The sequence below is a fragment of the Micromonospora sp. WMMD967 genome (assembly GCF_029626165.1).
Classification (GTDB): Bacteria; Actinomycetota; Actinomycetes; order Mycobacteriales; family Micromonosporaceae; genus Micromonospora; species Micromonospora taraxaci.
Genome location: NZ_JARUBK010000001.1, coordinates 5,511,128 through 5,626,470, shown reverse-complemented (window position 1 = coordinate 5,626,470; position 115,343 = coordinate 5,511,128). Strand labels below are relative to the sequence as shown.

The following is a 115,343-nucleotide window of genomic DNA, read 5'->3' as shown; positions in this document are numbered from 1 at the left end:
CAGGCCGTGCTCTGCGACGAGCATGGACACGTTGCCGAACTCCTGCCCGTCGATCAACCACGGGTCGGTCGAGCGGCCCAGCACCTCGGCGAGCCGTCGCTGCCGGGGCGCCAGCGCCACCGCCGGCGCCCCGGCCGCCGCCGGGCCGTCCGGGAACGCGAGGCGCAACGCCGCACCCAGCACCGTCAGCGACCGCTCACCGCTGACGGTGGGCAGGCGGTCGAGCAGCGCGTCGACGGCACTGTCGGCGTGCTGCGGCCCGAGCTGCAGCAGGGCGAGCGCCGCGTACCCGCCGAGATCGCCGCCGAGGAACGGCACCCACTCACCCTCGACCGGCTCGGCGTCGTCGGACGGCGCCGACGCCCACCTCAACAACTCCTCGGCCGTCGCCGGGTCGGTCGCCGCGCCGAGGACCCGGACCCGACCGACCGCCGCGGCCCAGCGGACCAGCGGGCGCGCATCGGTCAACCACCGCACGTCCGGCGCGGCGCCGAGCAGCCCCGACGCCACCAGCATGGTCGCCACCTCACCGGGCGTTGCCCCGACGCCCGGGGCCCGAGCGGCGTCGATCGCGCGGGCCAGCGCGGCCACACTGCCGTCGGCCTCCTCCGAAAACCAGGCGAGGGTGTACGCCGCGACGGCGCGCACGCCCGGATCGGAGTGCTCCAGCAGGGTGCGGAACACGGGAACCCCGGCGCGCACCGCGTCGTAGGTCGCCACCTCGACGTACGCCCACAGCCGACCCTGATCCGCCGCGGACAGCGACTCGACGTAGGCGTACTCGACGTACTCCTTCTCCGACTCGTCCTCGCCGGCCCACGGCGGCGGCTTCGCCGCGAGCAGCTCCCGACCACCCTCGGCGGCCCGGCGGTATTCGGCCACCGGGAAACCCTCCGGCAGGACACCCTCGTCGTACCCGACGGCCAGGGCGCTCAGCAGCCCGAGCACCGCCGCCGGGTCCGGGGTGGCCGGATCGCCGAGCATCTCCACCAGGAACGGCACCGCGTACGCGCTCGCCTCGAACCGGCTGCCCTGGTGGAAGACGTTGGTGTAGAGGTCACCCAGGGCCTCGTCCCGGGTCGCCGGATCGGGGGAGAGCAGAGCACGCAATTGGCCGGGCACGTCGTCGGCCGCCCCGTAGGCATGGCCCAGCCGCGCCCAGTCGATGTCGTCAAGTCCGTCGAGCACGCCCCATGCTCTCCCGACCCCCTGACACGTCGGACGGGTCGGTCAGAACTCTTCGTACACCGCCGGGTCTTGATCGGAGAGCCGCCCGTCCGGGCGGCCCAGCGCGGTGATGGCCTCGACCTGCGCGTCGGTGAGCGTGATGCCGAAGACGTCGAGGTTCTCGATCTGCCGGTGCGGCGACGCGGCCTTGGGCAGCGGGATCACCTGGCGCGCCACGTGCCAGGCCAGGATGGTCTGCGCCGGGCTGACACCGTGGGCGTTCGCGATCTCCACGATGACGGGGTGCTGCAACAGGTCGTTGCCGTGGCCGAGCGGGCTCCAACCCTGCACCAGGATCCCCTGCTCCCGGTGGTAGTCGAGCGCCTCCTGCTGGGGGAAGTACGGGTGCACCTCGATCTGGTTGACCACCGGGGCGACCCCGGTCTCGGCCACCAACCGCTCGATGTGCTCGGGCAGGAAGTTGGAGAGCCCGATGTGCCGCACCAGACCGCGTTCGCGCGCCTCGATCAGCGCCCGCCACGCCTGCACGTACAGGTCTTCCTTGGGGTTCGGCCAGTGGATCAGGTACAGGTCGACGTGGTCGAGGCCGGTGCGGAAGACACTCTCCTCGATGGTGGTCAGCGCCTCGTCGTAGCGGTGGTGCCGCCCCGGCAGCTTCGAGGTGACGATCACCTCGTCCCGCACGTCTCCCGCCGAACGGGCGGCCCGACCGACAGCCCCCTCGTTCTCGTAGTTCACCGCCGAGTCGAGCAACCGGTAACCCGCCCGGATCGCGTGCCCGATCGCGTCGACGCCCGCCGAACCGTTCAGCTGGTACGTGCCGAGCCCGATCGCCGGCAGAGCGGTGCCGTCGGCAGCCGTCAGATGGGGAATCGTCATGATCGGAACCCTACCCGCGTCGGGGCGTCCCGGATGGCGAGCGCGGCCTGGATCAGCGCGGCGTGCGTCAACGTCTGGGGATAGTTGCCGAGGTGGGCACCCGTCGCGGGATCCACCTCCTCGGCGTAGAGCCCGAGCGGGCTGGCGTACTCGACAATGGCCTGAAACAGATCGACGGCCTCGCGGCGACGCCCGGTGCTGGCAAGCGCCTGCACGAGCCAGAACGAGCAGGGCAGGAACGCACCCTCGGTGCCGGGGAGCCCGTCCCGTCCGGGCGGGTAGCGGTAGAGCAGCGGACCGCCGGCGGACAGCCGGTCCCGGACGGCGTCGATGGTGCCGCGTACCCGGGGTGAATCGGTCGGGTCCACGCCGAGCAGCGGCAGGACGAGCAGTGCCGCGTCGAGATGAGGGGAGCCGTAGGTGCGGACGTAGCTGCCCGCCGTCGGGTCGAAGCCGCGCGTGCGGACGTCGGCGGCGATGGCATCCCGGGCTTCCTGCCAGCGTCGACGTTGACGCTCGGGCACGGAGTGTGTGTCCGCGATGGCCAGGGCGCGGTCCACGGCGAGCCAGCCCATGAGCTTGGAGTGGACGTGTTGGGCGGGCTCCCGTACCTCCCAGATACCGGCGTCGGGCTCCCGCCAACGGCCGGCGACCACGTCGGCGAAGCCGCGTACCGCCCGCCACGTCTCGGCGGAGAGGCGGTGTCCGGCCTGGGCGAACGCCCACGCGGCGTCGATCACCCAGCCGTACCCGTCGAGCTGGTGTTGGTGGGCGGCGTCGTTGCCGATCCGCACCGGCAGACTGTCGAGGTAGCCGGGCCAACCGGGCAGTTCCCGTTCGGCGTGCACGTGTCGGCCATGCACTGTGAGCAGCGCCGGCAGGCGTGGTCGTTGCAACCGGCTGGCGTGCATCAGCCACGCGAGGAAGCCGCGGGCCTCGTCGGACTTGCCGACGCTGAGGAAGGCGCTGACGCCGATGCTGGCGTCGCGGGGCCAGACATAGCGGTAGTCCCAGTTTCGTGCCCCACCCGGGTCCTCGGGCAGGGACGTGGTCGGCGCGGCCACCGGCGCTCCCGAGGGCGAGTAGGTCAGCAACCGCAAGGTGAGCAGGCTTCGTACGACGTGGTCCCGGAACGGCAGCCACTCGTCGATCTCCCCGACCCAGGCCCGCCACCGAGCCTCGTCCTCGGCGAGCAGGTCCCAGGCGGCCGTCGGCTCGACGTGGATCACCGGCTCGCGGTGGGCCACTGCCAGTACGAGAGTGACCGGGCGATCCGGCGTGACCGTGATCGGGATGGGCCGACCCGGTTCGAACCTGAACGGGGGAGTGCTGTCCAACGCGACCGCGAGCGCCCCCCACTCACACACGAGGCCATGGCGCCGCTGCTGCGCTCGGGGCCGACGATGCCGTGCGCCAAGGCGGGGGTCGAACTCCACCACCGCGTCGACAGCCGCCCGCTCCGCCGTCAGCCGTCGCACGATCAGCGTCGTGGGCAACAGGCGACCGCTGACCTCGGCCACCATCGCCTCCGTGAGGCGCAGCCGGCCGCCGCCCACCGCCCAGGTGGTCTCCAGGGTGGCGGTGTGCTGCCGGTACCGCCGTTCGACGACAGTGGCCGGCCCGACCGGGCCGACCCGGAACGTTCCGGCGTCCGGGCCCCCGACCAGTCGGCCGAACAGGGGATTGCCGTCGAAGCGCGGTACGCAGAGCCAGTCCATAGCGCCGTCACTCGCCACCAGGGCGGCGGTACGCGTGTCGCCCAGCAGACCGTAGTCGCTGATCGGCGGCCGGTCAGTCACGAGTCACCTGGGTTGCAGGAGCAGCCCGAGACAGACCCCGTAGACGACGTGCACGACAGCCGTGACCAGCGGGGTCTGGATGCCGTAGTTGAGCGCGAACAGCCCGGGCGGCTCCAACACCGCAGTGCTGGCCGGCCCCGCCCGCTGCGAGGCCATCCGCGGGTGGACACCAGGCAGCAGCGGCAGAATCACTGTCAACGCGATCCCGACGTGCACAATCCCGAGCAGCGCCCCGATCCACCAGTTCGCGCGGTGCAACAACGCGAACGTCGCCGCGTACCCCAGGGCGAAACCCTGACCGGTGCCGAGGTGGAGGAAGAACCCGACGACCCTGGCCCGGTCCGGATCCCCGGTGAGGACGGCCCCGAGCACCAGAGGAAGGTCGAGCCGGGTGAGACCGGCCAACTGGGCGGTGATCATCGCCGCGGTGAGCGCCGCGGTGGCGACCAACCCGAACAACGCCCATCCGGCCCAGTCCATCTCAGCAGTCGTCGACGTCGCGGGCGTGCGCGGTCATCGGTCATCCTCCGGCTGAACAGCGTGAAACCCACGGCCCGGACCGGACACCCGCCCACCGGGTGTCCGGTTTCTCACCATAAGCCACCGGAGCTGTCGCGCTGACCTGCTCGCCCAGACGTACCTCAAGCAGGATCTCCACCCACGGCCGGCGGTGCCGGTCGCGGCCAGGACGTCGGAGGCGGGCCAAATGCGCGACGGCCGGCCCGCACGGCCAGGGTGGCGAGGGCAGCGTTGGCGCCACCGCCGATCACCGCGCCGATACCGAAGGGTGCCACTCGGCCGAGCACGATGATCCCCTGCTTGGTCCCGAACTTGGTGATGAAGTGCTTTCCCAGGATCTTGTTGATCTGACGCAACGTCTCGACGGGCACCTTGGCGACCACCTGGCGTCCCCAGTGTTGCCCGGTGCGCTCGGCGACCTTGGTGATGGTGGCCGAGCCGGACCCGCCGAGCATGATCCCCATGACGATCGTCCGGCGCCGTTCGACCTCGTCGATGCGGACGCCGTGGACTTCGGCGATCGAGAGCGCGAAGAGGGCGCTCAGTTGGAGTGAGGACAGAGCCTCGCCAGCCGACAAGGCCAGCGCGACGCCCGTGCCGACGCCGGGTGCCGCCGCGGTGCCGCCGACGGCGGCACCCGTCCCGGTCAACGCGCTGACGTACATCCGCTCCAGATTGCGGATCACCTCCGCCGGCGTCGCCTCCGGGTTGCGCTGGCGGGCCCGGGCGATGTTCTTCTGGACCAGTGGGGTCTGCAGGGCGATCGCCTTGTCCAGCAGGTCGAGGACCCGCTGCCCACGTCCGGCTGCCTCTAGAACCGGTTCTTCTGCCATGCCTTGAGCTCCTTCAATCGTCACGACTCAACTGAGTCGCCCACCCCGACCGAGTGCGGATGACCGACCGAGGTCGGCGAGCATGCGCCGGTACGCGATGGGGTGTACGACCGGAATGCCGTACTGGCGGGCCTTCTTGGCCTTGCCGGACATCGAGTCGGGGTCGGCGGCCACCAGGAGGCGAGTCTTCTTGGTGACGTTGTCACCGACCTGCAGCCCGGCCGCCCGAGCGTCCTCTTCCCAGGACGACCTCGGTGGCTCCATCGCCCCGGTGAAGACCACCAGATCGCCGGCTTGGAGTTGCCAGCTCTTGGCGTGCGGCCGGGTCGCGCCAACGTCACGAGCGGCTTTGAGTGCATGGTCGACGTCGGACGCCTGCAGCCCGAGCAACGAGGCGACCTGGTCCAGGTCATGGCGTTCGGCTGACGTGAGGACGTTGTCCTCCAAGGCCACAGCCGCCAGACTCGCCAGATAGGTGCGGTGCAGGTGGTCGACGTCGACTCGGGCGAGGCCGAGTTCTTCCGCCGTGGCGACGAGCGCGTCCGCTTCACTGACGGAGATATGCCGGTCAAGCAGTGCCTGGTCGAGCAGGTCCAAGTACGCGTCACCCTGCGGCTCACGGAGCCGTGGAAGCCGGTCCACCAGACGGGCGAGGAAGTGCTCTTCCCGGTGTCCCGGGCCTCGGCGAGGCACCGGCACCACCGCTTCGGCGGCCAAGGGCGGCCAAGGGGCCGCCGCAGCGGCGTCGATGACGGACGTCCACGGCGGCGGCGTTCCCGCATCCCGCAGATAGTGGGCCAGTAGCTGCGCGGCTGCTCTCGCGTCATGCAGAGCGGAGTGCGCCTGGTGCGGCGGTAACCCCGCCGCGCGACAGCAGTCGTGGAGGCTGCGACCGGCCGACGGGAGGAAGTGCCCGGCCAGCCGCATGGTGCACAACCCCTCTGCCGGGCTGATCGGCGGTTCAATCCGTAGCCGGCGGTATTCGGCGAGGAGAAAGGCGGCGTCGAAGTGCAGGTTATGAGCGACCAGCACCCTTCCACGGAGGAGGCTGGCGACGTGGCCTGCGAGCCGACTGAATTCCGGTGCGCGCCGTACCTCGGCGGCCGAGATGCCGTGGATGAGTTGCGGTCCGAGATCCCGGTCGGGGTTGACCAGGCTGCACCACTCGTGCGTCACCTGGCCGGCGCTGTCGAGGTGGATGACGGCAACCTCGACCACGCGGTCGTGCCAGCTGGTGCGCAGGCCCGTCGTCTCCAGGTCGATAACTGCGTACACGTCGAGTCGACTCCTTAGATCGTGGCCGGAGCGGAGCTGTCGGCGGCGGCGCGCAGTCGGGCCAGCCACCGTGGAGGCAGCGGCTGCGGTTCACCCAGAGGCCGCAGATACTTCCGGCGATACCGCGCCTGTTCGGTGTCCTGCCAGAGTTGAGCGGTCATGGCGACAGCCGACGTCAGGGCCAGCGCCGACCCCGCGACCGGCGAGGCGGCGCGGGGCTGCGTGGCGAGCCGAATCGCCAGATCCTCGTGACCCGGCACCTCGGCAGGCCACGCGAGCGGGGCGAGCTTCGACGTGGACACCGCACGCTGCCGGTCGACCGCCTCGGCGTAGGCGGCTCGATGCTCAGTGATCTCCGTGAGGAGTTCAGGGACGGTCAGCACGTGCCCCCGCAGCGTGCTGACCAATTGCTGTGGCAGTACGTGGGCGACCCTGTCCAGGATCGCGACCGGAGTCTCCCGGGCCCACCCCACCAGGCACCGCCCCTGCAACATCCACATGATGTGCACAAGCTGGTCGTCCTGCGCGATGTCATCGATGCGTACCACCCACGCGCCGCCGGCACGTCCGGTCGGGCTGAGCCGCCACACGGCCAGGGCCTCCGCGCCGTCCGAGTCGGGGCCGACGGCGAGAACAGCATGACCACGCGCACCGGGCACGTAGTCAACGGGTATGGCGAGTTCGCTCTCGGATTCCTCAAGTTCTGCCATCCCACGTCCTTCATGATCGAAATCGGGAGCATCACAGTAGGTGTCAACGTGGTCACGCCGGCTCAACCGGAGCGGCACCTCAAGGCGCGTAGTGTCCACACGCGAGTGGCTGAACAGATCACATAGCGGGTCGGAAGGCCGTGGTGACCGAGCGGCCTGCGGGGTTTTGGTTCGTAGTGCGGGCGGTCGGCTCGAGTTGCGCGAGCAGGGCGCTGACCTCGGTGTGCAGCCGCCGCAGCTCCGCCGCCGTGGGGGCCAGTTCGTAGCAGTGGTGGTGGGTGGCGGCGGACAGGCTCGCCCAGGCGAACGCCGCCCGGCGTGCGGTCTCGGTGCCCGGGCCGAGCCGGCCACGCAGCATCAACTGCTTCGCGCGGCCCTGCCGGCACGCCGCCACGGTCGGCTTCACCCGCCGCCAGTAGGCGTCGATGCCGCCTTCGAGGGCGAGCCGGATCAGGCAGGCGCAGGCCCGCGGCCACCAACCGGCGCTCACCGCCGCGGCGCCGAGCACACCGGCCCCCCGCAGCAACTGGTCGGCCGCCGCCAGGCAGCGCTGTGGCGTCGGCGCGGTCACGACAGCGCCCCCGCGAGGAGGCGGGCGTCCGCGACCAGTCCGGGCAGATCCGTCAGGTACGCCCCGTGCACACCCTCCCGACACGCCTGGTAGGCGTTCACCGCCCGTCGTCCGTGCCGGCGGAGGAGCCAGCCGAGCACGTCGCCGCCCCTCTCGGCGTCGTCGAACGCCGCCAGGGCGACGGTGGTGGCGACCCGCCGGGACGCGTCCTCGATGGCCGTCTCGATGTCGGCGTGCGGAACGCCGCGCGCGACCCGGGTCCGCCACACCGTCCGGTGGCAGGCCGCCTCCACCGCCGCGCGGCACAGTTCCGCGACCACCGGCCCGCGCACCTCGGCGGGGATCTCGTCGTTGCGCGCCAACGCGGACGCGTCGTCCAGGTAGCGGGTGACCGGGTCGGAGCCGGGCCGCAACGTCACCACCGACTTCTCCGCCCGGGTCACCTCGACGATGCGGGCGTCGCCGAGGCCGAGCCGGGTGACCGCGTCGGGCAGGCGGGTGTCGTGGGTGAAGACCACCACCTGCCGGTCCTCGGCCAGTTCGGCGAGCACCCGGGCGAGACCGTCCACCTTCGACGGATCCATGCTCTGCACCGGGTCGTCGACCACGATGAACCGGAACGGGCTCTCCGGGGCGCAGCTACGCGGCAGGAACGTGGCCAACCCGAGCGCCTGCATCTCACCCTGGCTCATCACACCCAGCGCTGTGCCGTTGTCGGTGCCGTCCACGCTGACCGGGAACACGACCCGCCGCCGGGTGTTCACCCCTTCCAGCGTCATGGCACCCAGCTCGACGTTGCTCTCCTGCCGCAGCTGCGCCCAGATCCGCTGCGAGTGCCCGGCGAACGGCGCTACCCGCTCGTTGCGGATCTCCGCACCGACGCCCTTCAACCAGGCGCGCGCGGCCTTCAACCGGGCCAGGGCCACCTCTCGCGCCGCAAGCCCGTCGGCGGCGGCCACCCACTCGCGCACGTCGGCCGCCGCGGCCCGCCAACCGGTGTCGCGCTGCCGCAGGAACCCCTCGGCGTACGCGCGGGCCGCGTCCGCCGCCGCCACCACCGCCGGGTACCGCGCGGCCAGGTGGTCGGCCAGATCAACAGGCTTCCCGGGTACGCGCCGAAGCGCGGCAACGGCGTCCCGCAACGCCCCGACCGAGGGCTCCGACCCGAGGCGCTCCGACACCGCGAGGTCGTCGATCAGGTGGTGCGCCTGCCGCAGCAGAGCGGTGAGCCGAGTCGTCGCCGTCTGGGCGGCGACGCTGCGCTGCCGCAGCTCGGTCAGCGACTGCGCGGCGGCGGCACGCCATCCACCGTCGAGGGCGCCGGTCGCGCAGACCGGACACGACCCGTCGCCCTCGTCCTCGTGATGTTCGAGGGCGAGGCGGAGCAGTTCGGCGCTGCGCAACGCGGCCCGGGACCGGCCGCCGTCGTACCGCAGCGCCTCGGCCGCCGCCTCTCGCAGTTGGGCGGCCAGCCGGGTCACCTCGTCGACCGGCGGCGGGGCGAGGTCGGCGAGTTCCCGGCAGAGCAGCACCTCCCGGTCGGTGGTCGCCTCGTCCGGCTCGTCGAGGATCGCCGTCACCGCGCCGCTGTCGACACCGCCCCGCCCGCGCAGCAGTGCGGCGGTCCGTCGGGCCCGGTCGTCGGCAATGTCGGTGAGCGCGTTGGCCAGGGCGGCACGCTGTGCGCGTACCTCCTTGATGGTCGTGTCGTGCGGCCGGGCGGCGCGCAGCAGACGCTGGTCGGCGTCGGTGAGCGCGTCCAGGCCGAGGATCGCGAAGAGTGCGTCGAAGAGCTGGCTCTGCGTGCCGGCGGCCAGCTTGCCCAGCTCGGCGGCGGTGAGGAACGGCCGGTACAGCTCCAGCGGACGGGCCAGACCCAATTCGGACAGGCCGGTGTGCCGACCTCGGGCGCTGGTGACTGCCACCTCGGCGTCGGCCAGCTCGGCCCCGACCGGCCAGGCTCGGTGCACCCGGGTCGGGGTGGCCACCCCGTCGACGCGCAGCTCCACGTCGACCCAGCACGGGTCCGGGTTGTGCAGGTTGCGCCACCCCGTACGCCAGACGCTTGTCTTGTCGGCCCACCGGGCGCTGTCACCGGTCAGGGCGAGCTCGACGGCCTCGGCGAAGCTGGACTTGCCGGAGCCGTTGCGGCCCACGACCACTGTGAGGCCCGGACCGGGGTCGACCTGGAGGGTCCGCTCCGGGCCGACGCCGCGGAACCCGGCGACGGTCACCGACTTCAACCAGATGCGCTCCGGTGGACCCTCACTGGTGGGGGAGCGGGGGTCGAGCCGGGTGGGAGTGCCGGCGAGAGCCGCGGTCAGGTCGTCGTCGCTGGTCAGTGCGGCGAGGACCAGTTCGGCGGTGTCGGTCGGTACGACGTCAGCGGCGGCGAGCCGATCGAAGATCAGCTCGATCAGGGGTGTGGTGGGCTGCGAGGGCTGGGTCATTGTCGTCTCCAGGCGTGTGGTGTCCGCGGGCCGACGGGTCGTCGGCCCGCCCGGGGTGAGCGGTGGATTCGGTGCTTCGGTTCAGCGCGCGGGGCGCCACTCGCCGCAGTTCTCCGAGCTGAAGGCGTAGTCGGAGGAGCGGATGGTCACCTGCACCCGTCGGGCGCTGTTCGTGAAGTAGTTGTCGATGGTGTCGCCGGAGCTGTTCTGCCGCTCCCAGTAGCAGCCGTCCACGTCAGTGGTGACGTAGGTGCCGGGCTTGATCTCCTTACCGACGCGAAACGTGCCCTCGCCGAAGATCCGACCCTGGGCTGCCAGGTCCACGTCGACCTGCCCACGTTTCACCGTCTCGCGCCACTTCTTGGCGTACGGGTAGCTGGGGCAGAGGACGAGGGCCGCGTTGATCTCCGGAATCTGCTCACTGCTGGCGGCGAAGCCCGCCTCCACGTACGTGTCCTCGGGGTCGACGGCGGCGCACATCTCGTACAGCGTGGTGATGTCGCCGTCCTCGTACTTCGACGTCTCCAGTGCGCTCTTCTCGGTGTCGGTCACGGGATAGATCTCCGTCTGGGCGTCGCAGGACGTCGGCTTCGCCGCCCACACCTCACTGAAGTCCGGCCGGCCGTCCTTGCCGGGCCGCACTGTGAGCAGCGCATCCCAGTCGTTGCCCGTGTCGCAGGCAAGGCTGACCGGGGGCTGTTGCGGGGTGTTCTTGGGATCGTCGGGATAGGTGTCGCTGGAGTCGGGGATGCCGTCGGCGTCCCGATCCGGCGGCGGGGCCGCAGTCGGCGAGGCGCTGGCGGACGCCGACACGCTCGGGGAAGCCGTCGCCGCCGTGGTGGTGGGGCGGCTGTCGTCAACGCAGCCCGCGAGTGCCGTGGCCAGCAGGGCAGTAGTGAGGAGGGCGCCGGAGGAGCGGACCGTGGGGCGCAGGTGGATGGTCCGGGTGATGGTGTCGTACGGCTGGGAACGGGCCATTGTCGTCTCCGCAGGCAGGGAGGTCCGCGGCCCAGGGCCAGTCGGACGCGTGGTGGGAGTCAGACGCTGTGGAGCTGATGACGCAGACGAATCAGCCAGAGGCGGTCAGGACGATCTACAGGGCTGACTGCCGGTGTGAACAGGTTGGGCTGTGAACAGCCGGGGCGGATCGTCCAGACCCGCCCCGGGATTCGGTGGAGAGGTCAGCTGAGGGCGACGTCGACGCCGCCGGAGAACATCGAGTCGTGCAGCTCAAGCTTGGTGAGCTTGACGTTCTTCGGAATGTCGAAGACCACGACGCCGGTGACCTGGTTGCCGGGGTTGATGTCGTTGAGGAAGGTCTCGGCGTTCTTGTTGGCGTAGATCGCCGCGCCGCTGTCGGCGGAGTACTCGGTGCCGTCGGCCGCGTACGCCTTCTGGCTGCTGCCGTCGAACATCTGCGCTTCCTTGCCGATGTTCTTCACGTTGACCGTGACCAGGCAGAACTGGCCCTGCGCCTTCTGGCCGAGCGGTTCGCTGCCGACCTTGGTGACGCCGCACTTGGACGACTTCACAGTGAACTCGAACTTCCCGTCCCGGGCCGGCTGACCGATCTTGGCGGTCGCAGGCTTCTCCTCGGTCTTGGCGTCGCCCTTGTCGTCGGTGGAGCTGCCCGCCTTGACGTCGCCCTCGTCACCGCTGGAGTTCGCCTTGTCGGCGGCACCGGAGCCGCAGCCCAGGGCGATGAGGCCGGTGGCAATCAGAGCGAGAGTGGTGGTCTTGCGCATCGTTGTCCTCCTGTTGTGAACGTTGCGGGGTCAATAAGATCATCGTCCGACAACACTGTCAACAGACAATCTCGTGCTTGACAGTCGTGCGAGACTTCCGACGTGCAGGAGAACCCGACCATCACGGCAGCGGAGATCGCCCGGCTCGCCGGCGTCGGTCGCGCCGCGGTTAGCAACTGGCGTAAACGGCATCCCGACTTCCCCGCACCGGTGGGCGGGACGACGGCGAGCCCCGAGTTCGACCTGATCCAGGTCGAGCAGTGGTTACGCACCCAGGGCAAGCTCCCAGAGCTGGCCACCGCCGACCGGCTCTGGCGACACCTCGCCGCGGCCAGCGACTCCCCGGCCGCCGGTCTCGCCGCCGTCGGCGCTCTTCTCCTGGCACGTCAACGCGGATCCCGAACCGGCCACCCCGACGCCCATCTCGCGCCGCTGCTGCCCGACATCGATGCCCTCGCCGACGAGTTGGGCTCGCAGGGAGCGTTCGACGAGCTGTGGCAGCGGTTCTCCGCACCCGGGCCCGGCCGCCCCTTCGCCACCCCCGACGACCTAGCCGACCTGATGATCGGGCTCGCCAACGTCGGCGGTGGCTCAGTGCTCGACCCGGCCGCCGGCTCCGGCGCGATCCTGCGGGCCGCCGTCCGCGCCGGCAGCACCTCCGTCTACGGCCAGGAACTCGACGACGACCTGGCCCGGCTCGCCGGACTGTGGCTGGCGCTGCACGACGTACCCGGGGAGGTCAGCGCCGGGGACACACTGCGCGCCGACGCCTTCGCCGGCCGCGCCGTCGACGCCGTCGTCTGCCACCCACCCTTCGGCGCCACGAACTGGGGCGACGAGGAGCTCGGCCACGACCCCCGCTGGATCGTCGGCACCACACCCCGCACCGAACCCGAGCTGGCCTGGGTGCAACACGCCCTCGCCCACCTGCGGGTCGGCGGGCACGCCGTCCTTCTGATGCCACCCACCGTCGCCAGCCGCCGCGCCGGCAAACGGATCCGCGGCGAGCTGCTGCGCCGAGGTCACCTGCGGGCCGTCATCGCGCTCCCGCCAGGGGTGGCGGCGCCGCACGGCGTACCCCTGCATTTGTGGGTGCTGCGACGCGCCGCGACCGACGCGCCGCCACCGGCGCGGGCGCTGCTGATCGACGCCGCCGGTGGCGACCTGACCGACACCGGGCCGCGCGTGCTGGCCGCGTGGCGGGCCTTCGCTGCCGCCCCGGATGGCGATGTCGAGGAGGCCGGTTTCGCCCGCGCGGTCCCGGTCATCGAGCTGCTCGACGAGGACGTCGACCTCACCCCCGCACGCCGGCAACCCGCCGTCGTGGGCGAGGCATCGGGCGAGCATCTGGTACGCACCAGAGAACGGCTGGCCGCCGTCGTGAGGGAGCTGCCGGGGCTGATGCCGCAGGTCACGCCCGCACCCGACGGGCCGGACGGTCTCTTCCTCACGGTGGGGGAGCTGGCGAAGACCGGAGCGCTCCAACTGATCGGCCCGGTCCGTGCTGGCACGTCCGTGCCGGCACCGGACGGGCCACCGGTGCTCACCGTGCAGGACGTGCTCGCCGGGGTGGAGGCGTCGGGGCGGGTCGACGACCGGTTTGGCCAGGAGATTCCCCTCGCGGTGGGAGACGTGGTGGTGCCGATGATCGCGCGGCAGCTCACCGCGCGGATGGTGACCGCTGAAGGGGCGCTCCTGGGGCGCAATCTCTACCTACTGCGGCCGAACGCTACGGCACTGGATCCTTGGTTTCTGGCCGGTCAGCTGCGCACGTCGGCGAACGAGAAGCAGTCGTCGAGCCTCTCGGGGACGATGCGGTTCGACATCCGACGGGCACAGGTGCGGCGCCTGTCGTTGGACGAGCAGCGAGTGCACGGCGACGCCTTCCGACGCCTCGACGCCTTTGAGTCGGCAATCCGGCAGGCCGCCACGCTCGGGGCGGAGCTGGCGCAGCTGACAGCTGACGGGTTGGCGCGAGGGGCCCTGCGGCCAGACGCCGACATGCGATAAAGCAGTGCCTCAACCGTTACGCCCGTGTCCGAGGGTGCTCCCTGGAACACCGAATCATCGATCGGTGACTCAGCCCGAGATCCCTGTCCCACCGCAGCGGGACACCGCCCAGCACGATCGTGGGGCACAGTGGAGGGCTGAGCGGAGCGCCGATGTCGGGGGAGGTCGCGGAGTGCTCGGTCAGGATCCGGACGAGGCCCAGGAGCTGCTGCATTCCTGGACAGCCCAGCTGTCGACACGCGCTCAAGCTGCCGCCGACCTGTCGGAGCGGGTTGCGGCACTGGCTGCGTCGGCAACAGGTGCGGACGGCGCAATCCGGGTGACGGTTGCCGCCTCCGGGGCACTGACGGACCTACGGATGGACGACCGCGTTCAGCGGATGCGCGGCTCCGAACTTGCCAGCATCATCATGGCCACGGTCGCCCGTGCGCAGGCCGGGTTGACCGATCAGGTGATCGTCGCGGTGCACGACACCGTGGGCATCGACTCGGAGACCGGGCGGACGGTCGCCGACACGTTCGCCAAGCGCTTCCCCAAGCCCGCTGACGAGCAGCCCGACCGGTGGGAACGGGGCACCAGCAGTGGCTGGTGACGCGGAGATGCAGATGTCGGTGGCTGCGGTAATGCGGCACGCCGCGACGGTCGACGACGCTGCCGACAAGATGGAGACCGCGCGCGGCGCGGCGGCGTACGTGCAGATGGGCGCGGAGGCGTACGGGCAGATCTGCGGGTTCCTGCCTCGTCTCATCGACACCGTGGCGGACAGGGCGGTGACCGCGCTCGGAGAGTCCGCTTCGGCACTGCGTGAGACGGCAGCCAACCTTCGAACCGCTGCTGCCACGACTGAGGCGACCGACGCGGCGAGCGCACGGCTCCTCAACCGCAGTGGCGGCCGGTTGGGTCTGCCGCTGTGACAGACATGGCGGCCAACCCGTTGGTGGCGGCGCGCCAGGACTCGACCCGGTGGTACACCGGACTCGGGTTGGTGGAGGACGTCGCCGACACGGTGTCGGGCATCGAGTCGGGCAGCTGGATCGACTCGACCATCGGTGGTGTCGCCACGTCGATGGACGCTCTGGCCACCGTGCTCGACCCGTTAGGGTCGCTGGTCAGTTGGGGCGTCGGATGGTTGCTCGAACACGTGAAGCCGCTGTCGGACGCGCTGGACTGGCTGGCCGGCGACCCGGACCAGATCAACGCGTACGCGTCCACATGGCGCAACGTCGCGAAGCAGAGCACCGACGCGGTGGGTGATCTGCAAGCGGCGGTCTCCACGCAGCTCGCCGAGTGGGATGGAGCCTCGGCGCGGGCCTACCGCGAACACATGTCGGGTCAGGTGCGGGCGATGGAGGGCATCGCCCGGGCTGCCGGCGGCATCGCTTCGCTGGTGGAGGGTGCCGGGTTGCTGGTGGCGGTGGTCCGCGAGTTGGTTCGCGACCTGATCGCGGACTTCGTCTCGGTGCTGGCGGTCCGGCTGCCGCTCTGGCTGGCCGAGGCCGGCGCGACGCTGGGCATCGCGACTCCGTTGGTGATCTCCCAGGTGAGCAGCCTGGTGGCCAAGTGGGCGGCACGGATCGGCAAGCTGATCAGCGCGCTGATCAGCAGCCTGCGTCGGCTGACCCCGCTGCTCAGGCGCTTGGGTGACCTGATCGACGAGCTCAATGGCCTGCTGCGCCGGGCTGCCCGCACAGACCCGTCCAACCCGACCCACAGCGGCGTACCCAGTGAACGCACGGGGCCGTGGGGGGACTCGGATCTCGACTCGATGGGACGTCGGTCGGATTGGGCGGATCCTTCCGCGCATCCTCATGCGCCGCCACCGTCGGATGCGAACCTTCCGGCCGGAGATCCGGTCTATCACCGACCGAACAGCACTGCCATCGGCTACGACAGCGCCACGATGCGCAACTTCGACGCCGTGGCGCCGATCCCCGGGCATCACGACGTGGTCGTACACGGCGAACGCACCGGCCTGTTCCGGCCTGGCCTCGTGGGTGCTGACGGTGCCGACCACCCCGCGAACTTCACCCACCCGCAGCAGATCGCCGACGCCATCCGTGCCAACCCGCACTACGACGGCGGCCCGGTGCGGCTGGTGTCCTGTCACACCGGCACAGTTGCCCCCGAGGCCGGCGTGCCACCGGCGGCGCAACAGGTTGCCGACGCCCTCGGAGTGCCAGTGATGGCACCCACCGACGCTGTCGGTGTCGACCGGTATGGTCCCGTGGGGCAGACCCCGATGATCCGGGGTGACGGAGAGTGGAAGATCTTCTATCCGAACGGTGGGCGTTGATGGACGGCGGTCAGTTGAAGGCGGCGGGAATGTTCCGCGAATTCGGGCCGGTCCGCTCCGCCGAACCGCAGGAGAGCATCTTCGACAGCGTCGCCGCCGAGGAACTGCCCGACCTCGCCCAGGTTGTCGGCTATCTGAACTCGGGGCACGTCCTCATCGACGTGATGGATGTCGCCGACGACGCCTTTGACCCGGCCCAGCAGGTGATGAACGGCTCGACCGTCGTGACCGACGGCGACTGGCTTTGGCGGAAGGACCTCGCCTACTACGTGCGGCGTCATCGCGTTGCGTTGCCGGAGGACTTTCTCGCGCTCATCCGCGAGCGTGACTACGTCGTCCCTTCGCGGGGCGTGCCGGAGTTGACGGCTTGTTCGCGGCAGGCGCGCGACCTGATGTTCTGGAAAAGCTGACAAGCCGCCGATTGAGACACGCTTCTAGTCAGAAACCGGACAGACGCGCCGGGCTTCAACGATATACGCGCGGCTGGTGAGCCGGCGCATCCCCAGCTGTTCGACTGCGTCATCAGGGACGAAGGTGGCTAAACGCGGACTCGTCCATCGAGCCGGCATGAAGTACGAATTCAGCGCCTAAGAAGAACCGCCGTTCGGACGCTTCCTCGTAGAAAGTTCAACGTTGTACGGTCATGCGTCCGCCGAGGCGTCCAGACGCGAGAGCGGACGAGCAATGTGGTCGGGTGTCATCGTGAGGGGGACCAATGACGCTGGGCAGAATCGGCGGCTATGAACTGGTCCGGCCACTGGGCTCAGGTGGCATGGGCGACGTGTTCTTCGCGGTGTCGCCGACGGCCGAGCGGGTCGCCATCAAAGTGATCAAGCAGCACCTGATCGAGGCGCCGACGGTGCGTGAGCGATTCGCTGTCGAGGTCGACAGCCTCAAGCTGGTCTTCGGGTCCCGGGTGGCCCGCCTCGAGGGCGCCGACGCGTACGCGAACCCGGCCTGGCTCGCCGTGGAGTACGTCCCCGGTGCCACGCTGCGTCAGCACGTCGACGCCCGGGGGCCGCTCGCCCTGCCGTTGGCCGCGATGGCCGGCGCGATGCTCGCCGAGGGCCTCGCCAAGGTGCACGAGGTCAAGCTGCTGCACCGAGACCTTAAACCGCAGAACATCATCCTCGGCCCCGATGGCCCCAAGCTGATCGACTTCGGGTTGGCGGTGCTGATCGATCGGAACGACTACCTCACCGAGCCCGGCGCGCTGGTCGGCACACCTGCCTACATGTCGCCCGAGCAGGTCAAGGGTGAGCGGAACCTCACCGCGGCGGTGGACGTCTACGCGCTCGCGGCGACGCTGGTCTTCGCGCTCACCGGGCGTGGGCTCTACCCGCCGACCAACTCCTGGAACCTGCTGCTTCGCATCAGCGAGCCGAGCGACCTGCCCGACCTTTCCGAGGTGCCGGCCGAGCTGGTCCAGTTGCTCGGCGCGATGCTCGCCTACGACCCCACGGCCCGACCCGGCCTCAACGACGTTCGCGCCCGGTTGCTCGCGGTCGCCACCGCCACCAGCGGCAAGAGTGTCCTTGCCCTGCGCCAGGAAGTCGCTGAACTCACCTACGACGGTGGCACGGAGTTGCTGGTCCCGCCGGACCTGGATGATCCGCGACAGGACCCGGAGGCCACACCGGTCATCGAGGATGTGGCCCCTCCGAATCCGGCCACGCCCGATCGCCAGCCACCCATCAAGGCGTCCACCGACGTGACGTGGCTGGTCGACAAGGTGCGCCGCCAGTACGCCCGCCGCTCCACCCTGTAGGAAGGCACCACCGATGACCACCACCGAGGTAACGACCTTCGCTCCGGGCTCCCGCATCGTCGTCCGCGACGAGGAGTGGCTGATCCGCAGCGTCAAGACCGGCACCGCGGACGGCACGATGGTGAAGGCGGTCGGCGTCTCCGAGTTCGTGCAGGACGTTGAGGCGACCTTCTTCACCGAGCTTGAGGACATCACGCCGCTGGTGCCCGAGGAGACGGAGCTCGTCCAGGACACCTCGTCGCGGTTCCGGCAGAGTCGCCTCTTCCTGGAGGCGGTGCTGCGGCGTACGCCGCTGCCCCGCACCGAGCGCGGGTTGGCCCTCGCCGACCGGTTCCTGCTCGACCCCTTGACCTACCAGCAGCGACCGGTGGAGCTGGCGCTCTCCGGCCTGCGGCCGCGGATTCTGCTCGCCGACGTCGTCGGCCTGGGCAAGACGCTGGAGATCGGGCTGATCCTCGCCGAGCTGATCCGACGGGGCCGGGGTGAACGCATCCTGGTTGTCTCGCCGCAGCAGGTCCTCGAACAGTTCCAGCGGGAGCTGTGGACCCGGTTCGCGATCCCGCTGGTCCGGCTCGACTCGACCGGCATCCAGCGCATTCAGCAGGAGATCCCGGCCGGACGTAACCCGTTCACCTACTTCAAGCGGGCCATCATCTCGGTCGACACCCTGAAGGACGCCGGCCAGTTCGGCCACCACCTGGACGCCACGACCTGGGACGCGGTCGTCATCGACGAGTCGCACAACCTCATCAACAAAGGCACCCAGCGCAATGAGCTGGCCCGCCGCCTGGCTGCGAAGACCGACGCGCTGCTGTTGGCCAGCGCCACCCCGCACAACGGTGACAAGGAGTCGTTCGCGCAGTTGATCTCGCTGCTCGACCCGGCGGCCATCGCCAACGAGAAGGACTACCAGGCCAGCGACATCGCCCACCTCTACCTACGTCGCACGAAGATCAGCCCAGAGGTACGCGACCAGATCGGCGACCGCTGGGCCGACCGGGGGCCCTCCCAGGCCCTGCACTGCGCGGCGACCACCATCGAGGAGCAGATCTTCGACGAGCTGACCGACGTGTGGTTGGCCGGCAAGTGGACCGACGAGGCGATCACCGGCCAGCACCGACTTTTCCCGTACACCTTGTTGAAGTCGTTCCTGTCCTCGCACCGCGCGCTGCATGAGACGGTGACCAACCGGCGTAAGAAGGCCACTGGCACCGAGCGGGCGGCGCTGGACCGGCTCGCGGAGCTGACCTCGGCGATGACCGACCAGGACTCCAGCAAGCTCCAGAGGCTTGTTGACGAGCTGCGGGATATCGGCGTCGGCAAGAACAGCAGCACCCGGGCCGTGGTCTTCTCCGAGCGGGTGCCGACCATCAAGTGGCTCGCCGAGGTCGTCCCCGGCATGCTCGGCCTCAAGCCCAACGCGATCCGGGTGCTGCACGGCGGGGTGGCCGACAAGGACGAGCAGACGATCCTGCAGGAGTTCGAGCTGGCCGGCAGCGACGTCCGGTTGCTGTTCACCGGCGACGTCGCCTCCGAGGGTGTCAACCTGCACCAGCAGTGCCACCACCTGATCCACTACGACATCCCGTGGAGCCTGATCCGGATCGAGCAGCGCAACGGCCGTATCGACCGGTACGGGCAGAAGCACCAGCCGCAGTTCCGCGCGCTGATCCTCACCTCCGACCGCGAGGACGCCAAGGACGACCGGACGGTCGCCGAGAAGCTGCTCAACCGCGAGGAGACCGCGCACCGCAGCCTCGGCAGCGTCGAGGCCCTGACCGGTCAGTTCGACGCCAAGGCTGAGGAGGACCGGTTGGTCCGGGACCTGCTCGCCGGCAAGTCGGTGGACGAGTCCTACGAGGCCGCCCACGCCGAGGTCGACGTGATGGCCGACCTCTTCGGTGAGGTCGGCACCGCGCCCGTGACGGCGGACGTGCCGCAGGCCCGGGTGCCGAAGCTCTTCGATTCCACCGAGGACTTCGTCGACACGGCCCTCTACGAGATCTACGAGGACCGCCCCGAGGACCACATCGACCTGCGCCGCGAGGACGAGCTGTTGACCTTCCTGGCACCCGACGACCTGGTACACCGGCTCACCGACCTGCCCCGCTCCTACCTGCGCGCCCACCGCGAGGGCGAGGACCTGCGGCTCAAGGTCACTTTCGACCGCCCGCTGGCCCAGCGCAAACTCGACCAGGCCCGGCAGAGCAAGACCCCGATGTGGCCGGACATCGCCTTCCTCAGCGACGTGCATCCGATGGTCGACTGGCTGGTCGACAAGGTTCTGATCCGGCTGGGCCGCCAGCAGGCCCCGGTGCTCACCGCCGACGTGGCCGCGCCGACGTTCCTGATCCAGGGCGTCTACGCCAACCGCCTCGGCCAGCCCACCGTTGTGCAGTGGATGGCCGTCTCCGGTCTCCCTGCGTCGCCGACGATCCGGCCGATGGACGAGGTGCTGCGGGAGGCGAACGTCGGCCCCACGATGGTCAACCGCGCGGAGACCATCGCCATCGACCCACTGAAAGAGCTGCTGCCGGAGGCCGTCCAGGTGGCCCGGCAGCACCTGGAGGGCAAGCGCGACGAGTGGGCCGAGGCGAACGCCGAGCCGTTGCGCAGATACCGCGAGCAGCTGAGCGCCTTCCAACAGGCGAGCCTCCTCGATGAGCTGCCCGGTGCGCATCGGGAGAAGCGACGCCAACGCGTCGACACCACCGTCCAGGAGCAGCACGACCTGCTCGACCGCTTGGAAACCACCGGCGACCCGCTGCTGCGGGTGCTCGCCGTCCTCGTACCGTCGCAGGAGAACGCCGCATGAGCTTCGAGTCGCTGACCAACCGTGGCGAGTACCTCTCCGCGCACTACCTGGCCGAGATCCTGCCCACCACCCTCAAGGGTGGCCTGCTCAAGCAGTGGACCGAGGATGAGAAGTCCGGCCGGGTCACGCCGCGCGCCGGGCTGCGCGGCATGCGCCGGACCTACTTCGACGCGAAGACCGAGCTGACCGACGTCGACTTCTTCGACCCGGAGCGACTGCGCAAGCAGCACCAGGACGTGCTGCGGGCGCTCGGCTTCGACCCGCAGCCGCAGACCATCACCGTCGAGCGCAACGCCCAGGAGTACGAGGTCCACGTCGCGCACGCCGAGCTGACCACCGCGCACGGCATTGTCGCGCTGGACTGCGGCTGGGCGGTCGACACCGAGGCCGCCCAGGACCCGGACGGCGCCGGACGCCTGCTCGACCCGCTCACTCTGTCGAGCACCGAGACCATCGAGACGGGCGCCAAGCTCGCCTCGCTGCTCTTCGCCGCCGACAGCCCGAAGCCCCGCTACGTGCTGATCCTCAGCGGTGGCGTGGTCACCCTCGCCGACCGCACCGTCTGGGGTGAGGGCCGCTACCTGGCGGTCAGCCTCGACACCGCGTACGCCCGCAACGACGACAAGGAACTCGATGTCGTCGCCGCGCTCTTCGGCGCCGACTCGCTGCGCCCACCCGCCGAGGGCGGCACCGAACCCCTCGCCGACCTGGTCGCCGGCTCCCGCCAACACGCCGTCGGGGTGTCCAGCGAACTCCGCGTGGGCCTGAAGGATTCCGTCGAACTCATCGCCAACGAGGTCCTCGACCAGATCCGGCGCGCCGGCTACCAGCCGCAGCAGGTGATGGACCTCGACGAGCTGGCGAAGGAGCTGGGCCGGGAGTCGCTGCGCTACCTGTACCGGATCCTGTTCCTGCTCTACGCCGAGGCCCGCCCCGAGCTGGGCGTGCTGCCGGTCAACGACCCCCAGTACGTTGAGGGCTACAGCCTCGCCCGCCTCGGTGACCTCGTCTCCCGCCGCCTCGCCCCCTCCGCAGAGGACGGCACCCACCTGTACGAGTCGCTCGACCTGCTCTTCCACATGGTCAACGAGGGGCACCGGCCACGCGGCGGCGCGGAGATCGCCGACAAGGCCAGCGAGGGCGAAGGGCTGCGTTTTGAGCCGATGAAGTCGGACCTGTTCCTGCCGGAGAAGACCAAGCTCATCGGCCGGCTGATCCCTGTGCCAGGCAGCGAGCCCGACGACGAGGACGCCCCGAAGATCGACACGCGGCTGCGCAACAAGGTGCTCTACGAGGTGCTGCGCCGGCTGATGCTCACCAAGGGCGGCAAGAAGCGCCGCGGCGGCTTCATCTCGTACGCCCAGCTCGGCATCAATCAGCTCGGCGCGGTTTACGAGGGTCTGATGTCGTACACCGGTTTCGTCGCTACCGAGCAGCTTTACGAGGTCGCCAAGAACGGCGACCCGAAGGACGGCTCGTGGATGATCCCGGCCTCCAAGACCGACGAGTACGACGACAACGTCTTCGTCTACAGGGAGAACGCGTACACCGGCGTCCGTAGCCGGGTCTGTTACGAGGCGGGACAGTTCGTCTACCGGCTCGCCGGCCGGGACCGGCAGACCAGCGCCTCCTACTACACCCCGCAGTCGCTGACCGAGGTCACCGTCCAGCTCGCCCTGAAGTACCGGCTCGACCAGGACGACACCATCACCCCGGCCCGCGAACTGCTGGACTGGACGATCTGCGAGCCGGCGCTCGGCTCCGGCGCGTTCCTCAACGAGGCGATCAACCAGGTCGCCGCCGAGTACCTGCGCCGCCGCCAGAAGGAACTTGAGGTCACCCTCGACCCGGAGCAGTACCACCTCGAACTCCAGCGGGTGAAGGCGTACATCGCCCTGCACAACAGCTACGGCGTCGACCTCAACCGCACCGCCGTCGAGCTGGCCGAGGTGTCACTCTGGCTCAACGTCATGCACGCCGGCCTCCAGGCCCCCTGGTTCGGCCTTCACCTGCAACGCGGCAACTCCCTCATCGGCGCCGGCCGCAAGACCTACACACCGAAGCAGCTCGCCGACAAGTCGTGGCTCACCACCGCGCCGAAGGAACAGCCCTTCCGGGACGGGCCAATCGACGAGGGCACCATCCACCACTTCCTGCTCCCCGCCGACGGCTGGGGAGCGGTCGCGGGGGAGAAAGAGGCCCGCGAGCTGGCGCCGGCCGAGACCGCGAGATTGAAAGCCTGGCGTACGGCGATGAAGCGCACGCCGTCGGCCAAAGGGAAGAACTCGCAGGTCCAGCGCTTGCAGGCGCTCGCTCGACGGGTTGAGTTCCTGTGGGGGCTGGTGCAGCAGCGGCTCGACATCTCCGAGCAGGAGATTCGACGTGATATTGCGGTGTGGGGAGCTGACGACCTGCCTCCGGTCACCGAGGCGGTGCCCCGAGACGAGATCCTCGCCGACCTGACCGCGCCGGGCACGCCGTACTGGCGGCTCAAGACGCTTATGGACGTGTGGTGCGCGCTGTGGTTCTGGCCGCTGGACAAGGTCGGGCTGCTCGACGGCTCCGACCCGGCCTATCCGACCGCACCCGTCCAGGTCTCACACATTAAGGACGAGCCGGCATACGAGGAACCGGTGGTCTACGAGGTGGCGGACCTCCTTGGCAACGTGCTGCCGCAGCAGATGAAGATGCCGACCAAGGCGACCGGCACCCGCCGGATGACCGTGGCGGAACAGCTCCGCCAGCAGGTGCCGCTGTCCAACCTGGACGACTGGCTGACCTTCGCTGAGGCGCTGATCGGCCGGAGCGACGTGGACGAGAACACTGAGCGGTTCTACGGCCGGACGCTCACGAGCCTGAGCGAGATAAGTGACTTCGAGCGGAAGCTCGACGGCGTCATTGGAGTCGACTCACCGTGGACTCTCACGGACCGCTTCCCCTGGCTCCTCGCCGCCGACCAGACCGCCGGCCAGCAGGGCTTCTTCCACTGGGAACTCAACTTCGCCCAAGCGTTCGCCAGGGGCGGCTTCGACCTCCAAGTGGGCAACCCACCTTGGGTGCGTCCTCGTTGGGAGCCGGACGCCGTTCTTGCCGAAATTGAACCATGGTTCAAACTCGTAGACAGAGCGTCGATCGAACAATGGCGTAGGCGGGCAAAGGGTTTGTTCGCTGTGCCAGAGGTATCAACGTACTTCCTGCGCGAGTTCTCAGATAGCTGCGGTACCGTCGCCTTTCTTGGATCTGCTGCGGCTTATCCGCTTCTGGCAGGAACTCAGCCGGACTTGTATCGCGCGATGATGTGTCAGGTGTGGTGCCATTCCAACACGAAGGGCGCGTCTGGGTTGATTCACCCAGATACTCACCTAGGCGGTGTGAAGGAGGGTCGCCTCCGAGCGGCATCATATGCACGATTGCGAGTGCATGGAAGCTTCGTCAATGGGGCTAACTGGGCTTTTGACGATGCGGTTCGGAGTCTTGAATTCGGTGTCCATATTTATGGTACGCCGCAGCGCGTCAGCTTCAAGCACCTTAGCCGATTGTATAGCGCCTCCACGCTCGCGATGTCGATATCACATAATGGTGACGGAGAGCCGCCCAGGTTGAAGTATCGCGGTAGGTGGGATGTTCGCCCGCATCGGTCCCGCGTGCTAGACGTAAACACCGAGTTGTTGAGCGAGTGGCGCTTGCTCAGGGGAGAAGTTGACGCTCCCCTGGAACAGGTGCAGCTCCTGTATCCGATTACCACTCACGAAGCGGGCGCCGTGTCGGCTCTTGCAAGATTTGACTGCCGGTTGGGAGCCAGTTCACTTCAGATTAGTCGGGGCTACGATGAGTCAACGGCCCGGAGAGATGGCTTGATTCGCTGGGACCAGACGTTGCCCGACAGGATCGAGCAAGTTGTACTGCAGGGGCCTCACTTTAGCATTGCTCAACCTGTGGCTAAGCAGCCGCGGATCCCCTGCCGCAACAACCGCGACTGGGACTCCTTGAATCTTGAGTCGTTGCCGCTCGACTTCGTCCCCGTAACTAACTACGTCATGACCGAGGGGGAGGTGTCGAGTCGCTCGGGTCAGGATTCCTGGGACGGCCGTCCTTACACGGATTACTTCCGCCTGGCGTGGCGCCGAATGATTCCGTTTAATACCGAGAGATCGCTCTTTGCTGCCATAATTCCGCCTGGACCGGCTCACGTGAACACTGTTTGTTCAATGGCGCTTTCTGACCGTGAGACCATGGCGCTTACGGCCGGATTTTGGGCCTCGATTCCCCTAGACTACTTCTTGAGGGTTACCGGTCGGTCCGACTTGCACCCTGCAGATGTTCGCTCCATGCCGGCACCTCAAAGGAATAATCCCTTGGCTGCCGCGCTCCTTCTGCGCACGCTTCGCGCCAACTGTGTGACAAGTTCGTACGCTGAGCTTTGGAATGAGCTGTTCAGGGTGGACTGGTTGCATGAAGAGTGGGCTGTGCAATGGGGCTTACAGAATCAGATCGGTGCCGTGCGTCATCATTGGGATCCGACTGTGCCGCTGCGTAGTGAGTATGCGCGACGCGCGCTCCTCGTTGAGATCGATGCTCTAGTGGCTGTGTGGCTAGGAGTCGGGATTGAAGAGTTGATCGCCGTCCTCCGCTCGCGATACTCGATCTTGTCAGAGCGGGAGAATGGGATGTGGTTTGACCGCATGGGTCGCCGCATCGCTGCAGACTCGTACGTATTCGGACAAGGTCAGCGTCAAGAGGACTACGAACTGCTGCTGGCGTACCTGGGTGACCCGGAACGCACTCCCGTGCCGGAGGGATACACAGCGCCCTTCTACAAGGCGGATCGAGAGAACGAGTATCGGCAGGCGCACGCCGTGTTTAGTGAGCGGCTTCAGGATGCGATCGACGCGGGCTGGCAACCGTCGTAGCCCGCGCTACCCCTCTTCCGCTCCGAAGGAGAGTAGATGGCTCCGAGCAACCATCAGAAACACCAGGCTGGACGCTACCTTGCGGTCGCCGAGGCGCTGTTGCACGGCTATTCGGCGAGCCTGCACGGTGCGCAGACCTTCGTGAAGATCAACGGTTGGATGGCTGCTGTGCAGGTCGCCGCGCAGGGCGGATGGATGGTCGCGGACATCGACAGGATGACGGAGATGTCCATTGACCTCTACGTCCTTGTGGACGTGACCGATGGACGCCGCGACTTCTACGTCGTGCCCGGAGACGAACTGCGCGCCGGAGTGCGTGAGCGGCACGAGGAGTTCATGGCGAGCATCGGCGGCGTTCGCCCCCGCAACCCGTACAGCCGGCATACGGCGATCTACCCGACGAACGTGGAGGTGTGGCGGAACCAGTGGTCGCTGTTTGACCAGGCGGCTCAGCCCGCGAGTGGAGAGACGTCCTCCTGACGGAGGGCGTCCGGCAGGTCTGCCGACTGCGCTCCCGTCTGGTGTACGGCTCAGTGCCAAGACTTGGTGAACCCGACAAACGCGCTCCAGGCGGCGGGGGAGAAGGTGAGAGCTGGCCCGGTCGCGTCCTTGCTGTCACGTACGGCCACGAGGCCGGGGTGGTTGTCGGCGATCTCTACGCAGTTGCCGCCGTTGTCGCCGCTGCGGGTGCTCTTGCGCCACCGGGCGCCGGTCAACTCAGCCATGGTGGACCTCTCCGACGATCTTGTTGATCAGATGCCTCGATTGTTGCTCATCGAGGGCCAGCGACGTGAGGCTCGTCCAGACTTCTTCGTAGATAGCGAGTTCGTCCTTGCGGTCGAGGTAGAGCGCCCCGGTAAGCGACTCACTGTAGATGACCGGTGGGTCGGGCTCGACCCGGTTGCGGAGCGGGAATTCCAGCATGACGAAGGGGCCAGCGACCGCACCGAAGTGGAGTCCGGCGCTGAGCGGCAGCACCCGGATCGAGACGTGGGGGAGCGTGCCTGCGGCGAGCAGGTGTCGTAGCTGTTCGGCCATCGTGGCGGGACTACCGACGACCCGTAGGAGAACCGCCTCGGAGAGGACGACCTCGAACTGTGGTGCGGGTGGAAGGCGACGTTCCAGGAGCGCCTGACGTTGCAGCCGGACCTCGACCAGCCGCGCCCGCTCGTCCTGGGAGATTCGCGAGCGATGCTGGTACACGCCGTGGGCGTAACCTCTGGTCTGGAGCAGTCCGGGTATCAGGGTGTCATCGTATTCACGTAGTCGCGAGGCGGCCGATTCCAGGCCGACGTAGAGCTCGAACCAGTCGGGGATGGCGTCGCCGTAAGAGTGCCACCAGCCCTTGGCCTTGGTCTCGTTGGCCAGGGCGGTGAGTGCGCTGGTCAGCTCGGGGCTCGCCCCGTACAGCTCGCACATGGCCTTGGCGTCCACGGCGCGGACCGGGCCGAGGCCGGTCTCGATGCGCCACAGCTTCTGCCGGCTGAACTGCATTGCCTCGGATGCGCCGTCCAGCGTCATCCGGGCCTCGGTGCGTAGGTCGCGCAGCGCCCGCCCGAGCTGCCGTCGCGGCACTGTAGATCCCATGTCGTCGGCCATCCGCCACCCCTCTCCGTGTTGCATGGTGTTACATCCCGACGCCATCTCTGAAACGTGGAACCGTTGCCGTTCGGCCAATCTTCGGCGATGCCACTGCATCAATAGCGATACGCGTCTGACCATACAAGAAACTCCCGACAACAGTCATGTACGCGCAATTCCCACGCGACGATTGTCGGCGTACCAATGGGGGCTCTGTATGTTTTTCAGGGTGATCGGATTTGCCACCGGCTCCGGCGTGTCGGCTGGAGCCGGCGGTCGGGGCGGGGAGTAGCGGTCAGCCGGCCAGCGGGCTGAAGCTGCGGCCGTCGAGCACGTTGATCAGCTCGTCATCGCGGTGCACACCGTAGCCGCGCCGCTGTAGCTCGGCCACCAGCTCCGCCTCATCGTTCAGCGGGATCTCCAGCAGGTCGCCATTGAGTCACCTTCAGCGCCTCCGTTCTCTGTCGTGCGTACCTACCGGCATCATGCGGTTGGTCAGACGTGCACTGTCGCCATTGATCTATTTCGCTGCCTGCCGCATGCTGTGGCGATACGGCGGGAGGTCGGTCAATGACTCTGAGTAGCCATGGCGAGCTGGGTAGTGGCGGCACGTTTACGACTCACCGGTCGAGATGAGGGCGCATGGACAGGAGCGCCCGCACCCGCAGTGCGGCCGAAGTGCGCGGTCCTCGGGGTTCTGCTGAAGCGTACGGCGCCGTGCTGGAGGCAGCTGTTTCTCACTTCGGTGCTTCCGTCGCGCCGATCCTTCAGCGGGGCCTGGCTGCTCGGGAGGACACCTTGCGGGCGCCAATGGTCGAGCTTCTCGCTGCGGCTGGACAAGCGATTGGCTGCCCGGTCAGGGCGCATGGCGAGGTTCGCCTCCCGGACCTTGCTATCCGCCCTGACTATTTGATCGACGTCGACGGAGCCCCGATCGGTTATGTGGAACTCAAGGCGCCGGGCAGGGGGGTTCCCGGCCACGGTTGGCATCCCACGGCCCGGGAGCGTAGGCAATGGGCCCAGCTTCAGTTGCTTCCGAACGTTCTGTACAGCGATGGTCAGTCCTTCGCGGTGTATCGCTGGGGAGAGCTGCAGGGGCCAGTGGCACGGATGGACGGCGACCTGCAGCGGGCCGGCGGGCGCCTTCGGCCCGCAGACGGCAACCTGGCGCTCGTGCTCCACGCTTTCCTTGCGTGGCGTCCACGTCCACATCGCCGCCTCGAACATCTGGTCCGAGACGCGGCACGACTTTGCCGTTTGCTGCGCGACGAGGTGTTGGACACCCTTGGTCAAGAGCGACTCGGTGGGAGGGTGCGGCTCTTCAGCGATCATCTAGCCGACTGGCGCACCTGGCTATTTCCCCACCTGAGCGAGGAGTTGTTCGCGGACGCCTACGCGCAGACCGTCACGTTTGGGCTGCTGTTGGCGCGTCGGTCAGGGATCGAGTTCGAGGGCAAGGAACTGCCGACGCTCGGGCGAGAGCTGGCCAAGAACCACCTGCTCGTCGGGCGAGCGCTGGCTATCCTCACCGAGGACCACGGTGGTCCTAGCATTGAGCAGCGCAGCGTGGCTCTGCAAACGCTGCGGCGCGCCATCGAGGCCAGTGACTGGACAGATTGGCGGACAGACACATCGGACCAGCTGTATGAGCGCTTCTTGGAGTTGTACGACCCAGCGGTTCGACGGGGAAGTGGCTCCTACTTCACGCCGCAGCCCGTGTCGGACTTCATGGTCCAGTTTGTCGACAGCATCTTGCACGACAAGCTGCAACGACGGCTAGGTCTGGCCGACCGCGACGTGGTGGTCGTCGACCCGGCTATGGGCACCGGCACCTTCCTGTTGAGCGTGATTGCACGTGTAGCGACGACGATTGCGGCTGACCACGGGGATGAGCCGGCTGAACTTCGTGCTCTCCTCGGTCGTTTGGTTGGCTTCGAACGCCAGATCGCGCCCTTCGCCGTAGCGGAACTACGGCTGCACCAAGATCTCGCGGCGCGGGGATTGGAGGTTGCCGACGAGAAGGTCAGATTCTACGTCACCGATACCCTGGAGGACCCTGACGTAGAGACGCTTGTTAGCCCGTACGTGTACCGGCCAATTGCTGACTCCCGGGCGCAAGCAATCAAGGTCAAGACCGAGGAACGAGTCATGGTCGTTCTCGGCAACCCGCCCTACCTCGAACGTGCCAAGAATCAGGGAGGGCTCGTACTTGCCAGCAACAAGGGAAAGTCGAGCATGCTCGACGCTTTTCGAGGCACCGGTACCGGCAGGCTCGAGTTCAAATTGCACAACTTGAACATCTACTTTTGGCGCTGGGCCACCTGGAAGGTATTCGAAGCGCATCCTGAGCACCCGGAGGGGATCGTAGCCTTCGTTTGCACGTCGGCCTACACGACCGGACCAGGCTTCGCCGGCATGCGCGAGTACCTGCGACGGCAGGCCGACTGGGGTTGGATCATCGATCTATCTCCTGAAGGGCATCAGCCCGAAGTGCCGACACGCATATTCCCAGACGTGCAGCAGCCATTGTGTATCGGCGTATTCGGACGTGCCAAGACGGCCGATACGGAAACACCCGCCAGGATCCGTTACGTTGCCCTCTCCGGGACCAGGCAAGAAAAATTCAACGCCCTCCAGGCGCTGACTGCCGCAAGCGGTCGGTGGTTGGACTGCCCCACGAAGTGGTCGGCTCCATTCCGTCCCGCGTCGCAGGCCATATGGAACGACTGCATTGCGCTCGCTGACCTGATGCCGTGGCAATCACCAGGCATCAAACCTAACCGAACATGGGTTTACGCGCCGGACGAAGAAACGTTGGCCGAGCGGTGGCGGCGCTTAAGCTTGGCTCCTCTGGCAGAACGACCGGAGCTCATGAAGGAGACTAGGGACAGGGCAATCTCTGTCGCACTCTCGCCGCACTTCGATGGCACAGGCCAGCCCGCGTCACTGGCTGGCGCCATTGATCCTCAGGCTTCCATCATGCGCGTATCGTTCCGGAGCTTCGACCGGCAGTATGTTATTGCCGACCGAAGGGTTGTCGACTTCTCCCGCCCCGATCTCTGGTCTACCTACGGAAAGCATCAGACGTATCTGACCACACTGTTCGCGGAATCGATAACTTCGGGACCGGCCGTCGTTTTTGCCGCCGAGGTGCCGGATACCCACCACTACATGGGCCATCATGGCGGCAAGGTACTTCCTCAATACCGTGACGCCAGAGGTGAGCAGCCCAACATCGCGCCTGGCTTGATCGAGCATCTTTCTTGCCAGTTCGGTAGCCGCGTTACCTGCGACGAAGTGCTCGCCTATATTGCCGCCGTGGCTTCTCATCCCGGCTATCCGATACGATTCCGTGCTGACCTTCGCACTCCGGGAGTGCGGATTCCGTTTACCGTGAACCCTGGCCTTTGGCGTGAAGCAGTCAGGCTTGGTGAGCGAGCAATCTGGCTCCAGACCTACGGTGAGCGTCATATCTCCGCAGCAGCCGGCCGCCCACCTGGACCCCCGCGGGAACTGCGGCCTGACGTCCTCACGCCCATACCAGGCGTGCCGGACCGCATGCCGGAAAGCATCACGTACGACCGGGACAGTTCGACCCTGTATGTGGGTGAAGGAGCCCTCGGTCCCGTTCCGTCAGCAGTATGGGATTACAACGTTTGTGGCACGCAAGTAGTCAAAAAGTGGTTCGACTACCGCTCCAAGCGGCCCCGCGTGCGCAAATCGTCTCCACTGAACGAAATCGTTGCCAGTAAGTGGGACTTCACCGACGACTTGCGAAACCTGCTAGCCGTACTCCATGGATGCGTGCTCCTCGAGCCGCAACAGGACGACGTGCTGAAAGCCATCCTCGATGGACCTCTTCTGAAGGCGACAGAGCTTGAGGACTTAGGCATGCTGCCACCAGCAGATGAAGCGAAACAGCCGATCATCGATGTCCAGCCTCCCCTCTTCCAATGATCGGCTCGGTCGGACCATGTCTCGCGGTCGGAGCCTCCGGCGGCCGTCGATTTCGATGATCCTGAGGACTGACGGCGCGCAGGCAGGGCGCATGCGGCTGCTGGAGGCGGGACGCGAGACTGAGGTGAGCCCGGACCTGGTGCCCGGTGCCCTCGCCCATGACGGCGTCGTCCTAATCCGGCAGGGGTCCATCGCCGAGGTCCGGGCGCTGCTCGACCGCTGGACCGTCCCCGTCGACCATCCGCACCAGGTGGCCGAGGGGCTGACCGTCATCGCACCTCGGATACGTACCGACGAGCAGGACAACGAAGCTGGCTTCACCGATCTGGCCCTGTCGCCGCACACCGATCGCAGTCTGCACGCACGGCCCCCCAGCGTGCTCGCCACCCTCATGCTGACTCCAGCGAGGGCCGGGGGAAGCGCCACACTGGTCGACGGCGCGCAGGTGCTGGCTCTGGTCCGCCAATGTGCCGAAGACAGCGAGATCGCCGGTCTGCGGCTGAGGACGGCAACCGGTCGGCCAGGCCCGGCGGTTGTCGAGATCGGTGGGAGCCACGCCCGCATCCGCTATCGCGACGACCGGATCGCCGGTCCGTACAGCACCGACGGGCGTACGGACGTCGTGGTCGCGATCCGTCGCCTGATCGCTGAGACGGCTCAAACTCTGCACCTGGATGCGGGCGACGGTTACCTCGTACACAATCACCGCTTCCTGCACGGGCGCACGGCCTTCACCGGCGATCGGAGCCTGGTGCGGTTTCTGGCGAGAGTCACCAGCGACCATCCGTACGCCTGGTTGAACCGGGGGTTTTCGATTGCGAGTTCCTAGACCTCGCGCGGCAGTGGCCTCACCGCAAAACCGCGCGCGCGTTATCGCCGCGCTGTCGAAGGTGCCGCCACCGTCCGACGCGGCCTTCCCGCAGGCAATCCGGGCCGTCGTCGAGGCATACCCCGACCCCGAACCGCTGCTGCGCGCCGTTCTCGACGATCACACCATTCGCAGCCGGTCCCGGTTCGCGGCGCTCTACGCTCTCCTGCTGCGGCTACGGCGCGAGGAGCGCCACGCGGAGTACGCCTCGGTCGTCCGAGACCATGAGGACGAATTTGGGGCGGAGCCTTACTTCCACACCTTTCGCGCGATCGTGGCCCGCGCCAAGGGTGACCTCGCCTCACTTCGTAGCTCGGTCGAATACTCTCGTCAGGCTGTCGCCTCCATGCCTGACGTGGCGGCGGTGATTCATCAGCTGGCGGCGTTCTGGGTCGAATACCTCGAACGCCTGGAGGATCCAGGCCCGGCGCGTGACTTCGACGAGGTGGAGCGGCACATCGACCGGGCGATAACCCTCACCCAGGGGCGTGTCGCCCACTACTACGAGACGAAAGGCCGGATGCTCGCACTGCGCGGAGAGTTCGAGGCGGCCAGGGCCGCCGTAGCGCAGGCCATTGAACTGGAGCCGCGCGATTCCCGGGACCACCTGCGTCGGCTCACCCAGTACCAGTCGAGCCGGATCCGGATCGATCTGATGCAGGAGCGCGCCCGGTGGGCCCAGGCCCACGCCCGCTTCCGCACCGAGTTGACCGAGTTCAAGGGCCAGCAACTGCAACTTCTGGGCCTCCTGGCGGCCGTGGTGGCCTTCATCGCCACGGCCAGCAACATCGCCAGCCAGAGCACAGGCGTCGAAGGCCTCCGTCTCATGCTCGTGGCGTCCGGCGCGATCGCTGTCGTTTTCGGTACGTTCTCTCTCGTCAACAACAGCCGCGTTGCCCGGGTGATCGCAGCGATCGTCATCGGGTGCGCCATGATCGGGGCCGGTATGTTCGTGCCAGCCTCGTGGATGTCATGAGAGTTGGACAGGCCATGAGGGTAGGAGAGGCGATCACCTCGGCCGGTGGCATGCGGGCGAATGAAGACCGTGTCGGCCACCGCGGCACCCTTGCCTGGGTCATCGATGGCGCCACCGATCTGTACGACGACGCCGCGCTGCCCGCGGACAGTGATGTGCAGTGGCTTGTCGACCACCTCGCCGAGCGGTTGACTCGGGCCGGTGCGGACAACTATCAAGGTTCTGCCGCCGCGCTCCTGACGTCGCTCGCCGACGACGTGGCCCGGGAGCAGACAGCACTGTCGTTCCCCGAAAGCCGGGTGCCACCGGCCTGCTCAATCGCGGTCTGCGTCGACCAGGGCATCGGCTACGACCTCGCTCGAATCGGCGACGCTACCGCCGTGGTCCACGGCGTTCGACCGGTGGTGCTGTCGACCGGCTACTTCGACCGACGCGAAGCCGCGGCGGTCGCGACAAATGAGGGCGAGGCCGACCGCGTCATCGCGGCCATGCACCAGCGCCGGCTGCACACGATGACCTCCGGTGATGTCGAATCGATCTTCTCCGGCCACCCGAATCGCCGGCTTCGACCACACACCGCTGCCGGCGAATGGGCGCACGTCGACTGCATACTGCTGTGTACCGACGGCTTCGCCCGGCTGATCACCGACTACGAAATCTACCGCTCGTGGGCTCAGGTGATTCCCGATGCGCGTGATCGAGGGCTGCACTACCTGGAGAAGTTGATCCGGGACGCGGAAAGCGAACCCGGTGGTAGCGGTGGTCGGTTCAAACGGGCCGACGACATCGCTGCTCTCCTGCTGACCGCCAACTGATGCCGCGCCACGGAAGGACTTCTCGCGTGACGGAGCGACCGCCGTACCTCGTCGAGCGGAACCCGGGGTATTTCGAGTACCAGCTACCTATCTCGGTCAAGCTTGTCGTCGATCACCACGGCCGCGTGCCGCTGTTGCGCAACGAGCGCGACGAGTGGGAGCTGCCCGGCGGCAAGCTCGAAGTCGGCGAAACACCCGAGGATGGTGTTTGCCGGGAGGTCGCCGAAGAACTCGGGCTGACCATCACCGACGTCGACATCATCGACTCCTGGGTCTACGAGATCACGCCGGTCCGGCATGTGTTCATCGTGAGCTTCGGCGCTACCTACGTCGGGGATGAGGAGCTTGTCTACTCTGCGGAGCACAAGGAGCTCGGTGTGTTCACGTACGACGAGGTTCCTCATCTGCACATGCCCGAGCCATACAAGCTGACCATCCAGCGCTGGCGCGAGCGTCGGCTGACAGGCTGAGACCGGCGCACAATCCAGGGCGTCACGAGGTACGCAGCCAGCCCTGCTCTTGAGCGCGGATGATGGCTTCGATCCGGGAGCGCGCGCCGAGCTGCCGGTATACGCCTTGCAACAGTCGGAACATGGCACGCTCCGAGTAGCCGGCGAGCCGAGCTAGTTCGGCGACCGTCATCCCGGCTGCGAGGTGGCGCAGCCAGGTCAACTCAACCTTTGTGATTGCTTGTCGCGTTACCCCGTCGACTGCTCCGCCGGCGAGCATTGCCGCCACTGCGACGGGCAAAACAGTTTGGCCGTCGATAGTCGCCTCTACGGTCCGTTGGAGAGCATCGGCGGTGACCTCGCGGTGCAGTACGGATTGCGCCCCGGCACGCACTGCTCGCACACCGACCTCGGCAGATGCTTCCGTCATCACTGCGATTACGTGCTGCTCCGGCGCGGTCTCCCGAAGCTGGCTGAGTAGATCCCAATCCTCGATGCTGGCGAGCGTGATCAGGACGAGGTCCGCTGGCCTGCTTTGTGCCCATTTCATTGGGTCCGGCGGGACCTCCACCTGGTGCCCTGCCGCGGATAAAACAGCGACCACTCCCTGTCGGTACATCGGCAAGGGGTCGATCACCGCGAGATGCATGGCGATGAGGGTAGGTAGTCCGGCACCGAGCGCGGGGTGCATCCGGCGGCGGGTCGGCAGGGTTCTGCCCACGATCTGGCAGTCCTCGCCGGGCTCATGTCATGGCTCTGCCCGATGCCAGGGTCATAGCGTTGAGGGTGCAGCGTCGTCTTGCGGGAGGGCGGATGGTACTTGACAACGATCTGGGCCTGGGCTCCTTCGTTCCCATAAGTGAGGAAGATCGGGAGGTCGTACGGAAGGCGCAGATGCTTGGAATCAAGGTCGCGCCGGACGAGCGTGACGCTGTCGTGGCGATTGCCAAGGATCACGATGAATGGCGTCACCTCAGCGAACGAGATCACGATATGAGGGTGTACAACGCCATCACAAGGGCCTGGTATCCGCGGGCTGCACCGTCCCTCTTGGACGTACGTGTTGTCATGGCCGCGCTCCGCGCTGGACACGTCGCGTAGGTGGTCGACGGTCCGGTCGTCTTCTGCGCAGGGCGGTCTTGAAGCTGGCCCCTTCGGAGCATTCCAGCAGGCCTTCTGGGCGTTCATCATGACGGTATGCTGCAGCGAGTCAGGGCCCGTTTGCTGTGGGTGGCCGTCGTCAGTCTTGCGCTCGGTGCCCTCCTAGCCTTCGGTGATTTGCCCGCGTGGTGGGCCGCGCTCACCGGCGTGAACGAGAGTGCTTTCCTGCGATTTCTCGATCTTAGCGACAAGATGGCCAGCATCTTGTCGTTGCTTGTCGGGGTAGCTGCCCTGCTGCTGGCGGTAACGCAGGCCCGCCGAGGCGGCACGCGTTCCGGCCCTCCGGCCACGTTAGCTGACCAGGCCAGGCAAGTGGCTGGCTTCTTTGTCGACCGCCGATTGGAGCGTCTCCGACTCCGACTGGCCCTTAACGACAGACGATCACGGTTGATTGTGGTGCACGGGCCGTCCGGCGTCGGGAAGACCGAACTTGTCCGGCGGGTTCTGGACAAGGCGAAGATCGAGCACGGCTGGCACCTCGCGACCCCAGCCTTCTCACCGGGGATCGACACGATCGTGCGGGAGCTGGATACCGTGTCGGCGCCCCGACGCAATTCGATCTCGCACGCGGACGAGTCGCCTATTGGGCGACTGGAAGCTGCGCTCCGGGGTCAGGTAAGCAGAAGACATGTCATCGTGATCGACTCCGTCGAGCGTCTACTCGACACCGACCGTCAGCTTATCGACTTGTCGTTCGACGAAGCGCTCGACCTGATCACTAGCGGCCCAGGGCACCGAGTCAAAGTGGTTCTCGTAACCGACACACTACCCGTCGCTGTCGGCGGGGGTTGGGTTGGAAAGGCCCGCCAAGTCGCTGTGGATGGTCTTCCTCTCGAACACTTCCGGACGTTCGTCGCGGAGAGCGCCGGCGAGCGCACGAACCTGCTGGCGTCGCTTGACGATCGGACGCTGGCTGAGGTGTGCCGGGACCTTGGCGGGCGGCCTCGGCTCGCACAACTCTTCGACGCGATCGTCGAATCCGACCACCAACGGACCGCGCACTCGCTTGCCGCGGAGCTTCGCGACTGGGCCGCCCGGGCTGGCAACGTGGATCGGGTCGGCGATCGCCTTCGGCGCGAGATGACCGGGGCATTCCGGTCCGAGAGACGTCGGATCTACCGAGCTGTGGCGGCCTTTGGTACGCCAGTCGATGCGGCGACCGTCACGGCTCTCGTCAATGAGGGCCGAAACCGGGATGACCAGCTCGACACCGAGGACGTGCGAAGCGAGTTGATCGAGCTTAGTCGGCATGCCGTCCATTCAGATCGTGGAAGGCGGCTCTTCTTCCTAGCGCCAGCCGAAGCGTACCGGGTGCTCGCGTGGAAACCCGACGACGACCTCGACAAGATCGGAGCAGATCGGCAGCTGCTGGAGAACGCGGCCGAGGCGCTCCGGCGACGACGCAAGGAGGATTTCCACGGAGACTGGGCCGACCCGCACGCGTCGCTCGCCGAGGTGGGCGCCTGGCTGCGCGCTGACATGCCGGTCCCAGCTTTCCGATCGATCGAGGAGATGGACAGCAGTGCCAAGACAGGCAGTCCAGCGGGGCTGTTTCGCGCGGCACGGCAACAGATCGCGGACCGAATCGAGCCGACCGATCGGCCTGCCAACTACAACACTCTCGGCTACCTGTTCCGCGCCTGCGGTGACTACAGGAGCGCCGACGACGCTTACGGCTCCGCCCTCGCCGGAATCCCTGACGACCAGCCGACGTGGAAGGCCGCCGTGTACGTCAACCGCGCCGACCTGTTGTGGGCGCAAGGACATGTCGACCGTGCGTCTAGCCACTTCGACAACGCACTCCGCCTAGCCCCTGGCAACCCATCCGTGGTTGCTGCAGCACTTTCTGGGAAGGCCAGATGTCGACGGCGAGAAGGCAGGTTCACCGAGGCCGAGGACCTTCTGGTCGACGCGCTACGCCGGGCGGGGGGACAGCCTGGAGACACGGTGCCGATCATGGTCCGTTTGGTGCGACTGTACGTCGAGACCGAGCAATGGACGGAAGCCGAGACGCTGATCTCGCGACTTCGGGAGAGCGTGACGCATGACGCCAGCGGCGCTCTGCGTACGGCCTACCTTGACACCTTGGCGGATCTAAGGCTGGCTAGGGGACAATGGGACGAGGCGTTGCGAGCGGCGCGAGATGCGGTGGGACGCGCTCTGCCGGTGCACGACGCCGTCACTGCGCTGCAGGCTCGTTCGACCATCAGCATGATCCGATTGCATCAAGGCAGGTTCGAGCAGGCTGCCCGCGAGGCCCTACTCGCCCGCCGATATAGCGGCAGCGATGCCCTGATCGTCATCGCACTGCAGGGCATCGCGCTGAGGCGGATGAATCGTCCGGCCGAAGCGCGACGCGTCTTCAACGAACTCTTTAGGCAAGCCAACGTGCGCACGAGGCGCTACGAACGAGACTTCGCCGCCTGGGCGCTTCTAGGAATATCCCGGTGCGCGGGCGCCCTGAAGCCTGACACGGGATCGATCGACGCTGCTGTCGATGCCTTCACGCATGCTTTGAACTCCCAGGCCGAACCCGCGCCTGCCATCACCAGGATGATGCTGTTCATGGTCGAAACCATGGCAACCGACGATGATGAACGACAGGTTTTGCGGCCCGTGCTCGTTAATCTCACGCTTGGCCTCGAACAGCAGCTGACCACTGGCCTGAGGAAGATCGCCGACGACCAAGCCGGCGGTTCCCCAAGCTGATGACGTGCTGTTTCAGCGGCTCATCCCGCGGCGGTCAGCGACGCCGCGATGCCTTCGCGAAGCGCAGTAGCATGTGCATCGTCGAACCCGGCCAATAGTGAGTGAGCCTCTCGCAACCGAGTCCAGCCTCTTCGAAGCGACCCGCGGCTGCCAGCGGGGCTGCACGCCCGGGGCAGGGCGACCGGGGTCCTACGACGGCAGACGGTCCGGTGACCACCGGTAGCCTGACATCGACGCTCTGATCCCTTAGTCAGCAGGCGGTTGAGCGTCCGCAGCTCATCCACCCCTGGTGACGAAACCGCGTACGTCACCGGGCAGTTGTTGCGGCTGCTCCTATGAACTCACCTCGCCGTGGAACTGCACACGCCGTACATGTCACGAGCCTGAACCACCTTCAATTGAAGGATCACGAGCCGATATACAGGCGGATCAGGCTGAGGAAGTTGCGAAGCTTCGCCACCTCTGTGGGCCTGACCGGGTCCGGGTTGAAGTGCATCACGTTGTTTCGCACCTGTCGCAGCTCGTCCAAACGAGTGATGAACAAGCTGCGGTCCAAGGGCCACCCGAGTTGCCCCCAGCACGCGGGGTTGTTGAGTACGGCCTGGTACTGGCCGATTGACATCGTGTCCATCGACTTGAACGACAGCTTGGCCGCCACGCACGCCTGCCGGACCGTCTCCTCATCGAAGGTGTTGACAATCAAATGCCGCAGTTCCTGGTCGATTTCACCGATGAGAAAGAACGGTGTGGCGGTTTCGTCGTACTTGCGTACCACGTCTGCGGCCGTGACGATGCCGCTGATCTTTCGCTGGTCGTCGCGGACGAAGATGAAGCCGTGCTGCTGCAACGTGCCCAACACGTCCAAGAGTCGAGTGTCATAGTCGAAGACCCGGTCGCGGGCCCGGCGGTCTATGGCGTCACCGAAGCTCGCATTCGGGTTCCGGTGCTTGGCGGCGGCAATCGACTCCCATGAGACGGAGCCGTGCAACTGGTGGGAGTTGGCCAGAACGGCTACCTGGGAGTAGTCGTTGATCTGCATGGCGGTGATTGCCTCTTCGAATGTGGCCGAAGGCGTCACCGAGACTAACGACATCCGGTGGGGGAACAGATTCTCCAGCGTCAACCCGATGTCGACGCCCTCTTCGCTCAGTTCTTCGGCGGTGGCTTCGACGGTGTCGTCGGCTTCGCCAGTCTCGTCTTCCCCGCCCTCCTGCTCGGGCGGTGTGACGACCCGGATGACCCGGTCCAGGCTGACGGCTCGGAAGTCAGGGCTGGTAGTCAAGCCGTGGTTGGCCAAATCGGCCTCAACCTGTGTGGTTGCCATCCGATCGCGATCCTCCAACCCCCAGAGCCCGATGAACTCTCGGACGGTGAACGAACGGGGCTGGCCGGATTCTGCCGCCGCTCGCGCTGCTTCCAGCGTCGCGAAGCGGTGGCGGACCGCCTCGGCCTCTTCCTGGGACGTGTCCTGGTCCGCAGTAACCTCGTTCGCGACGTCCTGGAGAAGTTCCAGACGAAGGCGATGCAGCGTCGGGCCGTTCCGGCCCACCTGCCAGGCAGACCACCCCGCCACCGCCCGCCGCCCCGCTACGGTGGCGCCAGCCCGCGAGGGTGTGGTGAACTCCCGGCCATCCGGCAGTCGAAGCTTGGCTCGGTCAGTCACCGTCGCCTGATGCGGAGCTTCCCCGATGCGCTGCTGGAAAAAGACCTCATCGCCCGGCTTCAGCAGGTCGGCGTCGATCAGGTCTGAGATGCGAACGCGGCGCCCGTTGAGCAGGTGCTTTCGCCTTGGACGGGATGGGCTGTTCGACATGGCTGCTGCTCCATTTTGAGGTGTGAGCGTACGAGGTGCGGTCACTTACTCGTCTTCGTTGCCCTCGATCGCGCCGTCCACCTGATCGTCCCGGGCTACAAGTACCGGATCGACGTTGAGGACCTCGCTCGTCAAGGCGAGCGCTCGTGCTTCAGCGTCAGATTTGCTGATCTCTCGAGCGGACCATTGCCAGCCGAGGTGCGCCAGTTCGTTGGCACCGACGCCGAGGACTGTTTGGGTGTAGTGGTCAACCAGGCGGACAGCGACGGAATCGGCGTGCTCGTGTACTTTCCGGGCAGCCAGGACAAGCTTGCGTTCGTGCCCGGACTCACCCGCAGCCGTGTCGTAGCCTGGTGGCATCGCAGACTCGTCCCCGTTGCGCCAGGAGTCGACCAAGCTCGCGATCTCCTGGTAGTCAGTCAGCAGGGTGACGCGGTAGAGCGGTACCAGTTTCCGGATTGCCCAGAACAGTGCCCGTGCCTCTGCCGCCAACTCGCCGGGACCATCAAATCGCTTCTGGGTCGTGGTCGCGCCAAAGCCGTAGTGGCCGTCGCTGGCGAGGTAACCCCAGCCGCGGGGGTGGGCAGGGTTGACCGAATGCAGTTCATACCAGCCGACGATGGCGACCTCGATGGCACTTCCGGGGGCGACCACGAGCTGGTGTAATTGCTCTTCCTTCTGTTGCTTGTCTCGCTTGACCGAGGGCATCGAGCCGGATTTTATTTCCCGCGGCTTCGCTTGCCGGAGAGGCCGCGGGTTGTCGCAGATCTGTTTGGCTTTGAGAGTGGCCCACGGTTCCGGATGAATCCAAGTCCCGTCCTGCTGCCTGCAGATCACCCTGCATTTCTGACAGATGTGCTCGCCGGTGCTAACGATCTCTACCAAAGCAACTGCGCCCATCGCTCGACCTCAAGTCGTCGCAGCCTAGGCGGTGATCGACCAGCGAGGTGTCGCGAATCTGACTCACCCGATGATGGGACCGTCAGGGCAGGTCAACCCTGGTAAGGGGTGCAGTAGCATGCGGCGGTGATCCGCTCATGAGGCCGACCATCGCCGCCGACACCCTGCGTCGGACCCTCACCCAGTACCTGACCACCACCTTCGGCTTGACCGAGGATGGCGTACGCCAGGGCTTGGAGGGTTTTCTCTCCCACCCGGATCAGGGCATCTTCCGCGGCCCGTACCTGCGGATCCGCACTCCCTTCCGCCCGGCGGAGGGTGACTGGCGGCTGCACCTCGACTGGGCGCCGGCCGATTTCACCCCTTACCTGCACCAGGCGAACGCGTTCGCCCGGTTGTCGACGAAGGGTAAGCCGGCCGAGCCGACGCTGATCACCACCGGCACCGGCTCGGGTAAGACGGAGTCTTTCCTTATCCCGGTGCTCGACCACTGCCGGCGGCAGAAGCAGCTGGGCAGGGCTGGCGTCAAGGCGATCCTGCTCTACCCGATGAACGCTCTGGCGACGGACCAGACGCAGCGCATCAACGAGTTGCTCTCCGACCCGGCGCTCAGCCAGGTGACTGCCGGTCTCTACATCGGCGACGTGGCGGCAATCGAGTACGCGCACGTCTTCACCAAGCGGTCGGAGATGCGACGCACGCCTCCGGACATCTTGATCACCAACTACAAGATGCTGGACCTGCTGCTCCAGCGCGCCGACGACCTGCCCCTCTGGGAGGGCGCCGAGCCGGCGTACGTGGTGCTGGACGAGTTCCACACCTACGACGGCGCGCAGGGCACCGACGTGGCGATGCTGCTGCGCCGGCTCGCCGTCGCGCTCGACCTCGACGAGCCGGAGCGGCCGTTGGGGCCGATCTGCCCTGTGGCCACCTCCGCGACGCTCGGCGAAGGCGGCGGCCGGGACGGTCGTACCGCGATCCGTGAGGTCGCCGAGCAGGTCTTCGGCGTCGCCTTCGACGCCGGGTCGCTGGTGGGGGAGGACCGGTACGAGGCCGGCGAGTTCGTCGCGAGCCAAGACTTCAGCCTGCCGCTGCCCAGCCCGGAGCAGCTCGCGGCCGTCGATGACCGCGATCCCGAGCTGATGATGGCCGAGGTAGCGGAGTTGGTCGTCGGCGAACGTTGTCTCGACAACCCAACGCGCCTGGGTAGTCTGCTCCGCCAGCATCCGTTGACGAAGGCGGTGCTCGACTCGCTCCAGGCGCGGCCGTGCAAGCTTGACGAGATCATTGACGTGTTGCCCCGGAAGAACGCCACCGGCTGGGGCAGCGTGATGAAAACTCCGCCGGAGACCACGGAGAAAGCTCTCGCCCGGTTCGTCGGCCTCCTGTCCGTTGCGCAGAACCCGGAGGCACCCGGCCGTCCGCTGCTCAACATCGAAACCCACCTCTGGGTACGCGCCGTCTCCCGCCTGCTACGGGGCACCTCCCACCAGGCTGCCTTCGGCTGGTACGGCGAGGCGCCGCGCGAGCTGGACCCGTACGCCACCGACGCCGACGTGGTCGTAGCCGACAACCGCTACCCACGGTTACCGGCCATCTACTGCCGGCACTGCGGTCGTTCGGGCTGGATGGCGTTGTCGCCGGAGAAGGATCCGCAGGAGCTGGAGACCGACCCGGACAAGATTTACCGGGCCAGCGTCGGCCGGGACAAGCGCCGGGTCCGCGCGCTGATCGCCGCGACCGACGACGAGGTACGTCAGCGCTCCCGAGGCCTACTGGTCCTGGAGTACGGCCGTCGGGTGCGCCCCTTCGACGAGCACCGCGACCGCGAGCCCACCGACGACGCGATCGTCGTGCTCGGTGACGTTCTCGACATCGACGGTGCCGAGAAGGACCGCTGCCCGTCCTGCGAGCTGGACCACGGCATCCGCTTCCTCGGCGCCGGCCTGGCCACCCTGGCCTCGGTGGCGATCACGCAGCTCTTCACCGGTGGGGAGCTCGACGAGGCTGAGAAGAAGACGCTGCTCTTCAACGACTCGGTCCAGGACGCCGCGCACCGCGCTGGGTTCGTCGCCAACAGGTCCTACTCGTTCTCCCTGCGCTCCCTGCTCGCCGGGCGGTTGAAGGCTGGGGAGTCGATCGGGCTCGACGACCTCTTTGTCCGGATGGTCGAAGAGGCGGCCAAGCCGGAGATCCTCTGTACGGTGGTGCCGCCGGACCTGCACGACCAGCCCGGTGTCGACAGCCTGCTCGCCGGTGAGCACAGCGGCAGCCGGGAGACCTGGGAGCTGATCAGCGAGCGACTCGTCTTCGCCACTGTGATGGAGACCGGGCTGCGTTCCCGCCAGGGCCGCACCCTGGAGTTGACCCGCAGCATCGCCATCGAGGTGGCCCTCGACAATCCGACGCGAGCTGCCGCGATCTGCCGGGACGTTCACCTCACCGGCCCCGGCCACCTCGCGGTAGCACCGCCGGACGACGCCCGCTACCTCGCTTTCCTCCGCGGCCTGCTGGAACGGCTGCGTGTCCGCGGCGCCGTGTTCCACGAGTGGCTGGTGCCGTACCTGAAGCGCGGGGGCACCCGGTGGCAGATCTGGGGTGGTCGGCCCGCCGGGATGCCCGCGTTCCCGAAAGGGCTGTCCGCACCAGCGTTCCTGCTCGCGACACCGAAGTCCCGCTCAGAGTTCGACGTGATCACCGCGCGGGGCAACTGGTACCAGGACTGGACGTCGCGGTGCCTCGGTCTTGACCCCGGTGACGCCGCCGGCTTCCTCAGCCGGCTGCTGCCGGCCCTCGCCGCCGCCGATGTGGTCGCGGTGGGCGACACGGAGGACGGCAATACGGTGTACGGGCTGATGCCCGGCCACCTGCGGGTGACCCGGCTCGACGACGCGTCCGCCGTGACGGCCGGGGTCGGCTGCGACACCTGCCACTGGCAGCAGACCGAGCATCCTGACCGGGTTGCCGACTGGGTCGGGCAGCCGTGCCGGCAGTACCGCTGCCGGGGCCAGCTCCAGGTCGTTAACGACGACACTGCTCCCGACGACTACTACCGGCGTCTCTACCTGGACAGCCCGGTGTTCCGGGTCGTCACCGGCGAACACACCGGCATGCTCACGCGCGCCCAGCGGGAGACGGTGGAGAAGAAGTTCCGCGACGGCGTTCGCTACACCGACCCGAACGTGCTCTCCTGCACGCCCACCCTGGAAATGGGCATCGACATCGGCGCCCTCTCCGCGGTGGTGCTCGCGTCACTCCCGCACGGCCCGGCGAACTACGTCCAGCGGGCGGGCCGGGCCGGCCGCAAGAGCGGCAACGCGCTGGTGCTGACCCTGGTCGGACGCACAGAACGGGACCGCTACTACCTGGCCGACCCGCGCGACATGATCGCCGGCCAGATCGTGCCACCCGGCTGCTTCCTGTCCGCCGTGGAGATCCTGCGCCGCCAGTACCTAGCCCACCTGATCGACCTGGCCGCCCGGGGCCGTCTGACCGGAGTGCTGCCGATGCCACGGCGGGCACACGTGCTGTTCGGGCCGACCGGCTGGCTGACCGGCCTCGCCGAGTCTGGTCGCAGCGACAGCGGACGGCTGGTGGAAGGCTTCCTGAGTTTGTTCGGGGACAAGGTCCTTCGCGCTGCCGCCGATCAACTGCGGGAGTTCGCCGCCGATGGCATCGTCCACCGGGTCAAGGAAGCCGACGATGTCTGGGACTCCCGCCTGGCCGACCTGCGGCGCAGGATGCAGGAACTCGCCGCCGCCCGCGGCACGCTCGTGCCCAGCGACCCGGACCACGCCCGCGAGATCAAGATGTTGAAAGCGGAGGAAGGTGCGGTCCGTCGCCGACTGCGGGAGGTCAGCGCGGCTGCCGCCCACGGCACGATGGTCGAGCTCGGTCTACTGCCGAACTACGCGCTCATCGACAGCCGGACCGACCTCGAAGCGACCTTGACCTGGGAGGACAAGGTCGACGACGATCGCCGTTTCCACAGCGAACTGCGCGAGTACGCCCGCCCCGCCCGTCAAGCGCTGGTCGAGATCGCCCCCGGCAACAGTTACTACGTACGGGGTTACAAGCACGAGATCTCTGGGCTCGACGTCGGTCCGGCGGACCGCCCGGCATACGAGCAGTGGCGGATCTGCGCCCAGTGCGGCTACGTCCGCACCCACCTCGCCAAGGAGGACACCAGCGCCTGCCCGCGCTGCGCCGACCAGGGCATCGCCGATCACGGGCGACTGTTCCAGGTCCTCCAACCGACCCGCGTGCTCAGCCGCGACAAGCGCGACGACGCCCGCATCCGCGACGACAGCGACGACCGGGACCGGCGCTTCTACGCGACCACCATCGCCGTCGACGTTGACCCCGCCAAGGTCGATTCGTCGTGGCGGCATGCCCACGACACGTTTGGTGTCGACTACAGCCGGCACGCGATGATCCGGCACTTCAACCTCGGTGCCCAGCGCTACGACCGGGCGGCCGAACTGTTCGCGGGCGAGGAGGTGCGGATCAACCGCTTCCACACCTGCACCGCATGCGGCGGGACCACGGTTGACGGCGTCCCCGCGGTGGCCCAGCAACTCGCTGCGGAGGCTTCCGGATCGACCGTCGTGAAGGGCGCCGAGCACCACCGGCCCTGGTGCCCGTACCGGCGCTCGCCAGCCGCCCCGGACGCCCACGTCGACCTGATCCTCGCCCACCAGTTGGAGACCGAGGCGCTGCGCATCCTGATCCCGGCCGCCACCGCCGTGGTGCAGGAACGCATCGCGTCGTTCGCTGCCGCGATCCGCCTCGGCATCGCCGCGCAGTACGGCGGGGACCCGGCACACCTCCAAGCTGTTTCGGCCACCATGCCGGACGGACAGAGCGACGGGACGCGCAACTTCGTAGTCGTCTACGACACTCAGCCGCAAGGCACCGGCTATCTGCACCGCCTTGCCAAGCCTGAGGAGTTTCGCGCGGTCCTGGAGCTCGCGCGACAGCGGATCGCCGACTGCGCCTGTCGACACGAAGGCAGGGCGGTCTGTCACCGCTGCCTCCTGCGGCACGCGCGCAACGAGCACTTCGCCCTGATGAGTCGAGACGAGGCGTTGGGGATGCTGGACAAGCTCCTCGACAGCTGGGACGTCGAGGAGGGCACCCGGACGGATGAGATCTCGCTGATCCACCAAGTGGAGAGCGAGCTGGAAATGCGTTTCCTCACCAAACTGTTGGCGCTGGGCGCGACACCCAACTCGGGCCTGCGAATCGATCGGCGAACCGACCACGACGGTGCTCGCATCGCCGATCTGCGGTTCGTCCGGGACAACGGTCAGAGCGTCACCCACTGGCAGATGAAGTTGCAGAACACCGTTCGCGGCACCCGCCCCGACGTCCACTTCACACGCCTCGACGCCCCGTCGCCGGAGGTGGCCGTCTATCTCGACGGCTTCAAATACCATGCCTCGTCCCAGTACAACCGGCTCGCGGACGACGCGGAGAAACGGGCCCGGCTGCGCGCCCACGGCTACCTGGTCTTCGCCGCCACCTGGGACGACGTCAAGACCTGGGGAAACACCGACGGGCAGGGCCGGTGGACGCCGTACGGCGGGGTCAGCAAGCAGGCCGCCCGGGAGCGATACCGACAGTTCCTCCCCGGCGCCGACCCGGATGAGCTTGAGGAAACCATCTGGGTCAACCCGATCGAGCAGCTGATGCGCTTCCTCGCCGACCCCGACCTCAACCGATGGCAGCGGCGGGCCGAAGCCACCCTGGCCGGCATGATCAAACAGGCCCGGGACAACACCGCCGCCGACTCTGGTGGAGTGGCGGAGCGGCTCTTGGCGGCCTTGCGTGGCGAGCCCCTACCCGGTCCGACCGCAGGCAAGATCATGATTGCCCGCGCCCGGGACAATGCCGACTGCCCGGTGACCCTCGTTGTCGACGGGCGCAGCAGGCCGCTGCCAACCTGGTCCGCGCTGACTGTCCTCGATGACCTGCCAGCCGCCGTGACCGCAGCGGGCCACAAGGAGCGTTGGGCCGCGTGGCTTGCCTGGGGCAACGTCATTCAGTTCCTCGGCAATGGTGACGGCGATGCCGGTCAGCTCGCCGTGTCTACCCTGGACACCTTCGAGCCGGCTTCGATGGCCGTCACCGAGGGCACCGGGCTCGTGCTGGCCCACCGTGCACTGCCGCTCGACGAAGAGACGGCCACCTGGCTCGGCGTCGTAGCGCAGCCGGTGGCCGCCGATCCCGGGAACCTCGACACGGAGTCACCATGGCGGGAAGTCCTGCGCTACCTCGACCCGGACGAGAAGACTCTCGACCACCTCGTCCAGCAACTCGCCCGACAGGACCTGCCCGCCCCGATCGTCGGCTACGAGCTGGGCGACCAGGGCTGGCCAGCCGAACTGGCCTGGCCCGACCGGCGGATCGCCATTGTGCTGACCGGCCCGTCCGACGACCCGGAGACGGAAGACCGCGATCGGGCGTACGCGGACGCAGGCTGGCACGCCCGTACCGCGCGCGAATGGTCGTTTGACGAGTTGGCGGCAGAGATCAAGGCGACGAGCGGGGGAGAACGTCGATGAGCACCGGAGTAACGACTCTGCGGATGCTGGACCGTGCCGACAAGGAGGTCATGAAGCTCACCCGCGCCGACATCGGAGCGGTCTACGAGTTCATGCACAAGTTCCGGCACAACCCGGAGAACCCCGGGCTCAACCTGAAGGCGCTCAACAGCGAGTCCCGGCTGATGTCCGCCCGCGTCAACAAGGACTACCGGGCGCTGTTGCTGCACATCGCCGCGCGCGACTACCTGCTCGTCGCGGTCAAGCACCGCGGTGAGGTGTACGACGACCTCAGCCGGTACGCGTACCGCATCAACCGGATCACCGGCGGCATCGAGGTCGTCGACATGGCACCCGTCGGTGACAGCATCATCGGTCGAGTCGTGCCGCCGGTTGCCGAACCGGAGCCCGCGCAGAAGCCGCTCTTCGACACCTACACCGACACTCAACTGCTGGAGCTCGGCGTCTCCGAGCCGTTGCTGCCGCAGATCCGGGAGCTGACCACCGAGGCGCAACTCCTGGAGCTGCTCGATCGGGCGCCGCAGCTCACCACCGACGTGCTGTTCGCGCTCTTCGACGGCACCCCCTACGACGAGGTGCTTCAGCAGGTCACCGAACCGGTCCGCGCCGACGAGCCGGTCGACCCCGACGATTTCGAGGCTGCCGTTGAACGTCCCGCCACGCAGGTGACCTCCGACGACGAGGCGTTGCAGGCGATGCTCGGCGAGGCATTCGAGCGGTGGCAGATCTTCCTGCACCCCACCCAGCGGAAGCTGGTCGAGCGCCCGTACAGCGGCCCCGCACGGGTCGGTGGTGGTCCCGGAACCGGAAAGACGATCGTCGCCCTGCACCGGGTGGCGCACCTGGCGCGGCAGTTGCCACCCGGGGTGGACAAGCCGATCCTGCTCACCACCTTCAACCGCAACCTCGCCGCCGACCTGCGGACCCGCCTGATGGCTTTGGGCGGGCAGGAGTTGGTGTCACGCGTCGACATCGTCAACATCGACCGGCTGGCCAGCCGGGTCGTGGCCGAAGCCAAGGCGGGTGGCAGCCGCCGCGTGGTGGACGACAATCGCGTCCTTGAGCTGTGGGACGAATTCCTGTTGGAGACCGGGGCGACCGGCTGGGAGGCGGAGTTCCTGGCCGCCGAGTGGACCCAGGTGATCCTCGGTCAGGTGCTCAACTCCCGGACCGACTACTTCAAGGCCCGCCGCCCCAACCGGGGCCGCAGCCTCACCCGGGCGGAGCGGGACCAGATCTGGCAGCTGACCGAGCGCTTCGCTACCTGGCTGGAGAATCGTGGCGTCTGGACGTGGCGACAGGTGGCGCAACGGGCCGCCCGTCTCGAAATGGACCGCACTGCGCAGAACACCGGCGCAGCAGGCGAGTCGTCCGGCGGGTTCTACCGGCCGCGCTACCGTCACGTCGTGGTCGACGAGGCGCAGGACCTCAGCGCCGCGCACTGGAAGATGCTGCGTGCCATGGTCGCGCCAGGGCCGGACGACATGTTTCTCACCGGCGACACCCACCAGCGCATCTACGACAACCACGTCACGTTGGGCAGCCTCGGCGTCAACATCCGCGGCCGCTCGTCCCGACTCACGCTGAGCTACCGCACCACGCGGCAGATCCTCGCCGATGCCCTGCAGATCATGACCGGTGAGGTGTACGACGACCTCGACGGCGGTGAGGAAAACCTGGCTGGCTATCGGTCGTTGCTGCGCGGCGGCCGACCGGTCTTCCGCGGCGCAGCAACGTGGGCGCAGGAACGGGATCTGATCGTCGAGCAGTTGCGCGACTGGGGCAACGCGACAGACGGCTCGATCGCCATCTGTGTACCGACGAAGGACCTCGCCGCGGACGTCATCAGCCGGCTGGAGGCGGACGGCCTGGCGGTGGTGGAGATCGGCCCGGATGGCCCGAAGCGCCCCGACGGCGTGCACATCGGCACGATGCACCGGTTCAAGGGCCTCGAGTACCAGCGCATGATCATTGCCGGGGTCAGTGACGGCCTGGTGCCTCGACAGATGATCAGCAGGTACCGCGACACTGACCCGAAGCGCTACCAGCGCGAGCGCCAGCGCGACCGGTCGCTACTCTTCGTCGCCGCGACCCGGGCGAGGGACGAGCTCGCGGTGTTCTGGCACGGCACGCCCAGCCCGTTCCTGACCGGGCGGCTCGTGCAGCGACAGCTAGCCTAATTGCCGTTCCTGCTCAGCGGGGTCGGCGTGGGATGCGGGGGAGGCTGTAGGTGCAGGCGGGGGATCGTGTCGGTGATCGGTACGAGTTGACGTATCCGGTTGGTCGCGGAGGAATGGGCCAGGTCTGGGCCGGCTTCGACGAGCGGCTTGACCGGCCGGTGGCGATCAAATTTCTCCGGCAGTTGGACGTGCCGGAGGACGAGCGTGAGACGGCGGGCAAGCGTTTCCGGCGGGAGGCGAGAGCGACCGCCAGGCTCGACCATCCCGGAGTGCCGGCCGTACACGACCTGGGCGTACACGGCGAAGACCTCTTCCTCGTCATGCAACTCGTACCGGGAATTGTTCTCGCCGACCACATCGCCGAGCAGGAACGACTGTCTGTCGGCGAGTCGGTTTCCATTGTCGCGCAGGTCTGTTCGGTGCTCGTGGCAGCTCACAGCGCCTCGCTCGTGCACCGTGACTTGAAGCCCCACAACCTCATGATCACCCCATCGGGGGTGGTCAAAGTGCTCGACTTCGGCGTAGCCGCGCTGCTCGGCCCGGCCGAGGCCTCGCGCCTCACCGCGACCGGGCGCACGCTCGGCACCCCTGCCTACATCGCACCCGAGCAGGCGCAGGGCGGCACGGTGGGCCCTGCCGCCGATTTATACGCCTTGGGCTGCATCTTCTTCGAGATGCTCGGCGGAAGCCCTCCCTATGAGGCGGCGAACGCACCAGACATGATGCGCCGTCACATCGACTCACCGATTCCCATCATCACTGAGTATCGATCGGATGTGCCCGACGATCTGGCGCATCTCTTGTATTGCCTGTTAGCCAAGGATCCAGCGGACAGGCCAGCGTCGGCTGGCGAGGTTCGTCAGATCCTTACGCCGTTCCTCGAAAACGGTGAACCACCAGGGCTCGTGGCCGCACGATCGGACGACAAGGCTCCCGGCCCTGCCCCCGTCTCGGTTCCACCGCAGAAGGTCAAGAGGGAACTGGTGGAGTTGCGGGCGCAGGCGAGGGAGTTGGCCGAGAATGAGCGTTTCGTGCAGGCCGCCGAGGTGTTGCAGCGGGCCCTTCGCTTGGTGCCGCAAGGCGGTGCGGCGCTCGCCGCCGAGATCGTGGCGCTACGAGTTGATATCGCGAACCTCCTGATGCTTGCAGGCGATTTCCGAAAGGCGCGCCGCGCTTTCGAGGCTCTGGCACAAGATCTGGAGCGGTCGGGCGGGGACCAGGATCTAGTCGAGGAATGTCGACAGCAGGTATTGGCCTGTCAGCTTGAACTGGGCGAGCGCGTTGATGCCACCGATGCGCTCTCGAGGCGTTAGCTCATCGCGACATCGCCCGTGTCCCGGCAGATCCTCTGCCATCCGTTGCTGCTCACGGTTGAGTGGGTTCAAGCATCCGCACGGTTCCTGATTCCCTTACGCAACACTGCATGAGCCGTCCCTGCAACTCGCGCGGGTTGCAGCAAAGAAAGTCAGCGCAAAACGGCGAAAGTGGGCCTGAAACGTTGCTTCTCCAATGCGGCCATCGCAGGCTGATCACAGCACGGCGGCCGGCCGGTCCCCCCGAACGGCCGCCGTGCTTCCCAGGACAGCCCTCGCCGAGCAGTGAACCGTACCGCTGAGAACTGGGGTTTCAGGGGACGGGTGTGCCTCCACTGGATGGGCGGGCAAACCCGCCCATCCACGGCCAGGAAAGGCGGACGGACGTGAACGCTCCAAACCGGCGATCAACCGCGACGGATGGTGGTGCGACCTACCGCTCCGCCGCGTACACCAGTCTGTTGCCGTGGCAGGTGCGTGAGCGCCGCTTCGCGTCGACCGGGCTCGGGCGTCGCGGTCTGAACCCCGACGACGTGTACGCCTTCCTCGACCGGGTCGCCGGCGACATGGCCGCCGTCTACGCCGCTCTCGCCGAGAGCCGCCGCGAAACCGCACGGATCAAGGCCGGGCTGCGCCGCTGGCAAACCGATCAGGCCCGCGCCCGCAACGAGCGGGACCAGGCCCGATGAGCCAGCGGTACGTCATCCACCTGCCCGTCGTTGCCAACGACCTGCCGGCCGCGCAGCGCCTGGCCCGGGTCATCGGCCGGTGGATGCTGGTGCTGCCGATGACGGACCCGGGGGAGACCACCGTCTCCGAGGAGGACCAGCAGTTCCTCCGCCACCGGGTCTTCTGCGACCTGCGGCTGCCCGGCGGCCGGCGGTGCCTCCTCCGCGACGGCCACGACGGCGACTGCACCCGTCGGCTGCGCCGCTGACACAAGCAGACGATCCGGCATCTCAACTGCCCGTTGTGCCGAGTGCGGTGATGATCATCAGGCCGCTAGCGTGCGCAGCACGGGAGGTGGCGGGGATGGTCGCTCGGCGTTGGGACGCCAGTTTCGAGGAGGAGCACCTTGTCCTCCGGCGTTGGCGGTTGCTGCCGTGGCCGAAGGCCTACGTCAGGCGAATACCGCTGGCCGAGATTCTCCATATCGGGTCATTCACCGCAACCGACCATGCGAAGCGACACGCCCAACTTTCCGTTCAGAACACGTCGGCACCAGACCTGGCCGAGGTCATCCCGGTCAGTTTCACGCGGGAGCAGTGGACGTTCGCCGGCTGGTTCATGGAGGAACGGCGTGCGGCGATACGGCGAGCCTCACCGACCAGGCCGCCGCAACTCCGTCCGAAGGCATCGTCGGGTCAGGTGGCCCTGTCCCGCCCGGCGGCCGACCTGGCGGCCCCGTCCCGCCCGGCGGCCGACTTGGCGGCCCTGTCGCGGCGGCGGGCGCAGCTGGCGGCTGCCCTACGAGCCCACCTTGCCGCCCAGCAGGCCCTCACCACGCGGGGGCAGGCGCAGTTGGCGGCTGCGCTACGAGCCCACCTCGCGGCCGGGCAGGCTTCCGCCACACTGAGCATGCCGTCGACAACCCCGGTGATGCGGGCCAGCGACGGCAAGCTGCCGGTGTGGCTGTGGCTTGAGGATGGTGAGGTTCACGGATCCCTCATCTCAGCCGGCAACGCCTCACCGCGGCATTTGACCCCAGCCGATGTCGCCCATCTCCTGCTCGCTGACCCGTCCCGGGCGATGCCGGCGATTCGTGCGCTCACCGGCATCGTCGACAGACAGCTTGCCCTGGCTCACCTGCGGAGCTGGCAGCGGCCGGATCGGGTCGTCGTCAACTTGGGCGCCTCCGACCTCGCCGGGCGGCGAGTGACAGAGGCCCAACAGAAGCCAGGCCGGAGCAACCCGGACGGCACTGTGCGGACTGTGTCAGGTGGCCTTCCAGTTCTCAACAAGCGCCGACGATGAGGACCAGCCACGGAGACCTCGGCCCGCGTGGGACCGACCAACGTCAACCCTCGGAGGCGATGCCGGGGTCTCCGCCACGCCTTACGCGGTGAGCGAGCCCAGGTTGAAGCCGTCGAGCAGGTTGATCAGCTCGTCGTCGCGGGTCACCTCGTAGCCGCGTTGGCGCAGCTCCGCAACCACCTCAGCCTCGCCAGCAACTGGGATCTCCAGGTAGTCGCCGTCGTGCACGGTGACCTGGCGCTTGCCGTACCGGTCCTGCAGGTCCTGCGGCAGCAGCGTGAACGCCCGCTCGGTGACCATCCGCGGCCAGGTTCCGTCCTCGACCGCACCCACCTCGCTGATGGTGAAAGGCTTGTCGTCGGCGTACCCGTCCTCCGGATCGTGGTATTCCGGACCGGCGGGGTTCCGCAGGTGAGTCATCCGGAGCTGCCGCGCCTCGCCCCACGTGCGCGCGGCGGCGAGCGCCCGGATCTCCGCGGCCTCCTCGGTCGCGGTGCCGGCGTCGGCAAAGGCGAGGCAGTCGTGCGCCGTGGAGTGGCCGTAGACCAGGCGCTGGTGTTGCGTCGTCATGGCGCACATCCTGCCTCAGACGTACGACTTCCAAGATCGTCTTACGGCCGGGGCCCTGTCCGCCGGTCGGTTGACCGCTAGGCTGGCCCCCCACGGTCTCCCCACCTGGAGAAACGCCCATGTCCGACAGCGTCTTCGCGCAGTTCACCGCCGACGACGACCAGCTCGAAGTCGGGTTGCTCGTGCAGCCGGCGATCAACGCCGCCCTGGTGCACAACCGGGTGCCGCTGGTCCGTCACCTCACCCTCGTGAACCGGGGAGCGGTGCCGCTGACCGACGTCACGCTGACGCTGGACCTGCGAGGCCCCGACGGCGCGTTGACCGAGCCGTGGACGCGCACCCTGACCGCCCCGTTGCGGCCGGGGGTGAGCACGAGCTGGGACGACTTCCGGGACTTCACGCCCGACCGCACGCTGCTGTACCGCACCGACGAGGCGTTCCCGGTCGACTACACCCTCCGGGTCCAGGCGGGGGAGCAGACACTGCGGCTGGTCGCTCCGTCACGAGTGTTGGCGCACAACGAGTGGTTCAACAGCCCTGCCCTCTACGACAGCCTGGCGGCCTTCGTGCAGCCGAACACCCGGGCGGTGGAGGCGGTCCTGCGGGCGGCCGCGCAGCTCCTGTTGGCGCGGACCGGCTCCGGCTCGTTGCAGGGTTATCAGGAGGGTTCGGAGCGGGCGGCGCTGATCGCCGGCGCGGTGTACGAGGCGCTGCGCCAACTGGAGATCACCTACCAGACCCTGCCGGCGTCGTTCGAGAACACCGGCCAGAAGGTACGCACCACAGCGGCCGTCCTCGACGGACGACTCGGCAACTGCCTCGACCTGTCCGTCACGTACGCCGCGTGCCTGGAGGCGGCGGGGCTGCACCCGCTCGTCTTCGTCAGCGCGGGGCACGCCTTCGGTGGCTTCCTGCTGGAGGAGGAGCGGCTGGGCTCGGCGGCGGTGACCGAGACCAACCTGCTGATCTCGATGGTCGACTCCGGCCGGGCCGTACCGGTCGAGCTGACCCGCATCGGGCCGGGCGCGCAGTCGGCGACGTTCACCGAGGCGGTACGGGTCGGGCTCGGGCACTTCCGCGGCGACGGTGACCGTATGCGGGGCGTGGTCGACGTGCACCTGGCGCACCGCTCGGGCATCCAGCCGCTGCCGTCGCCCGACGAACTGATCGCGCCGGCTGCGGTCGACGCCGAGGCGACGCTGGAGATAACAGCATCCCTGGACCTTCCGCCCGGCGTCGCCGCCGCGAAGCTGCGTCAGCTGGTCGACGACGGTGACGAGGTGGCGCAGCAGTCCGACGGGTCGCCGGCCCGGATCCAGCAGTGGAAGAAGTCGCTGCTCGACCTGAGTCTGCGCAACCCGCTGCTCAACCTGCCCAAGCGCGGCCGTGGTCTGGACCTGCATGTGCCGGCGGGTGCGTTGGCGCTGCTGGACGACCTCATCCACGACGGCCGTCAGGTGCAGGTCATTCCGCAGGACGACATCAGCCACGTCCACGAGCTGGCGGGGGCGCGCCGGGCGCAGGACCTCGACGCCGAGATCCTCACCCGGGAGCTGCGCATGGACCGCCGGGTCTACGGCGCGGTCACCGACGCCCGGTACAAGACGGCGATGCGGGCGTTGCAGCGCGAGGCGCGCACGATGGAACAGGAGACCGGCAGCAACTACCTCTACCTGACCATCGGCACGTTGGTGCACACCAAAGCGACCGGGGGAGAGGCGTACGCGCCGCTGTTCCTCCTGCCGGTACGCGTCGAGGGTGGCAGCGGCCGTCGCCCGTACGCGATGGTCATCGACGGCACCGAGGTCGCCAGCCCGAACTACTGCCTGATCGAGTGGCTGCGGGTCAAGCACAGCGTGCGGATCCCGGAGTTGGAACAGCCGGTCCTCGACGAGCACGGCATCGACATCGCGAAGACCCTCGCCGCGATCAACACGGGGTTGCTCGACAACCGGCTCAACTACCGCATCGACGAGACCGCCAGCCTTCGGCTGCTGCAGTTCTCCACCTTCCAGATGTGGCGGGACCTCACCGACCACTGGCCCCGGTTCATGGAGAACCCGGTTGTCCGGCACCTGGTCGAGTCGTCCGGTGCCACCTTCGACGACCCGGCCCGCCCCGACGACGCCGAGGTCCTGGTCGACGAGGCGGACCTGCACCTGCCGATCCCCGCCGACGGCTCGCAGATGCAGGCGATCGTGCGCGCCGAGCGCGGCCACTCCTTCGTCCTGGAGGGCCCGCCCGGCACCGGCAAGTCCCAGACCATCACCAACATGATCGCCCGCGCGGTCAGCACCGGTCGGTCGGTGCTCTTCGTCGCCGAGAAGCAGGCCGCGTTGGAGGTGGTGAAGCGCCGCCTCAAGCAGATCGGGCTCGGGCCGTTCGCGCTGGACCTGCACGGGCGTAAGCAGTCCCTCAACGCGATCCGCCAGCAGCTGCGTGACGCCCTCGACCAGTACGACCAGGGCGGCGACGGCACGTGGACGGCTGTCGAGACGGCCTATCGGACACGGCTCGCCCCGCTGACCGAGTACCCGACCCAGGTCCACACCACCAACCCCGTCGGGATGTCGCTCTGGTCGGCCTACGAGCAGACCCTGGCGTACGGGGACGGCCCGGTCGCCCCGATCCCGGTGGCCTATCTGCACGCACCGGCCGAGGCACGCGCGCAGGTCGAGACGACACTGCGGGAGTTCCCGGCCGCCGCCCGGTCGGCCCGGCTCCGGGCGGCGCACCCGTGGGCGCTCAGCGGTTGCCGCACCCTCGACGGGCTGCACGGCGCGGCGGTCACCGAGATCGCCGGTGAGCTGGAGCGTCTCCGCGCCGACCTCGCCGCGTACCCCGGTCTGGTCGGGTTGCTGCGGACCCTGCCCGCGCCGGAGACCGTCGGCGAGTTGCAGGCGGGCGCCTGGCTCGCCGTACGCGGACTGCTGCCGGACCGGGCGACCACGCTGCACGCGAGCGATCGGCGCTGGGACGAGGCGATGGTGCGGCTCCAGGCGGACCTGGCGGCCTTCCGGCAGGGCTTCGCCGGTGAGCTGGCGAGCTTCCGGCCGGACGTGTTCGCCCGACCGGAGTTGACCGCCTGGCACGGTGAGGCCCAGGAGGCGGCGAAGCGGTTGTTCGGCAAGCGCAAGCGCCGACAGGCCGTCGCGGACCGGTTGGCGGTACACGCGGTCGCCGGTGCCACGCTCGACGTGGATCAGATCGAGGTGCTCACCGGCCGGCTGGTGGCCGCTCAGGCGCAGGCCACCGCGCTGCACCAACACCTGCTGGGGCTCGGTGGGCTGCGGCTGCCGCAGTGGCTGCCCACGGACCCGAACGCGCAGGAGCGGCTGACGGAGGCCGTCGAGGCGACCCGAGTTGGCCGGACGCTGCTGAGCCAGCATCCGCAGGCCTGGGAGCTGTTCCAGAGCGGGTTCACCGATGTCGGTGCGGCTGTGCTCGACAGGTTCGCCTCGCGGTGGCGGGCCTGGCGCGGGGTGCTGCGCTCCGGCGGGTCGGAGCTGACGCTGTGGGCCGCCGGTTCGCACTGGATGGACGCCTGGCAGCGCGACGGCGCGGTCTGGCTGCAGGAGTTGCGGGCCGAGGAGCTGTTCGCGCTGCGCCGATGGGCGACCGTCCTCACCCATGCCGACGTGCTGGCCTCGGCCGGCCTCACCGACTACCGGGACCAACTGCTGCGCGCCGAGGTGTCCGCGCAGGTCGCGGAGGAGGTCTACCGGCGGGGAGTCGCGACCGCGTCGCTCGCCGAGCGGGTACGCGCCGGCGGCCTGGAGTACTTCGACAGTGAGCTGCACGACGACCAGATCAACCAGTTCGAGGCCGCTGCCGGTGAGCTACGGTCCGCGCTGCCGACGCAGCTGCCGTCGGTGCTGGTGCGTCGCCGCCCGTTCAGCCCGACCGACCGGCGTGGCCGCTTCGCCGACTTCGCGGCGGAGCTTCGCCGCAAGCGGGGCGGGCGGTCCTTCCGGGAGCTGTTCGAGCAGTACCCGGACGCGGTGCTGGCGTTGACCCCGTGCGTGCTGGTCAGCCCGGCGTCGGCGGCGAACTTCCTGGCGCCGGGGAGTCAACGCTTCGACCTGGTCATCTTCGACGAGGCCTCCCAGATCCGCGTGGCGGAGGCGATCGGCGCGATGGGCCGGGGCAGCGCCGTGGTGGTGGTCGGCGACTCCCGGCAGATGCCGCCGAGCAGCATCATGCAGGCCAGCCACACCGTCGACGAGATCGACGACGGCAACGGCCCGGTGCCGGAGGACCTGGAAAGCATCCTCAGCGAGGCCGTCGAGTCGGGGTTGCCGCAACGGTGGCTGTCCTGGCACTACCGCAGTCACGACGAGTCCCTGATCGCCTTCTCGAACCGCTACTACTACGACAACAAGCTCTCCAGCCTCCCGTCGCCGGGCGCCTCCAGCGCGGCGGGCATCAGCTGGCGACGTGTCGACGGCCAGTACGACCGGGGCGGATCCCGCACCAACGAGGTCGAGGCGCGGGCGATCCTCGCCGACATCACCCGGCGGCTGCACGATCCGGCCACCGCCAACCACTCCGTCGGCGTGGTCACTTTCAACATCCAGCAGCGTGACCTCATCCTCAACCTGCTGGAGGAGAGCGCCGACCCGATCATCCGCGAGCACCTCTCCGGTGCGGTCGCGGAACCGATCTTCGTCAAGAACCTCGAGAACGTGCAGGGCGACGAGCGGGACGTCGTCCTGTTCTCGCTGGCCTTCTCCACCAACCCGGAGACCGGTCAGCTCCCGCTGAACTTCGGTCCGCTCAGCCAGGCCGGCGGCGAGCGGCGGCTCAACGTCGCCATCACCCGCGCCCGCCGCCAGGTCGTCCTCTACTCGTCCTTCGACCCGTCCGACATCGACCTCGCCCGTACGTCCGCGCTGGGCACACAGCACCTGCGGGCGTACTGCGAGATGGCCGCCGCCGGCGCGGACCGTCTGGGTGACCTGGCCACCGACCGCACCGAGCGGCGTAGCCGGATCCGCGATGAGGTGGCCGCGGCGCTGCGCGACCGTGGCCACGACGTCCGCACCTCGCACGGCCTGTCCGACTTCACAGTGGACATCGCCGTCCGCAGCCCGGGCTCGCCGCGCTGGCAGGTGGCCGTCATGCTCGACGGCCCGGACTGGAGCGCACGCCCGACGGTGGCCGACCGGGACTCGGCACCCGCGCTGCTCTGCTCGATCATGGGTTGGCCGGAGGTGGTGCGGTTCTGGCTGCCGGCCTGGATCCACAACCGGTCGGCCATGCTCGACCGCGTCGACGAAGCGGTCATCCGGGCCGAGGCCCTCGCGACCGTCGCACCGGAGCCCGAGTCGTCCGCGGTCGCACCTGACATCGAGCTGCCGCAGCCCCGTTCCGCGACAGACGGGGAGCCGCAGCTCCCGACACCGGCCGTCGAGGTGCCACAGCCGCGCCGCACGGTGGAGCAAGAACCGGGTGTGTCGTCGCCCGTCACCGCACTCGCCGGCGCGACGGCAATGACAGCGGACACCGTCACGGCAAGCCCGTTCGTGCCGTACGTCCCGACCCCGCTCGGAGACCAGGCCGACATCGAGCTGCTGGCAACCGACCGGCGCGTACGTGATCTCGTGCGGAACGGACTCCGCGAGATCATCGAGAGTGAGGGGCCGATCGAGCAGCACCGGCTCGCACGCCTCGCCCTCGCCCGGTTCGGTTTCCTCCGCACACGGGAGGACCGGCGTGCCGCGGTGCTCGCGCTCGTGGACTCCCGCCGCCTGCACACACACCCGACGCTGGGCCGGTACGCGTGGCCCGATGCTGTCGACCCGCAGACGTACCGGGCGTACCGGGTCACCCAGGCGAGCAACGACCGGGCGTTCGAGGAGGTACCACCCGAGGAGGTGGCCAACGCCTTCGTGCACGTGCTGCAGGGTGCGTCGAGCATGGACGAGGAGCGGCTGCTGCGCGCCGGCCTGGAACGGCTCGGCTACCGCCGACGCACCGAGAAGATCGACAAGCTGCTCCGGTACGGGCTGCACGTCGCCGTGACCAGCGGTCGCCTCCGCTACGACGCGGAGGGCCGCCTCACCCGCGGCTGACGATCGACCTCCGTGTCGTCGCCGTGCGAACACCGGGTGACCTGCCACTCCGACGCAACCCCTCGACGCTCGATTTCGTTGGTGCGACGAGGGGTGGACTGAGGAGGACGATGACGGCGGGACCCGGGGCCAAGCTGCTGCGCCCGCCGACGAGTGCGGGCCGAGCCACGTTCCTGGAGCTGTTCTTCGACCTGGCCTTCGTGGTGGCTCTCACCCAGGTCTCGCGACGGTTCGCCGAGCTGGGCGACGAAACCGGCTGGGCGCTCGTGAGCGGGTTCGGCCGTACCCTGCTGCTCTTCCTGGCGCTCTGGCTGATCTGGTCGCACACGGCGTGGATCACCAGCCGCTACGAGCCGGAGCGATCGCTCATCCAGGCTGTCGTGGTCGGGACCATGTTCGCCGGCCTGGTGATGGCGGTGGCGCTGCCCCGTGCGATGGAGGAGCGGGCGCTGCCGTTCGCTGTCGCGTACCTGTCGGTCATGGTGGTGCGTCCGTTGGTGATCGCCGTCGCGCTGCGTGGCCATCCGCGACGACTGGTGCCCTTCCGGCTCGCCGTCTGGGCTACGGCGAGCGCACCGCTGTGGCTGGCCGGCGCCCTGGGCCCGGACCGGCTTCTCCCGGCGTGGTGGGCTGTCGCTCTCGGCGTCGACTACCTCGCCTGGATTCTGGGCTGGCCTCTTCCGAGGCTCGGGGCCTCGTCGGTGGGCCGCTGGCGGATCGCCGGGGTGCATCTCGCCGACCGCTACCAGCAGATGATCCTCATCGCCCTCGGTGAGTCGATCCTGCTCATCGGCATCGTCTTCGGCGGCGTCGACTACTCCGCCGAACGGGTGGCGGCCTTCGTCGTCGCGTTCGTCACCAGCGCACTGCTCTGGCGGATCTACTTCTACCGCGCCGGTCTGCTGTTGCCCGATGCGTTGAGTCGCGCGGGAATGCCCGGCCGGTTGGGCACGGCGTCGGAACGTACTCACCTGCTGATCGTGCTGAGCGTGCTCGTCACGGCCGTCGGCTACGAGTTGGTGATCGACCATCCGTACGGGTCGCCGCGGCCGAGTTGGCTGCTGTTCGTGGTGGGCGGTCCGGCGCTCTTCCTCGTGGCCCGGATGCGGCTGGAGTACGAGATCTTCGGCCGGGTCTCCCGAGCCCTGGTGATCGGCCTGGCGGCTCTGCTGCTGCTCACGCCGGCGCTGTTCCGCTGGACGTCGATGGCCGGGCTGTCCGTGGTGGCCGGGGTGTTGGCCCTGGTCGCGCTGCTGGATGCGCTGCGACGTCGGGGCCGTCCGCTGGAGGTGCCCGCCCCAGCGGTCGGACGGGAGCCGTCCGACCGGGACGACTCCGAGGCGTGACCGTGCGGCTCAGCGGTCGGTGTCGGCCGACTGGCGCTCGGTGTTGATCCGGAGGAGACCTTCCACCCCGCGGAGGAAGGTCTCGGACACCAGGGCGGGGTTGAACAGGCATCCGGCGGCCATGGCGCCGTCGCGGAGCATGACGAAGTGCCGCGCGGCGGGATCGGCCGTCTCCTCGTGGACCTGCGCCATCAGCGTGGTGAGGGTGTCCAGGAACCACTGCCGGTGGGCGATGATCTCCTGATGCACGGGATGGCCCGTGTCGGGATACTCCGCCGCGGCGTTCAGAAAGGCGCATCCCCGGAACGCGGGGGACTGGACGTTCTGGGCGATGGCGCCGGCGATGCCGAGGAGGGAGTCGACCGGCGCGGGGTTGGCGGCGATCGCCTCGTCGACCAGTCCGCGCTCCAGGGCGTGGACTTCCCGCAGGTAGGCCAGGATGAGGTCGTCCTTGCTGGGGAAGTGCCGGTAGAACGTGGCCCGCGTCACCTGTGCCTCGGCGATGATCCGGTCGACGCCGACGGAGTGGATCCCCTCGGCGTAGAAGAGCCGCATCGCCGTGCTGAGGAGCCGGAGTCGCGCCGCGGAGGGCCGGGTGTCGGGTTCGGTGCGCGCCATACCCACCATCATAGCGGATAGAACGGTCGGTCCCGACAGGGTTGGGCCGGACTGTCCCTCAATTCAGGCCGCGTGACGGTCGGGTCAACGAAGATTGTTCCGTGACGAGCAACAACCCGCGCCGGGTGATGACCACCCGGACCGCCTGGGAGGGGCGGTTCAACGCTCCGCTGCGCGCGTTCCTGCGCACCGAGACCGGCGGCGCGCGGGTGGTAGTGGTCGCCGCGGTGGTGGCCCTCGTGTGGGCGAACCTGCACTCGTCGTCGTACGAGTCGGTCTGGAGCACCACCTTCTCGGTCCGGCTCGGTGACTGGCCGGTGTCGCACGACCTGCGGACCTGGGTCAACAGCGGGTTGATGACGTTCTTCTTCCTGGTCGCGGGGTTGGAGTTGCGTCGCGAGTTCGACATCGGCGAGCTGCGGGAACGGCGGCGACTGGCGTTGCCGATGCTGGCCGGGTTCGGCGGCATGCTCGTGCCGATCGGGATCTACCTCGCGTTCAACGCGGGGCAGACCACCGCCGCCGGGTGGGGTGCCGTGATGGCGACCGACACGGCGCTCGCACTCGGCGCCCTCGCCGTCTTCGGGCCGCGCTTCTCCGACCGGCTGCGCAGCTTCCTGCTGACCGTCGCCGTCGTCGACGACCTGGTCGCGATCGCGGTGCTGGCCATCGCGTACCCGGATCACCCCTCGCCCATGGCGTTGCTCGTCGCGGCGGCGATCTTTGGTCTCGTGCTGCTCGTCCGGGCGTGGGGCGTGCGGTTCGGGCCGGTCTACGCGCTGTTGGGGGTGGCGGCCTGGGTCGCGGTCTCGGAGTCCGGTGTCGACCCGGTCGTGGTGGGCCTGATCATGGGGCTGCTGACCTACGCGTACGCCCCCGGGCGGGACGAGCTTCAGTACGCGAGCGACCAGTTCCGCCTCTTCCGGGAACAGCCCACCCCGCAGCTCGCCCGGATGGCCCAGGCCGGTCTCACCTCGGCGCTGTCGCCGAACGAGCGGCTGCAGACCCTCTACCACCCGTGGGCGAGCTACGTGGTGGTGCCGCTGTTCGCCCTGGCGAACGTCGGGATCGTCCTCGACGGCGAGCTGCTGTCCAGGGCCGTGACCTCGCCGGTGACGCTCGGCGTCGTGGCGGCGTACGTCGTCGGCAAGCCGGCTGGGATCGTGGCCACCTCGTGGCTGGTGGCCCGGCTGAGCGGGAACCGGTTCCGGCCACCCGTCGGCTGGGTGGCCGTCGCGGGCGTCGGCACTGTCTCCGGCATCGGGTTCACCGTCGCCCTCCTGATCGCCACCCACGCCCTGCACGGCCCGGCGCTGGACGAGGCGAAGTTCGGCATCCTGGTCGCGACGGTCGGTGCGTCCGTCGTGACCTGGTTGGTGTTCCGTGCTGTCGCCCGGCTCTCGCCGTCGCGACGTGCGCGCGCTCTGCTCGGCGTCACCGAGGCCATCGTCGATCTGAAGCTTCCGGTCGAGTCGGGGCGCGACCACATGCGTGGGGCCCTGGACGCGCCGGTGACGGTCGTGGAGTACGGCGACTTCGAGTGCCCCTACTGCGGGCAGGCCGAGCCGGTGGTGCGGGAAATGCTGGCCGACTTCGCCAATATCCGGTACGTCTGGCGACACCTGCCGCTCACCGACGTCCACCCGCACGCCCAACTCGCCGCCGAGGCCGCCGAGGCGGCGGGGGAGCAGGGCTCGTTCTGGGAGATGCACGACCTGCTCCTCACCCACCAGGACGCGCTCAATCCCACCGACCTGCTGGGCTACGCCGAGCGCCTCGGCCTGGATCTCGACATGTTCCGGGAGCACATGGTCAAGCGGATGGGCGTGGACCGGGTGGCCGAAGACGTCGAGTCCGCCGACCTCAGCGGCGTCACCGGCACCCCGACCTTCTTCATCAACGGCCGGCGCCACCACGGCGCGTACGACATCGTCGCCCTCTCGGCGGCCGTGAAGGGGGCGTTCGCCGCCGCGAAGCTCCGCCCGGAGTACCACCGTCGCGACCGTCAGCACCGCGACGACCCGCCGGCGAGCTGACCGCCGGTCATCCGGCCCGGTGGCCGCCGATTCCCGCGGTCGCGCCGCGTCCGACGTGGATCCACGTGCGCACCGTGTTCGTGGAATCACGATCGACGTGGACTCTTGACTCGGGCGAAACATGCGGCCACGATCTGACAACGTTGTCACCGACCCCTTCTGACAACGTTGTCCTGTCTGGAGGCACAATGTCCGAGCAAGCGCCCCTGTCGCGGCGTACCTTCCTCTCCGCCGGAGCCACGCTGCTGGCGTCGGTCGGGGTGGCCGCAGTCCTACCGGACGCCGTCGCGGCCGCCGCTCCGGCGACGCCGCCTGCCACCCCGCAGACCACCGACCTCGCCCGGTACCGTCCGGTCGCGGTCTCCTCGACCGACTACGCGCCGACGCCCGCGACCTTCGCGGTGGACGGTCTGCCGCAGGTCGGCGTCCGGGGGAGTGGGTGGCGGGCCGCCGGCAACGCCGATCCACAATGGATCTCCGTGGACCTGCAGGCGCCCTGCCGGGTCGAGGCGATCACCCTGGTCTTCGAGGCCACGCTCGCTGACGGGCCGTTCGACGGCAACTACACCGAAACCGACGGCGACGAGATCCTCTCCAGCGCCGCCACGTCGTACCGGATCGAGGTCTCCACCGACGGCCGCGCCTGGAAGTCGGTGTACGAGACGACCGAGGGTCAGGGCGGCGTACAGGCGATCAAACTGCCGGAGCCGGTCACCGCCCGGTGGATCCGCATGACGGCCACGAAGCGTTCGAACAGCAACCCGGTGGGCCTCAACGGGTTCCAGGTCTACGGCGTGCCCCTGGCGGGACGGCCGAAGGTCGAGGGCTGGACCAGCTGGGAGGACGGCAACACCGGCCCGGCTCCCGCGCTCACTGTCGCCGCCGACGGCACGGTGCCGCTGGAGTCGGGATGGTCGTTGACGATGGACGACTTCGCCGGCACCGCCGACGGCGCCGAACTCTCCCGGGCGGGCGTCGACGTCCGGTCCTGGCTGCCGGCGACCGTGCCCGGCACCGTGCTGGGCACCCTGGTCGAGCAGGGGCACCTGCCCGACCCGGTGTCCGGCTTCAACAACATGCGCATCCCGGAGGCGCTGTCCCGGCACACCTGGTGGTACCGGCGCGCCCTGCGGTTGCCGCGCGAGCTGGACACGTCGGCCGGTCGGCGGATCTGGCTCGAGTTCGACGGCATCAACCACGAAGCGACCGCCTGGGTCAACGGTGTGCAGGTCGGCAGCGTCAAGCACCCGTTCGCGCGGGCTGCCTTCGACATCACCGACGCCCTCGCCGGTCACCGCGGCGAGCACGTCCTCGCCGTCCGGGTCACCCCGATGCCGCACCAGGGCACCCCCGGTGACAAGGGCGCCGACGGCCGTACCTTCCTCCAGTCGGCCCACCACTACCTCGACGCGCCGACCTACCTCGCGGTGTCCGGATGGGACTGGATGCCCGCCGTCCGCGACCGGGTCACCGGCCTCTGGGACCACGTCCGGCTGCGGAGCACCGGTGCCGTGGTCGTCGGCGACCCGCACGTGCAGAGCACGCTGCCGGACCTGCCGGACACCGGCATCGCCGAGGTCACCATCCGGGTGCCGGTCCGCAACGCGACGGCCACCGCCACCACTGTCACCGTCCGCGCCGAGTTCGACAAGGTCCGCGTCGAGTCCACTGTCACCGTCCCGGCCAACGGAAGCACCACTGTCACCTTCGCGCCGGGGCGCCACCCCGCGTTGCGCCTGCGCAAGCCCCGGCTGTGGTGGCCCAACGGCTACGGCGACCCCCACCTGTACGACCTCACACTCACCGCCACCGTCAAGCGGACTGTCAGCGACCGGCGTGAGCTGCGCTTCGGTGTCCGACAGTTCGCCTACGACTGGCACCAGCCGATCGTGATCTCGCCGCCCGGCAAGCCCGCCCTGGAGTTCGTCGACGGGGCGGCGACGCAGACCATCACGTTCGACCGGCAGCGCGCCCGACACGTACGCATCCAGGCCGGCCAGCGCGCGACCGGCTGGGGCATCTCGATGTTCGCGCTGTCGGTGGCCGACGGCACCGGGCCAGACCTCGCCCTGCGCCGCGACGCGACCGCCTCGTCGGCGGAGAACGACACCAACGTGGCCGCCAAGGCCGTCGACGGGGACGCGGCGACCCGCTGGGCCTCGAAGGCCGAGGACGACCAGTGGATCCAGGTCGACCTCGGGTCGGCCGTCGACTTCGACCGGGTCACCATCGTCTGGGAGCAGGCGTACGCGCTCGACTACCGCGTCCAGGTCTCCGCCGACGGGGGCGCCTGGACCGACGTGAAGTCGGTCAGCAACGACAGCCCGCTGGGCAGCCGCGCCGACCAGGTCGAGACGTTCGCCAGCCAGACCGCCCGACACCTGCGCATCCAGACCGGTGCGCGGGTGACCTCGTGGGGAGTGTCCATGTGGTCGCTCTCGGTGCAGCGGCAGGCCGAGCCGGACGTGGACCTGGCCCTGGGCAAGGTCGCCAGCGCGTCCTCGTCGGACGGCGACTCCAACGGCCCGGACCGGGCCGTCGACGGCAACCCCCGGACCCGCTGGTCGTCGAAGTTCGAGGACAACCAGTACATCCAGGTCGACCTCGGCGCACCGGTCACGTTCGACCAGGTCACCATCGTCTGGGAGCAGGCGTACGCCCGCGACTTCGTCATCCAGGTCTCGAACGACGGGCAGTCGTGGACCGACGTGAAGTCGGTCAGCAACAAGATCACCGAGCTGAAGATCAGTGTCAACGGTGTGCCGGTGTTCGCCCGGGGCGGCAACTGGGGCTGGGACGAGCTGTTGCGTCGGGTGCTGCCCGACCGGCTGGCCGACACCGTCGAGATGCACCGCGACATGAACTTCACGATGATCCGCAACTGGCTCGGCAGCAGCAACCGCGAGGAGCTGTACCGGGCCTGCGACGAGCAGGGCATCCTGGTCTGGAACGACTTCTGGCAGGCCGGCGGCTTCCTGCCGAACCCGCCCGGCTACGTCGACATCGCCGCCGACACGATCCGTCGGTTCCGGCACCACCCGAGCATCGTGGTGTGGTGCGGCGCCAACGAGGGTGACCCGCCGCCGATCGTCGACGCCGGCCTCAAGCAGGCCGTCAGCACCGAGCACCCGGAGATCCTCTACATCCCCAACTCGGCCAGCGGCATCGTGAGCGGACGCGGGCCGTACCACTGGGTCGACCCGAGCACCTACACCGACGTGACGATGTACGAGGCCGACTCGTTCGGCTTCCACACCGAGATCGGCATGCCGGTCGTGTCGGTGACGGAGAGCATGCGCAACCTCGTCGGCGACGCGAAGGAGTGGCCGATCAGCGAGGTGTGGAACTACCACGACTGGTCGACCATCGGTAACCAGCGCGTCGGCACGTACCAGGCGGCCATCGACGCGCGGCTCGGCGAGTCCGTCTCGCTCGACGAGTTCGCCACCAGGGCGCAGTTCGTCAACTACGAGAGCCACCGCGCCATGTTCGAGGCGTGGAACGCCAACCTGTGGCAGGACGCCACAGGTCTGCTGCTGTGGATGTCGCACCCGGCGTGGCACAGCACGGTCTGGCAGACCTACGACTACGACCTCGACGTGAACGGCGCCTACTACGGGGCCCGTAAGGGCTGCGAGCCGCTGCACGTGCAGGCCGACCCGGGCACCTGGCAGGTCCGCGTGGTCAACCACACCGCGACGGCGGTCACCGGCGTGACGGTCACCGCCCGGCGGTACGACCTGAGCGGCCGGTCGTTGGGTACGCCGCAGCGGCAGCGGGTGGACGTGGCCCGTTCGGCCACGACGGCGGCCTTTCCCCTCGCCGCGACGGACGGCGGCGGGCTGCACCTGGTCCGTCTGGAGCTGCGCGACAGCCGCGACCGGCTGCTCACGGAGAACACCTACTGGCGCTACGACAAGGCCGAGCAGATGCGGGCGCTCAACGACCTGCCGAACACCCGCCTGTCGACGTCGTCGGGCACCGTCCGTGTCGTGGACGGCCGGAACACCGTCACCACGACGGTCCGCAACCAGGGCCGTACCGTCGCCGCGTTGGTGCGGCTCGCCGTGCGCGACCAGCGTGGTGAGAGGGTCCTGCCGGCCCGCTTCGACGACAACTACTTCTGGCTGCTGCCGGGGGAGACCCGTGAGGTGCGGCTCTCCTGGCCCGCACGGCCGGGCCTCGCCCGCAAGGTCACGGTGACCGCGCAGGCGTACAACTCCTAGGAGTACGCGGTGGGGGGCGGCGGTCCCGGCCGCCTCCCACCGCGTCGCGCCCGTTCCGGCCACCTGACGAGGTTGTTTGGGTCGTTACCGCACCTCGGCCCGCTACCGACACCCATGCTGTACGGGTGACACGGTCCGGTTCCCCGTCCGGCGCGATACGGGTCGCGTTCGCGTTCTGGATCACGCTCGTGGGCACCACGGTGCCGACCCCGCTCTATCCGCTCTACGAGATGGAGTTCGGGTTCTCGTCGTTGACCGTGACAGTGGTCTACGCGTTGTACGCGTTGGGCGTGGTCGTCGGGCTGCTGGTCTTCGGTCGGCTCTCCGACCAGATCGGTCGCCGTCCGGTCATCCTCATCGCGCTGGTGCTGTCCGCCGCCGCCGACGCCGTCTTCCTGTTCGCCGTGGACCTGGCGATGATCATCGTGGGTCGGATCATCGCCGGCCTCTCCGCCGCGCTGATCATCGGCGCGGCGACCGCGGCGCTGGCGGAGCTGATCGACCGTCGGCATCCGAAACGCGCCGCCACCGTATCGATCTTCGCGAACCTCGGTGGGCTCGCGACCGGCACTCTGCTGTCCGGGATCGTGTCGGACGTGGCCCCGGATCCGCTCCGACTGCCCTGGGTGATCGTGCTGGTCCTGGCCGTCGTCGCGATCGTCGCGTTGCGCGGTGTGCCGGAGACGGTGCGGGAACGGTCACCGGTGACCCTCCGGGTGCAACGGTTGTCGGTGCCGGCGGCCATCCGGGGCGACTTCGTCCGCTCGGCGATCACCGCCGGGGCGGGCTTCGCGGCTCTCGGAGTGCTCACGTCGGTGACCGGGCTGTTCCTCGGCATGGTCCTGCACGAGAGGTCGCACACCCTCGCGGCGCTCGTGGTCTTCGTCGCCTTCGCCGGCGCCGCGTTCGGTCAGTTGCTGACTCGCGTCCTCTCCTCGCGCGCCGCACTGGCCTACGCCTGCGCCGGTCTGGTCGTGGGGGCCGGCCTGCTCGCGTTCAGCATGTGGATGGCTCTGCTGGCGACGCTCTTCGTCAGCGCGGCGGTCGTCGGGGTCGCGTCCGGGGTGGCGGTCGGCGACGGCGTCGCGACGATCACGATGAAGACCCCGCCGCAGCACCAGGCCGAGGCGGTGTCGACCTTTTTCGCGATCCTGTTCGCGATGCTCGGCGTGCCCGCCGTCGGGGTCGGCCTGCTGATCCAGACGATCGGGCTGCGGCCCGCCGGCGAGATCTTCAGCGCGGTGGTGGCGGTGCTCGCGCTGGTCGTCCTGCTCAGCCTCGTGCGGGGCGGTCGGGCCCGGCCGGCGAGCTGATCGGCGCCGTCCTGCCAGGGTGTCTGGCCGGCGTGGAAAGCCATTCACGGAGGTCTTGCGGCACTCATCGTATACAACATACGCTCCCGGAATCGCCCATTCGAGGAGCTCTCCATGACGAACCTCTCCGTCAGCGAAACGAGCCGTGTCCTTCGAGCCGCGGTCGCGGCGGCCACCGTCGTCTGCGCGGTCGTCGCCTGCTCACCGGTGTCGGACAGCGGCGGCGGCGACCAGTCCGGCGGCAACCAGTCGGCAGGGCAGGACTCCTTCGGTACGCCGGCCGACCCCGCCGCCGTGAAGCAGGGCGGCAGTTTGGTCATCGCCCTCTCCGCCGAGCCCGACGCGTTGGACCCGACGCTGTCCAGAAGCCTCTACTCCCGCTACGTCTTCCAGGCGATGTGCCAGAAGCTCTACGACGTCGACGAGAAGGCGCAGGTCGTACCACAGCTGGCGACCGCGCTGCCCACAACGAGCAGCGACGGCCGGACGGTGACCATCCCGCTGCGCCCGGGTGTCCGCTTCGCGGACGGGACGCCCTTCGACTCCGCCGCCGTGAAGGCCACGGTGCAACGCCACCTCACCAACTCCCGGTCGGCGCGCAAGAGCGAACTCGGTCCCATCGACGGCATCGACACCCCCGACGCGCAGACCGTCGTCCTGCGGCTGAAGCAGCCGTTCGCGCCGCTGCTGGGAGCCCTGGCCGACCGGGCCGGCATGATCATGAGCACCCAGGCGCTGCAGAGCCTGGGCGACGACTTCGCCTCCGCACCGGTCTGCGTCGGCCCCTTCAAGTTCGCCAAGCGGGTGCCCCAGAACTCGATCGACGTCGTCAAGGACCCGAACTACTACGACGCGGCCAAGGTGCACCTCGACGCCATCTCGTGGCGGATCCTCACCGACGCGAGCATCCGCGCCGCCAACCTGCGCTCCGGCGACGTGCAGGTCGCCGACAGCGTGTCCACCCAGGACTTCGCCGCCCTGCGGCAGGACGCCGCGATCTCCGTCCTGCAGTCGCAGTCCCTCGGCTACCAGGGCCTGACCATCAACGTCGGCAACGTCGACGGCGTCGGCACCGCACCCAAGCCGATCAACCGCCCTCTCGCGCAGAACGCCAAGGTACGGCAGGCCTTCGAGCACGCCATCGACCGCAAGGCGCTCGTCGACGCGGTCTTCAACGGTCTGCACGCCGCCGCCTGCTCGCCGATCTCACCCGCGAGCCCGTTCTCGTCGCCCGAGGCCCAGACCTGCCCGGCCCACGACCCCGCCAAGGCCAAGCAGTTGCTCACCGAGGCGGGTGTGCAGACGCCGTACCCGGTGACGATGCTCGCCTCCAACACCCCCGACACGCTACGGCTCGCGCAGGCGTTGCAGTCCATGGTCAAGGACGGCGGATTCGACCTGAAGATCAACCCGGTCGAGTACTCGTCGCTCCTCGACGAGCAGGACCGCGGCAACTTCGAGCTGTTGCAGCTGGGCTGGAGCGGGCGGATCGACCCGGACGCCAACATCACGAACTTCGTCGGCACCGGGGCCAGCCAGAACGTCGCCGGCTACAGCAACCCGCAGCTCGACACACTGCTGACCCAGGCCCGCCAGGCCGGCGACGTCGAGGAGCGCAAGAAGCTGTACGGGCAGGCGGTCACGCTGCTCCAGCAGGACGACGCGCTGATCTACCTCTACCGGCAGCGGAACCTGACCGCCGTCAGCAAGCAGATCCAGGGCCTCCAGGTCTTCCCGGACGGTGTGCTCCGGGCGGGCTTCGCCGGCTTCGCCAAGTAGGTCACAGTGGCCCGATATCTGCTCACCCGCGCCTGGCAGTCGGCCCTGACCCTGCTGCTGTCGACGGTCGTGGTCTTCGTCGGCGTACGGGCGCTCCCCGGTGACCCGGCCCTCGCCCTGGCCGGCGAGGACCGCTCACCGGAGGCGCTGGAGGCGATCCGCCGGCACTACGGGCTGGACCAGCCGCTGCCGGTCCAGTTCGCGCAGTACGTGGAGCGCATGGCGCAGGGCGACTTCGGGGTGTCGATCCGCACCGGCACGCCGGTCTCGTCGATGCTCACGACCGCCCTGCCGGTGACCGTCGAGTTGTCCGTCCTGGCGATCCTCATCGCCTCGGCGCTCGGGGTCGGCGCGGGCGTGCTCGCCGCGGTGCGTCGCGGACGGCCGGCGGAATGGCTGGCCAACGGTCTGGCGCTGATCGGCCTGTCGGTGCCGCACTTCTGGCTGGGGCTGCTCGCGATCCTCTACCTGTCCGTGGCGACCGGGCTGTTCCCCGCCTCCGGGTTCGTGCCGATCCTGGAGGACCCCGTGGACAACCTGCACCACATCGTCCTGCCGGCGGTGATCCTCGGGACCGGCCTCGCCGCCATCATCATGCGGCAGACCCGCTCGGCGATGCTGGACTCGCTCTCGTCGGACTACGTGCGCACCGCGAAGGCCAAGGGCCTGCGACCTCGTGCCGTCATCACCCGGCACGCGCTGCGCAACAGCCTCATCGTGGTGGTGACCGTCGTGGGTCTCCAACTCGGAGGGCTGATCTCGGGCGCGGTGGTCACCGAACAGATCTTCGGGCTCCCGGGCTTCGGCAAGATGACCATCGACGCGGTGTTCCAACGGGACTACCCGGTGATCCAGGCCGTCGTCCTGCTCACCGCGACGGCCTACATCGTGATCAATTTCCTGGTGGACCTGCTCTACTCGGTCATCGACCCCCGCATCCGGGTGACGGGAGATCCGGCATGACCGTCCTCACCGTACCGATGGCGGAGACCGCGGTCGGCGTCACCAGGCGTACGCGGGTGCTGCGTCGGCTGCGCCGCAACCCCCTCGCGGTGGTCAGTTTCGTCGTGCTCACGCTCGCGGCGGTCATCGCGCTGCTCTCGCCGTGGATCGCGCCGTACTCCGTCGACCAGACCGACTTCGCCCGTACCCTCGCACCTCCCGGCGCCGCCGGGCACGTGCTCGGCACCGACGACCTCGGTAGGGACGTCCTCTCCCGCATCATGCTCGGTGCCCGGGCGTCGTTGCAGGTGGGGCTCCTTGCGGTGGCCACCTCCCTGGTCATCGGGGTGCCACTCGGGCTGGCGGCCGGCTACTTCCGCGCCTGGGACGCGGTCATCTCGCGCTTCACCGACCTGCTGCTCGCCTTCCCATTCCTGATCATGGCCGTGGGGTTGGCGGCCATCCGGGGTGCCAGCCTCGGCAACGCGGCGGTGGCCATCGGCATCGCCCAGATCCCCGGGGTGATCCGGGTCGTCCGCTCGGACACGCTGCGCCTCAAGTCGTTGGACTTCGTCGCGGCGGCCGTGGTGGACGGGGCGAGTGACCTGTGGGTGCTGACCCGGCACATCCTGCCGAACGCGACGTCGGTGATTCTGGTGCAGGCCACCGTCGCCATTCCGGCCGCGATCCTCGGCGAGGCGGTGCTGTCCTTCCTCGGCCTCGGCATCCAACCACCGGCGCCCAGCCTGGGCACCATGCTGGCGACCGCCCAGCAGTTCGCCGCCCGGGCACCGTGGGCGGCCGTCTTCCCCGGAGTGGTGATCATGGGCTTGGCGCTGGCGTTCAACGTCTTCGGTGACGCCCTACGGGACGCCCTCGACCCGAAGGGAGACCGCCGATGACCACGGCGACAGCGCCCGTGCTGGAGATCCGCGACCTGTCGGTGTCCTTCCCGACCGAGACCGGCACCGTCTCGGCGGTGGACGGCGTCAGCCTGGACCTCGCCCCCGGGGAGATCGTCGGAATGGTCGGCGAGTCCGGGTGCGGAAAGAGCGTCACCGCGATGAGCATCGCCGGCCTGCTGCCCGGCAGCGCCCGGATCACCGGCTCCGTACGCCTCGACGGCGCCGAACTGGTCGGCGCCCGCGAGTCGGCGCTGCGCCGCGTACGCGGCCAGGAGATCGCCTACATCTTCCAGGAGCCGATGACGTCCCTGAACCCGGTGCTCACCGTCGGGCGTCAGATCGGGGAGGTGCTCCAGGTCCACGAGCGGATGTCCCGACGGGCGGCGCGGGCCCGCGCCGTCGAGCTGTTGACGCTCGTCGGCATCCCCTCCGCGACCCAACGGGTCGACACCTACCCGCACCAGCTCTCCGGCGGCATGCGGCAACGCGTGATGATCGCGATGGCGGTGGCCTGCGGCCCGAAGGTGCTGGTGGCCGACGAGCCGACCACCGCGCTGGACGTCACCGTCCAGGCCGGCATCCTCCAGGTGCTGCGCGACCTGCGCGACCGGCTCGGCACGAGCGTCCTCATCATCACGCACGACCTCGGCGTGATCGCCGACATCGCGGACCGCGTGGTCGTCATGTACGCCGGGCGCGTCGTGGAGCGTGCGCCGGTGGACGACCTGTTCGCACACCCTCGGCACCGGTACACCGCCGGGCTGCTGTCAGCGTCACCGCGGCCGGGTCGGCACGCCGGCACGGACCGGTTGACCGAGATCCCCGGGCTGGTGCCGGTGCTGTCGACGCAACCCGACGCGTGCACGTTCGCGGACCGCTGCCCGGCCGCCGATCCGACCTGCCGCGATTCGGCCCCGCCACTGGCGGGCATCGGCGGCGAGGACCACCTCGCCGCGTGCTGGCACCCCTGCCCCACGGCACCCCAGGAGGCGACCCGATGACGCCGCAACCGCACGCCCTGGAGATCGAGGACCTGGTGATGCACTTCGGCCCGGTCCGCGCCGTGGACGGGGTATCAGTGAGCATCCCGAGGGGTCGGGTCACCGCGCTGGTGGGGGAGAGCGGCTCCGGGAAGTCGACGGTCGGCCGCTGCGTGGTGCGGCTGGTCGAGCCCACCGACGGAACGGTCCGGATCGCCGGTACCGACGTCACCCACCTGTCCCGACGACGACTGCGCCCCCACCGTGGCGCGGTGTCGATCGTCTTCCAGGACCCGGCCGCGTCGCTGGACCCACGCATGCTGGTCGGCGAGATCGTGGCCGAGCCGCTGCGGCTGGCCGGCAGGCGGCTCTCCCGACGCGAACGGGACGCCCGCGTCGCCCCGCAGCTCGAACGGGTGGGCCTGCGCGCCGAGGTGGCACGTCGCTACCCCCACGAGCTGTCCGGTGGGCAACGCCAACGGGTCAGCATCGCCCGGGCGCTGATCTCCGAACCGATGCTGCTCATCGCCGACGAACCCACCAGCGCGCTCGACGTCTCGGTGCAGGCGTCGGTGCTCAACCTCCTCGCCGACCTGCAACGCGACATCGGTTTCGCCTGCCTCTTCATCACCCACGACCTGTCCGCCGTCGAGTACCTGGCCGACGAGATCGCCGTCATGTACCTGGGCCAACTCGTCGAGAAGGGCACCCGCGAGCGGATCTTCGCTCGGCCCGCCCACCCGTACACCCAGGCTCTGCTGTCCGCCGCGCCGGTGGCCGACCCGGTGCGCCAGCGGCAGCGTCAGCCGGTGCTGCTCGGCGACGACCTGCCCTCCGCTCTCGACCCACCGTCCGGCTGCCGCTTCCGGACCCGGTGCCCGCTCGCCTTCGACAGGTGCGCGACGGAGGTGCCGGCGCAGACGGCCATCGGCGACGGCATGGCCGCCTGCCACCTGGTCCGGCCGGACGGCACCGGCCCCGACGTTCGCACCGCAGATACCAGTGAGGTGTTGTCATGACGTTCACCACCCGACCCACGTTGCAGGGCACCTTCGGCATGGTGTCCTCGACGCACTGGCTCGCCAGCCAGGCGGCGATGGGCATCCTGGAGCGCGGCGGCAACGCCTTCGACGCGGCGGTCACCGCCGGGTTCGTCCTGCACGTGGTCGAGCCGCACCTGAACGGGCCGGGCGGCGAGGTCCCAGCCATCGTGGCCACCGCGCGGGATCCCAGGCCGAAGGTGCTGTGCGGGCAGGGGCCGGCACCGGCCGGCGCGACCATCGCGCACTTCCGCTCCCTCGGGATGGACCTCGTCCCGGGGGCCGGGCCGCTCGCGGCGGCCGTACCCGGTGCCGTGGACGCCTGGCTCCTGCTGCTGCGCGAGCACGGCACGCTCACCCTCGCCGAGGTGCTGGAGCCGGCGATCGGCTACGCCGGCGCCGGTCACCCGCTGGTGGGCCGCGTCGGCGACACAGTGGCAGCCGTGCGGTCGTTGTTCGAGGAACACTGGCCGACGTCCGCCGCGCTCTGGCTGCGCGGCGGCCGGCCACCGCGCGCGGGGGAGATGGTCACCAACCCGGCGTACGCGGACACCCTGCGCCGACTGGTGGAGGCGGGGCAGGCGGCCGGCGCGGACCGGGAGGCGCAGATCGAGGCCGCCCGACGGGCCTGGAGTACGGGTTTCGTCGCCGAGGCGATCGACGCGTTCAGCCGACGGCCGTTCCAGGACTCCAGCGGCCGGCCGAATGCCGGTCTGGTCACCGGGGACGACCTGGCCGCGTACTCGGCGACCTGGGAGGAGCCCGCCACCCTCGACTGGCACGGCTACTCGGTGGCGAAGACCGGGTTCTGGGGTCAGGGCCCGGTGCTGCTGCAGGCGCTGGCCACCCTCGACGGGTTCGACAAGCCCGCCGCGTACGACCCGGGCACCGCGACCGGTGTGCACGCCCAGGTCGAGGCGCTCAAGCTCGCCTTCGCCGACCGGGAAGCCTGGTACGGCGACGACGTGGACGTGCCCGCCAAGGCGCTGCTGTCCCGGGAGTACGCGCGGGAGCGGGCGGCACTGATCGGTGACCGCGCGTCGACTGAGGTGCGGCCGGGACGTCCCGACGGGGCGCAGCCTCGCCTGCCGGCCCACGTCCGACCCGGTGTCGGACGGCGGGCCGACCCGACGGACCCGACGACGGGGGAGCCGACGGTGCAGTCGGACGGGGTGACCCGTGGCGACACCTGTCACGTCGACGTGGTCGACAGGTGGGGCAACATGATCTCCGCTACCCCGAGCGGTGGCTGGTTGCAGAGTTCGCCGACGATCCCGGAACTCGGCTTCCCGCTGGGCAGCAGATTGCAGATGTTCTGGCTGGAGGAGGGCCTTGCGTCGTCGTTGGCGCCGGGGCGGCGACCGCGCACGACGTTGAGCCCGACGATGGTGCACCGCGACGGGGAGCCGGTGCTGGCGTGTGGGACGCCCGGTGGCGACCAGCAGGACCAGTGGCAGTTGCCGTTCCTGCTCCGGCACCTCGTCGGCGGTCGGACCCTCCAGGAGGCGATCGACGCCCCGGCCTGGCACACGCTCAGCCTGCCGGGGTCGTTCTACCCACGGGACTCCGAGCCCGGTGTCCTGGTGGTGGAGGACCGCTACGACGACAGCGTGCTGGCGGCCCTGCGGGCGTACGGGCACGAGGTGCGGGTGGTCGACGGGTGGAGCCTCGGTCGGCTCTGCGCCGTGACCCGTGACCCGGCGACGGGTGTGCTCGCCGCCGGTGCGAACCCCCGGGGGATGCAGGGCTACGCGTGCGGCCGTTAGGCGGTGACTCCGTAGCCGCCTTCGGCGTTCTCGTGGGCTGCGGCGGACGCCGCGTCGAGGTGGGCGAGCGCGGCCCGCTCGGCGCGGTCGCCGTCGCCTGACTCGATGGCGTCGACGAGCTGGATGTGTTCGGCCCACGAGTGTGGTGCGCGTTCCGCCGCCCCGAGCCGGAAGACCCACTGGACATGGAGGTAGAGCGACTTGGCGATCGACGACAGCCAGGGGTTTCCGCTGATCTGGAGGATGCGCAGGTGCAGCATGCTGTTCAGTTCGGCGACCCGGGCCAGGTCCTGTCGCTGGGTCGCCTCGCGGCCCTGGTCGAGCAGGGCCCGTAGGGCGGCCACGTCGGCGGCGGTGGCCCGTTCGGCGGCCAGTCGGGCGGCCAGCGTCTCCAGGCGCTCGCGGACGGCGAACATGTCGGCGATGGTCCCGCTGCTGGGTGAGGCGACGACGGCTCCCCGGCGGGGGAGGATCAGGACGAAGCCCTCGGCCTCGGCGACGCGCAGCGCCTCCCGGACCGGGTTGCGGGAGACGCCGAAGTCCTCGGCGAGCCGGTCCTCGGTGAGCCGTTCACCGGGCAGGTAGTTGCCGTCGATGATCGCGGTGCGCAGTGCGGTGAGGACCTGATCGCGTAGCGGCAGGTGTTGGGTGCCGAGCTTGTCCCGTAGATCGTCAGCCACCTGGTCGCCTCTCCGTGAACATGTCCGGACAAAGTGTATACGAAGAACAATCTCTGGAGGGTGGCCGACAGTGCCGAGCACAGTCCCCCGCGTGATCCAGCCCGACCTCGCAGCTCAGCAGGACCCGCGCCTCCTGCGCCGACGGCACGCGCTCGTCGTCGTGCTCACCTTCCTGACCGGCAGCGCCGACGCCCTCGGGTTCCTCTCCCTCGGCGGGGCCTTCGCCAGCGTCATGACCGGCAACATGGTCCTGCTCGGACTCTCCGCGGGCCGGGGCGACGCCGAGCTGGCTCTGACGTCGGGCTGCGCCATCGTCAGCTTCATCGTCGGTGTCCTCGCGGGTGCCCGCGTGGTCGGCTCGGCGCAACCGGACGACCCGGTCTGGCCCCGTCGGGTCACCTGGGCGCTGGTCCTGGAACTGGTGGTGTTCGTCGTGTTCCTCGTGGTCTGGGAGGTCACCCTCCACACCCCCGACGCGCACGTCCACCTCGCGCTGCTCATGCTGTCCGCCGTCGCGCTGGGCATCCAGAGCAGCGCCATTCAACGTTTCGGCGTCCCCGGCCTGTCCTCCACGTACCTGACCGGCACGCTCACCAGCCTGATCGCCGGCGTCGCCGCGCGCAGCCCGTGGGGCAACCTGCGCCCCAAGGTCCAGGTCCTGCTGGCCCTCATGGTCGGCGCCGGGGTCGGTGCGCTCGTCGCTCTGCATCTGCCGGTCGTCGCCCCGGCGTTGCTGATCGTGCCGCTGCTGCTCGTCATCGCCGTGTCCGCGCGGATGAGGGCCTGAGCGTCAGACGCCGCGCGCGAACAGGGCGAGGCGTACCCGGTTCGGGCTGTCGGTCTTGGTCATCAGGCTGGTGATGTGGGTCTTGACGGTGGTGACTCCGATGTGGAGTCGATCGCCGATCTCGGTGTTGGACAGGCCCTCGGCGACCAGGTTGAGCACGTCCTGTTCGCGGGCGGTCAACCCCTGCACCGGTCGGGGTGTCTCCGGACGGGCGTGCACGGCGCGTTGCACGAGGCGTCGGAGCACCTCGGCGCTGAACGGGCTGTCACCGGCCGCGGCCCGGCGGATGCCGTCGAGCAACTCGGTCGGGGGCGCGTCCTTGAGCAGGAACCCGCACGCGCCGGCGGTCAGGGCGGGGTAGAGGTGGTCGTCGTCGCCGAACGTGGTCAACACCAGGATGCGGGTGGCGGGGCGTTCGGCGAGGATCCGGCTGGTCGCGGTGATTCCATCGACGCCGGGCATACGCAGGTCCATGACCACGACGTCGGGGAGCAGCCGCGCGGCGAGCGTGATCGCCTCCCGGCCGTTGTCGGCCTCCGCGACGACCTCGATGTCGGGTTGGGCGTCGCAGAGCATCCGCAGCCCGGCCCGGATGAGGTGCTGGTCGTCGACCAGCAGCACCCGGATCACGCCGGCTCCGGGGCGCGGGACCCCGCCGGAGCAGCACTGTCATCGGGCGTCGACCCGCCCGGGGCCGCCCGCTCAGCGGGCACCGACGTGGCCGGGCGACGCCCCGACGCGGCGACCACGGCCGGGAGGACGGTGCGCACCCGCCAGCCGGTGCCGGTCGGGCCCGCCTCCAACCGGCCGCCGAGGACCTCGACGCGCTCGCGCATGCCAGTGATGCCGTGACCGCCGCCCGCCGGTAGACCCGCCGGGACCCCACCGCGACCGGTGTCGGTGACCTCCCAGTGCACCGCGTCGTCGTGGACCGCGACGACGAGCCGCGCCACCGCTGAGGTTCCGGCGTGTTTGGCCACGTTGGTCAGTGCCTCCTGGGTCAGCCGCAGCACGGCCATGCCGCGTACCGCGTCGAGTGAACCGATCGCCGGATCCAGGTCGGCCTCCACGGCGACTCCCGACTGACGGGCCCGGTCGATGGACGCGCCGATCGCCGCCGGCAGCGCGGCGGGTTCGATCGCGGTCAGCGCCGCGTCACCGCGTACCCCGTCGGGGTTTCGCAGCACCGCGACCAGCCGGCGCAGCTCCGCGAGGGCCGCGGTGCCGGTGCCGTGCACGTCGTCGAAGACCTCGCCCACCCGGGGGTCCGGGTCGGTGAGCACGTGCCGGGCCACGCCGACCCGCAGGACCATCGACGCCACGTGGTGCGCGACGACGTCGTGCAGCTCGCGGGCTATGGCGCTGCGTTCGTCGGCGCGGGCCGCGCGGCTCTCCGACTCGTGTTGGCGTTGCTCGGCCAGGGCCCGCTCCACGGCCTGCCGACCCAGCTCCCGGTTGGCGCGGATGACGAGGCCGAGCAGCACCGGCACGCCGACCTCCCCGGCGAGCCCGACGACCCCGGAGGCGAACCGGCGTGGCGGGTCGCCGATCGAGTCGGTCAGGTCGACCACCACCAGCAGCGCGGTGGCCAGCCAGATGGCCCGGGGGCCGCGCGCCCGCATGGTCATCTCGAGCAACGCCCAACTGGCGCCGACCTGGTTGATGGTGAAGTCGTCGACCAGGCTGATGGCGACCGCCAGCAGGGCGGCCTGCGCCACCATGTTCACGACCGGTCGGCGGTGCGCCGCCAGCGCCACCGCGAACGCCGGCACCGCGAGGATCCACTGTGTCGCCGTGGGCGTGCTGGTGGAGTGCGGGATGACGAGCAGGTAGCACAACCCGGTGAGGTCGAGCAGCACCATCCGCACGAGTGTGTCCCGCAGGTCGAACAGTCGCCCCAGCCAGCTCACGACGGTCAGCCTAGGCGTTGCGGGCCGGTGGCGGCGGTCGCGGACCGCCGCCACCGGGTCCGGACCGCGAGGTACGCGGCCAAACCGAGCGGCCCGAGCAGGATGGTCAGCACCAGCACCGGAGCCATGACCAGCGCCGGCACCCCCCGTTCCCGGCTGTCCAACCACGCCCACCGCCCGACGAACAGATCGAACGCGATCATGTGTGCCCAGCCCGCCGCCGCACCGTCGGAGGTGCCGAGCAGGTCCCGCACGCCGGCCAGCGTCGGGGAGGCTACGGCCGGCAGCACGTCACCGAAGGCCGGCAGCACCAGCAGCGCGTAGATCACCACGACCGGCAGCACGATCAGCGGGGAGGCGATGATCCGGGCGGTCCACGACCACCGTGGCAGCAGGATCATCAGCGCCCAGAACGGCGCGGCCACCGCGAACGTCAGGGAGAACAGCGTCGCGGTCATGCCGCCAGCGCCAGGTCCGGTCGGCGGCGGCGCGCCAGCACGATCCCGGCGGCGGTCGCGGTCGTGACCACCAGGGCGGCCACGGCCGCGAGGGTGACGGCGTCCGGCCGCAGCAGCGGCTGCCCGCGCAGCGCCTGCCAGGTCAACAACACGGTGAGTACGCCGTACGCCGCGCCCGCGACGACCAGGAGCCGGACGCGGGTGCGCTCGTCGAGTCGAGTGGCGAACCGACTCAGCAGGATCGCCAGGATGGGCAGCGCCTGGAGGGCGTGCAGCCCGACGAAGTGCCCGATCCGCAGGTCACCCCCCGTGGTGCTCCAGCCCACCACCGGCAGTCCCGCTCCGCCGTCGACGACGCCCACGCTGTGCGCCCCGGAGATCCCCTCGATCCCCGGCTCCTGCATGGGCAGCACCATCGGTATCGCCGCGAGCATGCCCAGCAGCGACAGGCCGAGACCCCACCCGACGGCCGTCGCGGCGGCCCGGTCCGGGATCCGCCGGATCAGCAGCACGATGCCGATCAGGAGGTGCGCGAGGAACAGCACCATGATCGCCGCGCCCATCACCGAGAACAGTGCGCCGTTCAGTGGGGAGGTGCCGTTGAAGTGGCTGGTCTGCCCGCGTATCACCTGAGCGACGATCACCACCATCTCGACCACCGCCATCGCTACGACGACTGTCGCTGCCCACTCGGCGGCTCGGCTGCGCCGTGGCAACAGGGTGAGCATCCAGGCGAGCGTCGCGCCGTACAGCACGAAGGACACCGCGAACTTGAACGGCTTGAGCCAGATCGGTGCTCCGGTGAGGACGCGCTGGTCGACGAGGATGCCGACCGCGCAGACGACGGCGAGCACCGCCATCGCGGACACGAAGACCATCAGTGGGCGGTGCCAGCGTGCCGCCCGGCGCAGATCGATTGTCATGCCTGTAGATGCTCGCGGTCGCCGCCGCCGATCACGTCCGACCGTAAGCCCCGGTTGCGGCCACCGGTCGGAGCGCGCCTCCTCCCTGGGTAGGAGACGAAGGAGTCCGTATCCGTCAGGGCCGCAGTCTGCCGTCATCGTGCAGGACGGCTTCGGCCAGCCGTCCGGGGAACATGCGACGCACGCTCGCTGAGTACTCGCTTCCGTCGCCAGGCTGAGTGACGCGCTCGCCGTCCACCCGCACCGGCACGGAGACGCCGGTGGTGAACCCGGGCCCCGGTGCCGCTTCACAGTGCGCCCAGGCGAACGACGACGCACCGTCCCGCCCGAGAAGTCGGACCTCGCACGTGCCCGGTCCACCGAGCAGTTCGCCGGGTAGGAGACGCGCGAGACGCTCCTCCTCGGCCCGAACATCGGCCGCGTTCCGGTCCGGTAGCGGGTAGGGCGGTTCGGAGCAGCCGGTGAGCAACCCGATTGCCAGACCGAGCCAGACGACGTGTCGGCGAATCATCGGTCGAGCATCCCATCCGCTGGTTCTGAGCCCGAGGTGACCGATGATCGCGTTCAAGCTCGTCACCACCGTCGAGGGCCTGCCGAAGTTCGAGAACGGCATCGGCATGGAGGGCATCGCCGCCTCCTGAACGCATCACCCGCTGGTCCCGGTCGCTCGCCGACCGGGACCAGCGTCTGCGTGTCGCCGGTCGCCGCGCTGTCGGCGGTCAGGTGCCCGGCAGACGCGGGACGCTGCTACGAGGCCAGGCGCTCGGCCACTGTGTGATCCGCTCGGATGAACTCGGCCTCGTCGTCCGACTTGTTGATCTCCGACCAGACGGCGTCGAGGGAGAGGCCGAGGACGTCGGCGATCGCCGCGATGGTCGGGAAGGCGGGGGTGGCGATGCGACCGGACTCGATCTTTCGGAGCGTCTCCGGTGAGACACCCGCGTCCAGCGCGGTGAGGAGCATCGAACGTTCCCCTCGGGCGCGGCGCAGGAGGGCGCCGAGGCGCTGTCCGCGTTCGACCTCTGCGGGAGTGAGCGGCAACCTGACCATGCCCCGATTCTAGTACCGGGATAATATGGCCGGGATACTTATTGGTTCGAGGAAGGCGCGGCATGATCGAGATCCTGAGCCCCACCGACCTGCCCCGCGCTCGGGACACCGGCGCCCTGGTCGCCGGCATCCTGCAGACGTTGAAGAGTCGCAGCGTGGTCGGCACGAACCTCCTGGACATCGACGCGTGGGCGCAAAGCATGATCATGGAGGCCGGGGCGCAGTCCTGCTACGTCGACTACGAGCCCTCCTTCGGGCGCGGCCCGTTCGGCCACTACATCTGCACGTCGGTCAACGACGCGGTGCTGCACGGGCTGCCCTACGACTACCGGCTCGCCGACGGCGACCTGCTGTCGCTCGACCTCGCCGTCTCCCTGGGTGGGGTGGTCGCCGACTCCGCGATCAGCTTCATCGTGGGCGAGACGCAGCCCCCGGAGAGCGTCGCGCTGATCGACGCCACCCAGCGCGCGTTGAGCGCCGGCATCGCCGCCGCCGGCCCCGGAGTCCACATCGGCGATATCTCGCACGCCATCGGCTCGGTTCTCGGCGCGGCCGGATACTCGGTCAACACCGAGTTCGGCGGCCACGGCGTCGGCTCGACGATGCACCAGGACCCGCACGTCTCCAACACGGGACGACCGGGCCGCGGTTACCGGTTGCGCCCCGGGGTGCTGCTGGCACTGGAGCCGTGGGTCATGGCGGACACCGCCACGCTCGTCACCGACCCCGACGGCTGGACCCTGCGCAGCGTGACTGGCTGCCGGACCGCCCACAGCGAGCACACGATCGCCATCACCGACGACGGCGTCGAGGTCCTCACCCTGCCCAAGCCCTGACCCCTACGCTACGAACCGTCGGCCCGGCGGATCGCGTCCGCCATCTCCGACGAGCTGTGGTCGGCGCCTACCCCCTCGACGAGGATCGCCTCGCCGGCGAGGTGCCTCGTCCGTAGGGGCTTGATCTCCTGGTAGGCGGGGGATTCGTACCAGGAGCGGGCCCCTTCCAGGTCGGGAAACTCGATGATGACCAGGTCGCCCGGCCAGTCGCCCTCCAGCACCTCGATCGGCCCGCCGTGCACAATGAACCGGCCGCCGAAGGGCACGAGGGTGGCCTGTATGCGCTCCAGGTATTCCAGCACCTCCGGATGGATGGGAGCTCTACGCAGGTGAGCAAGCGCGTACGCGGTCATGATTCTCCGTTCGTTGCGGTCAGGGCTTCGCCCCTGCGGAAATGATCGCCAGCTCTGGTGAGCGATGTCGATTACGTCGCAGGTAATGCGCCATCCCCCGACGCGGTCAGTAGGGTCGGTGCGTGACGACCAGGCCAGGGCGACCGGTGGGTGAGCTGCTGCGCGACCAGCGCCGCAGGCGCGGGATGACTCAGCTCGACCTGTCAATCGAGGCGGGCGTGTCGGCCCGGCATCTCAGTTTCGTGGAGACTGGACGATCACGGCCGAGCCCGGACCTGATTCTGCGGCTGGCCGAGCAGCTCGACACGCCGCTGGCGGAGCGCAACACGATGCTGCTTGCCGCCGGATACGCCCCCGCCTACCCCAGCCACGAGCTGGACGGCCCGGAACTGGCTCCGTTGCGCGCCGCCGTACGGCAGATACTCGACGGACACCGCCCGTACCCTGCCGCGCTCGTCGACCGGCACTGGCAACTCGTCGAGGCCAACCCTGCCGTCGCCCTGTTCACCGCGGGCGCGGCGCAGCACCTGCTGGCCCCACCGGTGAACGTGCTGCGGCTCAGCCTGCACCCCGATGGCATGGCCTCACGGATCCTCAACCTCGCCGAATGGCGGGCCCATCTGCTCAACCGACTGCGCCGGCAGGCCGTGACCACGAGCGATCCGACCCTGTCCACACTGCACGAGGAGCTTCACGGCTATCCGGGCGGCGACGACGTCGCGCCGAGCAGCGACGACCTGTCGGCCGTCGTTGTTCCGCTCCGCTACCGCCACGGTGACCAGGAGCTGTCCTTCGTCAGCACGACCACCCTGTTCGGGACCCCGCTGGACGTCACAGTCGCCGGCCTGGCCGTCGAGGCGTTCTTCCCGGCGGACCCGGTGACCACCGCCGCGCTCCACGCCCTCGGCGCGGCTGCGGCCTGACCCGAACACCCGTCGTCGCATTCGGGGGCGTCGTCGGCTGAGAAGGGCTGCACTCACTGGCGACGAATTATCCGCATCCGCCGGGGCACGTCCCTCCGTATACATGTTGAGGCCCGTTCAGAATGAACCGATCGGTCATGTTTTCCGTGATGACGGTCAGGGTCACCCACCAGAGTCACGGAGGCACGATGTCAACGGTTCGAACCGGTCCGGTCATCGGACTGCTCGTGCAGATCGGCGTGCTGGCGGTGCTCGCGCAGACCGTCGGCCTCGGCCCGGCCGGGTGGGCGGCGGGGCTGGCGTACGGGGTGGCGCTGTGTGCCCTGCTCAGTCGAGGGATGTCCCGCTCGGGCGCGGACGATCTGAGCCCGGCCGACCAGGTGACCCTGAGCCGGGCGATCCTCGTCGGCGGCGTGACGGCCCTGGCCGCGGACGCGTTCACCCGACCGGCGCCGGTCACGTTGATGGTCGTCCTCACCAGTGTGGCGCTCGTGCTGGACGCCGTGGACGGTTACACGGCCCGACGTACCGGTACGTCCAGCGAACTCGGCGCACGCTTCGACATGGAGATCGACTCCTTCCTGGTCCTGGTGCTCTGCCTGCACGTCGCACCCTCGGTGGGCGGCTGGGTGCTCGCGATCGGCGCGATGCGCTACGTCTTCGTCGCCGCGAGCTGGGTGCTGGGGTGGATGCGCGGATCGTTGCCGCCGCGCTACTGGCGGAAGGTCGTCGCCGCGATCCAGGGCGTGGTGCTGACGGTGGCGATGGGCGACGCGCTGCCCGGGCCACTGACGACAGTCGTGCTGGTGGCGTCGCTGGCGCTGCTGGTCGAGTCGTTCGGGCGGGACGTCGCGTGGCTGTGGACGACCCGTCACGTCCGCCGAGCCCTCGCCCACGATGCCGCCGAGGACCGGCGCACTCCGGTCGTTCACGGCACGGTGGATGGGTTGCCCTGGCCGGAGCACCGGACGGTCGCCGTGGCCCGACGCGGGATCGCCCGCGTCTGAGTCGCCCGGTTACCGCGCCCAACAAAGATCATGGAAGGATGCCCGGGTTGTCGCTCGTGACGCGCGTACGTCAGATGCCGAGCCAGGGACGGAAGGCGATGAGGGGCGAGCTTTCGGACGTCACCGCCACCGACGGCACCGAGGCCGAGGAGCGGCCGAAGCGCTCCGTCGTGGCCCGACTGGTCACCCTCCTGGCCGTGCTGCTCGTGGTGCTCGTGCTCACCCTGCCGTACGACTTCGGCCGTCTCAGCCCGGCGGCTTTCGTGCGGATTCCCCTGGAGGCGCTGCTGACCGTCGCCCTCCTGCTCGCCCTACCCCCGCGGTGGAGCCGGTGGGTGGCGACGCTCGCCGGTGTGGCCCTCGGCCTGCTCGGCCTGCTGAAGCTGTTCGACCTGGGGTTCACCGCCGCGCTCAGTCGGGCCTTCGACCCGGTGCTCGACTGGGCGTTGCTCGACGAGGGGTTCGCCTTCGTCAGCGAGTCGTACGGCCGGCCCGTCGCCATCGGCGTGGCGATCACCCTGGCGGTGGTGGCCGTCGGCCTTCCCACCCTGGTCACGCTGTCGATGCGACGACTGCGCCGGCTGGTGATCTGGCACCGCGCCGGGACCCGCCGGGTCGTGGCGGCGCTGGTGGTCGTCTGGGTGGTCTGCGCCGCGTTCAACGTGCGGGTGGCCGAGGGCGTGGCTGTCGCCGACACGTCCGCGACCACACTGACCAACGGCCACGGCTTCCAGGTACGTCTGCGTCTCGACGACCGGGAGAGGTTCGCCGCGCTGCTCCAGGACGACCGGTTCGCCGAGACGCCCGGTGACCAGCTGCTCACCGCGCTGCGCGGCAAGAACGTCGTCGTCTCCTTCGTGGAGAGCTACGGCCGGGATGCCGTCGAGGACCCGGAGTTCGCCCCGCAGGTCGGTGCGGTCCTCGACGGAGGGACCAGTCGGCTCAGCGCGGCGGGGTTCGCCTCGCAGAGTGGATTCCTCACCTCGCCGACGTTCGGCGGCGGTAGTTGGCTCGCGCACGACACCCTGCTCTCCGGCCTGTGGGTCGACAACGACCAGCGGCACCGCACCCTGTTGGCGAGTGACCGGCTGACCCTCAACAAGGCGTTCCAACGGGCGAGCTGGCAGACCGTCGGTGTGATGCCGGCGGTGAGCAAGCCGTGGCCGGAGGGCTCCTTCTTCGGCTACGACCGGTTCTACGACGCCCGGAAGCTCGCGTACCGGGGGCCGAAGTTCAGCTTCGGCACCATGCCCGACCAGTACACCCTCGACAGTTGGCGGCGCCTGGAGCTGGGCAACAGCGGCGGCGAACCGACGATGACGGAACTCGCGCTGGTGTCGAGCCACGCGCCGTGGACGCCCGTCCCAAATCTGGTCGACTGGGCCGCCCTCGGCAACGGGGCGGTCTTCAAGGGGACCGCCAAGGAGTCCGACGACAAGCGGCGCAACACCGAGCAGATCCGCGCGGACTACCGGCACTCCATCGAGTACACGTTGAGCGCGCTCATCTCCTACGTGCAGACCTACGGCGACGACGACCTCGTGTTCATCTTCCTCGGTGACCACCAGCCCGCCGCCGTGGTCACCGGCGACAACGCCAGCCGGGACGTCCCGATCTCCATCATCACCCGGGACCGGGCCGTCCTGGACCGGATCTCCGGGTGGGGTTGGCAGGACGGGCTCAAGCCGGGACCGCAGGCGCCGGTCTGGCGGATGGACACCTTCCGGGACCGGTTCCTGACCGCCTTCGGGCCGTGACCCGGCCCCCTCACGGACTGGACTGAGACACATGACGGCTGCCACCAGCACCAGGATCGCCGCGCTCCGGACCGACCCGGCGATGTCCCTCCTGCACCGATCGCTGGACGTCTACTACGGCGACGCCGAGCGCGACGCGCGGATGGACGCCTTCTACTCCCGGTTCGTCGCCGAGGGGGATCTCGTCTTCGACGTCGGCTCGCACGTGGGCGACCACATCGCCAGCTTCCGTCGACTCGGGGCGAGGGTGGTGGCGGTGGAGCCGCAGCCGCTGTGCCTGCGCGCCCTGAAGGCGATCTACGCCGACGACGACCAGGTGACACTCGTCGAGGCGGTCTGCGGAGCCGTCCCGGGGAGCACCCGCTTCCACGTCAACTCCGCCAACCCCACAGTGTCGACGGCCTCGCCCGACTTCATGCTGGCGGCGGAGGGCGCTGGCGGGTGGGAGGGCCAGGTGTGGGACGCCGACATCGAGGTGCCGGTGGTCACCGTAGACACCCTCATCACCGAGTACGGCGAGCCGACCTTCGCGAAGATCGACGTGGAGGGTTTCGAGGACGAGGTGCTGGCCGGCCTGACCCGCCCGCTGCCCGCGCTCTCGTTCGAGTTCACCACGATCGCGCGCCCGGTCGCCTCCCGGTGTCTCGATCGCCTGACCGTGCTCGGCTTCGACGGCTTCGACGTCGCGCTGGGCGACGACAAGTCGATGACGTTCCAGCGCTGGGTCACCGCGACCGACATGGCGACGTACCTCGCCGCACTGCCGCACAGCGCGAACTCCGGCGACGTGTACTGCGTGCGCGGTCGGCACGAGACGGGAACCTGACCGACGACCGGGTGCGCCGACTGCGCGAGGCCGGTGTGGGGCCGGCTGCGCTCACGCCTGACGCCAACGAACGCCTTGGCATCCGCGCCGAACCCTGGCTGGAGCGGCTGCGACCGCGCCGGCGAGGCCGCTCGGGTCGTGGGAGGGATCCGACACAGTAGATCTTGGACAGTTACCGTTCCGTCAGAACGGTAACTGTCCAAGATCGCCGCGTGTGGGCGGCCTGGGCCGCGCCGAGGGCGCGCTCCGGCCCGGTCCGCGCGGATCGCCGCCGTGTTGAACGGCCGTCTGGCCCAGCCGCGACCGGAGATCAACTCGTCGCGACAGGATCCCGATCGGCAAGCGTCCGGCGGGCTGACCCTTCGAGATAGATCATCTAGATCATGCGCAGGGCCAGCGCGGTGGAGGCCGCCAGGTCACGGTCGAGCACCTCGTTGCGGGGGACGAACACCATGGCCTGCCCCTCACCGAGGACCACGTCCTCCTGTCGGGCCGTGGTCGTGCCTGGAAGCGTGTCGACGGCGGTTCCTCGCGGCGCGCCCGGTCGCGTACCCTCCGCGCATGGACCTCGATGATCTTCCGCTTGCCGAGTTCGCGTTCCCGGGGCCGCTGCGGGACAGGCTGGTGGGTGCGATCCTGTCCGGTGCGAAGACCTCGACCACGGGCCTGTTGGCCGGGTACGAGTGCGCGAACGAGCCACTGCCCGAGGTTGGTCAGCTTTCCGCCGTGGTGGACTCCGCGGGCCGGCGAGTCGCGGTCATCGAACTGACCGAGGTGCGGGTGATCCGTCTCGCGGACGTCGACCTGCGACACGCGCTGGACGAGGGTGAGGGCGACGAGTCCGTGGCGCAGTGGCGGGCGGGGCACGAGACGTTCTGGCACAGCGCGGAGCTCCGCGAGGAGCTGGGCGACCCCGACTTCACGGTGGACGACGACACGATGGTGGTGACCGAGCGCTTCCGGCTGGTGCACGTGGTCTGACGCCTGCCGGATGATCGACTCAACATCGGCGAGGTGGGGCCATCCCGCCGCCCGGATAGCCCCACCTCGCCGACCTGGAGTCGATCACGCCTGGCCCGCTGGCCGAGTCGTGCGGATCTCAACGCCGGGGCTGGTCTTCGTAACGTGGGTCGGCCACACTGCGCGGTATGCTTGATCGTTGGCGCCGGTGGGCGTGGGTCGGGGTTTTCGTCATCGGGCTGGTCCTCTACCTGGCGGTGCTGCGGACCCTCGTCAGCACCAAGAATCCGAATTTCGTACCGGCGTTGATCCTGCTCGGGGCGACCTTGGTGCCGTTGACGTTCCTGACGTTCGCGCAGGCCCGCACCGGGCGGTGGCAGGTGCCGGCGTCGGCGTTGGTGACGTCGGCGTTCTTCGGCGGTGTGATCGGCACGGTCGTCGCCGGGACCCTGGAGTACGACACCCTGCGCGGGCTCGGCACGCTGCCCATGCTGTTCGTCGCACTGATCGAGGAGTCGGCGAAGCTGATCGTGCCGGTGGTGCTGCTGTTCACGGTGGTGGCCCAGCGTCGGCGTCGGGTGCCCTCGGACGGTCTGGTCATCGGCGTCGCCGCCGGCATGGGGTTCGCCGCGCTGGAGACGATGGGTTACGCGTTCAGCGCGCTGCTCAGTTCGCAGGGCAACATCGGCGCGGTGGAGCAGACGCTGTTCATCCGTGGTCTGACCGCGCCCGCCGGGCACACCGCCTGGACCGGGCTCACCGCCGGCGCGCTGTGGGCGTTGTTGGCCACGCCGAGCGCCCGCCGGTTGTTCGGTTTCATCGGCACGTTCGTGGGCGTCGTCGTCCTGCACACCCTCTGGGACACGTTCACCGGCTCGCTGGTCTTCGTCGTGGTGGCGCTCGTCAGCATCGGCTGGCTGTTCTGGGAGCTGCACCGCTACCGGACCTTCAACGACCACCCCGTCGGGCAGTTGTCACCGCACTGACCATCGCCGCGGTCCATGCCTCTCCCGGCCCACAGCGAGGGTCGGGGAGGCATGACTGTTCGCGATCCCGCTGCGACGCCGGCGGCACCTCGACTAATGTCAGGCTGTTCACATTTTGTGTGATTAGTCGGGAAGGTGCGCGATGGGGGTGCCTCGCTGGATCGAGGGGTGGCCGGTCTACCGGCAGCTCACCGGCACCGACCCGCTCGGCCGGGGCGCGGCGGCCAAGTCCGCCGGATCCCGCGCGCTCACCGCCCGCACCGACACCGCCGACTCGATGGCCCGGTCCGTCTGCCCGTACTGCGCCGTCGGTTGCGGCCAGCGGGTGTACGTGAAGGACGGGCAGGTCAGCCAGATCGAGGGAGACCCGGACAGCCCGATCTCACGGGGTCGGCTCTGCCCGAAGGGATCGGCCAGCAAGAGTCTGGTGACCAGCCCACTGCGGCAGACCACGGTCCGCTACCGACGGCCGTACGGCACGGAGTGGGAGGACCTCGACCTCGACACCGCGCTCGACATGATCGCCGATCGGGTGTTGGCCGCCCGCGACGAGACCTGGGAGGACGTCGACCCTGAGGGCCGACCGCTCAACCGGACGCTGGGCATTTCCAGCCTGGGTGGGGCGACGCTGGACAACGAGGAGAACTACCTCATCAAGAAGTTGTTCACCGCGATGGGGGCGCTCCAGATCGAGAACCAGGCCCGTATTTGACACTCGTCGACAGTCCCCGGTCTGGGGACCAGCTTCGGTCGTGGCGGCGCCACCCAGTACCAGCAGGACCTGTCGAACTCGGACGTCATCGTCATCCAGGGTTCGAACATGGCCGAGGCACACCCGGTCGGCTTCCAGTGGGTGATGGAAGCCAAGCGTCGGGGCGCGAAGGTGTTCCACGTCGACCCGCGGTTCACCCGCACCAGCGCGCTGGCCGATTCGTACCTGCCGATCCGGGCGGGCACCGACATCGCGCTGCTCGGCGGGGTGATCCGCTACATCCTCGAGAACGAGCTGGACTTCCGGGAGTACGTCGTGGCCTACACCAACGCCGCGACGATCGTGACCGAGGAGTTCGCCGACACCGAGGACCTGCACGGGCTCTTCTCCGGCTTCCAGGAGGAGAACGCCTCGTACGACCAGACCAGTTGGCGCTACGAGGGCCACGCGCAGACCCAGACGACCCGCGACACCGAGATCCAGCGGGAGACCGGCGCCGGGCTGGAGCACGAGTCGCACGGCGCCCCGGTCGGCGGCGAGACCGAGCGCGACGAGACGTTGCAGCACCCGCGCTGCGTCTACCAGATCCTCAAGCGGCACTACGCCCGCTACACCCCGGAGATGGTGGAACGCGTCTGCGGCATCCCGCAGGAGAAGTTCCTCGAACTGGCCCAGGCCTGGACGGAGAACTCCGGTCGGGACCGCACCGGGATGCTCGTCTACTCGGTGGGTTGGACCCAGCACAGCGTCGGCGTGCAGTACATCCGTACCGGCGCGATCATCCAGCTCCTGCTCGGCAACGTGGGCCGCCCGGGTGGTGGGGTGATGGCGTTGCGGGGGCACGCCAGCATCCAGGGTTCCACCGACATCCCGACGTTGTTCAACCTGTTGCCGGGTTACCTGCCGATGCCGCACCACGCCGACCACCCGACGCTGACCGAGTGGGTGGACAGCATCGCGCACCCCGGGCAGAAGGGCTTCTGGGGTAACGCCCGCACCTACGGCGTCAACCTGCTCAAGGCGTACTGGGGAGACGCCGCCACCGCCGACAACGACTTCTGCTACGGCTACATGCCCCGGATGACCGGCGACCACGGCACCTACCAGCAGGTGCTCAACATGATCGACGGGAAGGTCAAGGGGTACTTCCTGCTCGGTCAGAACCCGGCGGTCGGCTCGGCGCACGGCCGGGCGCAGCGGCTCGGCATGGCCAACCTCGACTGGCTCGTGGTCCGGGACCTGTTCGAGATCGAGAGCGCCACGTTCTGGAAGAACGCGCCGGAGATCGAGACCGGCGAGATCGTGCCGGAGGAGTGCCGAACCGAGGTGTTCTTCCTGCCCGCCGCGTCGCACGTGGAGAAGGAGGGCACGTTCACCCAGACGCAGCGGTTGTTGCAGTGGCGGGAGAAGGCCGTCGAGCCACCAGGTGACGCCCGCTCCGAACTGTGGTTCTTCTACCACCTCGGTCGTGTCATCCGGGAACGGCTGGCGACGTCGACGAACCCGCGCGACCGCGCGCTGCTCGACCTCGCCTGGGACTACCCCACGCACGGCCCGAACGCCGAGCCGAGCGCCGAGGCGGTGCTGCGCGAGATCAACGGGTACGACGTGGCCACCGGCCGGCCACTGGCGTCGTTCACCGAGATGAAGGACGACGGCTCCACCGTCGGCGGTTGCTGGATCTACACCGGCGTGTACGCGGACGGCGTCAACCAGGCGGCCCGCCGCAAGCCCGGCGCGGAGCAGTCCCTGGTGGCGCCCGAGTGGGGCTGGGCGTGGCCGGCGAACCGGCGCATCCTGTACAACCGTGCCTCCGCCGACCCGGACGGCAACCCATGGAGCGAACGCAAGCGCTACGTGTGGTGGGACGCGGAGAAGGGCGAGTGGACCGGCTACGACGTGCCGGACTTCGAGAAGACCAAACCGCCGTCCTACCGCCCGGAGCACGACTCCTCAGGCGTGGCGGGAATCGCCGGCGACGACCCGTTCATCCTCCAGGGCGACGGCAAGGGCTGGCTGTACGCGCCGACCGGCGTGCTCGACGGGCCGATGCCCACCCACTACGAGCCGGTCGAGTCGCCGGTGCGCAACCCGCTCTACCGACAGCAGGCCAACCCGACCCGCAAGGTCTACACCCACCCGATCAACACGCTGAACCCGAGCCCGCCCGAGCCGTACAGCCAGGTGTTCCCGTACGTGTTCACTGTCAGCCGGCTCACCGAGCACCACACCGCTGGCGCGATGAGCCGGATGGTGTCGCCGCTGGCCGAGTTGCAGCCGGAGATGTTCGTCGAGGTGTCCCCGGAGTTGGCCGTCGAACGCGGCCTCACCCACCTGGGCTGGGCGCACCTGATCACCGCGCGGGCGGCCATCGAGGCGAGAGTGCTGGTGACCGACCGGCTCACCCCGTTGCGGGTGGACGACCGGATCATCCACCAGGTGTGGTTGCCGTACCACTTCGGGTTCGAGGGTCTGGTGACCGGCGACTCGGCCAACGACCTGTTCGGCATCAGCCTGGACCCGAACGTGCTGATCCAGGAGAGCAAGGTCGGCACCTGCGACGTCCGGTCCGGGCGTCGTCCGAGAGGTGCGGAACTGCTGGCGCTCCTCGTCGACTACCGGCGGCGGTCCGGTGACCTCAACCCGCACTACCCACCGATGGTCACGACCGACTCCGCGGACAGCGGCCCGGACCAGGAGGTCTGACCCATGCCCCACACCAATGCCCTGTACGGTCCGCTGGACCCGGCGCCCGACGCGGGCTACGAGAACGCGCCGCCGCGGATGGGGTTCTTCACCGACACGAGTGTCTGCATCGGTTGCAAGGCCTGCGAGGTGGCCTGCAAGGAGTGGAACGGTGTGCCGGAGAGCGGCCTGGACCTGCTCGGCATGTCGTACGACAACACTGGTGCGTTGACCGCGAACTCGTGGCGGCACGTGGCGTTCGTCGAGCAGCCCCGCCGCGCCGGTCTGGCGACCCCGGCGTTCGCGGGGGACCCGGACGGGCCGCCGGTCAGCCCGGTCACGGCCGCGGCCGGCGCGCTGACCAGCGCCGACACCGGCACCGATCCGGGCCTGCCCACCGGCTCGCCCGAGGCGGCGGCCCGGATGTCGGCCGGCCCGGAGTTCCTGGGGATGCCGGGTGCGCAGCCGCCGGGTCGGGGCAGCGGTGCTGAGGGGCGGACGGATTTCCGGTGGTTGATGATGTCGGACGTGTGCAAGCACTGCACGCATGCGGCGTGTCTGGATGTGTGTCCGACGGGGTCGTTGTTCCGGACGGAGTTCGGGACGGTGGTGGTGCAGGAGGACATCTGTAACGGGTGTGGGTACTGCATTTCGGCGTGTCCGTACGGGGTGATCGATCAACGCAAGGGTGATGGTCGGGCGTGGAAGTGCACGTTGTGCTACGACCGGTTGGGTGCGGGCATGACCCCGGCGTGTGCGCAGGCGTGTCCGACGGAGTCGATTCAGTACGGGCCGCTGGACGAGCTGCGGGATCGGGCCGCCACGCGGGTGGCGACGTTGCGCGGGCGGGGGGTTTCCGAGGCACGGTTGTACGGGCACGACCCGAACGACGGCGTCGGTGGTGACGGGGCGTTCTTCCTGCTGCTGGACGAACCGGAGGTGTACGGGCTGCCACCGGACCCGGTCGTGACCACCCGGGACCTGCCGGCCATGTGGAAACACGCCGGCCTGGCCGCCCTGGCGATGACGGCCGCCACTGTGGTCGCGTTCCTGGGCAGGCGGTCATGACCCGCGGCGGCGAGCAACTGACAGTGCCGGCGGCCGACTTCGCCTCCTACTACGGCCGCCCGATCCTCAAACCGCCGGTGTGGAAGCGCGACATCGCCGGTTACCTGTTCACCGGAGGCCTCGCCGCCGGAGGCGCGCTGATCGGCGCGGGCGCCCAACTGACCGGACGACCGGGGCTGTGCACAGTGGGCCGGTGGACGGCCCTCGGTGGTATCGCCGCCAGCACGTACCTGCTGGTCCACGACCTTGGCCAGCCGACCCGGTTCCATCACATGCTCCGGGTGGCCAAGGTGACCTCGCCGATGTCGGTCGGCACCTGGATCCTCGCCGCGTTCGGGCCGCTGGCCGGCGTGGCAGCGGTCGCCGAGCTCGCGCCGCTGCTCCCGCAGCACGGTGTGCTCGGCCTCGCCCGTCGGATCGCACCGCCGGTCGGCAACGTCGCCGGCCTGGCCGCCGCGGCCACCGCGCCGGCCCTCGCCACGTACACCGGGGTGCTGCTCGCCGACACCGCCGTACCTGCCTGGCACGAGGCGTACCCCTATCTGCCGTTCGTCTTCGGTGGCAGCGCGCTCGCCGCCGCCACCGGGGTCGGCCTCATCGCGGCACCCGCCGCCCAGACCGCTCCGCTGCGGCGACTCGCCGTCGTCGCGGCGACCGTCAAGTACCTCGGCGGTCGCCGGATGGAGCGGTTGGGTCTGACCGGTGAGCCCTACCGGCAGGGTCGCAGCGGTCGTCTGGTCCGCGCGGGTGACGTGCTGCTCGGCGTGGGCGCCGCCACCGCGCTGTTCAGCCGACGCAGCCGGGTCCTGTCGGCGATCTCCGGCGCCGCCCTCGTGGCATCGTCGGTCGCCACGCGGTTCGGCGTCTTCGAGGCGGGACGGGTGTCGGCCCGCGATCCGAAGTACACGGTCGTGCCACAACGGGAGCGCCTCGACGAGAAGCGGTCGGCGACCCGGCTCTGAGCGGATCTACGAAACGGAAGGCGCCCCCTTGAAGGGGGCGCCTTCCGTTGTGATGCAAGGGGTCCGGCCGCCACGCGTCAGCCGGTGAACAGCTTCGCGGCGGTGATGACGGTCTGGACGATGCCGTACCCGAGGAGCACCGCGATCAGCAGCCAGGACAACCAGAGCCGCCCGGTCTGGTTACCGACGCGTGGCGGTGCGGGCGGCTGGCTGTCCCGCCCGAGGGCGACCGGCTCGGTGACGGTTGCCTTCGCCACGGGCGAGGTCGGCCCACGGTCCGGTTCGTGGAACCGCTCGGGTACGGAACGCACCAGCAGGTTCGCGATGAACCCGATGGCGAGGATGCCGACCATGGTGAACAGGGCGGGCCGGTACGCCGCCGCGGTGAGGGTGCCGGGCTTGCCCTGCGTGTCGAGGATCCCGTTGACGATCAGCGGCCCGGCGACACCCGCGGCCGACCACGCGGTCAGGATCCGGCCGTGGATGGCCCCGACCTGGAAGGTGCCGAACAGGTCACGCAGGTAGGCGGGCATGGTGGCGAAGCCGCCGCCGTAGAAGGAGATGATCGTGGCGGCGATCAGCACGAAGACCGCTGTCGCGGAGTGGCCGGCCACGGCGAGCAGCACGTACAGCACGATGCCGACGCCGAGGTAGACCATGTAGATGGGCTTGCGGCCGATGAGGTCGGACGTCGTCGACCAGACGAACCGTCCCGCCATGTTGAACAGCGACAGCACTCCCACGAAACCGGCAGCCGCCGTCACCGAGACCGTGGTGGTGGTCCCGTTGTCCCGGAAGAAGTCCTGGATCAGCGGGCTTGCCTGCTCCAGGATGCCGATGCCCGCGGTGACGTTGCAGAACAGCACGATCCACAGCAACCAGAACGACCGGGTGCGCACGGCGTTCGACGCCGACACGCTCGCTGTCGTCACGAGGGGCCGGCTGGCGACGCTCGCGGGGTCGAACCCGGCGGGCCGCCAGTCCGGCGCCGGTACCCGGACGTTGAAGGGGCCGAACATCATGATCACGAAATAGCCGATGCCGAACGTGACGAAGAGCGCCACGAGGGCGTGTCCGGACGCCACCGCCGCGGGGTTGTTGGGGTTGTAGCCGGAGTCGTACAGGGAGAGCAGTTGGCGTGCGAGCGGGCCGGCCACCAGGGCCCCGCCGCCGAACCCCATGATGGCAAGACCGGTGGCCAGGCCGGGCCGGTCCGGGAACCACTTGATCAGTGTGGACACGGGCGAGATGTAGCCGATGCCGAGCCCGATGCCGCCGATGACGCCGTAGCCGAGGTAGAGCAGCCAGAGCTGTTGGGTAGCGATGCCGAGCGCGCCGACCAGGAAGCCGGTGGCCCAGAAGCACGCCGAGACGAACATCGCCCGGCGCGGTCCGTTCCGCTCCACCCAACGGCCGCCCACGGCCGCGGACGAACCCAGCATCACGATGGCGATACTGAAGATCGCCCCGATCGCCGTCTGACTGACGTCGAAGTGCGCGATCAGGGAGTTCTTGTAGACACTCGTGGCGTAGACCTGACCGATGCACACGTGCACGGCCAGCGCCGCGGTCGGGATGAGCCAGCGGCTGTATCCCGGGGGAGCGACAGTGTGCCGGGGATCGAAGACCGACAGCATGGGCATCGTCCACCTCCTGCGGCTGAGTAGGCCGGCGGCGGTGCAGGGCTGTCCGTCCCGGTCGTCGACCGAGCGGCACCGCCACGTTGGCGGCCCGGCGCACGCCTGCGGCAGCCGTAGTCCGGCTACATCCTCACGTTACGTGTCAGCGAGTTCACAGCCTGTCATTACCGGAAAACGCAGACACGGAGGGGTGGACCCGCCTCTGATCGTCCTGACTCGGCGCTAGACGGAGACCGACGGACCCGGCCGGTCGGTCCCGGGCACCGCGCCGGTGGTCTCCAGGATGAGCGCGGCGACCAGGTCCGGGTCGTCGCTCATCGGCACGTGCCCGCAACGGGGGAGCGTCACCACCCTCGCCGCCGGCAGGCCCGCCCGGGCGCGCTCGGCCTGGTGGACGCCGAAGATCCGGTCGCGGTCCCCCCAGCCGATGGTCACCGGCACCGTCGCGTCGGCGAGACGACGGCAGTCGAAGCGATAGTCGCGGGCGGCTCGGGCCACGGCGTTGAAGCCGAGCCCGCGTCGCAGGGCGATCGCGTCACCCAGCGCGCGCTCGACGTCCAGCAGCGTCGGGCGGGCCATCAGCGGCGCGAAGCACAACGCCCGGAGGTACGCCGAACGCAGCGCGACCCGCATGATCGGGGTGGGCAGGTACGAGTTGGCCCGCAGCGTCCGGAGGATGGCCAGCGCCCGCCGGCGCTCCGCCGGGGTGAAGAAGCCGGCGGGGGAGAAGGCGGTGGCCGAGGCGACCGCGCCGGTGGCGGCGAGCTCCAGGGCGATCGCCCCACCGAGGCTGCAGCCGGCGACGTGCGGACGCTCCAACCCCCACTCGGTCAGGATGGGCAGGACCCCGGCCACGGTCGCGGCCATGTCGGCGGGCATTCCGGTGCCGGGCACCGGCGAGTTCCCGAATCCGGGTAGGTCGAGCGCCGTCACCTCGTGGTGGGCGCTGAGCCGGTCGAACACCGGCTCCCACGCCTGGTGGCGGTGACCGATGCCATGGATGAGCAGAAGTGGCTCACCGCTGCCCGCCCGGCGGAAGTGAACTGTCATGACCGCTCTCCCACCGACGTCCTGCCGAAGGAACGTCCGAGCTGCCGGACCTCGTCTTCCATCTGGCCGACCAAGGTCCGACCGCCGAACCGGGTGATCAACGCGTCCGCGAAGCCACTCGACACCACCGGCCGCAGCGCCTGCACCATGGCGAGCGACCGGGGCACGTACACGGTGCGCTTGCGGCGTTCGATGCCGCGCAGCAGGGCCTCCGCGCACTGCTCGACGGGCACGACTGTGGACAGCGGCCACGGCAGCCGGCGCAGCGCGGTGCGGAAGGACGGCAGATCGTCACGGATGTCGCGGACCAGGTCGGTGTCGATCCAGATCGGATGGGCGGTGCCGACGGTGACGCCGGTCGGGCGGGTCTCCAGGCGCAGTACGTTGGCGAACTGCTCCACGCCCGCCTTGGACGCGCAGTAGGCGGCCATGCCGGGCATCGCCGTGAAGGCGGCGGCCGACGAGACGATCAGGACGTGGCCACGGGCGGCGGTGACGTGGGGCAGCGCCGCGCTGACCGAGCGGATCGCGCCGCAGAGGTTGACCTCGATGGTACGGACCAACGCGTCCACCGGTCCGACGGCGACGGTGCCGAGGTTCGCGACGCCCGCGTTGGCCACGACCACGTCGATACCGCCGAACCGATCCACAGTGGATCTCACGGCGGCGTCCAGCGCCGCCTGGTCGGTGACGTCGCACTCGTACCAGTGCGCGTCGAGGTCGGCACTGAGCTGCTCGAGCAGCTCACCTTCCAGGCCAACGAGGGCGACCTGGGCGCCGCGAGCGACGGCCTGGCCGGCCATCCGCGCCCCGATACCACGCGCCGCGCCGGTGATGAGCACCGTCTTGCCCGCCAGGTCATACCGCATCCGCGTGCTCCCGTTCCGTCTCGTTCGGGGTGGTCCCGGCCGTGGCGACCCGGTAGTCGGCCGGGCGGAACCGGAGCAGCCGCATCCGGAAGCTGGTGGCGAAGCCCGGCCAGATGGTGGTGTTGCGGCCGGTGCTGTCGAGATACCAGCTGTCACAGCCGGTCTCCCACACGGTGCCGGCCATCTTCTGATCGACCCGTTCGGTCCAGCGTCGTTGCGCCTCCACTGTGGGTTCGATGGCCTGGACGTCGGTGGTCCGCATGTGTCGCAGGGCCGCGACCACCAGACGCAGCTGCGCCTCGATCATCAGCACCACCGAGGTGTGCCCCAGCCCGGTGTTCGGGCCGAGCAGGAAGAACAGGTTGGGGAAGCCGTTGATGGTGGTGCCCCGGTACGCGTGCATGCTCGGCGTCCACGCCTCGGCCAGGGTGCGCCCGCCCCGGCCCTGGATGCGTCGCACGACGGGGGAGTCGGTGACGTGGAAGCCGGTGCCGAAGATGACGGTGTCCGCCGGGTGGTGAACGCCGTCGACGGTGACCAGGCCGTCCGGCACCATCCGGTCGATGCCGGCCGTGACCACGTCCACGTTCGGCTGCGCGAGGGACGGCCAGTAGTCGTTGGAGATGAGCACCCGCTTGCAGCCCATCGCGTAGCGCGGGGTGAGCTTGTCCCGTAGGTGCGGGTCGGCGACCTGACGTCGCAGCGTCCGCAGGGACAGCCGCGAGGCGAAACTGTTGACCGCCGGGTGGAGGAAACCCAGGCCCATGCCCTCGCGGACCAGATAGAGCCCGGCCCGGACGGCCCGCTGTGCGCCGGGCACCGCGCGGAACACGGCCTGCTCGGCCCGGCTGATCCGGCGCGACCGCCTCGGCATGATCCACGCGGGGGTGCGCTGGAAGAGCGTCAGCTTCTCGACCAGTGGCTGGATCCGCGGCACGAGTTGGACCGCCGACGCTCCGGTGCCGACCACCGCGACTCGACGGCCGGTCAGGTCGTGGTCGTGCCGCCAACGGGCGGAGTGGAAGACCGTGCCGGCGAACTCGTCGACCCCGGGCAGCTCGGGGATGGCGGGGTCGCTGAGCGGGCCGGCCGCGCAGATCAGGACGCGGGCGGTGTGGTCGCCGCCGGAGGTACGCAGCAACCAGCGCTGCCGGTGGTCGTCCCAGCGCGCCTGATGCACCTCGTGGCGCAGCCGCAGCTTGGGGCGTATGCCGAAGCGGTCGACGCAGCCGCGCAGGTAGTCCCAGATCTCCGGCTGGCTGGAGAAGGTGTTCGACCAGCGGGGGTTGGGCGCGAAGGAGAACGAGTACAGGTGCGACGGGACGTCGCAGGCGCAGCCGGGGTAGGTGTTGTCCCGCCAGGTGCCGCCGACCTCGTCGCCCCGGTCGAAGACGACGAAGTCGGTGAAGCCGGTCCGCTGGAGCCGGATGGCGGCGCCCAGGCCACCGAAGCCGGCGCCGATGATGGCAATGTCTGTCTCCATTCACTCCTCCGTGGGCTCGGGCGCGGCAGTCGAATCGGCGGCAGTCGACTGGGCGGCGGGCGGCCACGGCGGATCGCCCACTCCGGTGACCCGTACGCCGCCCCACGGATCGATCTCGGCCAGTCGTGCCGCCCGGACGCGGTCGGCGATGCGCACCTCGACGTCGCGTCGCCCGGAGCGCAGCAGCTGGGCCACCCGTGGCTCGGGCTCGATCCGCCCGCCCCAGTGGAAGCGACCGTCGACCGGCTCCCACCGCCCGCTGAGGTGCACCCGGACCGTGGTGCCCTCGACGCCCGCCGGGCCGTGGTAACTCACGGCACGATCCGCTCGTGGGCGCGGGTGAGCTCGTGCGGCAGGTCGGCGCTGGCCCGTACCCCCTCGATGCCGCTCCACAGCAGAGCGGTCAGGTAGTCGGTGAGGGCCGCCCGGCTGATGGGCTGACCGTGCGTGGTCCACCAGTCGCCGACGGCCTGCACGAAACCCACCAGGCCGTACGCCCAGGGCTCCGCGGGACCGGCGTCCAGGCCCAGCGTACGAAGCCGGTCGCCGATCACCCGGGCGAGCCCGGCGGCCACCTGCCGGCTGGTGCCGGCGATCACCTGGTGGATGCCCGGGTCACCGGACTCGTGCATCAGGAAGCGGTAGAGCCTCGGCTCCGACTCGATCACGCCCAGGTAGGCGTCGATTGTCGCCTCGACCAGGTCACGTTCCTCACGGACCTGCTCGACGGCGGGCGCGATCGTGTCGACCATCCGGGCCGCCACGACTTCGCTGACCGCGACCCAGAGCTGCGACTTGTCGGCGAAGTAGCGGTACAGGACCGGCTTGCTGACGCCGGCGGCGGCGGCCACCTGTTCCATGTCGACCTCCGGCCCGTGCCGCAGCAGCGCCTGCACGGCAGCCCCGACCAGCTCCTGCCGTCGTTGTTCGCGATGGTCTGCCCAGCGGTCTCGACGGCCGTTGCCCTTCGCCTTCGGGCGGCCCTCTGGGGGCGTGGTCGGCGGGTCGGACGCATTGACATCGGTGAACGGCGATTGCATGCTACTACTCGTAACAGTTACCGGTCGTCACGTCAATATGGAGGAGCCATGGAGGCCGCCCCGGCGGAAACCAGGCGTGCGGCGCTCGCCGAGCGACTACTCACGTCCTCACTACGGACCAGCTACGACCCCACCGTCGAGATCGACTGGGACGCCCCGCACGCTCCCGGCGCCTACTGGCTTCCGCCGCAGCGCAGCAGCCTCTACGGCACGCCGCTGTGGGGGCGGCTCAGCGAGGAGCAGCGCGTCGAGCTCACCAAGCACGAGGTGGCCAGCGCGGCCAGCGCCGGGCTGTGGTTCGAGACGATCCTCATGCAGATGCTGATCCGTGAGTACTACCGCGCCGACCCGACCAGTCGGCAGGCCCAGTACGCGTTGACCGAGGTCGCCGACGAGTGCCGGCACTCCATCATGTTCGGCCGCCTGATCGAGGCGATGGGCTGCCCGGTCTACCGCGCGAGCACCGTGGACCACCACCTCGGGCGCTTTCTCAAGGCCACCGCCAGCGGACCCCGGATGTACGCCGCGATCCTCATCGCGGAGGAGATCCTCGACGCGTTCCAGCGCGAGATCATGGCGGACGAGTCGCTCCAACCTCTCATCCGGATGGTCTCCCGCATCCACGTGGTGGAGGAGGCCCGACACGTCCGGTTCGCCCGTGAAGAGTTGGCCGCCGCGGTCGCGGCCACCGGCCCGGCGGGCATGGCGTATGCCCGGCTGTTGGTCGGTCGCGCCGCCCACACGATCGCCCGCCGCCTGGTCCATCCCGACGTGTACGCGGCGGTGGGCATTCCACCGGCGGTCGGTCGTGCCGCTGCCCGCGCCAACCCGCACTGGCGTGCCACCCTGCGCTGGTCGGCGGCGCGGGTGCACGCCAACCTGGAGAGTGTCGGCCTGGTGGCTGGGCCGGGGCGTCTGCTGTGGGCCCGGGCCGGGCTGATCTGACCTGTCGTCTCCCGGTGCGGCGGCATGAGGGCGACCTCGGTCGTCGGCGCGTCAGGCGCGTTCGACCCGGGCCTGCTGGTGATCTGTCAGCCGCAGGCCGACACCCCGAACGACGTCGATGGTGGCCCGAGTGCCGAGGTCGTGCAGCTTGCGGCGTAGCCGCTTCACCAGCGACTGCACGTCCGCCTTCCGTTCGCGCCCCTCGTCGCCCCAGACCGACCGGTGCAACTCCGCGTAGCTCCAGACCCGGACCGGCTCGGTGATCAGGCAGGTCAGCAGGTCGTGTTCCAGGCGGGTGAGGTCGACCTCCCGTTCTCCGCAACGGGCACTCGACCGGGCCGAGTCGATCACCAGGGCGCTGGCCGGCTCGGATGCGGCCGCGGCCATCTGCTGCGGGGCGGCGATCAACCGGCGTAGTTCGTCGAGGTCGGACACGAGCAGTAGCGGTGCGATGCCGTCGAGTCGCTCCGCGAGCCGGATGCGCTCCGCCGGCGACGACGTCACCGCGATCAGTAGCGGGAACGGCTCGTCGGCCGGATCCTCCCTGTTCGACGTCGCATCGTCGTCCTCGGCCACAGCACCGCCCGGGATCGATGGGCATCCCTGCCCGGCTCTCGTCATGGTCCTGACAATGATTGGCAAGCGCGTCGCCAGCGCGGCAACTCTTAGCGACAAGTTGCTCACGGCAAGTTCTTGATCGTCCTTTCTTCTCGATCATAGTGTCCACTCGGGCAACCGGCGTGACCCGCGCGGTGCATGGGGAGGTCCACCCATGGCCCATCTTCACCCTGGGTCGTTCTGAGGGAGGCAGCACCGATGTTCAGACGTCCACAATGGCGGCGCACAGCCAGATCACTGGTGAGCGCCGGTGCGGCGGCGGTCCTCGCCGCCACATGCCTGGCCACCATCGGCTCCGGCGCACAGGCGGCGCCGGGCGGCGGGATGCAAGCGGGCGCCCCGACCGGCGACAAGATCCGACCCGAGCTCGCCAAGCAGCTCCAGGCCAAAAGTGAAGGTGACTTCTGGATCCGGTTCAAGGACCGGGCGGACCTCAGCAAGGCCAGCGCCATCAAGGACTGGTCGAAGCGCGGCACTGCGGTAGCGGACGCGCTGCGTAAGACCGCTGCCGCGAGCCAGGGCAAGATCCGGGCCGACCTCGACAGTTCGGGCACCAGGTACCAGACCTTCTGGGCCACCAACGCGATCAAGGTGAACAGCGGTTCGCTGGCGATGGCGCAGAAGTTCGCCGGCCACTCCGAGGTCGAGGGCCTCTACGCGCCGGTTGCCTACAAGGTGCCCGAGACCACCAAGGGCACCGACGAGAAGACCGTGAACGCCCTCGAGTGGGGCATCGCCAACATCAACGCCGACGACGTCTGGTCCCAGTACGGCGTCAAGGGCGAGGGCATCACCATCGCCAACATCGACACCGGGGTCCAGTTCAACCACCCGGCGCTGGTCAACTCCTACCGCGGCAACAACGGCGACGGCACGTTCGACCACAACTACAACTGGTTCAACGCGGCCAACTCCACCGGCGCCTGCGCCACCGCACCCTGCGACGGCGACGGCCACGGCACGCACACGATGGGCACCATGGCCGGCTCCGACGGCGCGAACCAGATCGGTGTCGCGCCCGGGGTCAAGTGGATCGCGGCGAACGGTTGCTGCCCCAGTGACGCCGCTCTGATCGAATCCGGTCAGTGGATGCTCGAACCGCTGGACCTCAACGGCCAGAACGCGGACGCGAGCAAGCGGCCGAACATCATCAACAACTCGTGGGGCACCCGGGACCCGTCCAACGAGCCCTTCATGGAGGACGTGACGGACGCCTGGGCCGCCTCCGGGATCTTCGGCACCTGGTCCAACGGCAACAGCGGGCCGGCGTGCCAGACGAGTGGTTCGCCGGGCAGCCTCGCCAGCAACTACTCGACCGGCGCGTACGACATCAACAACAACGTCGCCGGCTTCTCCGCCCGGGGCGTCGGGCAGAACGGCGAGATCAAGCCCAACATCTCGGCGCCGGGCGTGAACGTCCGGTCGAGCATCCCGGGCAGCGCGTACGGCAGCATCAGCGGCACCTCGATGGCCGCACCGCACCTCGCGGGTGCGATCGCGCTGCTGTACTCGGCGGCGCCCTCGCTGATCGGTGACGTCGACGCCACCCGTGCGCTGCTCAACGGCGCGGCGATCGACAAGGCCGACGACCAGTGCGGCGGCACCGCCGCCGACAACAACGTCTACGGCGAGGGTCGCCTGGACGCCCTCGCGCTCCTCGACGCGGCCCCGACCGGCGACATCGGCACCCTGGCCGGCACTGTCACCGACGCGGCCAGCGGAGCCCCGATCGCCGGCGCGACCCTCACGCTCACCGGCCCGGCCGCGCGGGAGCTGACCACCGGCGCCGACGGCAAGTACTCGACCCAGCTGCCCACCGGTGACTACCAGGTCGCCGTGGCGGCCTTCGGTTACGCCGGCACCACGAAGACGGCGACCGTCGCCAAGGGCGCGACCACCACGCTCAACGTCGCGTTGACGCCGGTGCCCAGTGTCAACGTCACCGGAGCGGTCACCGACGGCTCCGGCCACGGCTGGCCGCTGTACGCGAAGGTGACAGTGACCGGCGTGTCCGGCGTCTACGACTACACCACCCCGTCGAACGGCCGCTACAGCATCAAGCTGCCGGCCGGGCAGACCTACACCCTCACGTACGAGTCGCAGTACCCGGGCTACCAGACCGTCACCAAGCAGGTCGTGGTCGGCACGGGTAACGCCACCGCCAACGTCGCCGTTCCGGTGGACACCGACACCTGCACCACCGCCCCCGGGTACACGTTCGGCTCCGACGGTGAGTACGAAACCTTCGACGCCACGACCACCCCGGCCGGCTGGACCGTCGTGGACAACGCGGGCAGCGGCCAGGTCTGGAAGTTCACCGACGACGGCAACCGGGGCAACCTGACCGGCGGCAGCGGCAACTTCGCGATGATCGACAGCGACGACTACGGAGCGGGCACCAGCCAGGACACCTCCCTGGTCAGCCCGGTGGTCGACCTGACCGGCGTCACCGCCCCGGTGATCCGGTTCAACCAGGACTTCAACCAGCTCAACGACGACACCGCCGACGTCGATCTCAGCATCGACGGTGGTGCCACCTGGACCAACGTGCTCCGCCAGGAGACCGACGTCCGGGGCCCGAAGGTGACCGAGATCCCGATCCCGCAGGCAGCCGGTCAGGCGCAGGTGCAGGTCCGGTTCCACTACTACGACGCCTCGTACGAGTGGTGGTGGGAGGTCGACAACGTCCTCATCGGCAGCCAGGTCACCTGCGTGCCGGTCGACGGCGGTCTGGTCGTCGGTAACGTCCGCGACAAGAACGACGACAGCTACATCAACGGTGCCACCGTCACCAGCAAGGACCGGCCCGCCGAGAAGGCCGTCACCGTGGCGACCCCGGACGACCCCGGGCTGGCCGACGGCTTCTACTGGATCTACTCGTCGCTGACCGGCGAGCACGATTTCACGGCGACCGCCGGCAACTACGTCAGCCAGACCAAGTCGGTCGATATCGAGGCCGACTGGGCGACCACGGCGAACTTCCAGCTCGCGGCCGGCCGCCTGTCGGTCACGCCGACCGAGCTGAGCGCGACGCTCCAGATGCCCAACGGCAAGGCGAGCAGGACGTTCACGGTGACCAACACCGGCGGCGCGCCGGTCGAGGTCAAGTTCAGCGAGCGGGACAACGGATTCGAACTCCTCCGGGCGGACGGGTCCACCGTCACCCGGCAGCAGGTGCTCGGGGGCAGCGGCGCTCCGGAGCAGCGGCTCACCGTACCGACGTCGTTCGCCGCCAAGGCGTCCGGCAAGGAGGCCAAGGCCGCCGCTGCCGCGACCGGCCCGCAGGCCGCGCCGTGGACCGACATCGCCAACTACCCGTCCGCGATCATGGACAACCGGGTGGTGAACCTGGACGGCAAGGTGTACTCGATCGGCGGTGGCGACGGTAGCGCCTCCACCACCAAGAACTACGCCTACGACCCGGCCGCCCAGACCTGGACCGCTATCGCGGACCTCCCGGGCGCGCGCAACGCCCTGACGGTGGGCGTCCTGGACGGGAAGATCATCGCCAGCGGTGGCTGGGGCGACGACGGCCCGGACTCCGCCACGTGGTCGTACGACCCGGGGGCCAACACCTGGACCGAGCTGGCCGACAACCCGGCACCCCGGGCCGCGGCCGGTCAGGGCGTCGTCGACGGAAAGCTGTACGCGGTCGGTGGCTGCACCACCGCCAACTGCACGCCGATGTCGAACAGCGTCGTCCGGTACGACCCGGCCACCGACGCCTGGGCGACGATGGCCAACTACCCGAAGTCGGTGGCCTTCGCCTCCTGCGGCGGGATCGATGGCATCCTCTACTGCACCGGCGGCAACGACGGCTCCGCCGCGCAGAAGTCCAGCTACGCCTACGACCCGGGTGCCAACACCTGGACCGCGATCGCCGACGCGCCGGCCGACAACTGGGCCAGCTCGTACGCCGTCGCCAGCGGCAAGCTGCTCGTCGTCGGTGGCTCGCAGGGTGGGGCCATCAGCAACGCCGGCTTCGCCTTCGACCCGGCCGCCGGCTCGTGGTCCAACCTGCCGAACGCCAACACCGCCCGTTACCGGGGCGGCGCGGCATGCGGCTTCTACAAGATCGGCGGCTCGTCCGGCAACTTCAACGCGGCGGCCAACAGCGAGGTGCTCCCGGGCTTCGAGGGTTGCGCCGAGTCGGCGGCCGACGTCAGCTGGATGACCATCGACAAGACGGCGGCCACCCTGGCGCCGGGCGCGAAGGTCACGGTCACGGTCGGCCTGAGCGCCAACGTGGACCAGCCGGGCACCTACTCCGGCTCGGTCGGGATCACGGAGAACACGCCGTATTCGGTGGCGCCGGTCGCGGTGACCATGGCCGCGAACCCCCCGAAGACGTGGGGCAAGCTCATGGGAACTGTCATCGGCAGCAGCTGCCAGGGTGCGACCTCGCCGCTCGCCGGCGCGGTCGTGCAGGTCGACTCGTGGGCGGCGTCGTACACCTTCGCCACCGACGCCGAGGGCAGGTACGCCTACTGGGTGGACCGCCGCAACAACCCGCTCACGATGATCGTCGCGAAGGACGGCTGGAAGCCGCAGACCCGCCAGACGAGGATCAACACCACGACTCCCACCGTGGAGAACTTCGGGTTGGTGCCGATCAAGTGCTGACGCCGCAGCGGTAGCGCACAGCCCGGCCCGCCTGGTTCCGACCAGGCGGGCCGGGCCGTGTCGGGGATCAGACCGGGGCGAGCCGGAAGCCGACCCCGCGTACCGAGTGGATGGTCGTCGCGGCGTTGAGTCTGGCGAGCTTGCCGCGCACCCGGCGGACCACCGAGTGCATGTCGGAGCCCCGGCCGAGGTGCCGGTTGCCCCAGACCTCGAGGTGCAGACGCTCGTAGGTCCAGATCTGCCCGGGCGCGTGCACCAGACAGAGCAGGACGTCGTGTTCCAGCCGGGTCAGGTCGATCTCCTGGTCGCGCCATCGCAGCACCCGTCGGTCGGAGTCGACGGCCAGATCCGGCGGCGGCAGCCGCGGGCTCGGTGCCACCTCGGCGAGCACGGCGGTGGCTTGCGGGGCCGCGATCCCGGCGGTGGCTTGCGGGGCCGGGGCGAGCCCGGCGGTGGTCTGCGGGGCCGGGGCGAGCCCGGCGGTGGTCTGCGGGGCCGGGGCGAGCCCGGCGGTGGTCTGCGGGGCCGGAGCGAGCACGGCTTCGGTCTGCGGGGCCACCGTTGGCCCCGGACCGTCCGGCGAGGTCGCCGCCGTCGGTGCCTCGACCACGCCGAGAAACTCTCGGGCCTGGTCGACTGTCGAGACGATCAGAAAGGCGTCAGTGCCGCCGAGCAGCCGGGCCAGATGTCGGCGTTCGGCCGGCGAGGACGCGATGCCGATGACCAGGCTGGCGACTGGAGTTCCCTGCATTCCCCCACCCCTTCCGGTGCCCCAGCTCTCCGGATGGATTCTTCGCACCGACGACCGAGACATCGATCGGTGTCCTGACCCTAGTGGTGGCTGATCTCGGCGGGGTAAAACATAGTTGCATGTAAGCATCTGGATGCCAGGTGTCCGTCGAGGCGCACCCCGGCCCTTCCGACGATCCGCCTCCCGCCGGCGCCGGGGGCGGTTGTGACAGAACCAAGACAATCCGAGTACGGCATCCGGACCTTCCGGGGCGAGCATGGCCGACATGACCATCGGATCGTCGTACCCCGTGGGGCGATCGACGCCCGGCTCGCCGTCGGCGCGACCACTGCCCTCCGCCCGCGCGGCGGTGCCGCTGGGTCTCCGGCTGCTCGCGGCGGCGCTGTGTTGTCTGGTCGCGTTGGCGCTCACCGCCGCCGTCTTCGTCCGGACGTACCCCGGTCAGTGGCTGGACGGCCTGCTCCTGCCGCGCGCCGAGCGGGGTGGGGGATACGAGCAGGAGACCCACCTGGTGGGTCCGGCCAAGACCCTGCTGGCCGGCTTCGGCAGTCCGACACTCCTCGCCGCCCTGCTCGGCGCGGTGCTGCTGGTGGGTGTGCTCCGGCGCCGGCTGGTGGCGGGGATCTTCGGTGTGGGCATGGTGGTCGGCGCGGTGGTGACAGCCGGTGCGCTGAAGTCCGCGCTGCCCCGTCCGGATCTCCAGATCGAGAGTTCGACCACCCACAACAGCTTCCCCAGCGGGCACGTTGCGGCGGCAACGGCGCTGCTGCTGGCGTTCATGCTGGTCCTGCCCGGCTGGGCCCGCCGCTTCCTGGCGGTACCCGGCGCGGCCGGTGTCTCGGTGATCGCCTCGGCCACGATGATCGCCGGCTGGCACCGGTTCAGTGACGTGCTCGGCGGCGTACTGCTGGGGGTGGCGTTGTTCTGCCTGGCCGCGGCCGCGTTGGCGGGTCTGCGGGGTGACCGGGACGCGGACGGCGAACCGGACGGCGGAAGCCTGTGGCGTCGGTTGGCCGAGGTGGCGGTGGGTCTGGTCGCGCTGGTCTGGGCGCTGGTGGCGGTGGTGCCCGACCTGGCGGCCTCGGTGCAGCGCGGGGCGCTCGTCGCCATCGTGGCGGCGGGTGCGACGACGATGGTCCTGGTGGGTGTGGTGGTGTTCCTGGTGCGGTCGGCGGACTTCGTGGTCCCGCTGGTCGCCCGACGTACGTCACCGGCTGATGTTCAAAAGATCTCATGATGGGATACTTGACGACATGTCCCAGGTCCTGCTGATCGAAGACCACCAGACGGTGCGCGACGGACTTCAGTTGGCGCTCACCCGACAGGGCCACACGGTGCACGCCGTGGAGACCGGCGAGCAGGGGTTGGAACGGCTCCGCAGCACCCCCTCCGACGTCGTGGTCCTCGATCTGATGCTGCCCGGGATGGACGGCTTCGAGGTGTGCCGCCGGATCCGGCAGCTCGGCGACCTGCCGATCATCATGCTGACCGCCCGCAACGACGACATGGACGTGGTGGCGGGGCTGGAGGCCGGTGCCGACGACTACGTGGTCAAGCCCGTGCAGGCCCGGGTGCTGGAGGCGCGGATCCGCGCGGTGCTCCGACGGACCGGCGGCGAGTCGCGGCGTGCCGGTGGCGAGCGGCCCGGTCTGGAACAGCACGGCGCGTTGACCATCGACCGGGCCGCGCTGGTGGTCACCAAGGACGGCGTGCCCGTCGGCCTCGCCCCGACCGAGCTGCGTCTGCTGCTCGAACTCTCGCACACGCCGGGTCAGGTGCTCAGCCGCCAGCAACTGCTGGAGGCGGTGTGGGAACACGGTTACCTCGGCGACTCGCGGCTCGTGGACGCGTGCGTCCAGCGGCTGCGCGCCAAGATCGAGGTCGACTCGTCGGCGCCGGTCTTCATCCAGACCGTGCGCGGTTTCGGATACCGGTTCGGGCCGCTGTGACACTCTGGCGCCGGGCCGGCGCGCGGGTCTCGGGCCTGCGGGTCCGGCTGCTCCTGGCGTTCGCGCTGCTCGGCGTGACCACCACGGCCGTCGTGGCCAGCGGCAGCTACGTCCAGGCCCGGACGGTCATCCTCCAACAGGCGCAGGACGCCGCCGTGATGTCGCTGACCGACCAGCTCACCAAGGTCTACCCGATAGTGCGGCTCCCACCCGACCTGAACGAGCTGCACCTTCTGGCCCAGCGCCTGTCCGACCGGGACACGACCACGGTGGTCGTCTACGGGGACCTCCGGTCGCAGGGCTTCGGGGCGGCCGACCCGATCACTCCCGAGCTGCGGCAGGAGGTCGGCGACGGCCACATCGCCTGGCAACGGGTGGTGTTCGACGGAGAACCCAAGCTGCTCATCGGCACCCAGCTGAGGCTCGAACGACCCGACGGCATCACCCGCCCGTCCGGGGTGGAGGTCTATTCGATGCGCAGCCTCCTACCCGAGCAGCAGAGCATCGACCAGCTCGCCGCCCGCGCGTGGCTGACCGGCGGGCTGTCGCTGGTCCTCGCCGTCCTGCTGGCCCTGCTGGCTGCCGGCAGCGTGCTGCGACCCGTACGCGAGTTGGGCCGGGCGGCGCGCAGCCTCGGCGAGGGTGACCTGACCACCCGGCTGGCCGTCCGGGGCGTCGACGAGCTGGCCGACGTGGCGCGGACCTTCAACGAGACCGCCGGGACGCTGGAGCGGCAGGTCGGGGAACTGCGGCGGATGGAGTCCGACGCGCGCCGGTTTGTGGCGGACGTCTCGCACGAACTCCGTACGCCGTTGGCCGCGATGACGGCGGTCACCGACGTGCTCGACGAGGAGGCGGAACACCTGCCCGGGGACGCGGGCCGGGCAGCCCGGTTGGTCAGTCGGGAGACGCAGAACCTCACCCAGTTGGTCAACGACCTCATCGAGGTCAGCAGGTTCGACTCCGGCACGGCACGGCTCGCCCTGGACGATGTGGACGTGGCCGCGGCGGTGACCGCGACCCTGCGCATCCGTGGCTGGACCGACCGGGTACGTGTGGAACTGCCGTCCGGAGTCGTGGCCCGGCTCGACCCCCGCCGGCTGGACGTCATCGTCGCCAACCTGGTCGGCAACGCCTTCCGGCACGGCGCCGAGCCGGTGTCGGTGCGCCTGAGCGCCGACGAAGAGTGGGTCACCATCGAGGTGGCCGACCGAGGGCCCGGACTGGACCCGGAGGTGTTGCCGCACGTGTTCGACCGCTTCTACAAGGCCGACACCGCCCGGACCCGGTCCGAGGGCAGCGGCCTCGGCCTCGCCATCTCCTGGGAGAACGCACGGCTGCACCGCCACGGTGAGCGCCGGGGAAGTCTCGTCGCCGGTAACGGCCCCGGTGGCGGGGCCGTGTTCACGCTCCGCCTGCCTCGCGACACGGCAGACGAGGGAGGTGCCCGGTGAACGGCCGGAGGACGCGGGGCGCGCTGGTCGTCGGCGGGCTGCTCGTCGCAGTGCTCACGGCGGGTTGCGGGGTGCGGCCCAGCGCCGTCATCACCGGTCGCTCCGCGGTCAGCGGCCCCACCCAGGGGATCGGGGTCTACCTGCTCGCGCAGGGCGAACTCACGCTGGTCCTCCGGCAGCCGAAGGCGACCGAGCCCGGTGTCGCGCCCGCCGTGAACTGCGCACCGTCATCCCCGGGCGGCGCGCCCTGCCAGCCGGCTCAGGCCCTCGCCCTGCTCGCGGCGGGTCCGACCGAGGACGAGCGCGCCGGCGGCCTGACCAGCGAGGTGCCCGCCGGGCTCGGCCCGTTCACGGTGACGGTGGCGCGGGAATCCGACCTCACGGTGACGACGACCGGTGCGGTGGGGCCGTTGACGGCCAACGCGGTCGACCAGATCGTCTGCACGGTGACCGACACCGCCACGCAGGTGGGCCTGGTGAACGGTTTCGCCACGGTCGGCGTCGTCGGACCCGACGGCGCTCGGCCGCCTCGGCGGTGCCCGATCAGATGACCGGGCACCCGCCGCCGCTCACACCAGGTCGACCGCCCGTGCCTGCCGAGGAAGTCCGCCGTAGCGGCCCCGGTCCTCGTCGGCCAGCGCGCCGTCGATCAGGATGTCGATCAGGTCGACGAAGCCGAGGCCGGCCTTCTGCCAGATCTGCGGGAACTGCGACGCGGCGGTGAAACCGGGGAAGGTGTTCACCTCGTTCACGATGGGCTCGGGCGACCCCTCGGCGGGCAGGAAGAAGTCCACCCGGAGCAGCCCACGGCAGTCGAGGGCGTGGAAGGCGCGGATCGCCCGGTCCTGGAGCACCTCGGTGGTCGTCGCGTCCAGCGCGGCGGGGATCTGGAAGATCGCGCCGCCGTCGTACTTCGCGTCGTAGTCGAAGAAGCCGGCACCGGTCACCCGGATCTCCAGCGGCGGGCCGGCCTGCACCCGGCCGTCCGGGTGCTGCAGGACCGCCACGTCGATCTCCCGACCCCGGGCCCCCTGCTCGACGAGCACCTTCGGGTCGACCTGTCGGGCCTGCTCCAGCGCGGCGGGAATCCCCGACCAGTCGTCCACCTTGACGACGCCCAGGCTGGACCCGGCCCGAGCCGGTTTGACGAAGACCGGCAGGTCCAGGCGTCGCCGGTCGTCGGGCGACAGGTCCTCGCCCGGCCGCAGGGTCACCCCCGGGCTGACCCGCAGCCCCTCGGCGGCGAGGAGCCGCTTGGTGACACCCTTGTCCATACCGGCGGCGCTGGCGAAGACACCGTTGCCGACGTACGGCACCCCGAGCCACTCCAGCAGCGAGGCGACAGTGCCGTCCTCGCCGTACGGGCCGTGCAGAGCCGGGAACACCACGTCCTGGGCGCGCAGCACGCGAAGCGCCGCAGGGAGTGCCGTCGCGCGTCCGTCGACGTGCCAGCCGCCGTCGGCGTCGATGAGCACCTCGGTGACCCGGTACCGCGCGCGGTCCACGTGGGCGAGGATGCTCGCCGCCGAGCGGCAGGACACGTCGTGCTCGCCGCTCTGCCCGCCGTACAGCACTGCCAGTCGGGTTGTCATGAAATGCGTGCCCTTCCGTGGAGGTGGTCGCGGGCCACCCGGGCCCCGATGCCGGTCAAGATCTCGTGGGGGTTGGTGTCGGCCCAGCGGGCCCACTCGACGACAGTCGGCGGGTCCTGGTCGGCCTCGCACGGGCCGAACACCACGACCGGGTCGCCGATCGCCACGGGAAGGTCCCCGACGTCGACCACGCACTGGTCCATGGCGATGCGCCCGACGATCGGGCACCGCCGGCCGGCGAGCCACACCGAGGCGCGGCCACCCGCGGCGCGGGGGAGGCCGTCGGCGTACCCGAGCGGCAGCAGCGCCAGAGTGGTCGGCGCCCCGGTGACGTGCTCGGGCCCGTAGGAGACGCCGGTGCCGGCCGGCACCCGCTTGACGTTGACCACGCTCGTCCGCACTGTCATCGCTGCGTGCAGCCCGAACTCGCCCGGGCCGGTCGCGCCGAACGGGTCCACGCCGTACAGCGCGATCCCGATCCGGCAGAGGTCGAAGCGGGTCCGTGGCGCCGACAACGCGGCCGCCGAGTTCGCCAGGTGAACCAGTTCGGGGTCGAGGCCCGCCGACCGCGCGATCCGCAGCGCGTCCTCGAAGGTCGTCACCTGGCGGTGCAGCTCGGGGGCGCCCGGGACGTCGGCGTCCATGAGGTGGGACCACACCCCACGCACCCGGATCCCACCCTCCCGTTCGTACTTGCGGGCCCAACCGACCAACTCGGGCCAGTCGTCCCCGGCGGCCCCGTTGCGGGACAAACCGGTGTCGGCCTTGAGCTGCACCATCGCCGGTACGCCGAGCCGATGGACCGCGTCGGCGACGGCGTGCAGGTGCGTCGTCGTCGACACGCCGACGTCGACACCAGCGTTGATCAACTTACCGAAGTCGTCGTTCGGGCCGTGCAGCCAGCTCAACGTGGGCGCTGTCACACCCGCCTCGCGCAGGGTCAGCGCCTCCCTCGTCGAGGTCACCCCCAACCAGCTCGCACCGGCGCGAACTGCCGCCCGCGCCACCTGCACCGCGCCGTGGCCGAACCCGTCGGCCTTCACCACCGCCATCAGGCCGGTGCCGGTCACCGACGCGATCGTCCGCACGTTGGTGGCGATCGCGTCGAGGTCGACGAGCGCCTCGGCCAGGGCGCTCATCGGGACGCCTCCGCGCGGCGAGGGCCGGGTAGGGCGAACAGCCAGCCCGCCCGGACCGCCAGCAGGCCACGGTGCACGGCCAGGCTCAGGCCGATCACCAGGCCGGTCAGCAGAACCGGATATCCGAGCACGATCAGGCCCTGAGCGGACGCGCCCAGCTCCGAAACCGGTACGAGCAACAGCCGGTGCAGCAGAGCCAGGACCGGCATGTGGACGACGTAGATCGGCAGGGTGATGCGGCCGAGACTAGCCAGCGGTTTGCCGAGCGCCGACCAGCGAGCCAGCTGGGCAGCTGCGGTTATGCCGAAGATCACTGCCACGACGGAGACCGCCGGCCACACGCCGAACCACTGCTGCGCGCCGGCCGCCGCCATCGCGGCGAGCGCGAGGACGTAGCCCACCGAGGTCAGCAGGAGACGGCGCCGGCCGGCGGTCTCCGCCCACCACTGGATCCGCGGTCGCAGGTACAGGCCGGCGAGGAAGAACACCAGGTTCTCGTAGAGGCCACCACGGTTGCCCGGTGTGTCGAGCAGGCCGGCGGCGGCGACCGCGGACAGCACCCCGGCGGGTACGAGCACCAGCGCCCAGGGCGCCCGACGGGTCGCCTTGGCGATCGTGAAGTACACCGCCAGGGCGTACAGGTACCAGAGGTTGGACGGCGTGATGGTGAGCTGCTCCAGCACGC

85 protein-coding genes and 2 pseudogenes (2 of these 87 running past the window's edge) are annotated in these 115,343 nt (G+C 69.4%); 49 read left to right on the top strand and 38 right to left on the bottom strand.

Annotated features, from left to right (window positions below):
- From O7631_RS25355 to O7631_RS25305, 11 genes are all read right to left on the bottom strand, one after another.
- A protein-coding gene (locus O7631_RS25355; RefSeq protein ID WP_278146558.1) for a hypothetical protein crosses the window boundary here: on the bottom strand, window positions 1-1,188 show its 5' portion. The gene continues 48 nt to the left of window position 1, outside the view; only the first 1,188 of its 1,236 coding nucleotides appear in the window; it begins with the start codon at window positions 1,186-1,188; its stop codon lies off the left edge, out of view.
- Window positions 1,189-1,230: 42 nt separating this feature from the next.
- Window positions 1,231-2,067 carry an aldo/keto reductase gene (locus O7631_RS25350; protein ID WP_278146557.1) on the bottom strand — a complete coding sequence of 279 codons (837 nt, stop codon included), beginning with the start codon at window positions 2,065-2,067 and terminating at the stop codon, window positions 1,231-1,233.
- Window positions 2,064-3,866: a glycoside hydrolase family 15 protein gene (locus O7631_RS25345; protein ID WP_278146556.1), complete on the bottom strand. Its 1,803-nt coding sequence runs from the start codon at window positions 3,864-3,866 to the stop codon at window positions 2,064-2,066. Before O7631_RS25345 ends, O7631_RS25350 begins: the two co-directional genes overlap by 4 nt.
- Before the next feature lie 3 nt (window positions 3,867-3,869).
- Window positions 3,870-4,346: a hypothetical protein gene (locus O7631_RS25340; RefSeq protein WP_278146555.1), complete on the bottom strand. Its 477-nt coding sequence runs from the start codon at window positions 4,344-4,346 to the stop codon at window positions 3,870-3,872.
- Window positions 4,347-4,507: 161 nt separating this feature from the next.
- Complete coding sequence (locus tag O7631_RS25335; RefSeq protein WP_278146554.1) at window positions 4,508-5,218, bottom strand: hypothetical protein; 711 nt, start codon at window positions 5,216-5,218, stop codon at window positions 4,508-4,510.
- Between the two features lie 27 nt (window positions 5,219-5,245).
- Window positions 5,246-6,493: an exonuclease domain-containing protein gene (locus tag O7631_RS25330; RefSeq protein WP_278146553.1), complete on the bottom strand. Its 1,248-nt coding sequence runs from the start codon at window positions 6,491-6,493 to the stop codon at window positions 5,246-5,248.
- Window positions 6,494-6,507: 14 nt separating this feature from the next.
- Window positions 6,508-7,203 carry a DUF6218 family protein gene (locus O7631_RS25325; protein ID WP_278146552.1) on the bottom strand — a complete coding sequence of 232 codons (696 nt, stop codon included), beginning with the start codon at window positions 7,201-7,203 and terminating at the stop codon, window positions 6,508-6,510.
- A 118-nt stretch (window positions 7,204-7,321) separates the two neighbouring features.
- Complete coding sequence (locus O7631_RS25320; RefSeq protein WP_278146551.1) at window positions 7,322-7,774, bottom strand: hypothetical protein; 453 nt, start codon at window positions 7,772-7,774, stop codon at window positions 7,322-7,324.
- A complete protein-coding gene (locus tag O7631_RS25315) occupies window positions 7,771-10,224 on the bottom strand; it encodes an AAA family ATPase (RefSeq protein WP_278146550.1) in 2,454 nt (817 codons plus the stop codon). The genes O7631_RS25320 and O7631_RS25315 overlap by 4 nt, the downstream gene beginning before the upstream one ends.
- An 81-nt stretch (window positions 10,225-10,305) precedes the next feature.
- Entirely contained in the window at window positions 10,306-11,202 is an 897-nt protein-coding gene (locus O7631_RS25310) for a hypothetical protein (protein ID WP_278146549.1), read from the bottom strand.
- Between the two features lie 203 nt (window positions 11,203-11,405).
- Window positions 11,406-11,969 (bottom strand): DUF4352 domain-containing protein, encoded by a 564-nt coding sequence (locus O7631_RS25305; RefSeq protein ID WP_278146548.1) that lies wholly within the window; start codon window positions 11,967-11,969, stop codon window positions 11,406-11,408.
- Window positions 11,970-12,071: 102 nt separating this feature from the next.
- On the opposite strand from O7631_RS25305, the gene O7631_RS25300 reads away from it, so the two are divergent.
- From O7631_RS25300 to O7631_RS25260, 9 genes are all read left to right on the top strand, one after another.
- On the top strand, window positions 12,072-13,979 hold the full coding sequence (locus tag O7631_RS25300; protein WP_278146547.1) for an N-6 DNA methylase: 1,908 nt from the start codon (window positions 12,072-12,074) through the stop codon (window positions 13,977-13,979).
- Between the two features lie 4 nt (window positions 13,980-13,983).
- Window positions 13,984-14,571: a YbaB/EbfC family nucleoid-associated protein gene (locus tag O7631_RS25295; protein ID WP_347403521.1), complete on the top strand. Its 588-nt coding sequence runs from the start codon at window positions 13,984-13,986 to the stop codon at window positions 14,569-14,571.
- A gap of 13 nt (window positions 14,572-14,584) precedes the next feature.
- On the top strand, window positions 14,585-14,893 hold the full coding sequence (locus O7631_RS25290) for a type VII secretion target (RefSeq protein WP_278146545.1): 309 nt from the start codon (window positions 14,585-14,587) through the stop codon (window positions 14,891-14,893).
- Window positions 14,890-16,272, top strand: coding sequence for a WXG100 family type VII secretion target (locus O7631_RS25285; RefSeq protein ID WP_278146544.1), 1,383 nt, complete (start codon window positions 14,890-14,892; stop codon window positions 16,270-16,272). Before O7631_RS25290 ends, O7631_RS25285 begins: the two co-directional genes overlap by 4 nt.
- Window positions 16,272-16,682, top strand: a complete 411-nt coding sequence (locus O7631_RS25280; RefSeq protein ID WP_278146543.1) for a hypothetical protein — start codon at window positions 16,272-16,274, stop codon at window positions 16,680-16,682. Before O7631_RS25285 ends, O7631_RS25280 begins: the two co-directional genes overlap by 1 nt.
- A gap of 305 nt (window positions 16,683-16,987) precedes the next feature.
- Window positions 16,988-18,040, top strand: coding sequence for a serine/threonine-protein kinase (locus O7631_RS25275; RefSeq protein ID WP_269679400.1), 1,053 nt, complete (start codon window positions 16,988-16,990; stop codon window positions 18,038-18,040).
- A 13-nt stretch (window positions 18,041-18,053) separates the two neighbouring features.
- A complete protein-coding gene (locus O7631_RS25270; protein WP_278146542.1) occupies window positions 18,054-20,855 on the top strand; it encodes a helicase-related protein in 2,802 nt (933 codons plus the stop codon).
- The gene (locus O7631_RS25265) at window positions 20,852-25,765 is read left to right on the top strand and encodes a class I SAM-dependent DNA methyltransferase (RefSeq protein WP_278146541.1); all 4,914 of its coding nucleotides are present in this window, start codon (window positions 20,852-20,854) and stop codon (window positions 25,763-25,765) included. Before O7631_RS25270 ends, O7631_RS25265 begins: the two co-directional genes overlap by 4 nt.
- A gap of 36 nt (window positions 25,766-25,801) precedes the next feature.
- Complete coding sequence (locus O7631_RS25260) at window positions 25,802-26,245, top strand: hypothetical protein (protein WP_278146540.1); 444 nt, start codon at window positions 25,802-25,804, stop codon at window positions 26,243-26,245.
- Window positions 26,246-26,295: 50 nt separating this feature from the next.
- Here O7631_RS25260 and O7631_RS25255 read toward each other — a convergent pair whose 3' ends face one another.
- Both O7631_RS25255 and O7631_RS25250 read right to left on the bottom strand, forming a co-directional pair.
- On the bottom strand, window positions 26,296-26,490 hold the full coding sequence (locus O7631_RS25255) for a DUF397 domain-containing protein (RefSeq protein WP_278146539.1): 195 nt from the start codon (window positions 26,488-26,490) through the stop codon (window positions 26,296-26,298).
- Window positions 26,483-27,364 carry a helix-turn-helix transcriptional regulator gene (locus O7631_RS25250; RefSeq protein ID WP_278146538.1) on the bottom strand — a complete coding sequence of 294 codons (882 nt, stop codon included), beginning with the start codon at window positions 27,362-27,364 and terminating at the stop codon, window positions 26,483-26,485. The genes O7631_RS25255 and O7631_RS25250 overlap by 8 nt, the downstream gene beginning before the upstream one ends.
- Before the next feature lie 624 nt (window positions 27,365-27,988).
- Between O7631_RS25250 and O7631_RS25245 the strand changes: the two genes are divergently transcribed.
- From O7631_RS25245 to O7631_RS25225, 5 genes are read left to right on the top strand one after another with little or no spacing between them, the layout of a single operon-like run.
- Window positions 27,989-31,303, top strand: a complete 3,315-nt coding sequence (locus tag O7631_RS25245) for a type ISP restriction/modification enzyme (protein WP_278146537.1) — start codon at window positions 27,989-27,991, stop codon at window positions 31,301-31,303.
- Window positions 31,278-32,132: a TauD/TfdA family dioxygenase gene (locus O7631_RS25240; RefSeq protein WP_278146536.1), complete on the top strand. Its 855-nt coding sequence runs from the start codon at window positions 31,278-31,280 to the stop codon at window positions 32,130-32,132. Before O7631_RS25245 ends, O7631_RS25240 begins: the two co-directional genes overlap by 26 nt.
- Window positions 32,133-32,145: 13 nt before the next feature.
- Window positions 32,146-33,147 carry a hypothetical protein gene (locus O7631_RS25235; protein ID WP_278146535.1) on the top strand — a complete coding sequence of 334 codons (1,002 nt, stop codon included), beginning with the start codon at window positions 32,146-32,148 and terminating at the stop codon, window positions 33,145-33,147.
- Window positions 33,148-33,161: 14 nt separating this feature from the next.
- The gene (locus O7631_RS25230) at window positions 33,162-33,962 is read left to right on the top strand and encodes a protein phosphatase 2C domain-containing protein (protein ID WP_278146534.1); all 801 of its coding nucleotides are present in this window, start codon (window positions 33,162-33,164) and stop codon (window positions 33,960-33,962) included.
- A gap of 26 nt (window positions 33,963-33,988) precedes the next feature.
- Complete coding sequence (locus O7631_RS25225; protein WP_278146533.1) at window positions 33,989-34,432, top strand: NUDIX domain-containing protein; 444 nt, start codon at window positions 33,989-33,991, stop codon at window positions 34,430-34,432.
- A 22-nt stretch (window positions 34,433-34,454) separates the two neighbouring features.
- Here O7631_RS25225 and O7631_RS25220 read toward each other — a convergent pair whose 3' ends face one another.
- Entirely contained in the window at window positions 34,455-35,060 is a 606-nt protein-coding gene (locus O7631_RS25220; protein ID WP_278146532.1) for a DNA-binding response regulator, read from the bottom strand.
- Window positions 35,045-35,401 carry a hypothetical protein gene (locus O7631_RS25215; protein ID WP_278146531.1) on the bottom strand — a complete coding sequence of 119 codons (357 nt, stop codon included), beginning with the start codon at window positions 35,399-35,401 and terminating at the stop codon, window positions 35,045-35,047. Before O7631_RS25215 ends, O7631_RS25220 begins: the two co-directional genes overlap by 16 nt.
- A 207-nt stretch (window positions 35,402-35,608) precedes the next feature.
- Between O7631_RS25215 and O7631_RS25210 the strand changes: the two genes are divergently transcribed.
- Window positions 35,609-38,281, top strand: coding sequence for a tetratricopeptide repeat protein (locus O7631_RS25210; RefSeq protein ID WP_278146530.1), 2,673 nt, complete (start codon window positions 35,609-35,611; stop codon window positions 38,279-38,281).
- 406 nt (window positions 38,282-38,687) lie between these two features.
- Here O7631_RS25210 and O7631_RS25205 read toward each other — a convergent pair whose 3' ends face one another.
- Together O7631_RS25205 and O7631_RS25200 are read right to left on the bottom strand one after the other, a co-directional pair.
- On the bottom strand, window positions 38,688-40,094 hold the full coding sequence (locus O7631_RS25205; protein WP_278146529.1) for a CBS domain-containing protein: 1,407 nt from the start codon (window positions 40,092-40,094) through the stop codon (window positions 38,688-38,690).
- 45 nt (window positions 40,095-40,139) lie between these two features.
- Entirely contained in the window at window positions 40,140-40,994 is an 855-nt protein-coding gene (locus O7631_RS25200; protein WP_278146528.1) for a hypothetical protein, read from the bottom strand.
- 137 nt (window positions 40,995-41,131) lie between these two features.
- Between O7631_RS25200 and O7631_RS25195 the strand changes: the two genes are divergently transcribed.
- The 6 genes from O7631_RS25195 (at window position 41,132) to O7631_RS25170 (ending at window position 53,027) form a co-directional block, all read left to right on the top strand.
- Window positions 41,132-47,560 (top strand): DEAD/DEAH box helicase, encoded by a 6,429-nt coding sequence (locus tag O7631_RS25195; RefSeq protein WP_278146527.1) that lies wholly within the window; start codon window positions 41,132-41,134, stop codon window positions 47,558-47,560.
- A complete protein-coding gene (locus O7631_RS25190; protein ID WP_278146526.1) occupies window positions 47,557-49,740 on the top strand; it encodes a UvrD-helicase domain-containing protein in 2,184 nt (727 codons plus the stop codon). The genes O7631_RS25195 and O7631_RS25190 overlap by 4 nt, the downstream gene beginning before the upstream one ends.
- Window positions 49,741-49,790: 50 nt before the next feature.
- A complete protein-coding gene (locus O7631_RS25185) occupies window positions 49,791-51,053 on the top strand; it encodes a serine/threonine-protein kinase (RefSeq protein WP_278146525.1) in 1,263 nt (420 codons plus the stop codon).
- A gap of 386 nt (window positions 51,054-51,439) precedes the next feature.
- Window positions 51,440-51,742: a DivIVA domain-containing protein gene (locus O7631_RS25180; RefSeq protein ID WP_278146524.1), complete on the top strand. Its 303-nt coding sequence runs from the start codon at window positions 51,440-51,442 to the stop codon at window positions 51,740-51,742.
- Window positions 51,739-51,990: a hypothetical protein gene (locus tag O7631_RS25175; RefSeq protein ID WP_278146523.1), complete on the top strand. Its 252-nt coding sequence runs from the start codon at window positions 51,739-51,741 to the stop codon at window positions 51,988-51,990. The genes O7631_RS25180 and O7631_RS25175 overlap by 4 nt, the downstream gene beginning before the upstream one ends.
- Window positions 51,991-52,085: 95 nt before the next feature.
- The gene (locus tag O7631_RS25170; protein ID WP_278146522.1) at window positions 52,086-53,027 is read left to right on the top strand and encodes a hypothetical protein; all 942 of its coding nucleotides are present in this window, start codon (window positions 52,086-52,088) and stop codon (window positions 53,025-53,027) included.
- 81 nt (window positions 53,028-53,108) lie between these two features.
- On the opposite strand, the gene O7631_RS25165 is transcribed toward O7631_RS25170, so the two are convergent.
- Window positions 53,109-53,597: a hypothetical protein gene (locus O7631_RS25165; RefSeq protein WP_278146521.1), complete on the bottom strand. Its 489-nt coding sequence runs from the start codon at window positions 53,595-53,597 to the stop codon at window positions 53,109-53,111.
- 119 nt (window positions 53,598-53,716) lie between these two features.
- Between O7631_RS25165 and O7631_RS25160 the strand changes: the two genes are divergently transcribed.
- Entirely contained in the window at window positions 53,717-59,671 is a 5,955-nt protein-coding gene (locus O7631_RS25160) for a DUF4011 domain-containing protein (protein WP_278146520.1), read from the top strand.
- Between the two features lie 110 nt (window positions 59,672-59,781).
- Window positions 59,782-61,017 carry a low temperature requirement protein A gene (locus tag O7631_RS25155; protein ID WP_278146519.1) on the top strand — a complete coding sequence of 412 codons (1,236 nt, stop codon included), beginning with the start codon at window positions 59,782-59,784 and terminating at the stop codon, window positions 61,015-61,017.
- A 9-nt stretch (window positions 61,018-61,026) separates the two neighbouring features.
- Here O7631_RS25155 and O7631_RS25150 read toward each other — a convergent pair whose 3' ends face one another.
- On the bottom strand, window positions 61,027-61,635 hold the full coding sequence (locus O7631_RS25150) for a TetR/AcrR family transcriptional regulator (protein WP_278146518.1): 609 nt from the start codon (window positions 61,633-61,635) through the stop codon (window positions 61,027-61,029).
- 128 nt (window positions 61,636-61,763) lie between these two features.
- Here O7631_RS25150 and nhaA point away from each other — a divergent pair.
- The 9 genes and pseudogenes from nhaA to O7631_RS25105 all read left to right on the top strand — a co-directional run.
- Window positions 61,764-63,623 (top strand): annotated as a pseudogene (nhaA, locus tag O7631_RS25145) (Na+/H+ antiporter NhaA); the annotation flags it as partial.
- A gap of 236 nt (window positions 63,624-63,859) precedes the next feature.
- Complete coding sequence (locus O7631_RS25140; protein WP_278146517.1) at window positions 63,860-67,897, top strand: discoidin domain-containing protein; 4,038 nt, start codon at window positions 63,860-63,862, stop codon at window positions 67,895-67,897.
- Window positions 67,898-68,022: 125 nt separating this feature from the next.
- On the top strand, window positions 68,023-69,210 hold the full coding sequence (locus tag O7631_RS25135) for an MFS transporter (protein ID WP_278146516.1): 1,188 nt from the start codon (window positions 68,023-68,025) through the stop codon (window positions 69,208-69,210).
- Between the two features lie 114 nt (window positions 69,211-69,324).
- Window positions 69,325-70,989 carry an ABC transporter substrate-binding protein gene (locus O7631_RS25130; protein ID WP_278146515.1) on the top strand — a complete coding sequence of 555 codons (1,665 nt, stop codon included), beginning with the start codon at window positions 69,325-69,327 and terminating at the stop codon, window positions 70,987-70,989.
- Window positions 70,990-70,995: 6 nt separating this feature from the next.
- Window positions 70,996-71,952, top strand: coding sequence for an ABC transporter permease (locus tag O7631_RS25125; protein ID WP_145780691.1), 957 nt, complete (start codon window positions 70,996-70,998; stop codon window positions 71,950-71,952).
- Complete coding sequence (locus tag O7631_RS25120; RefSeq protein WP_278146514.1) at window positions 71,949-72,833, top strand: ABC transporter permease; 885 nt, start codon at window positions 71,949-71,951, stop codon at window positions 72,831-72,833. The genes O7631_RS25125 and O7631_RS25120 overlap by 4 nt, the downstream gene beginning before the upstream one ends.
- Entirely contained in the window at window positions 72,830-73,837 is a 1,008-nt protein-coding gene (locus tag O7631_RS25115) for an ABC transporter ATP-binding protein (RefSeq protein WP_278146513.1), read from the top strand. The genes O7631_RS25120 and O7631_RS25115 overlap by 4 nt, the downstream gene beginning before the upstream one ends.
- On the top strand, window positions 73,834-74,835 hold the full coding sequence (locus tag O7631_RS25110; protein ID WP_278146512.1) for an oligopeptide/dipeptide ABC transporter ATP-binding protein: 1,002 nt from the start codon (window positions 73,834-73,836) through the stop codon (window positions 74,833-74,835). The genes O7631_RS25115 and O7631_RS25110 overlap by 4 nt, the downstream gene beginning before the upstream one ends.
- Window positions 74,832-76,622: a gamma-glutamyltransferase family protein gene (locus O7631_RS25105; protein ID WP_278146511.1), complete on the top strand. Its 1,791-nt coding sequence runs from the start codon at window positions 74,832-74,834 to the stop codon at window positions 76,620-76,622. Before O7631_RS25110 ends, O7631_RS25105 begins: the two co-directional genes overlap by 4 nt.
- Here the strand turns inward: O7631_RS25105 and O7631_RS25100 are convergent.
- Complete coding sequence (locus tag O7631_RS25100) at window positions 76,619-77,302, bottom strand: GntR family transcriptional regulator (protein ID WP_269679364.1); 684 nt, start codon at window positions 77,300-77,302, stop codon at window positions 76,619-76,621. The genes O7631_RS25105 and O7631_RS25100 overlap by 4 nt on opposite strands.
- 91 nt (window positions 77,303-77,393) lie before the next feature.
- Here O7631_RS25100 and O7631_RS25095 point away from each other — a divergent pair, with 91 nt between their 5' ends.
- Window positions 77,394-78,089, top strand: coding sequence for a YoaK family protein (locus O7631_RS25095; RefSeq protein WP_278146510.1), 696 nt, complete (start codon window positions 77,394-77,396; stop codon window positions 78,087-78,089).
- A gap of 3 nt (window positions 78,090-78,092) precedes the next feature.
- Here O7631_RS25095 and O7631_RS25090 read toward each other — a convergent pair whose 3' ends face one another.
- The 6 genes from O7631_RS25090 to O7631_RS25065 all read right to left on the bottom strand — a co-directional run bounded on the left by O7631_RS25090 (window position 78,093) and on the right by O7631_RS25065 (window position 82,430).
- Window positions 78,093-78,719, bottom strand: coding sequence for a response regulator transcription factor (locus O7631_RS25090; protein ID WP_278146509.1), 627 nt, complete (start codon window positions 78,717-78,719; stop codon window positions 78,093-78,095).
- Window positions 78,716-79,999, bottom strand: coding sequence for a histidine kinase (locus O7631_RS25085; protein ID WP_278146508.1), 1,284 nt, complete (start codon window positions 79,997-79,999; stop codon window positions 78,716-78,718). Before O7631_RS25085 ends, O7631_RS25090 begins: the two co-directional genes overlap by 4 nt.
- Window positions 80,000-80,004: 5 nt before the next feature.
- Window positions 80,005-80,457, bottom strand: a complete 453-nt coding sequence (locus O7631_RS25080) for an ABA4-like family protein (RefSeq protein ID WP_278146507.1) — start codon at window positions 80,455-80,457, stop codon at window positions 80,005-80,007.
- Window positions 80,454-81,380 (bottom strand): hypothetical protein, encoded by a 927-nt coding sequence (locus O7631_RS25075; RefSeq protein ID WP_278146506.1) that lies wholly within the window; start codon window positions 81,378-81,380, stop codon window positions 80,454-80,456. Before O7631_RS25075 ends, O7631_RS25080 begins: the two co-directional genes overlap by 4 nt.
- Window positions 81,381-81,495: 115 nt before the next feature.
- On the bottom strand, window positions 81,496-81,891 hold the full coding sequence (locus tag O7631_RS25070) for a hypothetical protein (RefSeq protein WP_278146505.1): 396 nt from the start codon (window positions 81,889-81,891) through the stop codon (window positions 81,496-81,498).
- Between the two features lie 236 nt (window positions 81,892-82,127).
- Window positions 82,128-82,430, bottom strand: coding sequence for a helix-turn-helix transcriptional regulator (locus O7631_RS25065; protein WP_278146504.1), 303 nt, complete (start codon window positions 82,428-82,430; stop codon window positions 82,128-82,130).
- A 62-nt stretch (window positions 82,431-82,492) separates the two neighbouring features.
- Here O7631_RS25065 and map point away from each other — a divergent pair, with 62 nt between their 5' ends.
- Entirely contained in the window at window positions 82,493-83,266 is a 774-nt protein-coding gene (gene map / locus O7631_RS25060; protein WP_278146503.1) for a type I methionyl aminopeptidase, read from the top strand.
- 8 nt (window positions 83,267-83,274) lie between these two features.
- Here map and O7631_RS25055 read toward each other — a convergent pair whose 3' ends face one another.
- A complete protein-coding gene (locus tag O7631_RS25055) occupies window positions 83,275-83,619 on the bottom strand; it encodes a DUF1330 domain-containing protein (protein WP_278146502.1) in 345 nt (114 codons plus the stop codon).
- Window positions 83,620-83,741: 122 nt separating this feature from the next.
- Here O7631_RS25055 and O7631_RS25050 point away from each other — a divergent pair, with 122 nt between their 5' ends.
- The 9 genes and pseudogenes from O7631_RS25050 (at window position 83,742) to nrfD (ending at window position 95,505) form a co-directional block, all read left to right on the top strand.
- A complete protein-coding gene (locus O7631_RS25050) occupies window positions 83,742-84,542 on the top strand; it encodes a helix-turn-helix transcriptional regulator (protein WP_278146501.1) in 801 nt (266 codons plus the stop codon).
- A 188-nt stretch (window positions 84,543-84,730) separates the two neighbouring features.
- Window positions 84,731-85,417, top strand: a pseudogene (locus O7631_RS25045) (CDP-alcohol phosphatidyltransferase family protein); the annotation flags it as partial.
- A 230-nt stretch (window positions 85,418-85,647) separates the two neighbouring features.
- Complete coding sequence (locus tag O7631_RS25040) at window positions 85,648-87,306, top strand: sulfatase-like hydrolase/transferase (protein WP_278146499.1); 1,659 nt, start codon at window positions 85,648-85,650, stop codon at window positions 87,304-87,306.
- A 31-nt stretch (window positions 87,307-87,337) separates the two neighbouring features.
- Window positions 87,338-88,132, top strand: coding sequence for an FkbM family methyltransferase (locus tag O7631_RS25035; protein ID WP_278146498.1), 795 nt, complete (start codon window positions 87,338-87,340; stop codon window positions 88,130-88,132).
- A gap of 561 nt (window positions 88,133-88,693) precedes the next feature.
- Window positions 88,694-89,113: an ASCH domain-containing protein gene (locus tag O7631_RS25030; RefSeq protein WP_278146497.1), complete on the top strand. Its 420-nt coding sequence runs from the start codon at window positions 88,694-88,696 to the stop codon at window positions 89,111-89,113.
- A gap of 167 nt (window positions 89,114-89,280) precedes the next feature.
- Complete coding sequence (locus O7631_RS25025) at window positions 89,281-90,078, top strand: PrsW family intramembrane metalloprotease (RefSeq protein ID WP_278146496.1); 798 nt, start codon at window positions 89,281-89,283, stop codon at window positions 90,076-90,078.
- A 142-nt stretch (window positions 90,079-90,220) separates the two neighbouring features.
- Window positions 90,221-93,496 (top strand): formate dehydrogenase, encoded by a 3,276-nt coding sequence (fdh, locus tag O7631_RS25020; protein WP_278146495.1) that lies wholly within the window; start codon window positions 90,221-90,223, stop codon window positions 93,494-93,496.
- Window positions 93,497-93,499: 3 nt separating this feature from the next.
- Window positions 93,500-94,543, top strand: a complete 1,044-nt coding sequence (locus O7631_RS25015) for a 4Fe-4S dicluster domain-containing protein (RefSeq protein WP_278146494.1) — start codon at window positions 93,500-93,502, stop codon at window positions 94,541-94,543.
- Window positions 94,540-95,505 carry an NrfD/PsrC family molybdoenzyme membrane anchor subunit gene (gene nrfD / locus O7631_RS25010; RefSeq protein WP_278146493.1) on the top strand — a complete coding sequence of 322 codons (966 nt, stop codon included), beginning with the start codon at window positions 94,540-94,542 and terminating at the stop codon, window positions 95,503-95,505. The genes O7631_RS25015 and nrfD overlap by 4 nt, the downstream gene beginning before the upstream one ends.
- A 77-nt stretch (window positions 95,506-95,582) precedes the next feature.
- Here the strand turns inward: nrfD and O7631_RS25005 are convergent, their stop codons facing one another.
- The 6 genes from O7631_RS25005 to O7631_RS24980 form a co-directional block, all read right to left on the bottom strand.
- The gene (locus tag O7631_RS25005; RefSeq protein ID WP_278148021.1) at window positions 95,583-97,142 is read right to left on the bottom strand and encodes an OFA family MFS transporter; all 1,560 of its coding nucleotides are present in this window, start codon (window positions 97,140-97,142) and stop codon (window positions 95,583-95,585) included.
- 225 nt (window positions 97,143-97,367) lie between these two features.
- Window positions 97,368-98,195: an alpha/beta fold hydrolase gene (locus O7631_RS25000; protein ID WP_278146492.1), complete on the bottom strand. Its 828-nt coding sequence runs from the start codon at window positions 98,193-98,195 to the stop codon at window positions 97,368-97,370.
- Complete coding sequence (locus O7631_RS24995) at window positions 98,192-99,064, bottom strand: SDR family oxidoreductase (protein WP_278146491.1); 873 nt, start codon at window positions 99,062-99,064, stop codon at window positions 98,192-98,194. Before O7631_RS24995 ends, O7631_RS25000 begins: the two co-directional genes overlap by 4 nt.
- Window positions 99,054-100,547, bottom strand: coding sequence for an NAD(P)/FAD-dependent oxidoreductase (locus O7631_RS24990; protein WP_278146490.1), 1,494 nt, complete (start codon window positions 100,545-100,547; stop codon window positions 99,054-99,056). The genes O7631_RS24995 and O7631_RS24990 overlap by 11 nt, the downstream gene beginning before the upstream one ends.
- Complete coding sequence (locus tag O7631_RS24985; RefSeq protein ID WP_278146489.1) at window positions 100,548-100,862, bottom strand: DUF4873 domain-containing protein; 315 nt, start codon at window positions 100,860-100,862, stop codon at window positions 100,548-100,550.
- Entirely contained in the window at window positions 100,859-101,587 is a 729-nt protein-coding gene (locus tag O7631_RS24980) for a TetR/AcrR family transcriptional regulator (protein ID WP_278146488.1), read from the bottom strand. The genes O7631_RS24985 and O7631_RS24980 overlap by 4 nt, the downstream gene beginning before the upstream one ends.
- A gap of 48 nt (window positions 101,588-101,635) precedes the next feature.
- Here O7631_RS24980 and O7631_RS24975 point away from each other — a divergent pair, with 48 nt between their 5' ends.
- Window positions 101,636-102,532 (top strand): diiron oxygenase, encoded by an 897-nt coding sequence (locus tag O7631_RS24975; RefSeq protein WP_278146487.1) that lies wholly within the window; start codon window positions 101,636-101,638, stop codon window positions 102,530-102,532.
- A 51-nt stretch (window positions 102,533-102,583) separates the two neighbouring features.
- On the opposite strand, the gene O7631_RS24970 is transcribed toward O7631_RS24975, so the two are convergent.
- Window positions 102,584-103,108, bottom strand: coding sequence for a winged helix-turn-helix domain-containing protein (locus tag O7631_RS24970; protein WP_278146486.1), 525 nt, complete (start codon window positions 103,106-103,108; stop codon window positions 102,584-102,586).
- Window positions 103,109-103,390: 282 nt separating this feature from the next.
- Between O7631_RS24970 and O7631_RS24965 the strand changes: the two genes are divergently transcribed.
- Window positions 103,391-107,773: a S8 family serine peptidase gene (locus O7631_RS24965; RefSeq protein WP_278146485.1), complete on the top strand. Its 4,383-nt coding sequence runs from the start codon at window positions 103,391-103,393 to the stop codon at window positions 107,771-107,773.
- A gap of 67 nt (window positions 107,774-107,840) precedes the next feature.
- Here O7631_RS24965 and O7631_RS24960 read toward each other — a convergent pair whose 3' ends face one another.
- Window positions 107,841-108,524 (bottom strand): winged helix-turn-helix domain-containing protein, encoded by a 684-nt coding sequence (locus tag O7631_RS24960; RefSeq protein WP_278146484.1) that lies wholly within the window; start codon window positions 108,522-108,524, stop codon window positions 107,841-107,843.
- 265 nt (window positions 108,525-108,789) lie between these two features.
- Here O7631_RS24960 and O7631_RS24955 point away from each other — a divergent pair, with 265 nt between their 5' ends.
- The 4 genes from O7631_RS24955 to O7631_RS24940 are packed head-to-tail and all read left to right on the top strand — an operon-like array spanning window position 108,790 to window position 112,478.
- Window positions 108,790-109,761: a phosphatase PAP2 family protein gene (locus O7631_RS24955; protein WP_278146483.1), complete on the top strand. Its 972-nt coding sequence runs from the start codon at window positions 108,790-108,792 to the stop codon at window positions 109,759-109,761.
- Between the two features lie 16 nt (window positions 109,762-109,777).
- Complete coding sequence (locus tag O7631_RS24950; RefSeq protein WP_278146482.1) at window positions 109,778-110,473, top strand: response regulator transcription factor; 696 nt, start codon at window positions 109,778-109,780, stop codon at window positions 110,471-110,473.
- On the top strand, window positions 110,470-111,927 hold the full coding sequence (locus O7631_RS24945; protein ID WP_278146481.1) for a HAMP domain-containing sensor histidine kinase: 1,458 nt from the start codon (window positions 110,470-110,472) through the stop codon (window positions 111,925-111,927). The genes O7631_RS24950 and O7631_RS24945 overlap by 4 nt, the downstream gene beginning before the upstream one ends.
- Window positions 111,924-112,478, top strand: coding sequence for a hypothetical protein (locus tag O7631_RS24940; protein WP_278146480.1), 555 nt, complete (start codon window positions 111,924-111,926; stop codon window positions 112,476-112,478). The genes O7631_RS24945 and O7631_RS24940 overlap by 4 nt, the downstream gene beginning before the upstream one ends.
- 18 nt (window positions 112,479-112,496) lie before the next feature.
- Here O7631_RS24940 and O7631_RS24935 read toward each other — a convergent pair whose 3' ends face one another.
- The 3 genes in view from O7631_RS24935 to O7631_RS24925 are tightly spaced (each overlapping or abutting the next) and all read right to left on the bottom strand, a layout consistent with a single transcriptional unit that may run on beyond the window.
- Entirely contained in the window at window positions 112,497-113,519 is a 1,023-nt protein-coding gene (locus O7631_RS24935) for a D-alanine--D-alanine ligase family protein (protein ID WP_278146479.1), read from the bottom strand.
- Window positions 113,516-114,658 (bottom strand): alanine racemase, encoded by a 1,143-nt coding sequence (alr, locus tag O7631_RS24930; RefSeq protein WP_278146478.1) that lies wholly within the window; start codon window positions 114,656-114,658, stop codon window positions 113,516-113,518. The genes O7631_RS24935 and alr overlap by 4 nt, the downstream gene beginning before the upstream one ends.
- Window positions 114,655-115,343, bottom strand: partial view of an acyltransferase gene (locus tag O7631_RS24925; protein ID WP_278146477.1) — the 3' portion only. Its footprint extends 454 nt past the window's final position; 689 of the gene's 1,143 nt are visible here — the last part of the coding sequence; its start codon lies off the right edge, out of view; it ends in the stop codon at window positions 114,655-114,657. The genes alr and O7631_RS24925 overlap by 4 nt, the downstream gene beginning before the upstream one ends.

Bases quoted from the DNA above. Each gene is read 5' to 3' on its own strand.
- O7631_RS25200 (WP_278146528.1), bottom strand. From the start codon at position 40,994: ATGGGCGCAGTTGCTTTGGTAGAGATCGTTAGCACCGGCGAGCACATC.
- O7631_RS24935 (WP_278146479.1), bottom strand. From the start codon at position 113,519: ATGACAACCCGACTGGCAGTGCTGTACGGCGGGCAGAGCGGCGAGCAC.
- O7631_RS25255 (WP_278146539.1), bottom strand. From the start codon at position 26,490: ATGGCTGAGTTGACCGGCGCCCGGTGGCGCAAGAGCACCCGCAGCGGC.
- O7631_RS25270 (WP_278146542.1), top strand. From the start codon at position 18,054: ATGACCACCACCGAGGTAACGACCTTCGCTCCGGGCTCCCGCATCGTC.
- O7631_RS25335 (WP_278146554.1), bottom strand. From the start codon at position 5,218: ATGGCAGAAGAACCGGTTCTAGAGGCAGCCGGACGTGGGCAGCGGGTC.
- O7631_RS25240 (WP_278146536.1), top strand. From the start codon at position 31,278: ATGTCCAGCCTCCCCTCTTCCAATGATCGGCTCGGTCGGACCATGTCT.
- O7631_RS25265 (WP_278146541.1), top strand. From the start codon at position 20,852: ATGAGCTTCGAGTCGCTGACCAACCGTGGCGAGTACCTCTCCGCGCAC.
- O7631_RS25195 (WP_278146527.1), top strand. From the start codon at position 41,132: ATGAGGCCGACCATCGCCGCCGACACCCTGCGTCGGACCCTCACCCAG.
- O7631_RS25340 (WP_278146555.1), bottom strand. From the start codon at position 4,346: ATGGACTGGGCCGGATGGGCGTTGTTCGGGTTGGTCGCCACCGCGGCG.
- O7631_RS25140 (WP_278146517.1), top strand. From the start codon at position 63,860: ATGTCCGAGCAAGCGCCCCTGTCGCGGCGTACCTTCCTCTCCGCCGGA.
- nrfD (WP_278146493.1), top strand. From the start codon at position 94,540: ATGACCCGCGGCGGCGAGCAACTGACAGTGCCGGCGGCCGACTTCGCC.
- O7631_RS24975 (WP_278146487.1), top strand. From the start codon at position 101,636: ATGGAGGCCGCCCCGGCGGAAACCAGGCGTGCGGCGCTCGCCGAGCGA.
- O7631_RS25075 (WP_278146506.1), bottom strand. From the start codon at position 81,380: ATGACAATCGATCTGCGCCGGGCGGCACGCTGGCACCGCCCACTGATG.
- O7631_RS24990 (WP_278146490.1), bottom strand. From the start codon at position 100,547: ATGGAGACAGACATTGCCATCATCGGCGCCGGCTTCGGTGGCCTGGGC.
- O7631_RS25175 (WP_278146523.1), top strand. From the start codon at position 51,739: ATGAGCCAGCGGTACGTCATCCACCTGCCCGTCGTTGCCAACGACCTG.
- O7631_RS25275 (WP_269679400.1), top strand. From the start codon at position 16,988: ATGACGCTGGGCAGAATCGGCGGCTATGAACTGGTCCGGCCACTGGGC.
- O7631_RS25310 (WP_278146549.1), bottom strand. From the start codon at position 11,202: ATGGCCCGTTCCCAGCCGTACGACACCATCACCCGGACCATCCACCTG.
- O7631_RS25315 (WP_278146550.1), bottom strand. From the start codon at position 10,224: ATGACCCAGCCCTCGCAGCCCACCACACCCCTGATCGAGCTGATCTTC.
- O7631_RS24980 (WP_278146488.1), bottom strand. From the start codon at position 101,587: ATGCAATCGCCGTTCACCGATGTCAATGCGTCCGACCCGCCGACCACG.
- O7631_RS25105 (WP_278146511.1), top strand. From the start codon at position 74,832: ATGACGTTCACCACCCGACCCACGTTGCAGGGCACCTTCGGCATGGTG.
- O7631_RS25025 (WP_278146496.1), top strand. From the start codon at position 89,281: ATGCTTGATCGTTGGCGCCGGTGGGCGTGGGTCGGGGTTTTCGTCATC.
- O7631_RS25290 (WP_278146545.1), top strand. From the start codon at position 14,585: ATGTCGGTGGCTGCGGTAATGCGGCACGCCGCGACGGTCGACGACGCT.
- O7631_RS25065 (WP_278146504.1), bottom strand. From the start codon at position 82,430: ATGGTCAGGTTGCCGCTCACTCCCGCAGAGGTCGAACGCGGACAGCGC.
- O7631_RS25220 (WP_278146532.1), bottom strand. From the start codon at position 35,060: ATGCATCTCGCGGTGATCGACCCCTTGCCGATGTACCGACAGGGAGTG.
- O7631_RS25210 (WP_278146530.1), top strand. From the start codon at position 35,609: ATGCTGCAGCGAGTCAGGGCCCGTTTGCTGTGGGTGGCCGTCGTCAGT.
- O7631_RS25160 (WP_278146520.1), top strand. From the start codon at position 53,717: ATGTCCGACAGCGTCTTCGCGCAGTTCACCGCCGACGACGACCAGCTC.
- map (WP_278146503.1), top strand. From the start codon at position 82,493: ATGATCGAGATCCTGAGCCCCACCGACCTGCCCCGCGCTCGGGACACC.
- O7631_RS25205 (WP_278146529.1), bottom strand. From the start codon at position 40,094: ATGTCGAACAGCCCATCCCGTCCAAGGCGAAAGCACCTGCTCAACGGG.
- O7631_RS25245 (WP_278146537.1), top strand. From the start codon at position 27,989: ATGGACAGGAGCGCCCGCACCCGCAGTGCGGCCGAAGTGCGCGGTCCT.
- O7631_RS25165 (WP_278146521.1), bottom strand. From the start codon at position 53,597: ATGACGACGCAACACCAGCGCCTGGTCTACGGCCACTCCACGGCGCAC.
- O7631_RS25230 (WP_278146534.1), top strand. From the start codon at position 33,162: ATGAGGGTAGGAGAGGCGATCACCTCGGCCGGTGGCATGCGGGCGAAT.
- O7631_RS25000 (WP_278146492.1), bottom strand. From the start codon at position 98,195: ATGACAGTTCACTTCCGCCGGGCGGGCAGCGGTGAGCCACTTCTGCTC.
- O7631_RS25015 (WP_278146494.1), top strand. From the start codon at position 93,500: ATGCCCCACACCAATGCCCTGTACGGTCCGCTGGACCCGGCGCCCGAC.
- O7631_RS25130 (WP_278146515.1), top strand. From the start codon at position 69,325: ATGACGAACCTCTCCGTCAGCGAAACGAGCCGTGTCCTTCGAGCCGCG.
- O7631_RS24955 (WP_278146483.1), top strand. From the start codon at position 108,790: ATGACCATCGGATCGTCGTACCCCGTGGGGCGATCGACGCCCGGCTCG.
- O7631_RS24995 (WP_278146491.1), bottom strand. From the start codon at position 99,064: ATGCGGTATGACCTGGCGGGCAAGACGGTGCTCATCACCGGCGCGGCG.
- O7631_RS25280 (WP_278146543.1), top strand. From the start codon at position 16,272: ATGGACGGCGGTCAGTTGAAGGCGGCGGGAATGTTCCGCGAATTCGGG.
- alr (WP_278146478.1), bottom strand. From the start codon at position 114,658: ATGAGCGCCCTGGCCGAGGCGCTCGTCGACCTCGACGCGATCGCCACC.
- O7631_RS25115 (WP_278146513.1), top strand. From the start codon at position 72,830: ATGACCACGGCGACAGCGCCCGTGCTGGAGATCCGCGACCTGTCGGTG.
- O7631_RS25040 (WP_278146499.1), top strand. From the start codon at position 85,648: ATGAGGGGCGAGCTTTCGGACGTCACCGCCACCGACGGCACCGAGGCC.
- O7631_RS24960 (WP_278146484.1), bottom strand. From the start codon at position 108,524: ATGCAGGGAACTCCAGTCGCCAGCCTGGTCATCGGCATCGCGTCCTCG.
- O7631_RS25260 (WP_278146540.1), top strand. From the start codon at position 25,802: ATGGCTCCGAGCAACCATCAGAAACACCAGGCTGGACGCTACCTTGCG.
- O7631_RS24950 (WP_278146482.1), top strand. From the start codon at position 109,778: ATGTCCCAGGTCCTGCTGATCGAAGACCACCAGACGGTGCGCGACGGA.
- O7631_RS25035 (WP_278146498.1), top strand. From the start codon at position 87,338: ATGACGGCTGCCACCAGCACCAGGATCGCCGCGCTCCGGACCGACCCG.
- O7631_RS25170 (WP_278146522.1), top strand. From the start codon at position 52,086: ATGGTCGCTCGGCGTTGGGACGCCAGTTTCGAGGAGGAGCACCTTGTC.
- O7631_RS25350 (WP_278146557.1), bottom strand. From the start codon at position 2,067: ATGACGATTCCCCATCTGACGGCTGCCGACGGCACCGCTCTGCCGGCG.
- O7631_RS25150 (WP_278146518.1), bottom strand. From the start codon at position 61,635: ATGGCGCGCACCGAACCCGACACCCGGCCCTCCGCGGCGCGACTCCGG.
- O7631_RS25250 (WP_278146538.1), bottom strand. From the start codon at position 27,364: ATGGCCGACGACATGGGATCTACAGTGCCGCGACGGCAGCTCGGGCGG.
- O7631_RS25030 (WP_278146497.1), top strand. From the start codon at position 88,694: ATGGACCTCGATGATCTTCCGCTTGCCGAGTTCGCGTTCCCGGGGCCG.
- O7631_RS25110 (WP_278146512.1), top strand. From the start codon at position 73,834: ATGACGCCGCAACCGCACGCCCTGGAGATCGAGGACCTGGTGATGCAC.
- O7631_RS25305 (WP_278146548.1), bottom strand. From the start codon at position 11,969: ATGCGCAAGACCACCACTCTCGCTCTGATTGCCACCGGCCTCATCGCC.
- O7631_RS25070 (WP_278146505.1), bottom strand. From the start codon at position 81,891: ATGATTCGCCGACACGTCGTCTGGCTCGGTCTGGCAATCGGGTTGCTC.
- O7631_RS25055 (WP_278146502.1), bottom strand. From the start codon at position 83,619: ATGACCGCGTACGCGCTTGCTCACCTGCGTAGAGCTCCCATCCATCCG.
- O7631_RS25325 (WP_278146552.1), bottom strand. From the start codon at position 7,203: ATGGCAGAACTTGAGGAATCCGAGAGCGAACTCGCCATACCCGTTGAC.
- O7631_RS25005 (WP_278148021.1), bottom strand. From the start codon at position 97,142: ATGCTGTCGGTCTTCGATCCCCGGCACACTGTCGCTCCCCCGGGATAC.
- O7631_RS25155 (WP_278146519.1), top strand. From the start codon at position 59,782: ATGACGGCGGGACCCGGGGCCAAGCTGCTGCGCCCGCCGACGAGTGCG.
- O7631_RS25190 (WP_278146526.1), top strand. From the start codon at position 47,557: ATGAGCACCGGAGTAACGACTCTGCGGATGCTGGACCGTGCCGACAAG.
- O7631_RS25080 (WP_278146507.1), bottom strand. From the start codon at position 80,457: ATGACCGCGACGCTGTTCTCCCTGACGTTCGCGGTGGCCGCGCCGTTC.
- O7631_RS25120 (WP_278146514.1), top strand. From the start codon at position 71,949: ATGACCGTCCTCACCGTACCGATGGCGGAGACCGCGGTCGGCGTCACC.